The organism is Cryobacterium psychrophilum, assembly GCF_004365915.1.
In the GTDB taxonomy this organism is placed as follows: Bacteria; Actinomycetota; Actinomycetes; order Actinomycetales; family Microbacteriaceae; genus Cryobacterium; species Cryobacterium psychrophilum.
In genome coordinates, this window is sequence record NZ_SODI01000001.1 from 286,248 (window position 1) to 400,108 (window position 113,861).

The window sequence follows — 113,861 nt, forward strand, 5'->3', positions numbered from 1 at the left end:
TCCCGCCTCGAGAGTGAACCGAACCCGGATCTCCCCGCCGAGGCCCGTCACCGGGGCAGGAAGCGACAGGGTGAGCCGGCCCGAACCGCCGGTGGCGACAACACCGGAATCGATCTCAGCAAAGACCGGGACCACCAGACCGTATTCGGGGCGGGGGCGGCAGGTCATCTCGATCGTGACCCGACCCCTGGTGCAGTGCACGCCGCGCAGCAGGGTGTGTGGCGCATTTTCGCCGAGGCGGTGTGGATCGCTGGAGTCCCCCAGCTCCAGGGCGTCGATCAGTTCGAGGGTGCCCTCATCGGTGTGGAAAGTGGTCTGCAGGGCCATCGTCCCTTCCACGTACGAGCGGGTTGATGTGGCCAGCGTGCTGGGCCGGATCGACCAGTGCCCGGCAGCGTCGTCCAGGATCGACGCAAACACGGATTCGCTGTCGAACCGGGGGAAGCACAGCCAGGCGATCGAACCGTCCCTGGTCACCAGGGCGGCGGAGTGCCGATCCGAGAGCAGCGCGTGGTCGGCGATCGGAAGGTCACTCATCCGAGTTCTTCCGCATCAACAAGCGCCTCGGGCCCAGACTCACCATCGACAGGCCGGGCGATGGTGGTTGCAGTGTCGATGTGGCATGTCATAGTTTCGTCCCAACAAGGTTTCGTCCTAACAAGGTTCATACGCCACAACCACCCGCGGCCATGTTTTATTGCAGGTGGTTCATTCGCTGACCTTCTCGACCCAACCCACTGGCCACGCGCCCAGAGACACTCTCATCCCGGCTGCTGCCGACGCTCAGTGCACCGCCACAGAGGAGAGCTTGATGGTCGCCCCGGTGGGGTCGGAAATTTTGGCGAGTCGCCCGAAAAGAGTGTCTTCGGCCGCCTGCACGAGGCTTCCACCGAGCTCGAGGACCGTGGCGATCGTCGCGTCCACGTCGGTCGCACCGATGTAGATCTCCCAGGTGCCCGGTGCGTTCTGTGGGTAGTACGCGCTCGCATCCATGATGCCGGCGTAGTCCACGTCACCGCTCTTGAGCAGGGTGTAGCGTAATTGGTCGGTGTCGCTCATCACCTCGGTGTGCCAGCCAAAGGCCTTCTCGTAGAACGTCACCTCCTTCGCGTAGTCACTGGTCTGCAGCTCGTGCCAGACGGCTGTCGAGGCCTCGTCCGCGAGATCGAAGCCGCTCATCGTGCCAGGTTCCCACACGCCCACCATCGCCCCGGTCGGGTCGAGCGCGATGGCCATGCGCCCGACACCCCTGACATCCGACGGCTCGAACAGCACCGTTCCACCGGCCTCCCAGATCGTGGCGGCGGTGGCATCGGCGTCGATGCTCTTGAGGTACGTGATCCACCCGTCGGGCGCTCCGCCGGGGTTCTGCATCATTCCGGCGATGCGGGCGCCGTTCTTGCGAAAGTTCACGTAGTTGCCGTGCTCGGGTCCCATCTCCTCAACAGTCCATCCGAAAACACCCGCGTAGAAGGCCTGGGCCGCCCCGGGGTCAGAACTCAAGAGATCGAACCAGACGGGGGCACCGATCGGTGAAATGTCGGAAGCGGGCACGATGTCTCCTTTGACCGGTGCCGTCACCGTTCGGGTGTGGCGGCTTCCGGCGAGTGTATGACGACCACGGGGCGCCGACAAGACTGCGGTTTTGCAGCCGTGACCGCGCGACCCGCTCAACCCGTGCGAACACCCATCAGTGCTTCGAAGGCGCGCCGCGGCCCTGTACCACCGGAGAGGGAGACCCCCAGGTGCCTCAGCCGGCCGCGGGGCTCCCCGGCGAGAAGCAGCAACCGCGCCGCAGCCGCACGAATCTCATCTGTCGACGCGATATTCGGGTCGAGCGTTTCCCCGAAACCAGCCGCATCGAGGGCGGCGGCTCCCGCGAACTGGTCAGTGGAAAAGGGCAGAAGAAGCAGGGGAACGCCGGCCGTCATCGCCTCAGTGACGCTGTTGTTGCCCCCGTGGCTCACCGCCAGTACGGAATGCTCCAGCAGGCGCACCTGCGGCAGGAAACCACGCACGAGCCAGGGCGTGGGAATGGGCCCGAGCGAGGTGGGGTCGGTGGAACCCGTCGCGAGGGCAACCCGCACGGGAAGACCGTGGAGCGCCGCGACCACCCGTTCGAGCACGTCGCCGCGGACGGACAGAAAACTCCCGAAACTCACGTACACGACGGGTTCGCCGCTTTCCTCGAGCCAGGCCTCGACCTCGGCATCCGTCGCCTCGGACCGTACCGCCGATCCGAGGAAGGCATGCTCGGGCAGCAACAGGCCGCGCGCCGACGAGTGCAGTTCGGCGGGGTAGTTCAGGAGGAGAACATCGCCCGTCTCCCGGAAGGCGTCGGTGCTGGGCACGGCCTGCGGGTCAAGCTCAAGCAACGCGGCGTTCCACTGTGCGGTGAAGGAATCCCGCACCGCTTCGCAGAGCAGCCGCAGCGCGGCAAGGTCGTTGATGTCGGGGCGGAAGATACTGGGCCACGTCGGCGGGTAGCCGTAGACCTCACCGACCACGGGCAGTGCGGACGGATGCCCCAGTACGACGTCGGCGTGACGCACGCCCGCCGCGAGCAGGCCCAGCCTGGCCGCGAAGGCGAGGTGGTCAACGATCACCTGGTCCGGCTGGACCCTCTCCACCAGCTGCTGAACGCTGCGGGCAATCTGCACCGGATTCCACAGCAGGTCGTTGCTGCGCGCCTCCGCCTGGAAACGCAGGGTCTCGACCATTCCCAGCCGGGTGGCCGCGAAGAAGCCACGGAGCGCGTCATCCTCGCCGCGAGGCTGTGCCTCCGCGCGGATCACCCCTGGATTGGATCCCCGGCCGAGCTGCAGATTCTCCCGCTCGAACCCGAACGCGCGCACGATGTCGGCCGTCGCGGGGCCGCTGGCCACAACGACACGTTCCCCCGCCTCCTGCCAGGCCGTTCCGAGCGTTGCCAGAGGAAACAGGTGGGAGGCATAGTCGGGGCTGATGATCAGGAGCGTCACAGGGCGTTCAACGCCCAGGTGGCTTCTTCGCTGGCGTTCGCGACATCCCGATACACCTGGGTGAGCGAACGGGCCATGGCCTGAATCGTGAATGATCGGGCCACCATGGCGCAACCCCGTTCGGCATACTCCGGGCCAAACGGCCCCACCGCCAGCTCGAGCGCCGCACAGATTGCCCCGGCGAGGGCACCGCTGTCTGTCGTGTCCACCAGGAATCCGGTCACGCCATGCTCCACGTACGTGGCCGGACCACCGGCATGCGGCGCGACGACCGGCAGGCCGGTGGCCATGGCTTCCAGAAGTGCGAGCCCAAATTCCTCCTTCACGCTCGCGCACACATAGGCGCCGTGCGGCGCATTCAACCCGGGTCGGCCAAAGCGGGCCGCCACGAGCCAGCTGGACACGGTGTCGTTGGCTCGATGCCCCGCGAGAATCAGGCCGTGCTCTGCCGTACCGTCGAGCGGCACCACAGCACCGATACGACTGAGCTGTTCCTGTTCGTCGGGCGATGGATGTTCGAGGTCACCCCCGACAATGAGCAGGTTGCCACCCTCATGCAGGGTCGGGTCTGCCGCCCACGCCTCCACGAGACTCGCCATTCCCTTGACCCGGTGCAGCCTGCCCACGGAAATGAGCAGAGGAAGTCCGCGCCGATGCTCCGGCAGGCCGTGCAGCAGAGCGTCCAGCTCCGCCAGCGCCGGCGGCACCGGCGCGCCATCGCGTGGCGTGCGGGCGCCGGCGAGGGAACGCTCAATCACCGCGACATCGATGCCCTCCGCAGCGACCGTGTGCCGCTCCGGGTGTGCCGTGATGTCAATCCCGACGAGGTCACGCATGTCCCGTTCCAGGTCCGGGCGGGGAAAGAACACCGTGTGGGCGGCATCCGCTGCAAGCCGCTGCACGAGGCGCGCGCGAAACCAGAAGTGCTCGGCTTCGTCAACGGCACCGAAGTTGCCGCGCGTGAGGGTGCCGGAGCGTTCGAGGGAGTCGATGACGGCGTGCGGGTCGGGCGCCACGGTGAAGACGATGGGAATGTCGAGTTCCCTGGCGACCGTGGCCGCCGCGAGACTCCCCACGTCGGCCATGCGCAAATGAATGGCATCGACGGTTCCAGCGGCGCGCAGCACTCGACGGATACCTCGTTGGGCCGCGATCCGCCGGGGCCAGGCATCCGCTGCCGGCGTCACTCCCCCGACAAAGGGAACGGCCGCGAAGGCATGGCCCGACAGAGTGGATGCGACCTCCGACAGGCACGACAATGCGGTCTCGTGGGTACCGCGAGAGAGGGTGAGCACCCGCTCGACCTGCTCGGTCGCGGTGAGATCTGAGCGGCTGCTGAGGTCGACCCCCGATGCTCGGTGCCCGGCCACCAGGGCGTCGCCGAGGCGAACGAGCAGTGTCGCGATGCCGCCGTTGTCCCCGGAACCCACCCGCGACAGCGCGCCGTCGATGTCGGCGTGCAGGAAGAGCTGGGCGATGGTTGTCCCGTGGCTCCAGGGTGGGCGCGGGTGGCTCGCGGTCGTGAGATCGAACAGCGCCAGTCGAGCAACGGCGGCGAGCTCGCCCTCCCCGAACGCGAGCGCGGTCACGATTCGAGTTCTCTCGTCGTTCGCGCCGCGGTCACCGAGTCCGGCAACGGCGGCGGTCCTGGTCTCAAGCGGCTCGTCCGGGTCCATTGCCACGGTTCGCAGCATCCGCTCCGAAATGCGACCGGGCACCAGCCCAATGGTCTCGACCAGACGCGAGCGGGCGCCGGGTTCCCGTACCCCGAGGAGCGCGGATTCGAGCGACAGCGCGACCGAATCAGCGGCGGAGGCCGACCACTGCTCAAGCGTGCGCTGGGCCACCATGCCAGAGAATCCACCCTCGCTCACCATGCGCACGAGGCCCGCCACGGCATCGAGCCGCGGGAGGCGAATACCGAAGGCCCAGGCGGCGTGTTCTCGCAAATAACCGGAATCATGGGACAGGAGCGGCACGAGCACGTCATCGGCCGAGTCGTCGAAGATGCGAGCCAGCGCGTGCACGGCGGCGATGGCCGTGAGCTGGTCGACGGGATCGATGGCCGCGGCGGCAAGCAGTCGCACGGCCCGACTGCCCCCATCGCGGCTGGACGCAACGGTGAGGTCGTCGGCACACCTCATTCCAGCCAGAATGGATCCGGACTGACGCATGACATCAAGAGCGGTGTGCGGTCCCACGGTGGTTCTCCCGTCAAGAATTCTGGCTATGTGATCAGGACGATTCATGAGCTGGCGATCGGAATGCACGGGTCGCCGGATGCATCTTCCCATAATCCGGCGACCCGTGCGCGGTCGTGAGTTCCTCGCAGCAAAGCTCCAGCTAGTGGACCGTCAGCTGAACAGAGCGGTGACCTTGATCAGTGTCTGCGTCACACCGTAGGCGAGTGGAACGCCGACAAGGGCCCACCCCAGAACGAGTTTCAGGCTCTTCATGTCAAGACTCCAATGCGGGTTCGGCAACGGCCACGGGTTCCACCACGGGCTCGTGGAAGGTCGCGGCAACCGGCCGGACCATGAGGTTGGCGACAAAACCAACAGCGAGGATACCGACCATGGTCAACAGGGCTGGTCGGTAGTCTGCCGCCGTGAGCAGGCCTGGTGTGCCCTGGGCATCCAGAATCGAGTTCACGATGAGCGGACCGGCGATTCCAGCGGCCGACCATGCCGTGAGCAGGCGTCCGTGGATCGCGCCCACCTGGAATGTACCGAACAGGTCGCGCAGGTAAGCCGGCGCCGTGGCGAATCCGCCGCCGTAGAAGGAGATGATCACGAAGGCCAGGACCACGTACAACGCCGTCGTCGTTGACCCCAGAAGGGCAAGCACGAGGTAGAGCACGGTACCCACACCGAGATACACCCTGTAGATGTTTTTGCGGCCCGTGAAGTCCGATGTTGCCGACCACGCGAATCGGCCGCCCATGTTGGCGATCGACAGCAAGCCGACGAATCCTCCGGCGACGACCGCCGAGACGAGGGATGAGCCGTCCGACTGCCGGAAGAAGTCCTGGATCATGGGTGCCGCCTGCTCGAGAATTCCGATTCCCGCCGTCACGTTGCAGAACAGCACGACCCAGACCAGCCAGAACTGGCGGGTCTTGATCGCGTTCTTCGCCGACACGTGGTTGCTGCTCACGAGCGCGCGAACCTTCACCGTCGCTGGATCGAAGCCTTTCGGTTTCCAACCGACCGCGGGCACCTTGATGGTGAACGCACCGAACATCATGTAGGCGAGGTAGACGACGGCCAGGGTCAGGAAGAGCTTCCCCACCGCATCACCGCTCGCAACCCAGCCGACCGCACCGGAGTTGGGGTCGTATGCGGCCAGCAGGGCGGTCGAGACGGGGCTGGCAATGAGCGCGCCGCCACCGAAGCCCATGATGGCCATGCCCGTGGCCAGTCCGGGGCGGTCGGGGAACCACTTGATAAGCGTCGAAACCGGCGAGATATAACCGATGCCGAGGCCAATACCACCAATGAACCCGTAGCCCAGGTACACCAGCCAGAGCTGGTTGCTGAAGATTCCGAGGGAACCAATCAGGAATCCACCTGACCAGAACAGGGCAGAGACGAACATGGCCTTCCGGGGGCCGTTCGTGTCGACCCACGTACCCATGATGGCGGCCGAGAGGCCGAGCATCACGATGGCAATCGAGAAGATCACACCGATCTGGGTGAGGCTCGCGTCGAAGTGTGCCACGAGCGCCGTCTTGTACACGCTCGTGGCATAGGCCTGCCCGATGCTGAGGTGAACTGCCAGGGCGGCCGGCGGGATGAGCCAGCGGTTGAATCCGGGTGGGGCAATTGTGCGGTCGCGATCGAGCCAGCTCATAGGGTGCATTCCTTTACCGCGGGGTGGCCTCGATGCCACGTTGCTGTCAGGTTGACACTATACGAACGCATTGATGTTCTTTTCACCCCACTGACACCAAAATGGCAGTTTCGGGTAGCATTTCACGCGAAGATAGGAACCATGACACGTGGAGCACCGATCGACGACATCAACGAAGACACCCTGATCGTGAAGAAGCCCGAGACCCACGCGGCAGGCATCAAGGCCGTGGTGGTGGCCTTGGATCGCGGCATCGCGCAGGCCGGCGTGGCACGCACCGCCCGCTCTCTTCTTCGGCTGAACCAGCGCGACGGCACGGACTGCCCCGGGTGCGCGTGGCCGGAATCCCAGGGTCACCGAAAGACCGCTGAATTCTGTGAAAACGGCGCAAAAGCGGTAGCGGAGGAAAGCACCCTGCGCGCCGTGACGCCCGATTTCTGGGCCGAGCACTCCATCGCAGAGCTCGAGACCAAGACGGAGTACTGGCTCGGAAACCAGGGGCGCATCACGCATCCGGTCGTCATCCGTCCGGGCGACACGCACTATTCGCAGATCAGCTGGGACGATGCCTTCGAGCTCATTGGTGAGCACATTCGAGCCAGCGTTCCCGACCGCACGGTGTTCTACACGTCCGGCCGCACCGCGAACGAGTCCGCTTTCCTCTATCAGCTGTTCGCCCGGTCGATTGGTACGAATAACCTGCCCGACTGCTCCAACATGTGCCACGAGTCCTCGGGTTCGGCGCTCAACCCCACGATCGGCATCGGAAAGGGAACCGTCTCCCTCGAAGACATTCACCAGGCCGAACTGATCTTCGTCGTGGGCCAGAACCCCGGAACGAACCACCCGCGCATGCTCTCTGCCCTCGCCGAGTGCAAAGACAACGGTGGCAAGATCGTGGCCGTTAATCCGCTGCCGGAGGCCGGCCTCTTCAACTTCCGTGATCCCCAGACACCCGCCGGCGTCATCGGCAAGGGCGTTGACCTTGCCGACGAGTTTTTGCAGATCAAGGTGGGCGCAGACCTCGCCCTGTTCCAGGCCCTCGGACACCTGCTGCTCGAGGAGGAAGCGCGTGTTCCGGGCTCGGTGGTTGACCACGCCTTCATCGCGGAGAACACCGACGGCATCGACGCCTACCGCGCCGCCCGTAAGACCATCAACTGGGAAGAGACCGAAGCCGCAACGGGGCTCTCTCGCCTGCAGATAGCCACCGTCGCCGAGATGATGGTCGCGTCCAAGGCCACCATCATCTGCTGGGCTCTCGGCCTCACGCAGCAGCCGCACTCGGTCAACACCCTCAAGGAGATCATCAACCTGCTCCTGCTGCAGGGTAACTTCGGCAAGCCCGGCGCCGGCGCCTGCCCCGTGCGCGGGCACTCCAACGTGCAGGGTGACCGCACGATGGGCGTGTGGGAGAAGCCGCAGGAGTGGATGCTGGCCGCCCTCGACAAGGAATTCGGCATCGAGGCGCCCCGCGTGCACGGTCTCGACTCCGTCGACACCGTGGAGGCGTTCGAGAACGACGACGTGGACGTCTTCGTCTCGATGGGCGGTAACTTCGCGCTCGCCTGTTCGGACACGGTCGCCCTTGAGGCTGCCATGAAGCGCGTGGGCCTGACCGTTCACGTCTCCACCAAACCCAACCGGTCCCACGTGTGCCACGGCCAGACCTCGCTCATTCTGCCGACGCTCGGCCGCACGGACACCGATGACAAGCATCCGTCCGGGCGTCAGGTGCTCTCGGTCGAAGACTCCATGTCGGTCGTGCGCACCACCCAGGGCCGCCTGGAGCCGATTTCCGAGCACATGCTCGCGGAACCGGTGATCATCGCGCGCATGGCAAGCGCCACGCTCGGGGAAGACCACGCCGTGGATTGGCGGGCGATGGCCGAAGACTACGACCTGATTCGCGACCGCATCTCGCGCGTGCTGCCCGGTTTTGAGGACTTCAACAAGCGCCTCAAAACCAAGAATGGTTTCGTGCTTCCCAACCCGCCGCGCGACACCCGCAGTTTCAAGACTGACATCGGTCTGGCCCGGTTCACGGTGAGTCCGCTTGAGTACCTCACGCCGCCGGAGGGCCATCTCATCCTGCAGACCATACGCAGCCATGACCAGTACAACACCACGTTCTACGGCCTTGACGATCGCTACCGCGGCATCTCCAACGGGCGCCGCGTCATTCTCATCAACGCGGACGACGCCGTGCAGATGGGCTTCAAAGACCGCGACCTGGTCGATGTGATCAGCACGTTCAAGGGCGAGGAACGCCGTGCTGACAGCTTCCGTCTGGTGGTATACCCGACGCCGCGTGGATGCGCCGCCGCCTACTTCCCGGAGGCGAACGCTCTCATGCACCGCGAGCTCGTGGCCCGCGAGTCGAACACGCCGGGTTACAAAGCGATGGCCGTTCGATTTGTCGCCCGCGCGGAAGAAGATGTCCCGCAGCTGAGCTGAGCTGCTCTACGGGGCGACGGGTCTACGCGGGAACGTTCTCCGTGATGCGTTCGTCGCCCGCGTAGATCACCATTGAAGACCCGCGTAGAAAGCCCACGAGGGTCATGCCGACCTCCGCAGCGAACTCCGCGGCGAGCGATGAGGGCGCGGATACGGCCGCGAGCACGGGAATGCCGGCCATGAGCGCCTTCTGCGCGAGTTCGAAGCTCGCGCGGCTGGAGACCATGAGCACGGTTCCGGTGAGGGGCAACCGCTCCTCCTTGACCGCCCAGCCGATCACTTTGTCGACGGCGTTGTGGCGCCCCACATCTTCGCGCAGAACGAGGAGCTCGCCCGTCGTTCCGTCGAACAGCGCGGCGGCGTGCAGCCCGCCGGTCTTCTGGAACACGTCCTGGCCGGCACGGAGCACGTGCGGGAACGTCGTGAGGAGCTCGGCGTCGAGCCGCAGGGCATCCGCTGAGACGTCATAGATCGATTTCGTGCGCACGGCGTCGATGCTCGCTTTGCCGCAGAGCCCGCACGAACTGGTCGTGATGAACGAGCGCTCGAGCCTCGGGTCGGGCGGCACGACGCCGGCGGCGAGCGTGACGTCCATCACGTTGTACGTGTTCTCACCGTCGACGGTGGCTCCGGCGCAGTACCGCGCACTACTGAAATGGGCGCCGCGGGTGATGATGCCCTCCGACACCAGGAACCCGGCCGCGAGGTCGAAGTCGTTGCCGGGAGTGCGCATCGTGACCGCAAGAGAACGACCGTTCACGCGCATCTCGAGCGGTTCCTCGACCGCGAGAAAATCCTCGGTGGCAAGCGGATGCTCCCCCGCCGTCAAGCGAATAACCTTGCGTCGCGCCGTGATTCTGCCCATTACTCAACCGCCAATGTATGACATTTCAATTTTCTTCTTACCGGATGCCCGTAGCTCGCGGGTCTTGGAACTGCGCAGCTCGGAGTACCGGTCCGTGCGTTCGCGCCAGATGTGCGCCATCACGGTGGAGAGCTGCTCATCGGTGCACCCATTGCGCATGAGCGCACGGAGGTCGTGGCCGTCGGTGGCGAACAGGCACGTGAAAAGCTTGCCGTCGGTGGAGACCCGCGCGCGCGAGCACGAGTGGCAGAAAGACTGGGTGACACTCGAAATCACCCCGATCTCGCCGCCGCCGTCCCGATAGCGCCAGCGTCGACTGGTTTCGCCGTCATAGTTCGGGGCGACCTCCTCGAGGGGAAGCTCGGCGTGGATGCGGGCCACGACCTCGGCGGAGGGCACCACGGCGCCCATTTCCCATCCGTTGCTCGTGCCCACGTCCATGAACTCAATGAAGCGCAGGATGTAGGGGGTTCCCTTGAAGTGTCGGGCCATGGCCACAATGTCCTGGTCGTTCTTGCCACGTTGCATGACCATGTTGATCTTGATCGGTCCCAGGCCCACCTCGTGGGCTGCGTCGATGCCGTCCAGCACCTTCGCGACGGGAAACTTCACGTCGTTCATGGCCCGGAACGTCGCGTCGTCGAGCGAATCGAGCGACACGGTCACTCGCTTGAGACCGGCGTCCTTCAGTGCCTGCGCCTTGGTCGCGAGGGCCGAACCGTTCGTGGTGAGGGCGATGTCGATCTCACGGCCGTCGGGGGTGCGCAACGCTGCAAGCATCCCCACGAGTTCTTCGAGGCCGCGGCGCAACAGCGGCTCGCCGCCCGTGAGACGAATCTTCTCCACGCCGTGGGCAATGGAGATGCGCGCGAGACGTGTCATCTCCTCAAAGGTCATGAGCTCATCGCGCTCCATGAACGCAAAATCCTTGCCGAAGACCTCCTTGGGCATGCAGTAGACGCAGCGAAAATTGCACCGGTCGGTCACCGAGAGACGCAGGTCCTGGAGCGGTCGATCGCGAGGGTCGGTGAGCGAACCGGTGGCGGCCTCGCCCTGCAGAGGAATGTCCGACACTTGATTGTAAAAGCGCTGCGTGAGTGCGGAGGTATCTGCGCCAGTCATGGGTTAAACAATATGCGTACGCGACCTAAATTTGAAACGGGGCACCCCCGACTCCCGTCCACCTCACAGGCCGCATACGGGCTTGGCGCGGTGAAAGAGGGCGACAGCCTGCGCCGTGGTCTCCCGCACGCGTTCGCCCGCCTGCCGCTGCAAGTCGTCGAGTGTCGCCGGACCGCCCGCTATCGAGAAAGCAGCCGTGATGCGGGATGCCCGGGTCTCCGTGGCGGACAGCGCTACGCGGCCGGCGACGACGATCACCGGGCAGCCCTCCGGGGCCAGGTCGGCGACAGCGACGACGACCTTGCCGCCGAGGGACTGGCTGTCGAAACTACCCTCGCCGGTGAGCACAAGGTCGGCGGCGGCCAGGGCCGCCGGCAGACCCACGGCATCCGCCACAAGGATTGATCCGGGCACCATCTCGGCCGCGAGCAGCGGCACGAGGGTGGCGGGCATGCCCCCGGCCGCGCCCGCGCCCGGGCGGTCGCGCATGTCTTCGCCGGTTGCGCCGAGCACGACAGCGGCCAGGTTGGCCAGACCCGCATCGAGCGCCTCAACATCACCCGGCTGTGCTCCCTTTTGAGGACCGAAGACCGCCGCGGCCCCGCGGGGACCGCACAGCGGATTGTTCACGTCGACGGCCACGCGCCAGCGCACCTCGCGGGCGCGCGGGTGCAGCTGGGAGACATCGATCGACGTGATGGCCGAGAGTCCGGCCCCGCCCGGAGCGACCTGCTCCCCCGTCGCGCCCCGGAACCGCACACCGAGCGCGGTGAGCAGACCGGTTCCCCCGTCGGTACTCGCGGAGCCACCGATGCACAGCAGGATCTCGTCGACGTTCTGGTCGAGCAGCTCACGGGCCAGAAGGCCGACCCCGAAGGTGTCGGCGCGTTGCGGTTCAGAGGGCACATCGGTCATGAGGGGAAGGCCGTTGGACTCCGCGGCTTCTATCACGCCCGTGCGAGCATCGGCGGACAGCCCGTAGCGGGCCGTGCAGGTGCGGCGGAGCGCGTTGACGGTGGTCAGGCTTCGGGGTTCGACGCCCCACACGGCGGCAATGGCGTCGAGGGTTCCCTCGCCACCATCGGCCATGGGGCAGAGCACGATGTGCGCCGCGGTACCGACGACGTCACGCACCCCGAAGGCCATGGCGGCGGCGGCCTCGGCAGCGGTCAGGCTCCCTTTGAACGAATCGGGGGCGATCACGATGGTGAGTGGCTTCGGTGACGCAGGGTCGGTCATCTGCTCAGACTAGTGTGCACGGAGCCACGTGCTGGGGGCACCGCACCCACAATTTCCGACCCCTTTACGCGGCGGTATGTGCATTGTGCACACCCGTGCGCCGGAGGCCCCGGGTGAGCCGATTCGCGCGATGACGTGACGTCACGCACCTGCTCCGGGGCCAGGTCGCGACCGGCTCGGGGCGTGGGTGCGGCGACGTCGAGGGGGTTGCGTTCATGGCGTCACCGTATGTCGCGCAAGCTGCAACCATTGCCTGAAGGTTGGCTCTGGCGAGTGTCGGTGGGGTGGCATACACTTTTCATATAGAACATGCGTTCTAAGTACAAGAGCGAATCGGCTTGTTGAACGCAGTGCTGGGATTAGATGAAGGCGAGGAATCCTGTTATGCCGCAGATTATTGACGCAACTGTTGACGTGGAGCTCACAAGCGATGGTGACCCGCGCGCTTTCGTGTGGAACCGGTTCGAACACACCGTGATCGGGCAACCGCAAGCGGTTTTCAAGCGCACCCGCTGGTGGGAAGACGCCGGCACCCCCACACGCATCGACACCGAACTGTGGCGTCTGGACGCGTCACGTGGCGGTGAAGAGCAGCACCGTTACGACCTGCGCCGCGGGGCCGATGGAGCGTGGGTTCTTGCCCTCGACTGGGGATGAGCGATGGCCTTCTCACACCTTCACGTTGCGAGTGCATATTCCACTCATTACGGGGTCACCCTTCCGGAAACCCTCGTCGAACAGGCGAGTGAACAGGGCGCCACATTTCTCGCCCTCACCGACCGTGACGGTCTTTACGGCGCCGTCAAACACGTGCGGGCGTGCGTGGCCGCGGGCATCCGTCCGGGGCTCGGTGCCGAGCTGGCCGTGCACGACGACGACCATCGTTCCCTCGGCAGAGTCATCGTGCTCGCGCACGGCAACAACAAGGGACAGGGGTATGCCGCGCTCTGCCGCGCCATTTCGGCCGCCCACGACAATACGGTTGCTCCGGTGGCCGCGACAGCTGCACCGACCACCGACCTGCCGACACGGGCGATGGTCCAGGCGAGGGCACGAGCCAGCCACGTCCCGAGCATCTCCCGCGACCGCCTCGCCGACCTCGCGGCGCTGCGGTCCCTCACCGTTCTGCTCGGCCCCACCTCCGACGTTGGCGTGTCCATCCAGCAACGCAACAGTCTGGAGGCCCAGGCTCGCCTCGCCGACTGGCTCCGGGTGATGCCAGAACACTCCGTGCAACTCGAAATCGTCTGCCACCTCGCTGAGCCCGGTAGCGCGGGCAGCGTCGCCCCCGCCACGCGGATGCTGTCCCTCTCCGAACATTCCGGCGTTCCTGCGGTGCTCTCCAATGCCGTGCGCTACGCAACCGCAGACGAAGCGGTCACCGCAGACCTCGCCGACGCCGCCCGCACACTCACCCCGCTCGCCGATCTGCAGACCTTGCAGACCAATGGGCAGGCCTGGCTCAAACCGATCGGAGCCATGCGACAGGTCGCGCGCATGGTCGTTGATGCCGGCCTGCACGACGATGGCGCACTCGAACGGTTGTTCCACACTACCGACCGGCTCGCCGAGCACTGCAGCCTCGACCCCGACACCGATATTGGCCTCGGTCGCCCCCGCATGCCAGAGGCCCGAATCATCGGCGTCACCGGCGATCCGGTCGCCGAGTTGTGGCGCCGGGCACAGCACGGCATCGACGACCTGTACGCCTCGGTCGGGGGCACCACTCGCGCCGACGCGCACGCCCAACTCGCCCATGAGATGAAAACGGTCGAGCATCTGGGGTTTGCCAGCTATTTCCTCACCGTGGCCCGGGTCGCTGACCTCATTCGCGGTATGGGAATCCGTATCCAGGCCCGAGGGTCGGGGGTGGGGTCCGTGCTCAACTACGCGCTGCGCACATCCTCCGTTGAACCCCTCTCAAACGGCCTGCTGTTCGAACGGTTCCTCTCCCCCGAACGGCAGACCCTGCCCGATATCGACCTCGACGTGGAGTCGGCCAGGCGCCACGACATCTATCGGAAAATTTTCGAGACCTTCGGGAACGATCGTGTCTCGTTGATGTCGATGACAAATGCGTACCGCGGGCGCGGCGCCGTGCGCGATGCCGGGCTGGCCCTCGGCATGCCCGATGACCAAATTGCCTCGATCGCCAAGCAGATGTGGCGGTTCAACGCCCGAGACTTCCGCCGTGCGCTCGAAGAAAAGCCAGAGCTTGAGGCGCTGGCCGCCGAGGTGCGCCAGTCGCAGCAACTCGACCTTCTGGTCGATCTCACCGCCCGACTCGACCGACTCCCCCGGCACATCTCGGTGCACCCGTGCGGCGTCATCCTCTCCGACGCGAGCCTGCTCGACCGCACCCCGGTACAGGCGTCCGGCATGGGCCTGCCCATGTCCCAATTCGACAAGCACGACATGGACCCGATGGGACTCATCAAGCTCGACATCCTCGGCGTACGCATGCAATCGGCCATGAAACACGCCGTTGAAGAGCACCGCCGGCTCACCGGGGAGAGCATCGACCTCGATCGGGTCCCCCTCGACGATCCCAAAACCTACGAGCTCATCCGGTCCACTCGAACGCTTGGAATCTTTCAAATCGAGTCACCGGGCCAGATGGAACTCGTGGGCAAGCTACAGCCAGAAGTCTTCAACGACCTCACGGTCGAGATCTCCCTGTTCCGTCCGGGGCCGATGAAGAACAACATGCCGCTCACCTACCTGCAGGCACGGCATGGCGAGGTGGCACCGGACTATATGCACCCCCGCTTCCGGCCCATTCTCGAGGAGACCCGCGGGGTCGTCATCTTCCACGAACAGGTCATGCGCCTGTTCGACGAGTTGACCGGGTGCGGCCTGGGCAAAGCGGATGTCTTTCGACGCCATCTGGGTAAACCGGAACAGCTCCCACAGATCGAGGCCTTCGTACGCGAACGCGCGCTTCTGCGCGGGTTCCCGCCGACGGTGATCGACCGGGTCTGGACCGTGCTTGCGGGGTTCGGCAGCTTCGGTTTTGCAAAGGCGCATGGTGCCGCCTTCGCCCTCCCGACCTACCAGTCCGCGTGGCTCAAGACCCACCACCCTGCGGAGTTCCTGGCCGGGTTGCTCACGCACGATCCGGGAATGTGGCCCAAAGACCTCATCGTGGCCGAGGCCCGCACCCTCGGGGTTCCCGTGCTCGGGCTCGATGTGCAGCGCAGCGCACTCGACTACCGTGTGGAAGAACTCGCCGACGGGACCCAGGGCATCCGTCTCGCCCTCCCCGAGCTGACCGGCAGCACAGAGACCGAGCGGGCGCGCATTATGCGACACCAGCCCTTCAGCTCCCTGCAGGACTTTCGCGACCGGGTTCGTCCCCGACGACGCACCTTCGAGGCGCTCGCCAGGGTCGGCGCCCTGGATTGCTTCATCGGTTACGACCGCACGCGTCGGCATGAGCTTCTGGCGCATATCCAGTCGCTGCGCGGCACCGCCGTGGCGATCACCGCGGAGCAGCTGGCCTTCGACGTGGAACTTCCCGTGCATGCCTATGCGGGAGATGGGGTGGGCGCGGTCACCTCGCTTGAGCTACGCGGCCGCACCCAGACCGACCTGGAACTTCTCGACCTGAACCTGGCCATTTCAGACCACCAGATGACCAGGTTTCACTCCCTCTTCACTGAGCTGGGGGTCACCCTGGCGTCTGAGCTGGGTAACCTGCCCGGCGGAACAGAGGTGCTTCTCGCCGGTGTGCGCCGGGCCACGAACACCCCGCCCATGCGGGGCGGCCGTCGTGTGGTGTTCATCAGTCTCGATGATGGCAGCGGACCGGTTTCAAATGTGGTCTTCTTCCATGACGCCCAAGAGCGCATCGGCGCGCACGTATTCCAAACGAAGTACATGCTCGTGCGGGGAAAGACCCGCCGGTCGGGAGCGAAGGGGGTTTCGGTCACGGGCGACAACCTGTGGGACCTCTTCGACGTTGCACGCGAGGTGCGGGAACGGCGCCAGCGGGAACGCGCCGCCCAACAGCTGGCCACGCTGGCCGCTCCGGAGGCCGACCGGCTCGCGGCACACCAGGCAGCCGAACACCTCAACGACGCGTCGGGGAACAGGTTCCCCGACGGTCGTCGGCACCTCCGGTCCGCCAGGCGGGCCTGAGCCAGGCAGACCGGAGCCAAACGGACCGGAGCCAGGCGGGCTAACGCCGCGGAGTGGGAGTGGGGGTCGGCGCGTCCATGCCGGCGGATTCAACGAGATTGTCACCGCCGTACTTCGCGTTGGCCACCGACATGACCGCCGGCCACATACGGTGCCGAGCCGTCGCCACCGGCCCGCTCGAAAATTTCAGCCGGCGCTGGTTCACAGATCCGGTGAGGCTGACGACCGCCACCACGGTCGCCACCTTGGAGCTTGCGCCACTCATCCACGTGTCCTTCGCGTCATCCGTCGTGCCGGTCTTACCGATCATCGGAACCCACGGACGGGTGTTCGCATTCGACTGCTGCGCCGTCCCCCTCGTCATCACCCTGCCCATCCCGTACACCATTCCCTCAGCGACCAGCGGATCCACCGACTCGATACACTGCGTTTCCGGTACGGGGACAGCGGTGCCGTCCCGGCCCACGATGCTGTCAATCGCAATCGCGCTGCACGTGACGCCCTTGTTCGCGATCCCCGCAAACGCGACCGCCATCGTGAGCGGTGCGACTTCGTTCGTACCGATGACCGTCGCGGCACTCTGCAACAGCGGCCCCCCGTCGGCGCGGTGCACGAGAAAACCTTCCGCCGTCTTCCGAATCCCGCACAGGTCCAGGCGCTTCGCCATTCCGATGAACCCGGTGTTGAACGAGCCGATCGTGGACTCAAGGGCGCTGTAGTTTGCGCCGGACTCATTTTGGTCGTTCCGCGGACTCCAGTGCTGCTTGTCGTAATTCTGCGGCCCCAGGCAGCTGTCCTGAAACGTCCCCCAGTTGGCTTGGCGCCGGGAGTCGACCCGTTCGCTGAGCCGGTGTCCTTCCTTCAACCACTGTGCCAGGGTGAAGACCTTGTACGACGACCCGGGTTGGAAGCCGCTGGAACCTCCGTAGGCATAGTCGGTGTTGTAGTTGATGCCCGTGTAGTTGGCGCCCGTCGCCTGAACGGCCGGGTCCTGGCTGTAATCTTTGTTCTGCGTCATAGCCAGGACCCGACCGGTTCCGACCTGCACGCTCGTGATGACAGCCCCCAGGTCGCCTACCGGGTAGGTCTTCGGCACCTGCTCCGTCATCGCCGTAACGGCCGCCTGTTGCAGGTCCAGGTCCAGCGTCGTGTAGACGCTGTAGCCTCCACGCCGAAAGTTGAGCATGCGAGCGTGGGGATCCTCCCCGAACGTGGGATCATTCTGCAGGATCTTCGTGACGTAGTCGCAGAAGAAGGCATTGGCTGCCGCGGTCTGGCACCCGGTACTGGGCTCAGTAATGACCGGCTCAACGGGCATCACCACCGCCGCGGCATACTCTTCGGCGGAAATCTTGTGATATTTCAGCATCGCCCCGAGCAGGTAGTCCCTGCGCTGTTTGTTGGCCGCGTACCCGTTGGCGGCTCCGTTGCTGAGGCTGTCCGGTCGGTCAATCTGAAACTTGACGGGGTTGTTCACAATCGCCACGAGGCTCACCGCCTGCACCAGCGTGAGGTTCGCTGCCGTGGTGTTGAAGTAGTAATTGGCGGCGGCCTCTATCCCATAGACCCTGCCACCGAACCCGGCAATGTTGAAGTACTGGCGCAGGACGTCGTCCTTGCTTATGCGCTTCTCCACACCGATGGCGAGCCGCATTTCCCGAAGCTTGCGCTCCGGGGTTGTCTCTGTCGCGTTCACGTAGCACGCATCGTGCTTCTTCTTGTCGGCAATCAGCTCGCACTTTTGAATCAGGACGTTCTTGACGTACTGCTGGGTGATCGACGAACCGCCCTGGATGCCCCCGCCGGACAGGGTCGAGGCCGTCGCCCGCAGCGTTCCCTTCAGATCGATTCCTCCGTGTTCGTAGAAGCGCGGGTCCTCACCGGCAATGGCAGCGTCCTTGGCATACTGACTGATCGCGTCCGCGGCCACGTCGATGCGGTTCTGGTCATAGAAGGAAGCGAGCAGGACCGGGGTACCGTCGGTCTGGCTCGCGTAGATGTTGCTCTTCTGGGAGAGGGCATCAATCGCGACGAAGTCGGGGAGCCCCTCAAAGGCGTTGATGGTGTTTGACGCCGCCAAACCGGAAACGGCGACGACGGGCGTCATGCTCGCGGTGACGAGGACCCCCACGATTGCGCTCAACGCCACGAATCCGAGCAGCCCACTGAGTGCGCCGCGCACCGTACGCGCCGCTGAAACGGCCATTGTCGTCGAGTTGCTGACCATGAGTGCTCCCTCGTCTCTGCGTCGGGTCCATGAAACATCACTCACCCCGCAACGGCTAGGGGTGCGCCGCGCGAATGCACGTACATTTTCACGGACCACCGGAACCGGCTACCATCCCAGCAATGAAGCAGGGGGCGATGATGCGCACATTCGGCACGGAAGAGGAATTTATGTTCCTCGACCGCTCCACCCTGCGTCCGCAGAACGTGAGCGCAGAGGTTCAGTCGCTGCTCCGCGGGCGGTCGCAGTCGGGTTCCCTCGGCACCGAGTTCGTCGCCCCTGGGTTCATTACCCCTGGGTTCATTACCCCGGGGTTCATCACGCCAGAGCTCGTTCCGCCGGAGCTCGTTCACTCGGAATTCCTCACGTCGCAAATCGAGCATTCCAGTCCGGTCTTCGAACACCTCGATCAGGCCGAAGCGACCCTGCTGTCCTTCCGGTCGCGGTTGGCCGCCGCGGCAGCGGCGCAGGACGCTCTGGCGGCCGGTGTCGGCACGCCCTTTCAGGGATCGGACTCGCCGGAGGTCACCGACACGGTCCGGTACCGCCGGGTCGAGGCTGAGCTCCGCGGCCTCGTCCCCGAGAATCTCATCAACGGCCTTCACGTGCACGTGGGGATCCCGAACCGGCAAGCGGGGGTTGCCGCGCTCAACCACGTGCGGGTGTGGCTTCCCGTCTTGCAGGCCTTGTCCGGTAATTCCCCGTTCTGGAACGGCCGCGACACCGGTTTCACCAGTTGGCGAAGCATCCACGCCAGACGCTGGTCAACGGCCGGCTGTCCGCCGCACTTCGCGGACGCGGCCGATTATGATCGACGCGCCAGAAGCCTGATCGGTGTCGGGGGCACACTTGACCTGCATACGATCTGGTGGGGTGCCCGCCTGGCCGAGAAATACCCGACGCTTGAGGTGCGCGTGTGCGATGCCCAACTCGACACGCGGAGCTCACTACTCTTGACGGCGCTCACCCGCGCGTTGGTCTCAACGGCCCTCGCGGATGCCGATCGGGATACCGCTCCCTCGCGCCTGGAGCCGGAACTCCTCGATGCCTCCCTCTGGCACGCCGCGCGCGATGGCGTGCAGTCGAACCTTCTCGACCCGATCTCGGGCGAGCTCGCCCCGGCCCGCGTGGTCGTCACCGCGCTGTTCGGAGCGGTGTCCGATGCGCTCGAGGAGGCCGGCGACGCCGACCGGGTGCGCGAGCTTCTCGACCGATTCTGGCGTCTCGGCACCGGCGCCGAGCGCCAGCGTGCGGCGTTCGCCACCGGCGGTCCCCGTGCGCTCGGCGTTTTGCTGCGCGACTCAGTCAGCGCGGCCGACTAGTGGTTCCCGCGACCTCGGCAGCCGCTGAATCACACCGACCGGCGAGCCGAGCCCGTTCGGCCGGTTGCGCCAGGGGGCTCGGGTCTTATTACGAGTCGGGCCCACGTCTCGTCACGCGCTCGGGTGAATACGTCCTCGGCCGCGCGGGGAAACGGGTATCCGGCAGGGCCGACGAACGTGAAGGCCGACTGGTCGGCCTCCGGCTTCTGTGATTTTCGTTCTCGCTCGTACGCCTCAAACCAAAGGTCGTAGTGCTCAATGAGGTCAACGGCCGGCCCGCGAAGCTCCGGGGTCAAGAGGTAAAACTTGTCCAGAAGGATTGCACGGACCCTGCCGTTGCTGTCCGCGATTATGAGCGTCTCGAGAAGGATGTTCCTGCTCTTCCACCGCTGGAACGCCATCTTCGTGCGCTGCTGGTGCACCGTCACGGGCCCGAGTACGTCACGCAACAATTCCCACTCGAGGCTTCGAGTTTCGGTGATCCTCCTGGCCTCGTCCTCGACCGTCGACTTGATCTGCGCCACCCACCTCGCGGTCGTAAGCGTCAGGACCGTCGCGATGACGCCGCCGCTGACAACTCCCGCGAGCAGGTTCGACCAAAACTCATCCACAGTTGCGCCACCCTTCGTCTGGGGCTCTCGCCGGTCACTATCCTCGTTGTATGTGGAGCTGTCAAGACGATTCTCCCGGTGGAAAGTGGGGTTTCTGCGACTGTGTGCCAGGGGCATGAAAGACTCCCAACATCCTCAGGAAATTTCAATCCAGCACTGATGGTCGTTCGTCACGGCACCCGTCCATGCGTCTACAGGAGGATTCGACCATGCCCGAAATTATCCACTGGTCCTCCGCGGCCGTGGGCAAGGCTTCCGCCGGCCGTTCGCTCTCGTGCGCACTCACGCTGAGCGTGGCGAACAACAGGTCGCGCTGCTCGGGGCAGGCGCGTGAACGCTTCCGCGTTCGCCTGCTCGATCGTCTCGGGAGGCGCGGTGCGCAGAAGTTACGGGTAGCACTCGACGGCGATCTCATCGTCGCTACGCCGAGGGATGCCGCTGGCGCTCTGAGGCGCGCGGGGCGGCGGAGTGTTGTCGCCCTGCCCAGAGTCGTGGCGGCCGAGAATTCAGTCGAGCGCGACCATGGTCGTGCTCCTTGTCGGTGCAATGTGCATCACGATTCCAGTACCAACGGGGTTCCCGCTGCACGCGAGCACTGGCAGATCGCTATTGCGGGCGGCGGGCATTGCCCCACGACCGGAAACAGGAGAAGATGACGGAATGAGTCCCCGACGTAGCTCCGCCCTCCGCGCCGTCAGTGTCACCGCCTTCGGCGGAGTCGACACCCTTGAGATCATCGAGACGGAACGCCCGCAACCGGGTCCGGGCGAGGTGCTCGTCGAAGTGCTCGCCGCTGGCATCAACCACGTCGAGGCCTTCCTCCGCCAGGGCCGGTACCAGAACGAGTTCCCCGTCGAGCTCCCGATCGGGCAGGGCAGCGATTTTGCTGGCCTCGTCGTCGCGACGGGCGAGGGTGTCACGAGCTTCACGAAGGGATCGGAGGTGCTCGGTCACACGAGCATGGCCTCGCACGCGACCTTCGTCGTGGTGCCGGCCACGTCTCTCGTCGCGAAGCCGGCCGCGCTCTCCTGGGAGGTTGCGGGCAGCCTTTTCCTGGCCGGATTCGCCGCGAACGACGCCGTTCAGGCTGTGGGAGTGGGGCAGGGCGACGTCGTGGTTATTTCCGCGGCCGCCGGAGGAGTCGGCAGCATCGAGGCGCACCTCGCGATGGCGCGCGGCGCGACCGTGATCGGCACGTGCGGTGAGCGCAATTTCGACTACCTGAGGCAGATCGGCGTGAAACCAGTTGTCTACGGCGACGGCCTCGCCGAACGGATCAGGGCGGTTGCCCCGGGCGGAGTCGCCGCGTATCTCGATAACTTCGGAAAAGACAACATCGATGTCTCGGACGAGCTCGGCGTGAGTCGCTCGCGATTCCGGTCGAGCGAGAACAGACGAGATGTGGAATTGCGCGCGATGGCGCCGAGCCCGGAAGACGCAGTGGCGCAGACCAGGGTGCTCGCGCGCATCGCCGGCTTCGCCGCTGATCGCACGGTGAACGTGCTGATCTCGGGCTTCTACCCCTTCGACCGGGTGCGGGAGGCGTTTGACGACCTCGAGAAGCACCACGCGCGCGGCAAGATCGTGCTCGGCATGCGGCCGGTCGACGATTCCTTCCACGGGTTCGGCTACCGCAAGGTGCGGGACGTGCACGAACGGTCCTAGCGATCCGCGGGGGTGAGAACTGTGGCATGTGTTTTGAGTTTTGAGGCGGCCTTCCCCGGGCCCTTTCGGTCGCGCGGTCAGAAACCAGTATGTGAGGGTGAGTCTTGCGCGGCGGTAACCCCGTGACGCTGCCGTTGTCGCGGGATGCAGGGAAATCAAGCGCAGATTGCCGCAGTCCCCGTGACGGTCAGAACTCCGCGGGCAAGATCCAGGTCGGTGTCGTCCAACGCTAGGCATTCACTTATGCGCATCCCCGTGGCCGCCGGCGGCCATACCTCCACGTCCGATGGGCTCCGTCAACCAATAGCGCTCACCGAGCTGACCGGTGGGTTGCGCGGTCATTCGGCCCCGGTCGAAGTGGAGTACAGGGCAAAGCGAACAGGGAGATCCCGCCTTCCGGGGGCGCGATCGGCACGGGAGTGTGACACTGGATTCATGTTCAGTAGAAGAGTTCGGGGGCCCAGCCGCAGGATCGGGTTGGCCTGCCTGGCCGCCGGGGTCGTGCTTCTCGCCGGATGCGCCGCCCCGCCACTGCCCTTCAGCGTTTCCCCGACGCCAACACCCACGGCCACGCCGACCGCGTCGCCCTCCCCGCCATCAACGGCAACCGCAACCGCGACCGCCGGTGTCGCCGTCTGCGGGCCCAACACGCTCGCGCTGTCCCTGCAGTCTCGTCCGTACGACAGCGGCGCCGGGAACTTTTTCTGGGATCTGCAGCTGACCAACAACAGTTCGGTCGAATGCACCGTCGAGGGCTTCCCGGCCGTCTCCCTGGTCAGCGCGAACTCCGGCGCCGTGATCGGGGCCGTCTCCAGCGAGGAACCCGGCCGCTGGTTCCCCGTCGCCGTCGTGCCGTTGGCGCCGGGGGCATCCGCTTTCAGCCTGCTTCACCTCGGTCAGGCCGGCGCCTACAACTGCACGGTCGTGCCGGTCACCGAACTCACGGTCACGCTGCCGGACTGGACGGACCCGCGCCAGGTGGCCACACCCAAACCCATCGACGGCTGCGACGACACCAGTACGACCATCGTGCGTTCCGGCCCGCTGGCGCCGTCCCGGGTCGTCTTCTAGGGGTCCGGCTTCAGCGGTGCGCGCAGGGCACAGCCTCGAGGGTCGCCGCCTGAGGATCAAGGCCGGGATGCCGAACCTGCCTTTGACGCCCTGGCCGCCCAGGCCTCCCGGCCGGCGCCGTCACCGGGACGATGTTCGGCGCCCGCACGATCACGCTGCGCAGGAAGGCCTTCGCCTGCCTGCAGGCCGACACCATGGCTCTCAAGCCCGGAGCGGGCAGCCCGGAGCACACCCGCGCGCTCAATTCGGTCAGCACTGCCGATTTGTGGCTCCCGCGACCTCGCGATGCTACTTCTGCAGCCCGTTCACGAATCCGGCGGCGGCGTGGCGTGCAGCGTCGGCGGCTGCGGAACCGGCCCCGGAGGCCAGCACGTCCAGGTCGGCGTCGGGCACCGACGCAGGGGCGTCGTCCACGTCGTCCGCCGGCACGGTGTCGGTCTCCGGCGTGGCCTGCTGCTGCTTCGTCTTGGACAGGGCGGCGCCCGCTGCGCTTCCCCCCACGAGGCCGGTGAGCAGATCCTTGATCCCCACGCCCATGGTGGACGAGAGCACGGCGTCGACCTCGGAGAAGCCGGACGCCACATTCTTGCTCAGCTGGCTCGCACCATCCGTGGAAATCACCGTCAGCTGGTCGATGTTGCTCATCGGCGCGGCCAGTTCGTGGGCGATCTTGGGCAGCATCTCCACGAGGCGCAGCTGGATCAAGGCTTCGGACTGTTGTGCGACGGCCTCCGCCGACAGTCGCGTTGCAGTGGCCTCGGCGGTGCCCCTGGCGAGAATGGCGTCGGCTTCCGCCTGGCCCTCGGCCCGCGTGGCTTCCGCGTTGGCGACGCGGCTATCCCGGTCGGCGGTTGCCGCGGCAACCGATGCCTCGGCGGCCGCCAGTGCCGTCACGCGAATACGGTACGCATCCGCGTCGGCAATCGCGTTCACCTCTGACTCGAGCTCGGCCTTGCGCAGGCTCGCGCGACGCTGAGCGGTAAGTTCCTGCTCCTGCACGATGGCCTGCTGCGCCTTCGCCTCGGCGAGCGGCCGGGAAGCGGCTGCCTCGGCGGCCGCCTTGTCGGTGTCAAGCTGAAGCGCCGCCTGACGCAGCGCGAGCGTGTTCCGGGCCTCGGCCACGGCCTGCTCGGCCGCGATCGAGGCTTCCTGCGATTCCCGGTTGGCGAGGTGCTCGGCGACCTCGGCCTGACGGCGCACCTTGGCCTGCTCCGCACGTCCGATATCGCGAATGTAGTCGTTCTCGTCGGTGATGCCCTTGATCTCGAACGAGTCGACGTCGAGTCCCTGGTTGGCGAGTGACTCGCGTGCGGTGGCCAGTACGGCGCTTCCGAGCTCATCCCGTTTCTGGATCACGGTCATCACGTCGGTGGCACCGATCGAGGAGCGCAGGGAACCGGACAGCACCTCCTGGGCGAACCCATCGATGTTCTTGTCCTGGCCGAGGAAACGCTGGGCGGCGGCGCGGATATTGGCCGGGGCGTCACCCACCTTGACGATGGCCACGGCCTCGACGGTCAGCGTGATGCCATTGCGGTCCTGGGCGATGGCCGTGATTTCGATCGCCCGGCTGCGCAGGCTGATCTTGAAGGCCTTCTGAAAGAAGGGGGTGATGAAGACGCCCTGGCCGTGCACGACCCGCTGCCCCGACTCTTCGAGGGTGGCCCCGTCGACGATCGTCTTCCGTGATTTCTTGCCCGTGATGATGAGGGCCTCGTCGGGTCCCGCGTTCTTGTAGATGGTGCGCGCGTAGATGAGGGCAACCACGAGGATGACCACAACCGTGACGAGAATTCCGGGCAGCGGGCCGAACAGGAAATCGAGCATGGGGGTCCTTCCGGCGCCGAAGCGCAAGGCTGACACATCCCCGGCCGGTCGCCGCGGGTGCCTGATACCCCATCAGTGTCGCAGAGATGCACATGGTCTGCCGCAATTGCGAAGATGCGCAAATCCGTCTCGGACGCGCATTGACAAGGCGCGCAGTGCTGGCCATTCTGTCGGTAGCAGACGTGTGCCGTTGGATGCGGTGGCGAGGCCAGACTGTTCTACTCGGCAGCTGATGCGAGGAGGACGACAATGCCAATTCTTGTTCCCCGGTGGGAACTCACCCTGCTCGGTTGCTGGCAATTGAAACAAAACGACCAACCGGTCGACGTCGGCGCCAGACAAAAACGCGTCATCACAGCAATCGCGCTACTGGGGATTCGGCCGCGCCACTTCATTGCCACACTGCTCTGGCCGGACGGGTCAGAGGCGCAAGCCGCCGGAAATCTCCGGGCCAGCATCTTTCGAATCTCCCACGAGCTCCCCTTCCTGATGCGCACCACCGAACCGCTTCAGCTCGGGAACCAGGTGGCCGTCGACGTGCATCAACTACGGCGGATGATCGGCGCCGTCATCGACTCAGGGGAACCGGGGGTCCCGAGCGCCACGATCGAACTCCTTCGCACGACCGAGCTGCTGCCGGGATGGTACGAAGATTGGGTTGTGTGCGAGCAGGAGTTGCTCCAGCACGAGCGCGTGGACGCGCTGGAGATCCTTGCCAGGCGGTATCTGGCCCGGGGGGATCCCTCTCATGCCATTGTGGCCGCGCGATCCGCGGCATCCATTGAACCGCTGCGGGAAAGCCTGCAGCTTCTGCTGGTGCGCGGGCATCTTGCGGCCGACAATCGCCCCTCCGCATTGAGTGCCTACCGAGATTTCTGCGTTCGCCTTCGACGCGAACTCGGCGTGGCGCCCTCACCACGCTTCGCCGCACTTCTCAAGTCTGAACTCGCCGGCACCGTTAGGGCGACCTGAAGCGCCGACCGCGGTCCCGCGCTGAAGGCGTCGTCGCACCGAGCTAGAGATCCCTAGGACTTCCTAGTATGTTAGGTGCACGTCGCTGGCACAGTCGCCCGGACATGACGGCACCATTCGAGGGGACATACATCAGATGAGCACCTACGAGAACATTTTGCTGGAACGCCGCGGTCAGGTTGGCTTGATCACACTCAACCGACCTGAGGCGCTCAACGCACTCAACGACGCCCTCATGCGCGACGTTGTGGCCGCTGCGGCCGAGCTGGATCGGGACCCGGAGATCGGTGCGATCGTGATCACCGGGTCCGAGCGAGCCTTCGCCGCCGGAGCTGACATCAAAGAGATGGCCCCGCAGTCGTACATGGAGATGTATGCCGCTGACTGGTTCGCCGGCTGGGGCTCCCTGGCGGCCGTGCGCACCCCGGTCATTGCGGCCGTCGCCGGCCACGCGCTCGGTGGCGGCTGCGAACTCGCCATGATCTGTGATTTCATCATCGCGGCCGACACCGCCAAATTTGGCCAGCCGGAAATCAAGCTTGGCGTCATTCCCGGCATCGGCGGCTCTCAGCGGCTCACCCGCGCCGTCGGCAAGGCCAAGGCCATGGAGCTCATCCTGACCGGGCGCACGATGGGCGCAGAGGAAGCGGAGCGGTGCGGCCTCGTCGCCCGCGTTGTGCCGGCTGCGGATCTCCTCACCGACGCGCTCGCGACGGCTGCGGCGATCGCGTCGCGCTCCACCCCGATTGCGATGCTCGCGAAGGAAGCGGTGAACGCGGCCTTCGAGACCACGCTTGCCGAGGGCATCCGCTTCGAACGTCGCCTCTTTCACTCGACGTTCGCGACCGAAGACCAGAAAGAGGGCATGGCGGCGTTCGTGGAGAAGCGAAGCCCGGTCTTCACCAACCGGTAGGGCAACCTACGTCGTCGGTACCCGGATTCCGTTGACGACGAGGGCCGCGAGCTCGTCATAGGCCTGGGCCGCGGTGAGGCCCGTGCTCTCCGAGATGTGCTGCTGTTGAATGCGCACCATCACGGCAGACACGGCCTCAGCGATGAATGCCGCCGGCACCTCACGAAACGCCCCGACGCGAACACCGTCGCTGATGAGTTCATGCACGCGCGCCGAGGCGAACTGCGTGTTGCGCTCATAGATGGCATTGGCCGGCGGGAACGCTGCCACGTCGTCGATGAAGGCAGCGGATGCCGGACGCAACTCGTCGCCCACCGCGCGGAGATAGGAGGCAATGCGGTCGGTCGGGTCGAGCGTGCCGTCGAGCTTACGCTCCACCCGCTCGGTCGCGCCACGAAAGAAGAACACGACGGCCTTCTGCACGAGCTGCTCGCGGCTACTGGCGAGGGAGTAGATGGTCGATTTGGAGCAGCGCAGTCGATGGGCCGCCGCTGCAAGAGTCACGTCGGAGAAACCCTCCCTGAGGAAAAGGTCAACAAGTTGGCCGAACAGTTCATCCTGACGTGCAGACCACCGTTCACGGGGACGCTGGGCGACGGTCGGAAGAGTCATGGTCGATCCTGTCTGGTGATACATATGGTGTACGCTCGTACTCGAAATCGTACCAACGATTTGCGCGAGGTAACACGAGGTAAACAATGACGTTCCGCTCCCCGACTGCCACACACCTGCCGTCCACGACGGATCTGCCAGCCCCCGCCGACCCCGTGGGCGCAGACGTACCGTATCCAACCGCCGACCTGCTGTTCATCACGGATCTACTCTCCGAGGCCGAGGGCGACCGCCTCGCTCGCGCGCGGCAGTTCTTCCAGGCGGAGGTCCGCCCGATCGCGGTCGACTTCTGGAATCGCGCCGAATTTCCCTTCGCCCTGCTCCCCAAGCTGGCCGCGCAGAACCTGAGCGGGATCGGAGAGAACGACACGAGTCACCTGCTTGCCGGCCTCCTTCAAATGGAGCTCACCCGCGCCGACACGTCCATCTCCACATTCTTCGGCGTGCATCACGAACTCTTTGCCGCCTCGATCGAGCAGCTCGGCTCCGAGGAGCAACGTGACCGGCTGCTGCCCGACCTGCTGGCGCTTCGAAAAATCGGGGCCTTCGCGCTCACGGAGCCACAGCACGGCTCCGATATTTCCCGCGCCATGGAGACCACCGCCACCGCCGACGGCGAGGACTGGGTGCTCAACGGGCACAAACGCTGGATCGGGAATGCGGCCATGGCCGACTATGTGCTGGTGTGGGCGCGCGACACCGCCGACAACCAGATCAAGGGCTTCATTGTGGAGAAGGAACGCCCCGGATTCTCCACGAGCACCATTGAGAACAAGATTGCCGTGCGAATCGTGCAGAACGCCAACATCACCCTCGACAACGTGCGCATTCCGGCCGGCAATCGACTCCCGGGCACCAACAGTTTTCGGGACACGAACGTGCTCCTGCGCAACTCCCGGGTTTGGGTCTCGTGGCAGGCCGTCGGACAGCAATTCGCGGCCTTCGACGTGGCTCGCGCCTACGCTCTGGAACGACGTCAGTTCGGGCAGCCCATTGCCGCCTTCCAGCTGATTCAGGAGCAGCTCTCGCGCATGATCGGCAATGCCACGCTCTGCCTCACGCTCATGGTGCAACTCGCCCGCCTGCAGGAGTCGGGTCGCCTGACCATGGACCAGGCCGCCCTTGCGAAATCGACGTGCACCGCACGCATGCGCGAAACCGTCGCTCTCGGGCGTGGCATCCTCGGCGGAAACGGAATCAGCACCGATTACGAGATGGCGAAGATATTTGCCGACGCCGAAGCGATCTACTCCTACGAGGGAAGCTACGAAATCAACGCTCTCCTCGTGGGTCGCGCCGTCACCGGCATCTCCGCGATCGCCTGACCGACTACCTCGCCGCATCCGGGTGTGCCCGCCCGGTGAGTTCGACGACTTCGGCCAGTTCCGCCAGGTGGTAAGCGCGTGACGCTTCGGCGGGAGTGAACGGGTCCCCCGGACGCGAAAAGTACAGGGGCTCATTCCACGCCCGCGGGATCTTCAGGAGGGTGTCATCGACCGGCCCCGCCGGCACGGTAACGATTCGCGCCGACAGGAGTTCCGCCGTCGCCTGGGCGAGCTCGCCCGGATCGCCCGCAACCCGGGCCGCCAGGCCGAGCGCCTTCGTCTGCCCATCGGTGAGGGCCAGCGGCGTGGTGGGCCACACACGCGTCGCCCGGCCACCACTGGCCATGATGCTCGCGAGGATGTCGTCGTCCGAGAGCTCCCCCGGCGCGCTCACCACGAATTCGTCGAGGACGCCACCGTCCACGGGATGCACATGGATGCTGAGAATATTGACGTCAAGTCGCGAGAAACCATGGGTGACCCGCTCCAGGGTCCCGCTCTCGTCGGGAAGTATGGTGCGTACCCGCCACAGCGCCGGCGAGGCGTGCAGGGTCGACCGTCGCCGCAGAGCCGGAGCGTGCAACCAGCGTCGAAGCAGCCGCCGCGTCCCGGGTTCGGCAACCCAGATCACGAGTGTCGTCGCCGTCAGGGCAAGGACGAGAACCTTGGCCACATAGGGCAGCTCGGTGCGCACGACAGCGGCGTGTACCAGCAGCTCGATAGGGAGAATCGTGACAACGTTCGCCACGGTCTGGCGCGTCTTGGACGCCTCCGGCAGCTGCCCGCAGTCGTCGCAGCGCAGCTCGGCGGTGGCCAACCTCGGTCTTCTCGATCTCATCATGTTCTCAGTCTGGGGAGTCCACGTTTCTCACTCGTTGCGCGCAGGTCACATGCCAGCGAATTGTGCGCAGGCGGGTACCGGCGCCCGGTCATGACCAAAGACCCTGTGATTCGGTCGTGTGCGCGCGTACGCTGGCCGCATGACTGACCAGGAGCGTGCGAATCGTGAGGTTCATGACACGGATATCTTCGCTGGCGACCTGCCCGACTTTCTCAATCGCTGGGTGTCCGCGCAACGGTGGTTTCCGAACGGGAGAGTCCCTCCCGCGCTGAGCCTCGTCGGGCAGTGGACGCTGGCCTCGCCGGATCCGGACGTGCAGCTGCGAACTCTTCTCGTTCGTGACGAATCCAGTAGAGGAACTGCGGTCTATCAGGTTCCCATCAGCGAACGCGTGGCGCCCGCCCCCCACCTTGAGCCCGCCCTCATCGGCGTGGCAGGCGAGGCAGCTGGTGCAGCTCGATTTGTGTACGACGGAACCCATGACACCGTGTGGGTCACCGCACTGCTGCGTTTCATTGTGGAACGCGGACTCGTCCCCGAGCAATTTCAGGCCTCATCCGCGACGATCGCGCGGGGACAACCGATTCACGCCGCACATCCCTCCTCCTCGCTCGCGAGCCGGGTGATCTCTTGTCCGGTGCGCTCCAGCCGGGTCCTGACCGGTGAACAGTCGAACACGTCGATCATCTGCGACCTGGGCGGCGGGGACCGTTCGGTGCCGCCGGTCATCTGCAAGGTTTTCCGAGCGATCCATCACGGGCAGAACCCGGACGTCGTCGTGCAATCGGTACTCGCGCAGGCGGGGTCGATCTATATTCCCGAGCCGCTCGGCGCCGTGGCCGGCGAGTGGAACGATCCCGGCCAGCCTGACGGACGTGCCTCCGGTCATCTCGTCTTTGTTCAGGAATTCATTCCCGACGTAGCGGACGCCTGGCGCACGGCCCTGCTCGCGGCCGCCGCCGGTGAAGACTTCAGCGAACCGGCCCGGCGCCTCGGCCACGCGACGGCGGGCGTGCACGCCGACCTCGCTGCGGCCATGCCGACACTCGAGGCGACCCCGCGCGTGATGGTCACCATGGTGACGGCCATGCTCGATCGGTTCCGTCAGGCCGCGATCGAGGTCCCCTCGCTCCTGGCCGTACGTCCTGAGGTCGAGAGAATCTTTGCGCGTGCCCTCACGGTTCCCTGGCAGCGGCTGCAGCGCATCCACGGGGATTTTCACCTCGGGCAGGTGCTGGATGTTCCGGGGCGAGGGTGGATCCTGCTCGATTTCGAGGGAGAGCCGCTTCGGGCCGTCAGCGAACGCGATCAGCCGGACGCGCCGCTTCGCGATGTCGCCGGGATGCTTCGCTCATTCGACTACGTTTCCGGCACCGTCACCCACTCGCACCCCCACCTCGACCCCGAGCGGGTTGCCGCGTGGGCGCTGGCCTGCCGACGTGCGTTTCTTCAGGGTTATGCCCTGGGATCGAAACCGCGGGGGTCACGACAGAGCATGTCCGACGGTGAGCGCGAGAGCGGCGACCACGCCGGTGACAACGCCGGTGACAACGCGCTTCTCACCGCGCTCGAACTCGACAAGGCCATTTACGAGACGGTTTACGAAACCCGAAACCGACCGGATTGGCTGCCCCTGCCCCTGGCTGCCGTGAGACGCATCACGAGCACCTACGCACGCAGCCGGAACGACCACGACTGAATGGACACGGGTGTCACCGGCGGCAGGCGGTGGACGAGTGAGGCCCGGCGGCCGACAGACGATGCGCGGGACCACTTCGCTGCCTCCTCGCCGCGCGCTGATCAACGGACTAGCCGGCCTCCTGGATTGCCAGGTTATCGGCGACGAAGTGCCAACCGTCTGCATCGGATAGGCGGTCGATGCTGGTGAGCTGGACCTTCGTGCCACCCGAATTCGAGGAGATCAGCGGAAGAGACGGGGAGCACGCAACCGTCCAATCGCCGGGCTCGGGGGCAGCGACCAGGCACGGGTCGCCGGTTGTGATTGCCTTCGCCGCGAAGTACTCGACATCGTCGATGACGGCGAGCAGGCGGGTCGATTCCGGGCTGACACTGGCGACGTCCTGAAGTTCAGCCGGCAGCACGTCGGCCTCGGTCTGATCACGATCGAACGCACCGACGCCGCTCGAATCGGAGGAACACCCCGAGAGCACCAGGACGGAGAAGGCAATCGACAATCCGGCTAATGCAATTCGAGGAAAATTCGCCGTCATATCTGAATCCTGTCATGTCCGGCCCCGCGAGAACCACATCACCCACGACTGCCCACGTTGTGGAGTCGCTGACGCTGATTCGCGCCTGAAGACGATGTACTCCGGTCGACCGCTCTCACCGAATTCTCTCGCCGGGAGGCAGAAGACGAGTTGTTCGAGGGAGAGAACCGATCACAGGCTCGCACGACGATGACACCACGTCCCAGCGACGCGCAGGTCGACACCGCCACGCAAACGTATGCACGGCTGTCCCGAACGTCCCGGCTCACCGGCCTCGTTGGCGTGCCCTCATCGATGGCAGGGTGATCGGCGTCAACCCGTTCGGGGCCTCGCGGTTCGTGGTCGTGGTCGTGGTCGTCAATGATCATTCCGGCGCAAACGCACCGGTCTTCTTCAGTCGAAAGCTCTCACAGTGGCCTGCCCTCGGGGCGACACGCTGACATGCAGCGGAACTGGCTACAGTGTGCAGCATGACGCTAAAAGCAATCGAGCCTCCTGCCCGCACGTTCAGCTGGTGGCTCACCAACGAGGAGGTCGGCCGGATGCTCGCCCACCACCGCGGCTGGCGACTATCGGACCGGGGCGCGGTCGTGGCCGGCAAGGTGCTGCACAAGACAATTGCGCCCTCGCTGGAGGTGCTCGGAACGGCGGCGCTCGCCTCCGGCTGGACGATGCGGGCGTCCGTTCCGCGCAGCGACGGAAGCGGGCCGACGCACTTCATGTGGGGCGTCTTCGACGCCCGCTCCGAGAGCGAAATCGCCGAGCAGGTGAAGTTCCTCGCGGCAGCGTGAAACTCTCACGCATTTACCGGAAATAATCTGCTAATGTCCCCTCCATAGGGGGTAGAATAATGCGGACGCAACCGTTCAGTCGAGGCGTGGGACTGGTCGTCGGAGCCATCGCCGGAAGCGCCGCGCTCCTGCTGTGGCTTGCCGTCGCATCAGATTCGCCGCCGCAGGGAAACGTGCCGAGCGAAGGCATCATCTTCGGCATCTGGCGGCTCTTCTACGATCTCGAGGCCCCGTCCCCTCGCGTGCTGCTCGCCGCTGTGGCCCTCGCCGTCATGTTTGCCGCCGGGGTCGCGCTCATCGAGATTCAGGTCTCGAACAAGGCGCGTCGCTCCTTCGACGTGCAAACGTCACCGCTGGCTCCGAAGGTGATCATGGCCGCCACCCGCGGCACGTTCCACGGCCCGGTGGTCGTGACCGTGTTGATCCCCGCCCACAACGAGGAAGCGTCCCTGCCCGACACGCTGAGGTCCATTCTGGCGCAGTCACACCGCCCCGGCCGAGTGATCGTCGTGGCCGACAACTGCACCGACGGCACCGTTGCCATCGCGCGCAGCCACGGCGTGGAGGTCGTTGAAACGGTCGAGAACACGGCCAGGAAGGCCGGCGCGCTCAACCAGGTACTACGCAGAATCCTGCCGGATCAGGGCCCGAACGACGTCATCATGGTGTTGGATGCCGACACAGCCGTTGACGACGGATTCCTCGCCGGTGCGGTCTCGCGTTTCACCAACGACCGCGGACTGATGGCGGTGGGCGGTCTCTTCTACGGCGAGGAGGGCGCGGGTCTGCTCGGGCAGCTGCAGCGTAACGAATACGTGCGTTACTCCACCCAGATCGGACGCCGCCGCGGCCGGGTCTTCGTGCTCACGGGCACGGCGTCGCTGTTTCGCAGCACGGCGCTGCGCAGCGTCGCCGCCCACCGCGGCGTGAGCATCCCGGGGATATCCGGTGATGTCTACGACACGGCCGCACTGACCGAAGACAACGAGCTGACGCTCGCGCTGAAGTCCCTCGGCGCGCTGATCATCTCCCCCGCCGAATGCACGGTCGTCACCGAGGTCATGCCGACCGTGGAAGCCCTGTGGGTGCAGCGCCTGCGTTGGCAACGCGGCGCCCTCGAAAACCTCGGCGCCTACGGCATCACACGGGCCACGTTTCGCTATTGGGCGCAGCAGCTGGGCATCGGCTACAGCGTGATCGCTCTGGGCTGCTTCGTGCTGCTCATCGTGATCACCGTTCTCGCCGTGAACGTCTGGGTCTGGTTTCCGTTCTGGCTGGGCCTCGGTTTCGTGTTCACGGCCGAACGTGTGGTGAGCGTCTGGAAGGGCGGCTGGCGCGCTCGCCTGCTCGCCGCCGCGCTGGTTCCCGAGCTGGTCTTCGATATCGTGCTGGATCTGGTCTACGTGCAGGGCATCATCGACATCACGCTCGGACGCACGGGCGCCTGGGGCCACGTGGACCATGCTCCGACCGCGACGGCCTCCGTCGAGGAGGCCTCCTCATGACCGGCTTCGTCCAGGCACTCCCCACCGGCATCCTGCTGCCAACGTCAGTGCTGCATTCCCACTTCTTTGCCATTCTGGCATCGTTCGTGGCCATCAACACGGTCATGTATGCCGCGCTCGCCATTGCAAAAATTGTGCCGATGGTGCACTTCGCTGATTTTGTCCCCGGTCGACGGCGTCGGGCCGAGACGCGCGGCATCCACCCGGATGCCGCAACCCGCGAACAGCCGGGGACGGAACGCGAGCCCGGCTGACGGCACAGAAACTGCTAACATCCCCCTAACGCGACGACGCTCGGGAGGGGTCCATGTCTGAGTGCGAACCTCAGGTGTATCGCCCCTGCGACCGGGAACTCCTCAAGGGAGCGCTTCGGGAGCTCGCAGGGCAATCCGGAATCGGAGTGATATTCGCCGGATTGGTTGACCGTTCCCAGCTCACGATCACCGAGTTCGTGGGCACCACCACGCACGGCCTACGAAACCTGGTCGTGCAAACCGGCGAGGGAATCGGTGGACGCGCGCTGCTGCAGGCCCGCCCGGTCGGCGTTTCCGACTACTTCAACTCCGACCGCATCACACACCAGCACGACAGGGCCGTACGCATCGAAGGCCTGCGCGCGATGGTGGCCCTGCCGGTCCTCGTCGGAGGCCAGCCCCGCAGCATGCTCTACGCCGCCACTCGCGACAGTGCGTCCATTGGCGAGCGATCGATCGATCTGCTCACCGCTGGTGCCTCCCTCATCTCCCGGGAACTCTTGATTCGCGACGAGGTCGACAACCGCGTCTCAATCCTCCGGGTCGTGGACCAGCACGCCACGGAGCCCCTCGACCGCGACCTGATCGAGATCGTGCGTATCGCCCACGCCGAACTGCTTTCGATGGCCCGCCTCACCACCGATCCGGCATTGTCGTTGCGGCTCCTCGCCGTGACCCAGCAGCTCGTCGGCTCCTCGAGCGTTCCGGCGGATGCCCCCCGCCTCACGCCCCGTGAATCAGATGTCCTCGCCCAAGTGGCTCTCGGCTGTTCCTATGCCGAGGTGGGCCGTCGCCTCGCCCTGCGCCCGGTCACCGTGAAGGGCTACATGCAGACCATCATGTCCAAGCTTCATGCCCATAGTCGCACCGAGGCGGTGCAGGTGGCTCGCCGGCTGCGTCTGCTGCCCTGATCCAGAATCCGCGCCGAACCACCTCCCCCAGGAGGTAGTGGCTCGCACAGCACACTGTCAGTCTGGGCATCTGCCAGGGCATAAGGCCCCGGCCACGGTGTCAAGGGAGATATCGCATGCTCGAACAAACCGCAATTCGTGAGGTGCGTCCCGCGCGGCGCCGCACATCAATGGCCAGGGTAGCCGTGGCGAGTTCCATGGGCAGCATCATCGAGTTCTACGACTTTCTGATCTACGGCACCGCAGCGGCCCTCGTCTTTCCGCAGGTGTTCTTTCCGGCTCTGGGCACGGCGGCGGGCACCCTCGCGTCGTTCGGCACCTTTGCCGTCGCCTTCGTTTCCCGCCCACTCGGAGCGATCCTGTTCGGTCATTTTGGTGACCGCCTCGGCCGCAAGAAAACACTCGTGAGCACGCTGCTCATCATGGGTATCGCCACCGTCACGATCGGCCTGCTCCCCGATGCGAGCATGATCGGTGTCGCGGCACCCATCATCCTCGTCCTGCTGCGTTTTCTTCAAGGCTTCGCCGTGGGCGGCGAATGGGCCGGTGCCGCACTGCTCGCGGCCGAATACGCTCCGCCGAAACGGCGAGGCCTGTACGCCGCGTTCCCGCAGCTCGGCCCGTCGATCGCCTTTGCACTGGCCAGCGGCACATTCCTCATCATCAACCTGACGCTTGGTGACACCTCTGACGCGTTCCTCAGCTACGGCTGGAGAATCCCGTTCATCCTCAGCGCCGTGCTTGTTGTCATCGGACTGTACATCCGCCTCAAGATCGAAGAGACTCCGGTCTTCACCGCGGAAACCGAAGCCAGGGTCGCGGCGCCGGTTGCCCGCAAGCTGCCGGTGTGGGAAGTCGTGCGTAACCAGCCGCGCCAGATCCTGCTCGGCGGGGCGTCGACCATGATGCTCTTCGCGTTCTTCTACACCGGTACCGCCTTCCTGAGCGCCTACGGCACCAACCCCGACGGGCTCGCCCACAGCCGCCCGACGATCCTCTCCCTCGGTATCCTCGGCGCCCTGGTCTTCGCCATCGGCACCATCGCAAGCGCGATTATTTCCGACCGCTTGGGCCGACGCCCGGTGATTGTGGCCTCCTGCATGATTGCTGTGCCATGGGCACTCGCCCTGTTCCCGATTCTCGACATCGGTACCGAGTGGTCATTCGCGCTCGGCCTCGCCGGTACGCTGCTCATCGTCGGAGGCATCTACGGCCCGGTCGGCGCCTATCTGCCAGAACTCTTCGCCACCCGGTATCGCTACACCGGTGCCGGAATGGCGTACAACCTGGGCGCATTGGTCGGCGGCGGCATCACTCCGCTTGTGGCGGCATCCATTGGAGCCAGCCTGGGCAGCTACTCGATCGGCCTGCTGCTTGCCGGCGTCAGCGTGGTCAGCCTGCTCGCCACCTTCGGGTTGCCGGAGACCAAGGGCATCAGCATGAAGGACTAGGGCCAAGATCCGTCACCGGACACACGCGAACAGCCCGCCGAGCTTCCCCTCAGGGAGAGCCCGGCGGGCTGTTCGCACGCACTACGTCGGCTACGGGATGTAGTTGAACTCGTCCGGGTTCGGGCCGGTGCGCTCGTCGCGGTTGAGCGCCGTGATCGAGGCGAGGTCGCCATCCGTCAGCTCGAAGTCGAAGAGCGCGAAGTTCTCGTCGACGCGGGCACGCGTGACCGACTTCGGGAAGACGACGTCGCCGCGCTGCAGGTGCCAGCGCAACGTCACCTGTGCGGCCGTGCGGCCGACGCGGTCGGCAATGGCCGTGATCACGGGATCCCCGAGCACGCCTCCCTGGGCCAGGGGTGACCAGGCTTCGGTCACGATGCCGTGCGCGTTGTTAAACGCACGCAGGGTGTCCTGTGTGAGGTACGGGTGCACCTCGATCTGGTTCACGGCGGGAACGGTGTCCGTCTCGTCGAAGAGCCGCTGCAAGTGTGCCTGCTGAAAATTGGAGACGCCGATGGATGCCACGCGGCCCGAACGCGCCATCTCTTCCATCGCCGTCCACGTCTCCACATAGTCGCCCACGGCCGGGAGCGGCCAGTGAATGAGGAAGAGGTCAATCGATTCCAGGCCGAGATCATCGAGCGTGCGGTCGAACGCGGCGAGGGCATCCGCTCGCGCATGGAAGCCGTTGTTGAGTTTGCTCGTCACGTACACCTCCGCGCGGGCGAGACCGGATTCGGCGATGGCCTGACCAACCTCCTTCTCGTTGCCGTACATCTCGGCCGTGTCAATGTGGCGGTAACCGGCCTCAAGCGCGGCGAGCGTTACGGCCTTTGCATCCGCCGCGGCGATCTGGAACGTGCCAAAACCGAGCTGGGGAATGGTGGCGCCGCTGTTGAGCGCGATGGCGGGTACGGCGGCGAGATTGGACGGTGCAGTCATGGGAACTCCTAAATCGTTGACAGGCGTGGGCTTACGGCAGATCGACGGTGACGATGATCTTGCCGCGGGTGTGCCCGACCATGTTGAGCCGGTAGGCATCCGCTGCCTCAGCGAGCGGAAAGACGCGGGCAACGTCAATGGTGAACGCGTTCTCGTCGACGAGGTCCGCGAGGCGTTGCAGATCGGCGCCGGAGGGGTCAACCCACATCCACGTTCCGCCGTGCGCCTCGGCGTCACCGTCGGCGACGGATGCGTGTCGACCGCCGTCGGCGAGCACGGCGAGGGTGGTCGTGAGCACGCCGCCCACGAAGTCGGCGACGACGTCAACGCCGGCCGGGGCCAGTGCTCGCACGAGTTCGGTGAGGCCGTCGCCGTACTCGATGGGTTCGGCGCCGAGCGCACGAAGGTAGTCGTGGTTGGCCTGCGACGCGGTGGCCAGTACGCGCGCCCCGCGGGCGACAGCGAGCTGGATCGCGAGGGACCCGACTCCCCCGGCGCCACCGTGGATCAGCACGGTGTCCCCGTCAGCGACGCCCAGACGGGTGAGCACCTGAAACGCGGTCAGGCCAGCCAGCGGCAACCCGGCGGACTGCTCCCAGGTGAGGGACCGAGGCTTCCGGGCGACGAGCCGCTCGGGAAGAGCGATGAATTCCGCGAAACTGCCGGCCTGGACGACGTCCTTCCGGCCGTTGGAGATGACCTCGTCGCCAACGGCGAAGTGCGGCGCATCGACACCGACGGCTTCGACGACACCGGCCACGTCCCAGCCGGGGACGGCGGGGAAACTGATGTCGAGCATCGGATCGAGATACCCGGCCATGACCTTCCAATCCACCGGATTGACTGCGGCCGCCTTCACCCGAATCAGGACCGTTCCCGGTCCGACCTTGGGCAGGGGCTGCTCGGTCAACTCGAGAACATCGGGGCTGCCATATTCGCTGTACGTTATTGCTTGCATTGTGGGTGGAACGTGGCCTGGCGGCAGCGTATTCCGGCGGTCAGCGTCCTCTCAGCCGACGTTCGCTCCGTCCCGGGTCCGAACGCTAGCGAAACTCCGGCGTCAGCGGTTCTTCCGACACGAGGTAGAGACGCTGCGTGGCCCGGGTCATGGCGACGTACAGCGCGCCGGCACCCCGTTCCGATACCGCGATGACGGACGCGGGTTCCACGACGATGACGGCGTCGAACTCGAGTCCCTTGGCGTCCTGGGGGGTGAGCAGGGCAATGTCCCGAGTCAGCCCCAACGGCCCACGCCCAACGAGCGGGCCGAACTCCGCCGTCAGGGCCGCATCCAACGCCGTGATCTGCGCGTCAACGGCAATAACGGCAAGGGTCCCTTCGTGCTCGAGGCGCCGATCACGACGCACGGCCTCCGCAACATCCGTGACGTATTCCACCGGCCACAGGCTCGCCCGAACGGTGCGCGAGGGCGTGATGTGCAGGCCGTGCGCAAGCGCCACGCGTTCGGCGACCTCAGCGATCTGACTCGGTGTGCGGTAGTTCACCGTGAGTTCCTCCAACCGCCACCGGCCCTCCTCCAGCGATCCCTGCAGCACGGGCTGGAGCGCGTCCTTCCAGCTGGCGGATGCGGCGGCTGACGCCGCCTGGGCGATGTCGCCCACGATCGTGAACGAGCGCCGCGGACCGCGGCGCAGCAGCAGCCGCCACTGCATCGGCGACAGCTCCTGGGCTTCGTCAACAACGACGTGGCCGTACGTCCAGGTGCGATCACGACCGGCGCGTTCCGCGGTCGTCGCGCGATCGCCCAACTCGGCAAAGCTCTCCGCGAGTTTCTTCGCGTTGACCAGACCCTTGACCTCCATGTTTTCTATGGCCGATTCCGCGTTCTCAATGTCGCGCTTGCGCTGTTCCTTGGCGGCCCGTTTCTGCGCCTGATCGACAACGTTGTATTCGCCAAGCAGTTCCGCGGCCTCGTCGAGCAGGGGAACGTCGGAGATCGTGAGTTCAGCGTCGCGTGAACGCCGAAGGAGCGCCCGCCGTGCATCCGACCACCCGGGAGTGAGCTCGGCGAGCCACTGCGGGCGCGCGAATATGTCCTGCACAAGCTTCTGCGGGGTGAGGGGCAGCCAGGCGGTGTTCAACGCGACCCTGACGTCGTCGGCCAGGCGCAGATCTTCCCGCAGCATGGGAAGATCGGTGTCGTCCATTGACCGCCCCTGCTCCTTGAGCTGGGCCAGCCACTGTTTCGCGAGCGCACCGAGCGCTATCTTCACGAAGGTGACCCGCGCCTCGTTGTGCGGTTTGCCACCGGATTGTGCCCGGGCGATGGCGTCGCGGAAGAGCTGCGGGTGCACCGTGAGGCGATCGCCGTTCACGACGAGGGTGAGGGGTTGGGCCGGCACCCGCTGACGGGAGCGAACAGCGCGCGCCATGACATCCGCCATGAAGGTCTGGCCCTTGAGCTCGGCGACCGCCGGGATGTCCTCCCGAGTCGCTTCCACCCCCGAGAAGAGTTGGCCCACCGAGGCGAGCACGACACCGGTCTCACCCAGGGACGGCAGAACGGCTTCGATGTACTGCAGGAACGACCGCGACGGACCCACAATGAGCACGCCGGAATCCCGGAGACGGTCGCGGTGCGTGTAGAGCAGGTAGGCCGCACGGTGCAGGGCGACCGCGGTTTTTCCTGTTCCCGGCCCACCCTGCACCACCAGCACGCCGGGGAGGTCAGAGCGAATGATCTTGTCCTGCTCGGCCTGGATGGTGGACACGATGTCGGTCATGTGCCCCGTGCGCTGGGCAGTGAGGGCGGCAAGCAGCGCTCCCTCACCCTGGTGCAGGGTAGCGCCGGCGTCGTCGAGCAGCGTGGCGTCAAGAATCTCGTCTTCGATACGAACGATGTTGCGTCCGCTGGACAGCAGGTGCCGCCGGGACCGGGCTCCGAGGGGGGTGGCCGCGGTCGCCTGGTAGAAGGCGCTCGCCTGGGGAACGCGCCAGTCGAGCAGGATCGGGTGCAGTTGCTCGTCGCGGAGGCCGACGCGTCCGATGTAGCGAAAAACGGGCTCCCCGGTTGTTTCATCGGCTGCTGTTTCCAACCGTCCGAACGCCAACCGATCATCAACCTCGCGCAGCTGCATGATTCTGTCTTCGTAGAGCCTCGCGAAGTTGTCCCGCTCAGACCGCGCCTGGTGATTGCCACCCACGTCGAGTCTCCGCACCGCCGTCAGCTGCTGCTCGGCCTCCCGTTGCAGCGCATCCAACCGAGCGTAGAGCGTGGTGACGTAGTCCTGTTCACGCGCAAGCTCTTGATCGATCACTCAAACTCCCCTAAACCCAAAGCTCCAGTTTAGTCGCGGTCGACCGGGTGCCTGCCCGCCACAGGGGCCAGCCGTTGTGCTGCAAGAGAAAGCCCCGGAGGCACGTGCCCTACAGGTCGGCGTAGTGGATGGCCGCGACGTCGGGGTGCGCCCGCAGCCGACTCTTGAGGGCGTTCTCCCCGTACGTCGTGAAGATCGGGTTCTCGGGGTCAACGGTGATGCCGGGCGCGTGCAGGGTGTCCGGCAAATCCAACAGCGGAATCGTGGCGTCAAGGGCCGGCCCGAAAAAGAACGGGATCGAGATGCGGTCCTGCCCGATCAACGGGGAGATGACGCGGTGCACGGTGGCCTTCAGGTAGCCGTCGGTTGCCACCTCCAGCAGTTCTCCGATGTTGACCACGAAGGCACCGTCGAGCGGTGGCGCATCGATCCAGTCGCCGTCCTTCTCCACCTGCAGGCCGCTCTTGCCCGGCTCCACGAAGAGGAGCGTCAGCACGCCGGAGTCCTTGTGCGCCCCGACGCCCTGCTGCGGGGTGGGGTCGGACTTGCCCGGGTAGCGCACGATCTTGATCAGGGTGAAGGGTTTGCCGGCGAAAGCGTCGTCGAAGACATGCTCATCGGCGCCGAGGGAGAGCGCCCACGCCTGCATGAGACGAAGCGCGACCGCGTTCAGCGCCTCGCACCATTGGGCCATGACCTCCTGCAGCTCCGGCAGGGCGACGGGCCACTGGTTGGGGCCCTCCAGCCGCATGAAATCGCGGGTGTCGGCCGTGCGCGGCACGGTCTCACGTTCCGGGCCGATGTCGATCTGTTCCCGCCAGTCGACGATGCCCTTCGTGAGCTCGCCGCCTACCCGCGTGTAGCCGCGAAAGTGGGGACTCTGCAGGTTCTCAATGGCCATCTTGTCGGCTTCGGGGAGCGCAAAGAAGGCGCGTGCGCAACCCAGGACACGTTCGATGAGGCCGGCCGGAACCCCGTGCCCGGTCAGGTAGAAGAAGCCGAAATTGTGGGTGGCTTCGCGCAGTTCCACTCGGAACGCCTCGGCGTCCGCGTCCCCTCCGTTGAGTCGGGAGAGGTCGAGGACGGGAAGGGAAACGGATGGTGCGGCGCCTCTCATGCGTCTATCATTGCACTCTCCAGAACGGCCGGCGCCACGGCTGGCACGGTGGAGACCAGCGGGATGATGTAGGAGTAACCGGTGGCGTTGTTCTTCGTCATCGACAGCACGAGTTCCATGTGCGGCTCAAGGGCCGTCACCTTGTCGAGTGGGGCTCCCACAATGAGTTGGAACCCGAGACCCTTCCAGGCCGCAACGGCCCGACCGGCGAACTCCGAGTCAGACTTCACGAAGCCCTCATCGAGGAACACCGGGGCGAAGCGCGGTCGGGTTCGGCTCTCGTCCCCCAGCTGGAACCGCAGCGCGGCGCCGACAACAAAGGCGACGAGCTCTTGCGACTCTCCGCCGCTCTTACCGCCGAGGGACGAGTAGGTGCTCACGTCGACCCCGTCGGGGGTGGTGCGCACGGCGGTGATCTCCACGTGCTTGCGCACATCGAGCAGCAGATCGCGCGAGGATTCCTGGCGCGATTCCCCGTCAGGGCGACGAATCAGGTTCATGAAGGCCTGCAACCGCGTGAAGCGGCTCTCGGTCTGCTCCTCGGTGAACGCTTCCGTGGCGCCCGACGACAGCGCCTTCAGCTCCTTTTGGAAGGCGGCAGCATCCTCGGAGTGCAACCGTCGCAGCGAAATCTTCAGCCGATCCCGTCCGGCGCCGAAGGGAAGTGTCGTCAGGATCTCGTTGATCGGGCGGAGTCGGTCTTCGATCTCCTCGATGGAACTCGAGAATGCTCCGGCGAGCGGCACGAGGTCCTGCCCGCTCCACGCCGCGAGTCGTCGTTTCCATTCCTGGCGTCGCTCATGCAGTCCGAGCGTGTACACGGCATCGAGAATGTCCCGGTAGGCCGTGAACGATTCCATGGACACGCCGATGTTCGGGTCGGGCCAGCGGCTTTGGAAGGTCTCGAAGATGCGCATCAGGGAGTCCCGCGCGCGGAGGGCGTTGCCGCGGTCCTGCGCGGACTGCGCGATGAGTCCGTCGCGCAACCGTTTCACTCCCGCCTCGTACTGGGTCAGGTCGGTCTGGTCGGTTACGAGGGCGAACTGCGCGTCGAGGTGGGTGGCGTGTTCCGGCGCGAGGGTCACGGACGCGGTGCGTTCGATCCGATCGAGGGCGTCACTGAGGGTGTCCTGGGCGTCGACGATTCGCGCCTGCTCTGTTGCGAGCTGCTCGGTCGTGCGCTCCGTGGCATGCTTGAGCTTCTGCACTCCGTCGAGCTCGGTCGCGAGGCGTTCCTCCTCGTCTTTCAGGGCCAGGAGCACGTCGCTCGCCCCGAGCACCCGCTCATATTCGGCGGTTTTCTCGGTGATGCGCGCCTCTGCGCCCGCGGCGTCGATCGTCGACCAGACGGTGTCGACGATGACCTGCTGCGCGACGGTGTGTGCGCGCAGTTCGGTGATGCTGTTGCCCCGTTCTGTCGCTTCGCCGGCCAGCCGGGTGGCGGTGGCTCGACGCTCGGCTAGTTCCGTCTCGATGTCGTCGAGCCGGGTGCGGTTGGAGAATCCGATGATGGATTTCTGGTCCCGGTTCCACCCGTGCGCTCCTCGGCCGCCGTTGCGGGTCTGGCCGTTGCGGGTGACCCGCGCCCCGTCGCCGGGCAGGTCTGCCGCGCCCTCGACGCAGCGGGCGTCGAGGGCCTCGGCCTGAACGCGCGCCCTGACCCAGCCGCTGAACGGCGAGCCCTTGTGCACGAGCTTGCCGGAGACGAATCGCACGTCACCGTCCGCGGTCGTGAAGTCTTCGAGCGTGACGCCTTCGAAATGGATGCGAACGGGGAGGTGCAGCGGATCGATGGCTTCGCTCAGCGCCCGCAGGCGGGTCGCATCCACCAGCATCACCCGGATGATGGGGGCAAGGGTAACCTCGGCCGCGTGCCGCCACGCTTCCTCGGCCGGTGCCAGGTCGATGAGTTCCGCCACGAAGGGCAGGTCCTCGATCGGGATACCGCTCGCCTCGGCGATCATGACGCGGGCGTTGTGCAGGTGCTGCGGTACGAGGCTCGCTCGCCCGGTGAGAAAGGCGCGCTCCTGCGTGAGTTCCCGAATCTGGGCCTCCACCGGATACGACGTCTTGTGCAGCAGGTCGCGTTGTTCGTCGAGGTCACGCTCACGCTTGGCGCTCTGCGCGAGAAAGGTCTGGGCCGCGGCCTCGGCACCCCGCAGGTCATCGAGGGAGCGGATGTCGAGCGACAGCGCTCGCACGCGTTCGTCGAACCGGGCGCGTTCGCCCGCCACATCGTCGCTCTTGTCGCGAAGTCGCGCCTGTTCGTTCTGCAGGCTGACGAGCGCGTCACCGCCGTTGTCGCGCTGCCGGTGCTGAATTTCGCCGACCCGGGTCTTCAGGTCGGTCTCGCTGTCTCGGCTGCGCGTGAAGGCGGCGAGGTTGTCCCGTCGCTTCGCGCGGTTGGCGTCGGCGGCGAGGTCGAGCAGGCTGCGCTCGGTCTGCAGCTTCCAGAGCACGAACGGCGTGTCGCCGTCGCGATGCACGCCGAAGGTGTCGATGAGGTCGGCCTTGGCCGATGCCGCTTCGAAGTCACGGTACAGGTCGGGCAGGCGCTCGAGAACCTTGGCCTTCTGCGCCTCGGTGACCATGGCCCCGTAGGAACGTTCCAGGTCTTCGAAGTGATCGACGGCCTTGTCTGCGGCGGCGAACGTTGCCGGCTGCTCGAGCACCATCGACTTGTACAGCCCGTCGACGCTCTGGACCTGTTGTCCGGCCTGGATCCGGGCGAGCAGCCGCAGGGCTTTTCCTCCCTCGCCGTTGGCCCCGATGCCCAGGCGGGTGAACAGCGTCTGCGCGAAGGCGGCGTAGGTGTCGAAAACGTCCATCTCCGGGAACCTGGTCTTCAGCGCCCGCTTGTCGAATCGGGATTCGGCGATCTCGGCGAGGTCACGCAGGTCGAGGTGTCCGTCGACGGTTGCCATCTTCATCGAGATGTCAGCGAATCGTGTCGCCGCCCGCGGGAGGAAGTAGGCGCGCAGCACGGTGAAGCGCCGCTGGTTGTCGTCGATGAACGTCATGGCCACGGCGCCCCACGTTGACGAGTCGGCGCCGCGCAAGACCTGGTCGTGCAGTTGTCCGGTGCCCGTCTCGCGGGTGGAGTCGGTCTTGCCCTTGAGGTACGTCATGAGGTTGCGCTGGTCGGCGCTTCGCGCGCGGCCGGATCCGGCGTCATTGGACGCACCGTTGAAGGGGGTGTCCGACGGCATCATCAGGGCGAGGTACGCGTCAAGCAGGCTGCTCTTGCCCGTGCCGGATGCACCGGATACGAGTGTGGCGGTTGGCGCGAAGGCCACGTCGTGGTGGCCGTGGAAACCACCCCAGTTCACCATTTGAAAGGATTCGGCGCGCCACTGCGTGGTTCCTTCGGTGGATCCGTCGATGTAGAACAGTGCGGAATCGCTCATGAGATGCTCTCCAGTTCGCGCTCGCCGATGGTGTGCGTTTCGGCGGTTTCGGGCGACTGTTGCTCGTCATTCTGATTGAGCAGCCACTCCAGAAGTTCCGCGAGGCGCTCGACCGGCAGCAGCACCTCGATCACCGCGGAGATTCTGAACCGATCGGGGTCGCTCGTCTTCAGCAGCACCCGCGCCTTGGCAAGGCTGTCCACGGCCGCGGTGGCCCGGCGGGCGTCGCCGGAGAGGTCCGTGGCGTTCTCCGGCCGGAAGCGCGCCACATTGTCGACGAGGTTATCGCGGTCCACGATGACGATGTCCTGCCCGTTGGCGCGTTCGCTGCGAAAACGCTGGCGCAGCAGCACGAGCAGGATCGTCTCTTCACGCGAGTACGACACGTCGTGCAGCAGCGTAGGGAATCGGTCTCCGCCCTCGGCGACGGCCTGGCGTTTGAATGCGACCTCATAGTGCAGGTCGATGTGCAGGTCGAGGAACACGTCGTTGAGCCGAGATTTGATCAGGCCCTGCGCGGCGAGCAGGGTGCGCCATTCCACGGGTTGGAGCGCCGCAGAGATGTAACGCTGCTTCATGAGCAGCACCAGGGTCTTGCGCTGTGCGATGGTGAGGCCACCCTCATCCCCCTCAAACAACGAGAAGTTCTCCGTCGAATTCTCGAGGGGGTGCTCGGTGTCTGCGCCGCCGTCGGCGTCGTCGGTCCAGGTGTCAGTCATGATCAGGTCCTGAGTTCAGGGCGGCCAGTGCCGCCGTGTCGTGCTCGTTCAAAACAATTCGGGGCACGGCGAACGACCGCACCGTGCCGTCGGGGCGTACCGTCTCGAAGGCTTCACTGACCTTCGAGTGGTGCACCGTGCCCAGCTGGGTCGCCATGTGCAGCAGCCCCAGAATTTCGACGGGGCGGCGCAGGCCGGCATCCAGGCCATTGAAGGCGTCACCGATGGAGGCACCGTTCCCGGCATGGAGCGCCGCGGAGGACGCGGCAACAATCGCGAGACGCATGTCGTCCAGGAGCGGTCCGCCCTGGCCACGCAGCGCACCGAGGCTGGCCGGCTCGGGGGCGTCCCCCGACACGTCCTCCAGCTCGGGCGGCGCAAGGTGCGCTCCCGGGTCGTAGAAACGTTCGCGGAGGTGCTCCACATCGAGCGTTCCCGGCATCAGCTCGGCGGTGACGGTCGACCGGGGTCCGGCCGTCTCCATCCAGGTGGCCAGCTCCTTGTTGATCTCCCGCAGCAGGCGCTCAAGCTCCCGGTCCTTGACGACGTCATGGTTGACGATGTGCTCGCGCAAAGTCGTGGTGAGACCGTTTCGCTGCGTGAGCACATCGTCGATTCCCTTACGGATGAGGCTCACGGTGCCCATGAAACTGCGCCGGTCGTCGGCGCTCAGCTCCAGGGCGAAGGGGTGCAGCAGAATCGTTTCGAGGTCGTTCTTCAGTTCCTGCATGAGGGCGTCGTTGCGCAGCAGGGTGAAGGCCCCCTCGAAGGCGCGGCCCTCCGCGGTCGACGTCATGAGGGCATCCGTTTTCGTGAGGTAGTCGTCGAGAACCTCACTGATCGGGCGTTCCTCAGCGCGGAAATCGTTCACGATCTGCCGGTGCATGCCAGCGACGGATTCTTCGACCCGTTTGAAGTCGCTCGGAAGTTGGGTGATGAGGTTGACCAGGTTGGCGTAGCCCTCGTGCATTTGCTCCGAGGACGTTTCCGCTATTTCACCGCCGGCCGCGAGACGATCTCGTTCGCTCTGTTTTTCGGCGATCTCCTGGTCGAGGCGACGGATGCGCTGCTCACGATCCGGGTTGGCCTGTGTGGCGCGGTGACGCACGGCGTCGACGATCGTCGTCAGACGTGACTCGCTGATGAGCGCGCGGTCCCGGGAGAGGCTCGCGACCAGCAGCAGCGCCTCGAGGGCGTGCGACGTCAGCGAGTACTGTTCCTCGCCGTTGTCTCCCGTCTCGCGGTAGAGCCATTGGTCGTTCATCCACTGCACGCAGAGGGCACGACCGTTCTTGCCCGGCACCTCGCTGCCCACCGAGCGCAGGTCGGCCAGGTACGCATCCACCTGGGTGTGCAGCAGGTCGGCCTGCACGCTGCGCCGGTCACGACTGAACGACGATTTGAAGACGGCGAGCACGAAGGGCGCCCACTTGCGATCCAGGAGCCGAAGGGTCGGTTTGTCGAACGCCTCACGCACCCGCGCCAGTTCGGCCGCAATATCGCTCACTCAGTTATTCCCTTCAAGACCTCATCAACCGTAGTCGCCCGTAGGCCACACCTGGACTGCGGTCGGTTTCTCGTGCGGGTCATGGTCAAATAGATTCTGATGCACACGCCCCCCGCTCCCCCGCCCAAGATCGTTCACGCCACCGACGGCACACAACTGGCCACCTATGAATTCGGTGATCCGGATGCCCCCACCGTCTTTCTCCTGCACGGTTTCGCTTCCAGCGCGCTCGCCAACTGGCACCACACCGGTTGGGTGCGGGACCTGGTTCGTGCGGGCTACCACCTCATCGCCCTCGACCAGCGAGGTCACGGGGCCAGCGACAAGCCGCTCTCGGCCGCGAGTTTCGCCATGGGCACCCTGGTCGACGATGTGCTTCGCGTGCTCGACGCCTACCTGATCAACGAGGTCGGCTTCGTCGGGTACTCCCTCGGCGCCCGAGTCGGCTGGCGGGCGGCCCATGACCACCCGGACCGGATCAGCCGAGCGGTCCTCGGCGGCATCCCCGATGGGGATCCGCTGAAGCGCTTCGACATTGCGGATGCCCGCGCCCACATCGAGCACGGGGTGGACGTGACCGATCGCCTGACCGGTGCGTTCCTGAAGATGGCGAAGGCGGTTCCGGGGAACAACCTCACATCACTCGTGGCCCTCGTGGAGGGAATGCGCGATGGCGAACAGCCGAGCGCGGCGAATGCTCCGCTCCAGCCGGTCATGTTCGCGACGGGAAGTGACGACCACATCCTCGAGGCGTCGCGCGCGCTCGCCGCGGTGACCCCGCAGGGCACATTTTTTGAGATCCCGGGCCGCAACCATTTCAACGCGCCCACGTCCCGCGACTTCCGCGACGCGGCCCGTTCTTTTCTGGCGCACGCCCTGTGAGACTGTGACGAACGTTTCTTGAAGGAGCAACATATGAATGACCCCCGCGCGAAGATGGACGGCAACAACCTTCTGGGCATGGGCGCCCCACGCCCGGACTGGTCCAAGACCCCGGGCCGTGTGCCGGGCTTCTGGCTGACGCTCGCCGGTTTCATCCTGGCCATCGTCTTCCCCCTGCCGTCGCTCATCGTCGCGGTCATCGGCCTCGCCTACGCGACACAGGCGTTTCGGGTGATTCCCGCCAAGGCCAGAGGACGCGGCCTGGTGATCGTGTCGTTCGTGCTCGTGGGGCTTTCCGTCGCCCTCGCCCTGACCCGCACCATCCTCTCCCTGCTCCCGTAGCTCACCCCGGACGGTGGCCACCGGTCGGGGCCGGCATCGCGGCGGACGGGCACGGAGGCCTCCGCGCATGTGTCGAATTTTTACGGGCGTGTTCGCGAAAGGGCACGCGCTGCCACAGGCTGTGGTCATGTCAGTCTTCCCCGTAGCGCCCCTCGAAAGTATTCGGGCAGAGCGCAGCAGCATCAAGTGGACTCGGTTTCCGGCCGACGTACTTCCCTTGTTTGTCGCCGAGATGGACTACACCCTCGCCCCCGAGATCGTTCAGACGCTCGTGGAGCGCGTGCAGGCATCCGATACCGGCTACCTCGACGGCCCCGGCCCCCTGGCTCCCGCCTTCGCGGACTTCGCCCTCACCCGCTGGGGTTGGCGGGTGAACCCTGTTCATGTGCACCTCGCCACCGATGTGAGCGTCGGGATCGTCGAGGCGCTGCGTCTCGTGGTGCCGCGCGGTGGGCGCATCTCGATCACGCCGCCCGTGTACCCGCCCTTCTACGAGCTGGTCGAAGAGGTCGCCGCCGCCGCCGTCGAGACGCTGCTTCTCGAGCGCGCCGGTACCTGGTCGCTCGACCTCGACGCCCTCGAGCGCACGTTCGCCAGCGGAATTGACGCGTTCCTGCTCTGCAATCCCCACAACCCGCACGGCATCGTCTTCGACCGGGAAACCCTCGAGGAGCTCGCTCGTCTGGCCGCGACGTACGACGTCTTCGTCGTCTCCGATGAGATTCACGCCCCGCTCACCCACCACGGCGTCACGTTCACACCCTTCGCCCCCCTCGCCGCGGCGGCCGGCGCGCGCGCCGTCACCGTGACGTCCGCGAGCAAGGGCTGGAATGTGGCCGGCGTGAAGTGCGCGCTCATCATTGCGGCGAACGACGACACCAACGAGCTGCTGAACCGCCTTCCCGAGGAGGTGGCCTGTCGCACCAGTATCCTCGGGCTGCACGCCAATATCGCAGCCTTTGCCTGTAGCGACTGGCTCGACACTGCCATCACCCAAATTGTCGAAAACGATCGCTTGCTCGCGACCCTACTCCGCGAGCAGCTGCCCGCCGTGATCTATCACCGGCCCCGCGCCAGCTACCTGGCCTGGCTCGATCTTCGCCACCTGGGTCTCGGCGATTCTCCCTACCGCCGCATTCTCGACGACGCGAGGGTCGCCCTGAACGACGGCGAGTGTTTCGGCCCCGGCGGCCGTGGGTTCGCCAGGCTCAACCTCGCGTGCTCCCCCGATACCCTGCGCGAGGCCGTGGCGCGCATCGCCGCCCTCGTGGCGCGTGCGCCAGGCGCCCCCGCGCACGGTCCCGATCACGGTCCCGCGCTGACGAGTGCGGCCTGAGCGGTGCCTTTCACAACGGATACCCCCGCGCACGCCCCGTCGACCGCTACAGGACCCCCGATGGCAGCCACCGAGCCGGTGACACCCTCCTCTGAGGCCCGCGCCGTTGCCGCGCCGATCGCCGACTGGACGGACTTCAGGTTCGATACGCGCCAGGTTCACGTGGGTGAATATCCGGATGCGAACCGGGGCGCACGGATACCGCCGTTGACGTTGAGCGCTGGATACGTGTTCGATTCCTTCGACGACGGGGCCGCACGGTTCTCCGGCGATTCCCGTGAGCCCATTTACTCCCGCCAGGGCAATCCCACGAACGCCGTGGCCGAGGCCCGCCTCGCCTCCCTCGAGGGCGGAACGGCGGCCGTTGTCGTGTCCTCCGGACAGGCGGCCATCACGGCGGCCTTGTTCGCCCTCGCGGAGTCGGGTGAACACATCGTCTCGACCGCGAGCATCTACGGCGGCACCCGCATCCTGTTTGGCCGAAGCTTTCGCCGCTTCGGCGTGGAGGTCGACTATGTCTGGGACACCGATAGCGACGCGGCCTGGGACGCGGTCATCCGTCCGACCACGAAGGCGATCTTCACGGAGACCATTCCGAATCCGCGCAATGACGTGGTCGACATTGCGCGGATCAAAGCAGTCGCCCGCCGTCACGGTATCCCGCTCGTTGTCGACAACACCGTTGCCACGCCCTACCTGATTCGGCCGTTCGAGCACGGCGCCGACATTGTCGTGCATTCCACGACCAAGTTCTTGAGCGGCCACGGTGCCGGCGTCTCCGGCGCGGTAATCGACGGGGGCACCTTCGACTGGGCCGGAAGCACCCGCAGCTACCCGCTGCTGACCGATTCGCTGCGACCGGGCTCACCCTCGCTGCTCGACCGCTTCGGCCCGGCCGCCTACGCGCAGTATGTGCGTGAGGCCGTGGTCAACGACATCGGACCTTCGCTCTCCCCCTTCAACGGATTCCTGCTGCACCAGGGCATTGAGACTCTCTCGCTTCGGATGGAGCGCCACGTCGACAACGCGATAGCCATCGCCCACTGGCTTGAGGAACAGCCGGAGGTGCAGGCTGTGGACTATGCCGGGCTCGCCAGCAGCCCCCTTCGCGAGCTGGCGCAACGCTATTACGGCGGGCGAACCGGGTCGGTCTTCGCCGTCACGGTGACGGGCGGCACCCAGGGCGCCCGCGCCTTCTCCAACGGGCTGCGCATTTTCAGTCGCATGACGGGGATCGGGGACACCCGGTCGATGGTGCTGCATCCCCTCACCACGACGCACGCGTCGTTCGCCCCCGACCTCAACGCCCGGTTGGGCATCACCGCCGGAATGCTGCGGCTGTCGGTGGGGATCGAATCGGTCGACGATCTGATCGCTGATCTACGGGACGGTCTGGACCGGGTCGCCGCGGTACGCTGATCGCGCGTCGCCAGGCTCCTCCCGGCAGCCCGGTCACCGGCCAACCGGTTTCGAAGTGTGCACCCGCGTTGTCTCGCACCGCGCCGGGATCCGCGCACGCATTGGCGAGCAGCGCATCGGCTTCCACGGGCCGAGCACCATCGAGATCGAACAGCCAGACGCGTGTGGTCGTCAAGGGCACGTCCGTTGAATCGGGGAGAGCCCCATCCTGCGCCTGTCCCTCCGGCGCAGATCGGTCGTGCAGACCTGTACGACCACCGTTGTGCCGGAGAGGATGGCAAGCTGAACGGCCGCTTCATTGGCGATCCGCAGGTTTCCCGATGCGTCCAGGTCTATCTCAACATTGATCCGGGCCATGTGCCAGCCGCCACAGGACACGACGGCACGGCTGATGGACTCTGCTGATGGATTCTGCTGGCAGCAGACCGCGGCTCCAGAGTCGCACATTCCGCTCAGGATCTTCCCTGACAGCGGCGCGATCCGGAAGACCGAGCGACCGAGACAGGTGTTCAACGCCCTGAACAGCGCGGCTCACGAGCCGACCGAGCCTCCGGCCCGGTCGGACTCGCCCACCAACGACCCCCGCGTGCACCATTGCCGTCGGTATCTGAGACACGCGACGTTTATCGGGCACTGCCATCCGTTGCTTCCTCCCCCAAAGGTTCACGTTAGACATGCCTATCCTAGGCCCCCGGAAGGCCGACGACGCAACACCCGGTCGGATGGAGCGGTCCCGTTGAATCCGGTCACGCCGGGTTTCGCAATCCGCCCAGGGGTCAGGGGTCAGCGCCACACAGTGCACCAGGGGCCTCTTGCCGCGTGCCCAAGCACGTTAGACGGCGGTTCCCCCAGCGATCGTGTAGGACCACAGCTCGCTGCTCACACCAACGGGGCGGGCGACCGGTTCGCCTTCTGTGGGCTTCTCACTGCGATGGCCGTGTCCGAAGGCGGGCGATGAAACCCAGGCCTGGAAGGACTCCTCATCGGCCCAGCGGGTGAGGACAAGCCAGGTGTTGCGGTCGTCGGTGGGCTTGAGCAGCTCAAAACCTTCAAATCCGGGTCGATCGTCAACGGCACCGGCCCTCGCCGCGAATCTGTGGGCCAGTTCGTCGCCACTGCCATCGGCCACGGTGATCGCGTTGATCTTGATGATCGTCATAGGGCTGCTGCTTTCTGTCGGGGTTCGAGTGTGCCTCCCATGGTGGCAGCCCGTGCTGCGAATCCCCCACACACGATTTGAGCCTGTGCTCTCACAGGTTGCCATCTCTAAACTGGAGTGACCATGCGACTCCTTCTCATCCGCCACGGCCAGACACCCTCCAACGTTCTCGGACTGCTCGACACCGCGCATCCCGGCCCCGGACTCACCGCAGTCGGTACTGCTCAGGCCGCTGCCGTTCCCGGATCCCTGCGAGTCCATTCGACGGAGGCCATCTTCGCGTCAACCCTCATTCGCACGCAGCTCACTGCCGCTCCGCTCGCCGCAGCGCGCGACCTCCCCGTACAGGTGTTGCCGGGTCTGCACGAGATCGAGGCTGGCGCGCTTGAGGGGCTCAGCGATCGCGATTCCGTTCGCAAATACATGGAAACCGTCTTCGCCTGGGTGCATGGTGACCTGAGCGCCGCCATGCCCGGGGCAGCCAACGGGCAAGTCTTCCTCGACCGTTTCGACGCCGATATCGCCCATATTGCCGCCACTACGCAAACCGCAGTGGTCTTCAGCCACGGCGCGTCGATCCGCCTGTGGACGGCCATGCGCGCCATCAACGTTCCCCCGATGTTCACGGCGCACAACGATCTCGACAACACGGGGATCGCGGAACTGACAGGTTCCCCCGAAGACGGCTGGACCCTACAATCATATGCCGGACAGCCGTTCGGTGGCAGCGGGTTGGCCGACCCGGCGGCCTCCGACCCGATGGGCCATGCCGTCGACAGCGTTTAGGTCTCCCCCCGAGTCTCCCGGCGAGCGGGAACCCAGCTCTACGCCCTGGTGCCCCTGGCCCGCGGCACCTTCGGCCGCACCAGGGCATGGCTGGCATGGATGAGTTGCTCCACGAGTTCGACGTCCACATGGCCGTCGAGCACAATCGTGATCCAGTGCTTCTTGTTGAGGTGGTACCCCGGAGCGATCTGGCCGGGAAACTCCTCCCGCAGGGCGCGGCTCTCCTCAGGATCGCATTTGAGCGACACCGTGAGCGGATCTTCAGCCAGGGCGGAGAGCGCGAAGATCTTTCCGTTTCCGGTGGTCTTGAAAACACTCGTCTCCGGGCCGAAAGGAAAGGTTTCCTCCGACTGGGGCAGGCTCAGGCAGAATTCAACGAGGTCATCCGGACTCATGCCATAAATGTTACGCCCCGGCGCCGCGGCACCTGCGGTCCCGAGGAACACACCGTCGCGCGATGCGCACGGGCGATGTTCCCGGGCCGAGGGCAGCGGATGCCGTTACACCAGGGAACCGGCCATTGCCTCAGCGGTGAGCGCCACCGAGCGCAGACGGGCGTCAATCTGGGTGGACGGGTGCGCGAGGATGAGTTCGTCGGCCTGGGTGGACGCGGCGAAGTCCTTGAGGAAGGCACGCACCTCAACCGGCGATCCGACCGCGGAGTAGCGCATCATGTTGGCCAGCTGGGCGCCCTGGGTGGTCGTCAGGAAGGCGTCGATCTGCTCGTCCGTGTAGTCAGGCGTCGCGGGTCCGCGCGAGATCATGCCGCGCACGCGGCGGCGACGGACTGTCTCGAACTGCTGCACGGCATCCGCCGACTCGTCGGCGGCGATCACATTGGCCGCCACGATCACATGCGGCGCGGCGAGCTGCGCCGAGGGGGTGAAAGCACGGCGGTAGGTGGCGACGGCCTCGTACAGGGAGTCGGGCGCGAAGTGGGAGGCAAACGCGTAGGGAAGGCCGAGGGCCGCGGCCAGTTGCGCGCCGAACAGCGAGGACCCGAGAATATACAGCGGCACGTTGGTTCCGGCGCCTGGGATCGCCTGCACGCCAGGCACGATCGACTCGCCGCGCAGGTATGCCTGGAGCTCCGTGACGTCCTGGGGGAATTGGTCGCTCGCCCGCGGGTCGCGCCGCATGGCCCTGGCCGTGGTCTGGTCACTCCCCGGTGCTCGGCCGAGTCCGAGGTCGATGCGGCAGGGGTAGAGCTCGGCCAGGGTGCCGAACTGCTCGGCAATCACCAGCGGCGAGTGGTTGGGCAGCATGATGCCGCCGGCACCCAGGCGGATGCTCTCCGTATGCCCCGCAACATGGCCGATCAGGATGCCCGTGGCCGACGATGCGATTGTGGGCATGTTGTGGTGTTCGGCGTACCAGACGCGCGTGTATCCGTGCTTCTCGGCGGTTTGCGCGAGCGCGACACTCCCCGAAAAACTCTCCCGGATCGTGTGCCCTGGAGTGATGGGTGCGAGGTCAAGAATGGATAGCGGAATCGTCATGCTGGGTTCAACCGCTTTCATCCTCGAATCGTTACCAAGACGTCCAGAGAAATGTGGCGGCGTGAGTGGCGGGGGGTATCGTTCGGGTACACGACACAGTCGCTGAGCGCACAACCGCTGAGCGCACAACCGCGGAGGAACCCATGAAGGCCAGGAAGCAGTGGAGCGATCTCAGCTCGGAGCAGTGGAGCGATCTCAGCTCGGAGCAGCGGATCGGTATCAAACTTGCCGGCGTGCTGCAGTTCGCTCTGGCCGCCGCGGCGTGGTTCGATCTGGCCATGCGTCCGGCGAGAAAGGTTCGGGGCAAGAAATCGCTGTGGGCCATAGTCATCGGCCTGAATTTCGTCGGCCCGATAGCGTACTTTCTGCGGGGTCGTCAGTAAGTCTCGCTGGCAGCGACGGTGCCTCTATACACTCAGCACGTGCCCCGACTCGTCGTTGTTCTTCCGCTCTCGCCCTTGCAGGTGGGCGATCAATTCCCCGTGAACGAATGGCCCCTGCACATCACCGTGCTCGCCCCGTTTCGAACGGATGCCGCACCCGGGCACGTGGCAGCGCTCATTGCCGCAGCGGCATCTGCTGAACCGGCAATCCCAGCCGTCGTGGGTCGCAAGCAGATGTTCGGCCGCCGTCACGACGTGCCGGTCTCTGTCATGGTGGAGAACGAGGCTCTCACACGATTGCACGAACAGCTCGTGGCGGCCGTTGGGCCGTTGGGCGAATCGCCCCAAGAACCGGCCTTCACCGGAGCCGAGTTCACACCGCACATCACGTTTAAGAACCACGGTCGTATGCACGCCGGAGATACCGTCCTTCTGGAGCAGATTGCGGTCGTGGACATGGCGCCGCGGTCGGCCGCCGGCGGGCGCACGGTGCTGGCAACAGTGGTTTTGTCGGGGTCGACCCGCGGCGACCACGAGGCCTGAAGAGGATCGGCGCCCCGCACGCGCCGCTGTACAGTACGCTCGGAGCCAATCCCCGGCATATGCCCCCGTTTGGGTTACGCGAAGCGGATAACCGTTACGTCAACAATCCCCACGTATATGTGCTCTGCAGTGAGCCGCTCGACATGGACCTTTCCCGGCGCCTTCGTCGTGGCGACCAGCGGGGAATGGCAGCCGACGACCACGCTCCACCCGCATTCCTCATCGAGAAAGCCTCCTCATGATCCTCGCCATTGAACTCTTCGTCCTCGCCAGTCTGTGGGTGTCCGCCATTCTCTGTCTGCCCTCCGCGCTGCGTGGGAAAAGGCTGCTGGTGTTCTGGTTCCTGTTCGCGTTCGCCGTGACCATGACGCCGCAGCCGCTGCCGATCTACCTCGCCGTTGATTCCCTGCTGGGAGGGATCAACACGACAAGCTTCATTTTTCACGCCACGGCCATCATCACCATTGCTTTGATCGATACTCTCGTGCAGAGCGCCACGTCGAAGGACGGCCTGTCCCGGCGCCGCAATCTCATCTCGGCTTCCGTGACCACGGGAATCATCGCGCTGCAGGCCGTGCTTTTTTTCGGAGGCGAGTGGCGGTTCAATACCGTTCGTGAGGCCCTCCCCCAGGTCGATTTCATCCTGTACTCATCAACCACCTGGCTCGCTCTCGGGTTCTTCTCTGTCTCCGTCGCCGCCGCCTGCCTCCGCGACATTGCGCAGCAGACCCGAACCATCACCAAAGTATCGCTGTCCTTCATCGCCCTCGGCTGCCTTGGCGTGCTGGTCTTCGCGGTGGTGAGCCTCACCGGTGCGGGCCTCGGATTCGCCAACCACGAGAGCACGTTTTCTCAAGATGCCCACGGGCTCTACCTCGCGTCGTTGTTCATGGCGCCCCTGAGCCTGGCCATCGGCGCCGGCCTCACCTCCGCCGTGGATGGAATCATCACCCTGGGGCGAAACGCGCGGTCTCGTTCCCTGCTCCTGCGCCTCACGCCGCTGTGGATCGGTCTTATGGCCGACACTCCCGAACTCTCGTTGGATTCCGCAAACTCACGGGCCGCAAGCTTGTTCGGGAAAGACCCAACGCCTCGCCTGTACCGGCGCTATGTCGAGGTTCGGGACAGTCTGCTGGTTCATCCGCAGCAGATCACGGCACGCAATGAACAGATTCTGCGCGCGGCGGAGAATCACATTGCCGCGCAGTCCTCCACGTCACCGTCCCGCGCGGTGCCGGCGTCCTAAGCTGGACCCGCACCGGGCAACCGGAGCACTCACCAGAGGAGCTGTCGCCGTGAGCGAGCCGATCGTGCACCAGTTTTCGCTCGCGCAGCTCGTCGAGAAGGCTCGGACCCTCGCCGTGCCGGGTGAACGACACATTCTCGGTATCACCGGTGCGCCGGGAACCGGCAAGTCCACGGTGGCCGCGCTCGTGGTCGAGGCTCTCGGACCGGACCTCGCAACGCTCGTGCCGATGGATGGGTTCCATCTCTCGAATGCCGTGCTGGAGGACCTCGGTCGGCGCGGCCACAAGGGCGCTCACGACACCTTCGATGACTTTGGTTATGCCGTGCTGTTGCGGCTCTTGCGCCATCAAATCGGAACGCCCCGATCCCATACCGGCCTGCCCATCTATGCGCCAGAGTTCCGCCGCGACCTTGAGGAATCCGTGGGCTCGGCGATCCCCATTTCCGCCGCTACTCCGCTCATCGTCACCGAGGGGAATTATCTGCTCCTGGAGCGCAATTCCTGGCCGGATGCACGTCAAATGATGGATGAAGTCTGGTTTCTCGACCTCGCGGACGAAACTCGACGGGAACGCCTCATTCTGCGGCACGAGACGGTCGGCAAGACGCATGCCGAGGCCGAACTCTGGGCCTGGGGTTCCGACCAACGCAACGCCGCCCTGATTGAGTCCACGCGAGATCGAGCCGACTTCGTCGTGCGGCTGGTCTAGCCCTTCACGGGTAGGCGACTCTGCACCAATGCGGGCGGAACCAATGCGGTCGGGCCCTACAACGTCGGCTCGTCGCGGCGGTCTCGCTGAGCAGGGCGCCCCGTCATCCGTTCGATCTCCGCGTCCACGTCAGACTCGGTGTGGTAGCGCCGCCCGGGTCCGTAGGCGTCCAACCCGATGAAGAGCGCCGCCACTCCCATGCCAAAGATCGCCCAGACGGGCCAGAAATAGGCATCGGGAGTCGTGATGAACCAGATAACCGTCAACATGATTGACACGGCACCCCATACGCCGATGTAGGTCCAGAAGCTCGACCTGGCTTTGAGCCGTTTTCTCGCTTGTCTTCTCAGTTCCTCATGCTCATTCATGGCCATCACCATACGCGCGAAACGCGTGCCTGCCTACGGGAGAAAGTCCCGGCTCCGACCCCTTTCGAAAGGCCAAAATTCGGGTGATGTGGCTGCCGAGGATGAGGGTGTGCATCTCGTCGGTGCCCTCCTGGGTGCGCACCGCTTCAAGGTTGTTGGCATGCCGAAGCGGCGAATAGTCGAGCGTGATTCGGGTGCCGCCCAGAAGGGCGCGGGCCTTCCGGTAGATGTCGACGGCTTCCCGAAGGTTGTTGAGCGCGCCGGCATCCTTCAACCGGTTGATTTGGTGCGCCGCACGCGGCTTACCTGACAGCATGCGTTCCAGGGAATACGCGAGGTCCACCTCATGGTTGTCCCTCGCCGCGCTCTTTTCGGCCACGATCTCCACGGGGAAATGCGTTCGCTCGTGCCTGTCGGTGATCTGCGGCCGACGACGCTCCTTTAGCGGGCAGGTGCCCGGAGTGTCTGCCGCACGGTTGCGGCGCCCGATTCGAATGCGAACGTCACGACAACGTTTGCCGGTCCTCTCAACGTGAAGCGTGACAGGACCGTAAAGGCGAGGGCCTCTCCCGGTGCGAGCGTTCGTGGTGCTCCGTCGGCGACCGAGATTCGTCGCTGGTCCAGGTCGGTGTAGCCGGTCAGTGCCACGTCGTAAGCCGTTGCTGTTCCCGCGTTGATCAGCATCCACTGTCCGTCGGCAACGGACTCTATCGCCCAGGCCACCTCGGCGTTTGCCGGAATGAGTGCGGCCTGCCTGAGACGCCCGGGGCGCCGCGGTGCGGCAGTGACCGCGGCCAGTGCCGCGCGATTCTGGGCGTCGAGGGCTCGCCGGTTGTTCAGCAGGGTAAGGAAGCCAAAGATGGCGGCGACGATCACCGTGAGGAACGATGCGGCCACGCCCCACCACTCCGCCTGCAGGCTGCTCAGCGCAATTTGCTCCGGAGTCATGATCGCAGCGTAGCGGAGCCATTGCCCTCTGGCCCGGGGCTTGTCAGACTGACAGCATGATGTGGTCGGGAGTGTTTGCAAGATCCGGTGCACGAGATGCCTGACAACACGCTGATCCTGCTTCGGCATGCCAAATCAGACTGGTCGGGTCTTGAGGCCGACCTCGATCGGCCGTTGAATGATCGCGGCAGACAGCAGGCGCCGCTCGTGGGCAGGTGGCTGGGGCACCATGTCGCTCGCATTGATCTGGCCGTGGTCTCCCCCGCGATCCGGGCGCAGAGCACGTGGAGCCTCACGGCTGGCGAACTCGACGTGACACCGTCCAGAGTGACCGACGACCGACTGTATGCCGCTTCGAGCATGCAGCTTCTCGCCGTGGTGCGCGAGCTTCCCAGCATGGCGCACACGGTGGTGCTCGTGGGACATAATCCCGGGATCGAAGACCTGGTTGCTGTTGCCACGGGCGAGTGGGTGCACATGAATACTTCTGCGGTGGCCGTCATCCGTTTCGAGGGGGTGTGGGCAACGGCCGGTGACATGGCGGCGTCGCTGACCGTGTTCGGCCGGCCACCGAGGGAGATTCGGCACTGACCGGCTCCCGGCAGCGTGGCGGCCTGGCCCCGCTTTTCACGGTCACAGAGTGGGCAGGACCTGCTCTCGCACCTGTTTGCGCAGGATCTTGCCGAGCATCGAGCGCGGTGTTTCGGTCATCTGCACGATCCGGCGTGGAATCTTGTACGCCGCGAGGTGTTCCCGGCAATGGTCGCGCAGCGCGTCTTCGTTGAGTGTGGCGCCCGGTGCGAGTTCAACGGCGGCGACCACCAGCTCTCCGCCGCGTTCGAGCGGTTTGCCGAACACGGCGGCGTCGACAACTGAGGGGTGCAGGCGCAGGACGGATTCCACCTCGGAGGGTGAGATGTTGAACCCGCCGGTGATGATGAGCTCCTTGGCACGATCCACGATGGTCGTGAAACCGTCGGCGTCGACGGTGACGATGTCGCCCGTGCGCAGCCACCCCCCGGGCAGTAGGGCTTTCTGGGTCTCGTCCGGGTTGTTCCAGTAGCCCTGGAACACCTGTGGTCCCTTGAGGAGCAACTCCCCAGGCTGCCCCTGCTCCACATCGAGTTTCGGGTCGTCGAGGTCGACAACCCGCATGAGTGTCGACGGGAATGGTACGCCAATCGTTCCGGCGCGACGCGTCGGATAAAACGGGTTGCCGAGGGCGACCGGGGAAGATTCGGTCATGCCGTACCCCTCCACGAGAAGCCCGCCGGAGACCGATTCCCACAGCTCCACGACATGGTCGGGCAGGTTCATTGCGCCCGAAATGCAGTACTTGCACGAGCGGAGGGAGATCCCCTTCTCTTTGGCAGCCTGGGCGGTGCGCTCGTAGATGGGTGGGACGGCGCAGTACACCGTGGCGGGTGACTTCTTCATGGCGTCGAGGATCAGCCCCGGCTCGAATTTGGGGAAGAGCACGAGCAAACCCTGTTTGCGGATGCCAAAAGTGAGGTAGAGCGTCATGCCGAAGGCGTGGAACATGGGCAGGATCGCGTAGAAGATCTCCTTGCGGTACTCGGCTCCGTGCATCCACGCCTCGCCCTGCAAGGCATTGGAGTAGAGATTGAAGTGGGTGAGCATGGCGCCTTTGGGCCTGCCGGTCGTACCGGAGGTGTACTGGATGGCGGCGAGATCCTCGACGGACGGGCGCGGGTGCTCCGGGTCGATCGACCCGTGGCTGAGCAGCTCTTTCCACGGGATGGTTCCCGGAGCGGGTCCGGTCATCGCCTCTCGTGATTCCCTCAGGCTCTTCGCGGGAAGGTGCAGGGCGAGCCGTTTCACGGTGGGGAACGCGGACAGCAGGTTCACCGACACGATGTGGTCGATCTCGATGTCGTCGGGGAAGGCTCGCAGGGAGGAGACGGACTTGTCCCATGCAATCACGATGCGCGCCTGGTGGTCTTCAAACTGGTGCCGCAACTCACGGGAGGTGTATAGCGGGTTGTGCTCGACGACGACGGCGCCGAGGCGCAGCACGGCGTAGAACGCGACGACGTGTTGCGGGCAGTTGGGCAGCAGCACGGCTACGCGGTCTCCCGCTCGCACACCGAGCTTCCGCAGGCCCTCGGCCGCGCGGTCGATCTGATCGCCGAGCTCGGTATACGTTGTGCGGCGCCCGAAGAACTCGAGTGCGGGATGGTCACTGGCCTCGGCCACGGAGCGTTCGAGCATCGCCACGAGGGACTCGGTGGGGAGGTCGATCTCGGCCGGCACACCCGGTTGGTAGTTCGTGACCCAGGGTTGCTGCTCAGTGTTAGGCATATGTCTATCCTGCCCGAACCGTGCGGTCGCAGCGTGCGGTCGCAGCGTGCGGTCGCAGCGTGCGGCGGCGTGAGACGTGGATGCCACTACAGCGGCGATGGTGGTGGTGCGAGCGGCCCGTACGTGCCGGACGTGCGTGCCGAAGATGCCGTGCGTGCCGAGCAGCGACTGCTGATGCCCGTGAGGGCTGCGAGGGCTGCGAGGGCTGCGGTGAGGCTGGCGGCGCCGATGGGGAGAACCGAGCCGGGTGATGTCGTGCGTGAGGCGCGATCCGGTTCGTCGTGCAGAGCATGGCGGTGCCCGTCGTGCCCACTATGGCGGCGGGGTGGTGCGACGGTGCGACGGTGCGACGGTCAGCCTGTGCGGGATGCGCCGACCGGTGGGGAGGTGTCGTCGTTTGATCCGTATTCGTTGAGGATGAGAGCGTTCTTGCTCGGCATTGCGATGCGACGTTGTTGGCCATCGACGTCTGGTGGTGGCCGGAGCCAGTATTGGCCGCCGTTGCAGAAGATCTGCCAGCCGTTGTTGTGCAGGAGCAGGTGATGGAATTTGCAGAGGCTGATACCATCGGCGATATCGGTCTTGCCGTTGTGGGCTTTCCAATGATTGATGTGGTGGGCCTCGGTCCAGGAGGCTGGCCGAGTGCAGTCGGGCCACCGGCAGCCGCCATCCCTGACAGCGAGACCCAGTCGTTGGCGAAGGGTGAAGAGACGGGAGTCGCGTCCCACGTTCACGCACTGCCCATCGTCGGAAAACATCACCCCCACGGTTCCGGTGTCGCAGAGATTGCGGTCAATGGACTCCCACGAGATAGAGGCGGGGTTTCCCTCTAATTGCCCGAAGCCGCTGCCGTCGGTGAGGGTCTTCTGCGTGACCATGACGCGCACGGCGGGGCGGCGACCGCCGAACACGCGGGCGGCCAGGCGTCCCTTGGGATGGCCCTGGCCGAGTTGGTAGTCGCGTGGGTCTGCGCTTTCAGCTTCACCGGCCAGGCGGAGCATTTGCACGAGGGCATCGGCGGCGATCTGGTCGAGCGTCCGAGGGTCTTTCAGGAGGGCGTCGGCCCAGGACGCTTGCTCCGGGTCGACGAATCGCACTCCGGTGCGGCGGGGACTGGTCGCTGTTTCGTAGGCGGACAGCACGAACTCGCCCTCTTCGGGAGCGAGAAGGGCGCTGCTGCGCACCATGCCGTCCCGTTGGCGCCAGACCCTCCAATATCGCTGGTCGCGGGCGGCTTTTTCGCCGGCGGCGATGCTGGCCTCGTTAAGGCGGTCGCGCAGGCGTCGTGCCCGTTTGAACAGTTGATCGGCGTTAAGCGCTTCGGCCTCGTGAAGCAAGAGCTCAAGCGCTTCACCGAGTTTCTCGGCGGTGATGGCGGTATCAATGTTGCCGAGGCCTTTGCGGATGCCATCGGCCTTGGCGATGGAGAGCATCCCGCTGCTGACGGCGTGGCCGATTGGAGCCTGCCACGGGACTGTGACCAACGCGCGGCCGGGATCAGGGTTGTCGATGGCATCCTGCACGAGTTTGTCTACCGCCTCGGTCTCGGCTAGCAGTGTGCCCACCGAAATCAACGTGGTGGCCTCGCCGCGGGTGGATCCGGTAACCTGCTGGATCATGTCTTCTGGGTTCACGAATCCCCGCTTCGCGGCCAGCCCGGAGTGTCCGAGTTCGGGGCGGGACCGCCGCGCGATGCTCGCGGCCATCCAGGCGGCCCGCGTGTCGAGCAGGCGGCGGGCGTCGGCGATGAGTCGCTGACCTGCGATCGCCGCAGCGTCGGTCAGCACTTCGTACGCGGCGCTCGAGCAACCCAGTGCATTCACCGCGGTGATCGCCCGAGCGAGCTCGCTCCCCACATCGCCGGTCGTTGCCGAGGCTGGCGCGACGGGCGGCACGATGGGCATCGCGGGACGCGCCGCGGAGGGTGCCGCTGGTCGGGTGAACGATCGGCCCGATTCCTCGGCGGCGACCACGGCACCGGCGCTCAGGACGCGGACGGAACGGCGGCGCGGCCCCACGGCCAGCGCCGGGCTGAGGCTTCGGGTCGGGACTCCCGAGCGATCACCCATCACGTCAGCCACAGCATCCGCTGCCTGCCCGACTCTTATGGTGCCGCTGAGACCTTCCATACGACCATTGTAGCCCAAAAAGAATAAATATGTGAGTAATGCTTATCTTTTTGACTAACAGTCTAAGAAATATATTCGCCATCGAGACAGGCGCCACCTGGTTCACAGCACGGCCCCGCTTGCGCACGAGGAACCACTGGCCTGCTACTGAGCAAACCTACTCTGACCCACCGACACGCTGACCGCTGACCCGCACCCGTCAGTGCCGAGTTCGACGCGGTTCTCGCCGAGGCCCCCACGAAACGCCATACGTCGTCGACCGACACCAACTGACCCCGGCCGTCCCATCGGACAAATTGACGGCGTCCTCGTTCACACCTCACGCACTGATCGACGGCGGCGTCACGCCGCGCCATGCGTGCCACGGCATCCGTCAGTGTGAAGCGGATGCCTCGCCAACGCTGAGCGTGACCGGCGTGCTCCAGGGGTCGTCGACTCGCAGCCTGTTGCCGTCGTCCTGCACCGGGATGGATCGATGACGAAGGCGTTCACTCAACGCGTCGAGGTCGGCGCGCGTCGGCACCGTGATGGCGACCTCGGCGAGTCCGAGACTGGCGGCGCGGGGCCCGGCGCCACGACTGTTCCACGTGTTCATCGCCATGTGGTGGTGGTACCCCCCGGCGCTCACGAACAGTGCTCCCGGCAGCTCCGCCGTGATCTCGAAACCGAGGGCATCCACGTAGAACGCCCGGGCCGTCGCAACGTCGCCCACCTGCAGGTGCACGTGCCCCACCTTCGCCTGGCTGTTCGGCGCGGCGTCACCGCTCCCCTGCAGATTCTCACGCAGGTACCGGTTCGGGTCGAGCGCGAGCGTTTGCATCTCAATCCGGCCGTTCCGATAGACCCACTCCGAGCGGTCCCGGTCCACGTACAGTTCAATCCCGTTGCCCTCCGGGTCGGTGAAATAGAAGGCTTCGCTCACGAGGTGGTCGGCGCTGCCCGCGAAAGAGGAGCGGCGATCGCGCGAAGCCTGGTATACCGTCGCGGCGAGCGCAGCACGGGTGTCAAAGAGCAATGCCGTGTGAAACAGTCCGGCCTGGGAGCGCGACGAAACCGGCAGTCCGGATGCGTGCTCGAGAACGACGAGCGGGGTGAGACCACGCCCGAGCACAACGGAGGAGCCGCGCTCACTGAGGGTTTCAAGCCCGAGGGCGTCCCGGTAGTAGGAGGACATGAGCGCAAGGTCCCCCACGCGCAGGCCCACAGCGTCCATGCCGGTTTCGGCGGCCAGCAGATCTTCGCCAGATCGGGTTGTGGGCTGGGTCATTGTGGTTTCCTGCAATCTACGCTCCGGCGCATTTGGTTGTAGCTTCAAGTCAAGCAGAAAGTGATTGAAGCGTCAAGTAAAGTCGCCAGCCCAAGGTGCCGCTGGCAACGACCGCGCCCGGCCGACGGCCCGAGCATCAGCGTGCGCGCCTCGCCCGGCGGCGCTCTCGCCACGACAGGGCATCCAGGGCGGTGACTTCGCGTTCCTTCTGCTGCTCCCGCTCGCGGGAACGCGCCGCCCGTCGCTCCCGCCAACGAGACACCTCCGCGGCAATATCGCGAGTCGGCGTTACGACCGGCGGTCCGCCCTGGAGCTGCCGGCGCGCGGAAACGACCCGCCGGTTGAAGTCTTCGAGAATCTCCCGCACCATGGCCTCCGAGGTGGCCGCGTCCAATCGCGCGTCGAGGGCGGCGTGCTCGGTGCGCAGCGTGAGCGCCGGCGGGCCGAGACCGGTGATCTTCTCACTCTCGATCTTCTGGCGGATCCACCAGTCAGGGTCATACGCATTCTGCAGGTTCGGCAGCGGCTTTCCGGCGCCCGGCAGGTTGTCGAATTCACCGCGACGAATTGCCTGCTGAATGGCCATTTCCACGTACTGCGCGCGGGCCTCCATCATGGACTGCCCCGCCGTGTTCTCTTCCGGCTCCGGCGCATCCGTTGGAGGCGACCGCTTCTCCCCCTGATACCGGGCCACATTCAGCCGGGCGTCGCTGCGGTCCTTCTTGCCGGTCATAGGGGCAAGCCTAGAACGCGTTGCGGGTGGCCGCGAGTGCCTCCTGTTCTATTGGGGCGAACGGATGCCCAGGCGGCGGCCGTGAATCAGCAGCCAGAAGATGATGGCGACCTCACCGACGAACAGGAACTGGGCTAAAACGGCCGAGGAGCCCGCAACAAGAGTGATGCCACGGCGTCGGCGAGGTGTCCGGCGCCGGCAAGGGCGAGCAGACCGCCGAAGACCCCGAGGCTGGTCACCCAGATCGTGGTGAAGGCCTCGACGGAGTGCAGCATGAGGGCCGGTTCCTTCAACTGTGTGACCGCCCACGCCTTCTCGGCCATCGACAGCTGCATCTATGGATTCGCGGTGCAAGAAAAGGCACTCCCGTTTCACACCGAGGAGGAAACCGCTGCCATGGACTCACACGTGCTCGCCAACCTGCCGACGTCCGAGCACCCCTACCTCGCGGAGCTCACCGCAGATCACGTGCTGCAGCCCGACTACGACTACGACTACGACTACGAGGTCACGTTCGACCTCGACCTCGACCGCGACCGCGACCGCGACCTGAAGGGTCTCGAACGCATACGCGGGAATGCCACCGACGAGTAGTGGCCGCCATTGCGTGAGCCACGTCCCCGCAGCGACACGGTCAACCCGGGTCACGTGCCCACGCCCGAGCTAGGTACTCGACGTCTTCTCGAGCAGCCGCAGCACGGCCGCGACTGTCTCATCAGCCGCCTGCGCCTGTGGGTAGTGCCCGACGCCGGGGAGCAACACGACCTCCGCAGGCAACTGCGCAGCGATCCAGGCCGCCTCGGCTGCCGGATCTTTCCAGTCCACGTCAGCCTCCCCCATTACGACAACCGCCGGCGCACGAACCGCGGACAGCTATCGTTCGGCCGGTTCGTGGGTCGTGCGCGTGGTCTGCACGAACGCCGCCCAGTGACCGGGGCGCTGCAGGTTTTCACGCACCAACGCAGTGTGCGCGGCGAAATCAGCGGGACGGATGCCGGGCATCCATTTCGGGTAATACCACATGAAGGCGCGGGGTCCCCATGGTTTGGTCAGCAGCAGCCGCAGCATACGCGCCTGCGCACGGCCACCGGGCGGATTGCGCACGAACGGTCCGATGAGCGCGAGTCCGTGCACCTTTCCGGGCTCGTCGGCGGCTGCGATCACGGCCGCGCCGGCGCCCATCGAGTTGCCGACGATCACAGCGGGAGCGCCCCACTCATCGATGAGCGCCAGCAGATCGGTGGCCAATGCCACGTCGTCGTAGGCCGAAAAGGCGGCGTCGCTATCACCGTGACCACGGATGTCGACGGTCACGACCCGATACCCGTGGCGCGCCAGCACCGGGGCGAAGTGCCGGTAGGACTGGCGGAGCTCACCCATTCCCGGCGCACAGATGTCGAGTTGCCCCTCGGTCCCGAACACTTCATAGGCGATACGCCCGTTGGGGCGCTACATGGCTCGCGCTCATACCCGAAAGTTATCCCGCATGACCTCACCGGTCAAGTACCACCCCGCAGCATCCTCGGCGAGCTCGGGAGGGTGCGTTGCCCCCACCGGACGACTGCACGGCCGTGCAGAATACCGATTCCGGAGCATCCACTCGCCGCCGAGCTGGCAAGACCTCACAATTTGGGGGCGCGCATCGAGTACCGTTAGAGTATGACGCCTCCTGAAACAACCACCCGGAGCGATGCAGACGCTGCCCCCGCAACGATAACCTTCGCCGATCTCGGACTCAACGACGCAATGCTGAAGGCGCTCAAGGTCGTCGGGTACGAGACCCCCTCTGCGATCCAGGCCGCGACGATTCCGCCGCTGCTCGAAGGCCGTGACGTCGTGGGCCTCGCCCAGACCGGAACCGGCAAGACCGCCGCATTCGCCCTCCCGATCCTTTCCCGCCTCGACCTCGCGCAGAAGAACCCGCAGGCCCTCGTGCTGGCCCCCACCCGCGAACTTGCCCTGCAGGTCTGCGAAGCCTTCGAGAAGTACGGCTCCCACATGCGTGGCGTGCACGTGCTCCCCGTTTACGGCGGACAGGGCTATGGCGTTCAGCTCTCCGCCCTGCGTCGCGGTGTGCACATTGTCGTCGGTACTCCCGGTCGCATCATGGACCACCTCGAAAAGGGCACCCTCAACCTGAGCGAGCTCAAGTACCTCGTGCTCGACGAGGCCGACGAAATGCTCAAGATGGGCTTCGCCGAAGACGTTGAGACCATCCTCGCTGACACCCCCGACACCAAGCAGGTGGCCCTGTTCTCGGCCACCATGCCGACTTCGATTCGCCGCATCTCGCAGAAGTACCTGAACAACCCGAAAGAGATCACGGTCAAGAACAAGACCACGACCTCCGCGAACACCACGCAGCGCTACCTCGTCGTGTCGTACGGCCAGAAGGTGGACGCGCTCACCCGCATCCTCGAGGTCGAGAACTTCGAGGGCATGATTGTCTTCGCCCGCACCAAGAACGAGACCGAGACCCTCGCCGAGAAGCTGCGCGCACGCGGCTACTCCGCCATGGCCATCAACGGTGACGTTCCCCAGGTGCAGCGTGAACGCACCGTTGAGCAGCTCAAGAGCGGCAAGCTCGATATTCTCGTCGCAACGGATGTCGCCGCTCGCGGCCTTGACGTTGAGCGCATCAGCCACGTCATCAACTTCGATATTCCCATCGACACCGAGTCGTACGTGCACCGTATTGGTCGCACCGGACGCGCCGGTCGTAGCGGTGCCGCGATCAGCTTCGTCACGCCGCGCGAGCGTCGCCTGCTCACCGCGATTGAGCGGGCCACCCGCCAGCCGCTCACTCAGATGCAGCTGCCGAGCCCGGATGACGTCAACGTCACCCGCCTGGCCCGCTTCGATGATCAGATCACCGCGGCCCTCGGCGAGTCCGACCGCATCAGCAAGTTCCGCGACATCATCGCGCACTACGTGCAGCACCACGATGTGCCGGAGGCCGACGTCGCCGCCGCGCTCGCCGTGGTCGCGCAGGGTGAGACTCCCCTGCTGCTGACCGCGAAGGATGCCCGCGTGCAGCGCTTCGATCGCGACCGCGATGACCGCGACGCCCGCCCGCCCCGCGGTGATCGCAACGACCGCAACGACCGTCGTGACGACCGCGGAACGCGCGGTGACCGCCCCGAGCAGGGCGACCGCGTCGAGCGCCGTCCGCGCAACCCGGACCGCGCCCTCGCCTCGTACCGCATCGAGGTGGGCAAGCGTCACAAGGTGGAGCCGCGCCAGATCGTCGGAGCTCTCGCCAACGAGGGCGGCCTGAGCCGTGACGACTTCGGTCACATTCAGATCAACCCGGAGTACTCGCTGGTCGAGCTGCCCGCCGATCTGTCGTCGGAAACTCTCTCCAAGCTCTCCGGCACCCGCATCAGCGGCAAGCTGATCGAGCTGCGTGCCGACGGCGGCGGTGGCGTGCGCCGTGAGGACCGCGACCGCAGCGAGCGTCCCCCGCGCCGCTACTAGGCCTCCGCAGTCCGTAACGAATCGCCCCCGAGATTTCTCGGGGGCGATTCGTGTGTGCGAGGCCCGCACCGCGGCATCCGCCGGCGAAGAAGACATCTCCGCTGGCACCAGGGGCAGGTAAACACTGCCCGCCACACCTCAATCCAGCGATCACCCACGTGCTCGAGGCAGTCCTCACTGCCACTGCACTCGTTCGGAGCGGTGGCACTCGTTGGAACGAGTGCCACGGACGCCAACGAGTGCCACGAGGACGCACGCCGTCAACTGGATGGTTCGAGCCGCCCTCGGTCAGCGGATGCCGCCGATCGCCCGCACGAGAGCGGCAAACCTCGGGTTCGTGGCGAGGTCGTCGATCGATACGGGCTGCCCGTCCGGTCCGGCCAGCGGCACCCGCCAGTTGGGATACTCATCGACGGTTCCGGGCTGGTTCTGCGTGCGTCGTTCGCCGACCGCGTCGGCCAGCGCCACGCCCAGCAACGCCGAGGGCGTGAGCGCCGTGAACGCGTACAGGGCCTCCACGGTGGACTGAACGTCGACATCTTCCGCCAGCAGGCCGCGCTGGCGCAGCAGATAGAGCACGGTGCTCTGCTCGGCCGCCGCGATAGCGCGTTCTTCCTCCACGGGGTGCGTCAGCAGGCCGAGTGATTCACGCAGGGTCACGTGGTCGCCGGCGAGGTATCCGGCCGTCGGCGGGAGGTCATGGGTGTTGACGCTCGTGAGGCAGCGCTCCCGGTACAGCTCCGGCGCGAGCGGGCCATCCGCCGTGCGCTCGAACCAGAGAATCGACGTGCCGTAGATGCCGCGTTCGGTGAGGTAGCCGCGCACCCACGGCTCGAAGACGCCGAGGTCCTCACCGATGACAACGGCTCCGGCCCGCTGCGCCTCGAGTGCCAGGATGCCGATCATCGCCTCGTGGTCGTAGTGCACGTAGGTGCCCTCCCGCGGGCTGGCACCGACCGGAACCCACCAGAGCCGGAACAGTCCGAGAACATGGTCAACGCGAATGCCCCCGGCATGCCGCAGCACGCTCCGGAGCATGTCACGGTAGGCCGCATAGCCCGTGGCGGCCAGTCGTTGCGGATGCCACGGCGGCTGCGACCAATTCTGACCCTGCTGGGTGAACACGTCCGGCGGGGCGCCCACGGTAACCCCGGCCGCAAGCACGTCGCGCAGCGTCCAGGCATCCGCTCCTCCGCTGTGCACGCCCACCGGGAGGTCGTGCACGATGCCCAGGCCCATGCCGGCCGCGACCGCTGCGCGCTGGGCGTGCGCCAGTTGTTCGTCGCAGACCCATTGCAACCAGCAGTGAAAGTCGATGCGGGCGGCAAGGGCATCCCGATGGCTGCGGGCGAAATCGCTGTCCGGCCCGGTCGGTTCGACCCGCCACTCCGGGGCGTCGGGTGCAAACATTTCACTGAGCGCGCACCACAGGGCGAAATCCTCGAGAGATTGCCCGCGCTCGGCGCGGAAGTGCGCAAACTCGCTGGCCCGAGCAGCGCTCGGCGGTACGGCGTGCATGAGTTCGAGCGCGCTGAGTTTGGCCGCGTAGACCGGATCCCGGTCAAGCCGGTCGGGGTCGGTGTTGGCCACGTGTTGTTCGGCCGCGAGCCGCTGCACGATGGCGAGCTGCCCGGGCGCCAGCAGGTCGTGCTCCGGCACGTTCTCCACGCGAATGTAGAGCGGGTGAAAGAACCGCCGGCTGGTGGGGAGGTAGGGTGACGGTTCAACGGGTGGTGCCGGTTCGGCGGCGTGCAGGGGGTTCACGAGCACGAAATCCGCGCCGTAGTGGGCGACCGAGATCGTGGCGAGGTCGGCGAGGTCGGCGAAATCGCCGATGCCCCACGATCGTGACGAGCGCACCGAGTACAGCTGGGCCATCAGTCCCCACGCGCGTCGGCCGTCGAGAGCGCCCGGCGTCTCCAGGCGCTGCGGCGTGATCACCAGCGAAGCGGCTACCGCGCGGTCACCGCTTCGAGCGTGCACGCTGTGCCAGCCGAGAGGAAGCGAGCCCGGAATACCGAAGATGCGCCGGCTGATGGTCTCGCCGTCGATTTGCTCCGTGTCCCACCATTCGTCGTTTTGCTCCAGGTCGGTGCGGCTGCCGTCTTCGGCGATGATCCAGACCGACGCGGATGTTCCCTGCCGTGCATGCACCTGCAGCCCCTGTTCCGCGCCCTCGCGCAGTACGACGACAGGCGGCAGCATCAGCCGCCACGGAGCCAGGACGCGTTCGCGGCGCGATGCCCGCACCTCGTCGACGGTCTCGGCGGCCACACCCAGGGCGCGCAGCACAGCACGCAGGGTGCGCGCACTCACCGGTATGCGCTCGCCGCCCTCTCCCCAGTACCAGGTATCCACTCCGTGGTCCCGCGCCAGGTCGAGCAGGTCGGCTTCGCTTTCCGTGCTGGTCATGCGCACACTCTATCGGCCCGGTTTCGCCGCACGTTCTCCTTCGGGGCGTGCAATGACGCCCCGGCTCCGTTGGCCCCGGCCAGCGGGCGAAGTCGATGCCCTCGATCCGCTGGTCACGGCTATGACTCCGGCGTGACGATTCTCTCGCGGTCCCACGGCACGGCCCAGTCGAGTTCCTCGAACATGCGCGACAAGACGATCGCGGTGAAACCCCAGATCAGATTGCCATCAACACGGAATGCCGGGGCACGGAAGGTGCGGTCGCCCACGCTGTGCACCGTTGCGACCCGGTTGACCGGGTCGAGCAGATCCCCCACGGGAACACGAAACACGTCAACGGTCTCCCGGTGGTCGACTGCGGCCACCTCCGACGGGTGCGTCCACCACGCGGGCACCGGCGTGACGAGATGGTTACTCACCGGAATCGAGAAGTCAGGCAAGGTACCGAGCGGTTCAAGCCCATCGGGGTCGAGCCCGGTCTCTTCGACGGCCTCGCGCAGCGCTGCCGCGATGGGGCCAGCATCGGAGGCGTCCAATCGTCCACCAGGGAACGCGATCTGCCCCGGATGGCTTCCCAACGTCGAGGCGCGACGCAGTAACAGCACATCCAGATCGCGCGACACCGCAGCAATCCCGGTTCCCCGTGCCAGCTCCGAATCGAGTACTCCAAAGAGCACGAGCACTGCGGCCCGCCGCGGCAGCAAGGCATCCGGCAGCGCGCGCGAGATGTCGGTGTGCCAGTCGAGTCCCCGCTCGCACAGCGCTGCAAGCTCGGCGCGGGGGTCATCGTGAGTCATGGCTCCAGCCTACGGACAAGCACCGCCATATTGACCAGGCAGCGACCGGGTCAGTTGTGCGAATAATGGCGCGACGTGGGCCTGGTCCAGAGGAATAGAACCAGAGGGACCGCCATGATCAGAGCCATGAGTCCCCCGGCGATAACTCCGTACATCACGCCCGGGGTCGTGTACCCCATCATGTTCAACGCGATGATGGCAAACACAGCGAGCCCGATGAACGCGAGCAGACAGCCGAGCATCGCCCGTAACCATCCGTCAGCGGATGCGTCGAATCTGTCATCGCGAACGAGTACCACAACGCGTAATGCGATGCCGGCAACAGCCTGCCAGCAGGCAATGGCGGCGACACCCCAGATGACGGACGGAACCTGGAGTGGTTCGACCTCCGGGAACACGGCGACCACGCTCGCCGCTGCATGCGGGAGAAGCCACAGCTGCGTGAACACGGACACGAGCAGCACCGCGAGAAGTGCTGCGGTCAGCGTGAACGAGATCCCACGTCGCATCTCTGCCTCCCCTGTTTGGTATCCAACATGGTACGGACACCGCGCCGCAAGCCGCCATGACGCCGAGCGCTCTCCCGTGAACGCGGGACGCTGCTCCCCGCGACGCTCGTGCTCAGTCGAGAAGGGCGGCGACCGCTTCGATCTCAACCAGCTGGTCGGTGTAACCGAGAACGGTCACGCCCATGAGGATGCTCGGGGCATCGTGTTCGCCGAACGCTGCGCGCACGACATCCCATGCGGTCACGAGATCTGCCTGCTGGGCCGATGCGACCAGCACACGAGTGCTGATGACGTCCGTAAGCCCTGCTCCTGCCGCCGAGAGGGCGCTCCGCAGGTTGACGACGGCCTGTGCCGCCTGAGCGGCATAGTCGCCGATACTGCGGCGGTCGTTCCGTCTGCGTTCAACGGACAAGCGTCCGCCAGAAAGACCAGGCGCGCACCAGCTTGCGCCGTGGCGGCATGCGCATGGTGGGCGATATCCGACAGGGCGGTTGAGCGAATCACGGTCACGGAAATCGGCATGACCCCACGATACTGGTGCGCCACAAACCGGCCCGGTCTGCTAGTCGTCGGAGGGGCTGCGACGTTGTTGCTTCGTAGCGGAACGCTGCTCCTTGACGGCGAGCCACCGCCGTCCGGAACCGCGAGTGGGCTTGGTGGCGCGGCGGCGAGGGCCATCGGGCGCCAAAGCATCGGCCACGAGGTCGGCGAGCTTACGCAGCGCGATCTCCCGGTTTCGCAGCTGGGAGCGGTGCTCGGAGGCGGCGACGGTGACCACCCCGGAGACAAGTCGGCGGTCGAGGCGCTCGAGCAGTCGCATCCGTTGGCTGTGGGTGAGCACCAGGGAGTCGGCGATGTTCCAGGACAGCTGAACCCGACTGTCGGAGGTGTTGACGTGCTGGCCGCCCGGCCCGGACGAACGCGAGAATCGCCAGCCGATTTCCGATGCGGGAATCGTGAGTTCGGTCGATATCTCCAGATCCATGTTCCCAGTTTGCCATGCGCGAGGGAAAACCGCTCTTCCGCGCGCGACAGTAAACTTGGCAGGTGCAGTTCTCCCTGTGGTTGGCCCTGTTGGGCGCCGGTACCCTCATCAGTTTCACGCCCGGTGCGGGGGCGATCAACACCATGAGCAATTCCCTGAACGCGGGCTTCCGCCGTTCCCTGTGGGGAATTTTCGGCCAACAGGCTGCCCTGCTGATCCACATTGTGATCGTGGCGCTCGGCGTGGGTATCCTCGTCGCCAGTTCGCCGCTCGCGTTCAACGTCATCCGCTACGCCGGCGCCGCCTACCTGGTCTATTTGGGCATCCGTCAGTTTCTCGCCAGGCCCGCGCTCGATGCCGACAGGGCGCAGGCCCTGCGCGACGAACCGCGCTGGTCGATGTTTCGCCGCGGCGTGTGGGTGAACCTGCTTAACCCCAAGGCGATCGTGTTCTTTCTGGCGTTCCTGCCCCAGTTCATTCGCGTCGACCAGCCGATGCTGCCGCAGTACCTGATTGCCGCCGCCACCGTCGTCGTGATCGATATCGTCGTGATGTGGTTCTTCTTCGCCGGCACCGCACGGTCATTTCAGCGCTTCACCCGCGACGCTCGCGGTCAACGCGTGTTGAACCGAATCTTCGGGGTACTGTTCGTCGCCGTCGGCGTGCTGCTCGGCGTCATCCACTGAAAGGGGTCGTGAGGTCCTTGCGCATCTGCACCGCGGTCGTTTCGTACCCGAGAGATTCGTAGGGCGCGCGGGCGTTGACGTTGTACCCAAAAACGTTGCGCCCCATGGATGTTGCGCCGAGGCGACGTGCTTCCGCCTCGCCCAGCTGCATGGCGCGCCGCCCCAACCCCCCGGTACCACCACCGGTGGCGCTCACGGCACTCCCTGGATCCCTCTGCACTCGTTCCTCCCCGTGCCACCGGCCCCAACTAGTGCCGCGGCGGGTACACGGCCCTCACGCCGGGGACGGGCGCTTCGACCGGCTCTTCGCGGGCCGGGTGAACCGCTCCGCCGCGCGCGATCCGGCGACGGCGCTCGCGGCAATGGTGATCAGCGCTCCCAGAATGAGGGCTGCGGCCTCGCCGGGCAACAGCAGGTCCAGCTGCGTGCCAATGGTGGCCGCCGCGACCGGAACGCCCAGTTGCGCGGCGGACAGTACTCCGAGCGAGGCCGGCAACCCGATCACCCGCAGCACCACATGCACGAGCAGCGCCCCCAGACCGAGGCTGAGGCCCAGAAGCAGCATCGGTGGGCGAGTGACCAGGTCCCCAAAGCTCAGCGAGGCCCCCAGCCACACGAAGAACAGCGGGCCGAAGAATCCGTCGGTCAGGGCAAACAGTTGGTGCGCGAGGCGCCGCGGTTCACCGATGGCCGCCACAACCAGGCCGAAGGAGAATCCGGCCAGCATGATCGACACGTGACTGTAAACGGCCAGCCCGGCGAGCGCGAAGAGAATCGCCAACTGAATTCGCAGCTCCAGCGCAAATTTGCGGCGCTCGGACACGTTGTGAAGCCGGCGACGACTGCCCCCGCGTTCAAGCCAGCGCAGCGCAAAGAACAGAATGACCGCGCACAGGCCCACGGCGAGCGCGCCCAGTGCCGCGCGGCCGGCATGTGGCGGGTCCACGGCCAGTGGCAGCGCCACGATGCAGGCAATATCGGCCACGGCCACCTGGGTGGTCATGGCCAGAACCTGCGGGCCTCCGAGGCGCAGCGAATCGATGATCGGCAGCACGAGGGCCGCAGATGACGAGGCCAGCAGCACCACGTACAGCGGCGCATGCCCGGTGGCGAACACGACTGCGATAAACGTGCCCACACCAACGGCCAGCACGGCGGTGACGCCCGCCCGCAGCGCGCCCGTTCCCAGCGCGGAGCGAATCTTCGGGTCCAGCACGGGCACATGGGAACCCACAACGAACATGATCAGCGCGAAGCCGATGTCCGCGAGAAACGTGAAGATCGGATCCGAGGCATCCACGAGCCCCAGGCCGGTCTGGCCGATCATGATGCCAGCCAGCAGCTCACCGAGCACAACGGGCAGGTGCCATTTGCGTGGCAGCGCCAGCAGGGGCCCGACCAGGGCGACCAGGGCGATCAGGGCAAGGGTCAGGAACGTCATCGTTCTACTCCTTGGTGCCCCTGCCGAAAGTGGAACTGACTAGAGACTAATCCTGCGGCGTTCGAAATCCGAGGATTACCACCGTTCTACTTCCTCAGCGGGTACGACCACGCCGCTGACAGACCGGATGCCGTCACTCACGTCGACGAAACGCGGATCGGGCACCCACCGGCGGTTTAGCGTCCGAGGAGCTTGGCGAAGAAGCCCTTGGGTGCGGGGTCATTCTCGTGCCCGCGGCAGCGATCGGAGCTCGGAACGCCTCGCATGACCTGATCGACGTGCTGGCCGCAGCCCGCCCACGTGGTCTTTCCACACTTCTTACACGCAACTGCACGGCACATAGATAACTCCTTCTGATTGAACTACTTCATGCAAGCATACCCCATGGGGTATCTATCCGAACAGTGGGCGGCAGGTTGAGCACGTCGCGCCATCTCCAGTGTCGGACATGGCGCGATGTTCAGCCGTCAGCCGCTCGCGCAGGGCCCACGCAAGCAGAGCGACCGCAGCGAGCGCGACAACGGGGCGAACGGCCCCCGTGAAGATCGGTTCGACGGTGCGCATATCTGTTGCCAGATACATGGCGATCAGGCTCAGCACGGGCCAGCGCAGGTCACACCGGGTGGCTTCCCCGCCGATCGGAGCCGAGAAGTAGCTCGCGACGACCAGCCCGAGCATCCCGGAGCCGATCACGGTGAGCGCATAGGCCCACCAGGAACCGGGGAACGCGAGGGCTCCCCCGACAACGGCAAAGGCGCCCGACGCGATGCTCAGGACCACGTAGGTTATCGAGGCAACACCGAGCGCTATGATCCGGCGACGGGGTGCCCAGAGCCGCAGCTCAGCGAACGGGTTCGATATTCTCATGGGCACTTGACTCCTGGATCGGGGATGGGGCGGGCAGGCGGCAGGAGTTCTCGCGGGTCAGTCGCGCGTGTAGTGCCCAGCCGAGCAGAACGATGGAGGCGGCAGCCAGGTAGGGCTGCACGGGTTCGAAGAATTGCATCGCCCCCGTCGTGCCGAGGGCAAGCAGCACGATCTTGTTGCACACCGGGCAGCCGACGGCGAAGAACGTGATCACCCAGCCGGCCATACCGAGGCGACCCTCGGCGCGCTTCGGCGCTGCGCCCTCGGGGTAGGCCACGTAGGTGGCCGTCACGAGCCCGGCGAGAATCGCGCTCACGACCAGCACCGGCCAGGACCACACGGTGGGCGCCACTTCTCGCGAGAAGAACGGCGTGTCGATCAGGTCGGTCGGGATAGCGATCACCAGGTACGTGCCGACGGCGGTGAGAAGGGCAACCCCCCAGCGGCGGGCAGGCCAGCGCCGCAGCGACGCCCCGGCCACGCCCAGCGAACGGGCCACTCGCCCTGCGCGCCCCTGCTCCGAAGGCGTGACTGCTTTTCGTGCGATTCGTGTGCCCATTTGGCCTCGTCTGTAGGAAGTCTTATACCTAGCGGGGTATCTGATTACCGTACGACGCATTCGCTGCAGACTCAACTTCGACCGCCAGGCCATCGACATGCGGCTGTGGAACATTTGGGCGACCTAGAGTGTTGCAACGAGCGCAATAACTGTCGGCAGAGGTGCCGACGGCACGTGCCACCACGACGAGGAGAATGATGAACACTGAACAAGCAATCCTGGCTGGCGGCTGTTTCTGGGGAGCCCAGCAGCTGTTGCGTCGGCGTCCAGGAATTCTCGCCACCCGGGTCGGATACTCCGGCGGCGACACCCCGAACGCGACCTACCGCAACCACGGCGACCACGCGGAGGCCGTCGAGATCGAATTCGACCCCGCCGTCATCAGCTACCGCGAGGTGCTGGAGTTCTTCTTCCAGATCCACGACCCGTCTACCCTGAACCGCCAGGGCAACGATGTGGGCCGCAGCTATCGCTCCGCCATCTACTACACGTCACCCGAACAGAAGCGGGTCGCCGAGCAGACGATAGCGGATGTTGACGCATCCGGAATCTGGCCGGGCCCGGTCGTCACCGAGGTCGAGCCGGCCGGCGACTTCTGGGAGGCCGAGGAAGACCACCAGGACTACCTGGAGAAGGCCCCGAACGGATACACCTGCCACTTCGTGCGTCCGGACTGGCATCTGCCGGCGCGCGCGGACGCATCCGCCAACTGACCCACGTGTCCGAGACTGCCGAAGCCGGCGGTCTCGTTCGCATTCGTGGCACTCGTTAGACTTGCGTGCACGCGTTGGAACGCGTGCCGCCAGTTCTAACGAGTGCCACGACGACGGGGATTCCAGCCGGATGCCCGATGGCCGACGCGACGGGGCGAGAGGCTCCTGCCTCAGGCGCCCTCGCCGCGCACCGGAAGTCGGCGCACGCTCGCGAACCGGCGCACTCCCCCGTCAATCGGATCGGTGAACGTCACCTCGCTGGCGAGCAGCTGCAGCGGGCGAGCGAAATCGTGCACCGAGACATCCTGAACAACGGGGTACAGCGGGTCGCCACTGATGGGGATCCCGAGGCCCAGCATGTGCATGCGCAGTTGATGGGTGCGCCCGGTGCTCGGCGTCAACCGATACACGCCCAGGTCGCCTTGCACCCTGTCGAGTTCGACGAGCGTCTCGGCGTTGACGGGAGCATCCGGCACGACCTCGGCCTGCCAGTGGCCGTGGCGGGTCGTGAGGTGATTGCGCACGGTGACGGGCAACTTGAGGTCAGCCCGCAGCGGGGCGAGCGCGCGATAGACCTTGCCGACCTCCCCGCGTTGAAACATGGATTGATACGCCCCCCGCCACCGTCGCTCGGTCGCCAGAACCAGAACGCCCGACGTCACCCGGTCCAGTCGGTGCAGCGGCGAGAGCTCGGGCAGCCCCAACTCGGCTCGCAGCCGCACCACCACACTCTGTAGAACATGCCGACCGCGCGGAATCGACGAGAGAAACGGCGGCTTGTCGATCACCACGATGCGCTCGTCGCGGTGAATGACGTGCATCTTCCCGGGCACGAACACCTCGTCGGCCAGATCGCGATGAAACCACACGAAGGTGTGGGGCCGGTAGGGGTCATGGGCGGTAACCGGCGCCCCCGTCTCGTACACGAAACGCTCGTCGGCCAGAAACCCGGCCACGTCGACGAACTCCGACACCCGCTCGTGGAGCCAGTCCCCCATGGTCGCCCACGCTGGCGACTGCGTGCGCTCCGGGGTAGACACCCACGCGGCATCCAGCCCCTGTCGTTGCGGAAGAGGAGAACGCGGAGGCACCCCTCGATCGTACGTCGCCCAGCCGGCCGTGCTCCCACCGGCCACGTGCGTCAGGCCCACGGGTCAACCATCGCGCTCATCGGTGCCCCCGGCTGCCCAGCGGATGCCTACGCCGGGCAGCGGGTCCGCCCGCAAGTTGGGCGAGCTCAATCCGGGCGCACACGCCGTACGCCTGGGCGGGGCTGACGATCGGCGCGACGCGGGAGACAAAAGATCACGATGAGGTAAATCAGCAGCGTCCTAGTGCGCGTCAGCCAGAAATTCCGCACCCCGGTTCGGCCCTACGAGGTCGAGAAGATCGAGCAGGGCCGGCACGGTATGTCGTGGGCATCCGGATCGATACGCGACACTGGGAGCAGGCAACCGTTGTCGCCAGAGATGAGGCCCTGCACCCCATGGACAATCAGGCACCGCTCGACCCGGCACCGATCGATGGGGCACCGATCGATCCGTGCATGCCCGATCCATCCGTGGTCGATGTGGCGGAGGTCGTGCGCCTGCTCGGCACGGATGCCACGCTCGGCCTGACCCCGAAAGACGCCGCCGGTCGCCTGGCCGTCGACGGCCCGAACGAACTCAACGTGACCGCGACAACGCCGACGTGGCGCAAGGTTCTCGCACAGTTCCAGGACCCGCTGATCTACTTGCTGCTGACCGCGACCGCGGTGTCACTCGGAGCATGGGCGATCGAAGGCACCCCCGGCCTGCCGGTCGACGCCATCGTGATCGCCGCAATCGTCGTGCTCAACGCGGTGCTCGGCTTCGTGCAGGAATCCAAGGCAGACAATGCGGTGGCGGCGCTGGCCGGCCTGACCGCGGCTTCCTCGACCGTACTGCGCGGCGGCGAGCTCATCACCGTTCCGAGCCGCAGCCTCGTGCGCGGCGACCTGTTGGCGCTCAGCGAGGGCGACAGTGTCGCGGCGGATGCCCGGCTCGTCTCGGCGAAGTCCCTCCTCGTCGAAGAGGCTTCACTCACCGGGGAGAGCGGTGCAGTCAGCAAGGAAGCGCGGACTCTGACCGAGCCCGCAGCCCTCGGCGAGCGCCGGGACATGCTCTTCAAGGGAACCGCCGTCAGCCAGGGCGTCGGCCGCGCCATCGTCACCGGCACCGGCATGCACACGGAGGTCGGCGCCATCGCGACCATGCTCGAGTCGACGGTCGCCCACCCGACGCCCCTGCAGTCCGAGATCAGCGCCATCGGCCGGATGCTGAGCAGGGTCGTGATCGCCATCGCAGTCGTAGTGATGCTCACCATCGTGCTCGTGCAGGGGGTATCCACCCCGGCCGGCTTCGTCACCGTGTTCCTGCTCGGGGTGTCGCTCGCCGTCGCCGCAGTGCCCGAAGGGCTGCCGGCGATCCTGTCGGTGATCCTCTCGATCGGGGTGCAGCGGATGGCCAGGCGGAACGCGGTAGTCAAGAACCTGAAATCCGTCGAGACCCTGGGGTCGGCATCCGTGATCTGCTGCGACAAGACCGGCACACTGACCCGGAACGAGATGACCATCCAACGGGTACTGACCGCGTCAGGGCGCGTGGACGTCACGGGGGTCGGCTACCGGCCGCTCGGCGACGTGCTCCACGACGGCGAACCACTCACCGACCCGGCGCTCCTGGCTGAGGTGCAACTCGTTCTCGGCGCGGGAGCCCTCGCCAACAACGCCCGCCTGACCGAGCACGACGGCGACTGGCGGATCCAGGGTGACCCGACCGAGGCGGCCTTCCTGGTCGCCGCCGGCAAACTCAAGGGCGCCAACGTCAACATGGCCCGCTTCGCGCGGGTCGACGAAATTCCGTTCACCTCAGACCGCAAGATGATGTCCACCCTGCACCAGGAACGAAGCGACGGCAGCCTCCGCATCTTCAGCAAGGGTGCGCCCGACGTGCTGCTGCGGTTGTGTTCGAAGGTGCAGGTCGGCGGCGTCGTGGTTCCGCTGACCGACCAGCTACGCCGGCAGGCCCTCGACGACGTGCAGGAGCTGACCGAACAGGCCTATCGCACACTGGGCGTCGCCTACAGCCGCGGCGACGAGACCACCGGTTCGCTCGCCGAAGACGACGAACGCGACCTCATCTACGCCGGCGTGGCCGGGATCATCGACCCGCCGCGCGCTGCGGTGAAGCCGGCGATCGCAGAGGCCCACCGGGCCGGTGTGCGCGTGGTCATGATCACCGGCGACCACCCGGTCACCGCCGCCAGGATCGCCAGCGACCTCGGCCTGGTCGAGCCCGGCGCGACGGCCCTCTCCGGCCTCGAACTCGACCGGCTTGACGAGGACGGCATGCGGGCCGCCGTGCGCACCACATCTGTCTTCGCCCGCGTCTCCCCCCACCACAAGTTGCGCATCGTCGACGCCCTGCAGACCAACGGTGACATCGTCGCGATGACCGGCGACGGCGTCAACGACGCACCCGCCCTGAAGTCCGCGGACATCGGCGTGGCGATGGGCATCACCGGCACGGAGGTGACCCGGGAGGCGGCGAAGATGATCCTCCTCGATGACAACTTCGCCACCATCGTCGCCGCCGTGCGGGCCGGCCGGGTGATCCTCGACAACATCAAGAAGTTCCTCCGGTATCTGCTCTCCTCAAACATCGGCGAGGTGCTCACCGTGTTCCTCGGGGTGATCTTCGCGGGCGCTCTCGGCCTGACCGGGGCGAGCAGCGAGACCGTGGTGCTGCCCCTGCTGGTGACCCAGATCCTCTGGATCAACCTGGTCACCGATTCTGGACCGGCCCTGGCCATGGGCGTAGACCCCGAAATCGATGATGTGATGGCGCGGTCGCCGCGCGGTCCCGGCGACCGGGTCATCGACGGGCGGATGTGGGTGGGCATCCTTTACACGGGCCTGGTCATGGCCGTGGCCACCCTGGCCACCATCGACCTGTTCCTGCCCGGCGGGCTGCTCCCGGCCGGACGCGACAGCCTGGCCGTCGCCCGCACCGCCGGCTTCACCACGCTCGTCTTCGCCCAACTGTTCAACACCCTGAACGCCCGCTCGGCGCGTTCCACCGCGTTCCACCGCTTGTTCGCGAACCGGTGGCTCTGGGCGTCGCTCGGCCTCGCGGTGCTGTTGCAGTTGGCCGTGGTCGAGCTTCCCCTGCTCCAGACCGCGTTCGGAACGGCCTCGCTCGACGTCTGGCACTGGGCGATCTGCCTGGGGATGGCATCCCTCGTGTTGTGGGCGGAAGAACTGCGCAAGGTGCTCGTGCGCGCCCTCGCCCGCCGCTGACCCGGCCCCGACTCCGCCACACCACACACCGGCCTTGACGGGGCTGCTGTGAAGATTTCGGACAGCGGAAGTAATGGATTCTTCCACGCTGCCAGGGCTGGCTGATGCAGAACCCTTCGATGTGGCGGATACCGTCACGGCGGGCCGACCATGACCACCTCACCTCCACGACGCCGAGTTGGTTCCAGCGCAATTGCCAGCTTCGCCATGGGCAGGGTTTGTCGAGCGGATGTTTTGCGCCGGCGGCTCCGGCGCTGGAGCGTTCCAGCAGCGAGCTGATCAGGAGGAGACCGGCACGCCGTACTGGGCGGCGCTGGCGAATTCGATCCCGACGAATGCCTCCTCGCCGACGACGCGAGCGTCATGGCCCGGCGGGATCGTATAGGAGTCGCCGGCCGTGATGGTGGCCGATTGTCCGTCATCGAGTTCGATCTCGAGCGTGCCGGAGACGCAGTATCCCACGTGATTCAGCTGGCAGGAGTCGGTGAGTACCACGGGCTTGATGCACTCGGACCAGACCCAACCGGGTTCCATCTGCAGGCGACCGATCGTGTGTTCGCCGAGGTGGTTCACACCCAGGCTGGTCTTCTCCGGTGCACGGTGCTCATCGGGCGAGTCGAAAGACTTCACCTGCAGCGAATTCTTGTTCCCTGACACTGGACCCTCCTTCTATGGGCCACCGGGCATAGCAGCTCTTGCGGCCACAGTAGTCTCCGGGCGACTATTCGTGAAGGGCCAAAGAGTACTTTGTGGCGTCTCCTCACGACTCCCAACATCCGCCTGGGATTTGCTGGCTTGTGCAGTGTCGCACCGCTGAAACCGGGGCTACTCTTACCGTCACAGGGCTCGGCACGCCACATTCCACCGAGTGCTGGGCCACGAGGAGAGGCGGAGCGAATGACGACGAACGCTCGAGGGAACACGATCGTGCGGGATGGCCCGTGGGGCTTCTTCTTTCTGCTGGCGTATATCGGAGCCGCGATCTACTTCGTCTCCCTGTCGAACGGATCATTCTGGGGCGTGATCATCGGGCTGTTGCAGGCGATCGCCTGGCCGGTCTACGTCGTGTTCCACGTGTTGACGCTGATCGGCGCCTGACCGCCGACGGTTCTCATGCGGCCGCGCATTCGCTGTGGGAACAGGCAGATAACGGGGATGCACGCTGTACCGTTGTCCTCAACAAGGAGGAGTCATGGTCCAGGCCCGAGAGAGTGTCACCGTGCAGTTTCCGATCGACGAGGTGTTCGCCTTTCTCGCTGATGGGTTGAACAATCCGAAGTGGCGCCCCGGTGTTGTGTGCATCGCCCTGAAATCAGGGTCAGGCGTGGGCACCGTGTACACCCAGACGATGGCGGGGCCCGGTGGCCGAACGATCCAGGGCGACTACCGAATCACCCGCAGCGATGCACCGACCCAGCTCGATTTCGAGGTCGTAGCCGGCCCGGCTCGCCCCACCGGGTCCTTTCGACTTCGTTCGCTCTCCCCGACCAGCACTGAGGTGGAGCTCTCGATTAAGTTGATCCTCACCGGCATGCTCACACTCGTGCCCGCCATGGTCGCCAGGCAGGTCACGACCGAAGTGGATGCGATCCGCCGACTGCCCAGGGCGATGGCCGGCTGACCGTGCAGGGACCACGACCCACCGACGACAACAAGGATGCCGTCCGTCGCGCTGCCGCCGATCTGCCAGACGCCTCGGTGAAGCACATGTTTGACAATGTGGCTGCGTTGGTCAACGCCGCGGCATAGGTCAGTCGAGCATTCCGCAGGGGTGAGCGCGCTACCGCCCACGGCTCCACAGCGCCCAGCGTTCGGGCAGCGCGCGTGAACCGAACGAAACCCGGCAACCGCCATCAGGATCAAGCCTGACGACGGGGCCGGGGATGTTTTCTGTCAACGCTGGGACGACACCTTGCTGCGCTCGGCGCCAGAGAGCTGCGCAACGTCGAGGGCGAACAGGTCGCTGGACCCCGCGGTCGCGGCACCGAGCAGTCCGGCACAGGCCGGCAGAAGCTGCTGGGCATAGAACCGGGCCATCACGAGCTGGGTCTCTGCCTGCTGCGGGTCCCCCGCCGCCGCGCCGGCCAGGGCGGAGCGAGCCAGCAGCCATCCGCCGACGCAGAGTCCCCACATGCGCAGGTAGGGGACGGAACCGGAGAGCACGGCGTTCGGGTCCGCGCGGCCGGTGCGAAGCATCCAGTCGGTCGCGGTGTCGAGGGCGCCCAGTTGAGCGTCGAGGCCGTGCCGGATGGAATCGAACTCTGCTCCGGCGTCGGCCAGTTCTGCAAGGATGCCGCGCATGGTCGCCAGGAATTCGAGTGCGGAGTCCCCGCCACGCACGCCCAGCTTGCGACCGACGAGGTCGGCGGCCTGGATACCGTTGGTGCCTTCGTAGATCGCCATGATGCGCACATCGCGATAGTGCTGGGCCGCGCCGGTCTCCTCGATGAAGCCCATGCCCCCATGAATCTGCAGGGCGAGCGAGGTGAGTTCGTTGCCCAGGTCACTGCCAAAGGCCTTGCAGATCGGGGTCAGCAGACCGGCAATCTCGTCGGCGCGGGTGCGCACCGCGGCATCGGGGTTGTGAGTGCTCTGGTCGACGTACACGGCGTTCAGCAGCATGAGCCGGCGCGCGGCAGCCAGGTAGGTCTTCTGTGTCAGGAGCATGCGACGCACGTCGGGAAAGTCGATGATGGCCGAGTCGCGTTCCGTGGCGCCAATGGCCCGGCCCTGGCGCCGGGTTTGGGCGTAGTCGAGGGACTGCTGATACGCACGCTCGCTCACGCCGACGGCCTGCATGCCCACGGAGACGCGCGCCGTGTTCATCATGACGAACATGATCTGCATGCCCCGGTTCTCCTCGCCCACGAGGTACCCGGTCGCGCCGTCGTAGTCGAGTACGCAGGTCGGTGACCCGTGGATGCCAAGCTTGTGCTCGAGCGACAGCGCGGAGACGCCGTTGCGCTCGCCGAGGGACCCGTCGTCGTTCACGAGGAATTTGGGCACAATGAAGCAGGAAATGCCCTTGGTTCCGGCGGGAGCGCCGGGCAGGCGGGCAAGCACAAGGTGAACGATCTGCTCGGCCATGTCGTGGTCGCCATAGGTGATGTAGATCTTCTGGCCGGTGATGGCGTAGCTGCCGTCGTCGCGCTTGACGGCACGGGTGGTGAGCGCGCCGACGTCGGAACCCGCGTGCGGTTCGGTGAGGTTCATGCTGCCGGTCCACTCCCCGCTGACCATCTTCGGAAGGTAGCGCTGCTTCAGCTCATCGCTGCCGTAGTGCAAAAGTGCTTCAATGGCGCCCTGGGTGAGCAGCGGACAGAGTGCAAAGGCCACGTTGGCGGTGGACATCAGCTCCTGGATGGCCAAACCGACCGTGTGCGGAAAGTCGCCGCCGCCGAATTCCTCGGGCAGCGGCACCGCGCCCCAGCCCGTTTCAACGTACTGGCCGTAGGCCTCCTTGAACCCCGGGGAGGTGACGACGGTGCCGTCTGACTCCCGTCGCGCGCCCTGTACATCGCCGGCACGGTTGGTGGGCGCGACAACCTGCGCCATGAACTCGCCGCACTGCTCGAGGAGGTCTACGACAGTGTCGAGGTCCGCATGCTCGAATCCGGGCAATTTGGCGATGCCGGGATATCCCACTACGTGCTCGAGGGTGAAAGCGATATCGGCTGTTTGGGGACGAAATTGGCTCATGCCTGACAGCGTAGCTAGGGATATCGCCGCGGTGGTGAGACCTCAGCATCTGTCCGGTTTTGTGCCGATTCCCTACAACTCTGTCGATAATCCACCGCGAATGGCGTTGTATTCCTACAAACAAACCGCGTTGGCACCGCAATGGCGCTCGTCGACGTGACCGCGCTGGTTAGTTTCCAGCGACGATCGGGATGCCGGTGGCGTCGGCGGCGCTTTGGATCGCGCCCGCATCGTGAACGTTGCTGAACCCGGCGGACTCCATGATCGACACGGCCTGGGCCGAGCGGTTGCCCGACTGGCAGTACACGATGTAGTCGCCATCCACCGGATATTCGGCGATCTCCTGCTCGAAAGATCCCGACTGCAGGTTGACGTTCACGGCCCCGTCGAGGTGCCCCGCGGAGTACTCGCCGGGAGTGCGCACGTCAACGATCACGGTGTTCGCGGCCACTGTTAGGGGTTCGGGCCCCGCACAGGCGGTGAGGCCGAGGCCGACCACGGCGAGAAAGCTGAGCATCAGGGGCAGGGTACGCAGGCGGCGCATGGCGGGTCTCCTTCAGAATGGGAATCAGCCCCAGTATACCCATAGGGGTATCAGGAGTGTTCGGCTTGTCACTGCGTTGACTGTCCGCGAGTGAAACGGCTGGCCGCGCAGCTCAGCCGACCCGGCTGCGAAGCACTCCGTGGTGATCTCTTCTCGAAGCCGCAGCCCGCGAACGAGGCGTCGGAGGCGGAAGCGCATTCGGCCGTTCTGTTAAGACGTGTTCTCGGCAACGGGGCCACCTGACTCGTTGCTGCTCCCCGGCTCACTGATCCGGGGAGTCGGGAAGCGGCGGGACGGGATCGGCCTGTCGGGTCCTGTTGTCGGCGGGGTCACGCTGGCGTCGGCTCGCGAGCAGAAACGGAATCCCGATGAGCTGCACGACACCACCGATCACGAGCGAGGTGCCGTAACCCCCAAGATCGGCGGCACGGCCCAGCGCCGGTTGGATGAAGACCCCGCCAAGGCTGCCGAACAGCGAGTCGAATGACAGCACGGTGGCGCGTTGCTCCGACGGGATCATCTCGTTGAGGTAGGCCTGCCGTACCGGTCCGGCAACGGCGAAGACGAAGCCCCAGACCATCAGAAGCGCGATCGCGAACCAGAAGAGGCTGTTCAGTCCGAGCACGACGAGAACGACCGCGCTGATGACGGATGCCCCAATCACGGCGGTGGTGCGCAGGGCGAACAGCCCGCGGATTCGGGGTGCCAGCATTCCACCGGCCACCTGGGAGAGCGAGAGAATGGCCGCGGCCAGCCCCGCAACCGAGTACGCCGATGGATCCCCGTAGAGCTCCAACAGATACGGCTGCAGCGCGTAGAAGGCATAGAAGCCGACCCCCGAAGCGAAGGGAGCTGCGAGCATCACGTAGCGCACCGACCGCCTCTTGAGTCCGTACTCGATCGACTGCGCCAGCACGTTCCGCGTCGCCTTCAACGGCCCCGCCGAACGGTCCGGAGTGAAGCCGATATCCTTCATCACAACGGCTGCAAAGACGAATAGGGCGATCAGCACCGCGGCGCGCAACACGAAGGGCACGCCGAGGTTGGTCACCTGAGCGATCACACCGCCCAGCACCGAACCCGTGAACATGGCTATGCCCGTGACCACGAGCCCCCGGCCGAACACGGCCTCGAGGCTACCGGTGTACCGGCTGAATGCCAGGGCGTCGACCAGCCACGCTTCCACGGCGCCCGAGAAGAAGGTGAAGCCGAGCCCGAGCAGCACAGAGACGATTGCCCACCAGACGAACGGCGCATGCCACAGCCACAGCATCCAGTAGAGCCCGGTCGTGACCGAGAGCGTGATCGTGCCGAGCAGATAGGAGGCCTTTCGTCCGATCGTGTCGGCCACGACACCGGTCGGAATTTCGAAGATGACCATACCCACGGTGAAGAACGCGTTCGCGGCGAACGCTTCAAAATTGGACAGTCCCGCGTCGAGCAGAAAGAGCATGTTGATGCCCCAGATGAACGACGCCGCGAGCGTATTGCCGAGTAGAAGGGTCAAGTAGATGCGTTGCACGCGCCTCGCCGCCGGGTTCATGACCCGCGACCGATCAGCGCACACGACTTCGTCACGCATCAATCATTGACCCGATCTGAGCGGATGGCTAGATGTTGCGGGTGAGCAGGCTCTCATTCCTGGAGCGACGATGGCGCCCTCGAAGAGCAGCATCACGGTTCGGCCCGTCGCCGCCGGATCGGGACAGTCGCGCCGTGCATGCGGGCAATTCGGACATTTCCTGGAGGTTCACACCGCGATCGCCAGCCGCACCGACCCACTGGCCACCAGAGCGGGTGGTCCGCCGGCAGGCACATGACGGAAAAGGGAATATAACCGAAAGACGGCATAAATTCCTCGATAGTCAATACTGAGACTCAATCGTTATACGGAAGCCATCCCACTGAGTGCCGATTTCACGCCGCCGGCCGCAGCAGCACTCGGTGATTTCACCGTGGGGAGCATGCCCGAAATCCGCGGGATCCTGCGGGTCAGTGCCGTGTTTGCATCAAGAAGTTCACTTCGAGAATGGGCTTGCGCGCCTGGCCCTGCTGACCGGCGTTTGGGCCCGCGCCGGGCACCGTCAATCGGGCGCAACTGTCGTGGATGCACCTGTTTCCACGGCTAAATGGGGCTCAACGACGACAACGCAGCGTATTTCTGTGAGACTTGATGCACTGAATCACCCCTACATCGGGCATTCGAACCGGGGAAACCCACTGGAGAAAAACCCAATGACGGATCAAACCTTCCAACTTGTAGCAATCATTTTGTATTTAGCCGGCATGGTCGCCATCGGCTGGTTCGCTTTTCGGCAGACCAACGACCTCGATGACTACATGCTCGCGGGACGTGGCCTGAAGCCGGGCACCGCAGCGCTGAGCGCAGGCGCCTCTGACATGTCCGGCTGGCTCCTGCTGGGTCTTCCCGGTGCCATCTACGTGTCCGGCCTGGTCGAGGCGTGGATCGCCATCGGCCTGACCATCGGCGCCTGGCTCAACTGGAAGTTCGTTGCTCCTCGGCTGCGCTCGTACACGCAGGTGTCCAACAACTCGATCACCATTCCGAGCTTCTTCGAGAACCGTCTCAAAGACAACTCGCGCATACTGCGCGTGGTCTCCGGCGTGATCATCCTGGTTTTCTTCACGTTCTACGTGTCCTCCGGAATGGTCGCTGGCGGCGTGTTCTTTGAGAACTCCTTCGGCTCGACCTTCCTGGTCGGCATGCTCATCGTTGCCGGAGTCACCCTGCTCTACACACTCTTCGGTGGATTCCTCGGCGCGACCCTCACGGACGTTGCCCAGGGCATCCTGATGCTCGTCGCACTGATCGCCGTGCCCCTCGTCGCCCTGAACGCCGCGGGAGGCATCACCGCAACGCTCGAATCCATCCGTGAAGTTGATCCGACCCGACTCTCCCTCACCGCCGGCGGTTCCATCCTCAGCGTCATCTCCGCCGCAGCGTGGGGTCTGGGCTACGTCGGCCAGCCGCACATCCTCGTGCGTTTCATGGCGATGCGAACCCCGCAGGACGCCAGAGCCGGACGCCGCATCGGCATCGGCTGGATGGTCATCACCGCCATCGGCGCCGTCAGCACCGCTCTCATCGGCATCGCGTACTTCCAGCAGCACCCCGAGGTAACCCTGCAGAACCCCGAGACGGTGTTCCTGCTGCTCTCGCAGATTCTGTTCCACCCGTTCATCGCCGGTCTGGTGCTGGCTGCCGTGCTGGCCGCCGTCATGAGCACCATCTCGTCGCAGCTCATTGTCTGCTCCTCCGCCCTGGTTGAGGATCTGTACAAGATTGTCGGCAAGAAGGATGCCACGCCGAAGCAGATGATCATGCTCGGCCGCCTCGGCGTGCTGGTTGTGGCGCTCGTTGCCGGACTCATCGCGCTCAACCGCGATTCCACCATCCTTGAGCTGGTCGGGTTTGCCTGGGCCGGTTTCGGTGCCGCGTTCGGCCCCGTCGTTCTTCTCTCGCTGTACTGGAAGAAGCTCTCCACCTGGGGCGCACTCGCCTCCATGGTCACCGGCGCCGTCGTGGTCTTCATCTGGGGCAACTCTGCGCTGAGCGACAGCATGTACGAGATCGTGCCCGGCTTCGCTGCCAGCCTGCTGGTCGCCGTGGTGGTCTCCCTGGCCACCTACAAGCCGTCTGCGGAAATCGAAATCGAATTCGATACCGCTGTGGAGCAGTCCCACCCCTCCTACAAGGCTCCCAAGCCGGCCAAGGTCTAGCACCGCCAGCACCACGCATCACCAACAACACAGGCACTTGCCCCGGCCATCACGGCCGCGGTAAGTGCCTGTGTTGTTTGCGGTGTGACTCAGGGGCAGGTGCAGCGCTGTGCCTGCGGAACATCGGCCATCGCACTGTCGACGTGCTCACCGCACCCCGCCCCGGTGATCTTGCTACAACGATTGCATCGGACTGCACTGCACATGGGAGCTCCTTCATCGTTTGCTGGAAGTACTCACTATCCCCTCGGGGGTATCGCAAATATGACTCTTAGCTGTCACAATTTATACCCTGTAGGGTATCCTGTTGTTGTACGACCATCCAGGCGGGCCCTGGGCGGCGCCTCACAATCCCATCGGTCGAGAAGAAAAAGGTGGCCTGAAATGACTTCGCAAGATACGAAATCCGATGACATGCGCAAGATAGTGAACCGGCTCAAGCGCGCGCAGGGTCAACTCGCTGCGGTGATTGCTGCCGTCGAATCCGGTGCGGATTGCCGCCCGGTGGTTACGCAGCTCGCCGCCGTGTCCAGCGCGATTGATCGCGCCGGTTTCACGATCATTTCCTCGGCCATGAAAGAATGCCTTGTCGATAATGCCGACACCGGCGACAAGAAGCCACTCGACGTCAAGGAACTTGAGAAGCTGTTCCTCTCGCTGGCCTGAACCGGCTCTGGTCCCGGCCAGACCGAGCAGGTCAGCGGTTACGGGATCGTGGCCGCCACCGCTCGAATGTGTCCGCCGCTGAGTGACATTGAGCGCACGTCCACGCCCTCGCGTTCGATGACGGTCCATGGGCGAGCGTCGAGGTCGGCACCGCCGACGGCGGCAGCCAGGCGCGCGAGAGGCGAAAACACCCGATGGATGCCCGTGGGCAATTGCATGTCGACGATACCGGCGCGGCCGCCGGGCCGCAGGAGCTCACACATCCGATCCCACGCCGGATGCCAGTCATGGAAAACGCTCATCGCATAGCTTGAGAACACGGCGTCGACGTGCCGTTCCCCCGTCGGCAGCTCGCTGGCGACCTGCGCAGGGGCGAACGTGGTGGCATCCGCCTCGAACAGGCGCACGGTGCTCCACCGGTTCGATTCCACTCGATTCCGAGCCATTCGCAGCATCGCCGGACTGCGATCGAGAGCGATGACGGTTCCGCTCGGCCCTACGGCATCAACGAGAAGGGCGAGGTTCAGCCCGGTGCCACATCCCAAATCCAGGACCGTATCGCCCCGGCGCAGACCGAGGAGCGTCACTCCGGCCTCACGTCCGGCCCGATAAACGAACCGCTCTCCCGAGAGCGCATCGTAGAAGCTGGCAGCCGTTTCGTAGACGTTCGCCATGGTCCAGACCCGGCCTTTCCTCCCCCTCAGCCTAACCACCGGCGCTGCCGTTCACCTCCCGTCGACGAACGTCAGCGCCGGGACCTCGGCGGCACGAACTCCGGCGACCGCCTACGCTCGCAATCATGGACAAAACGAACGAATGGGACCTCGTCGTCATCGGCGGTGGATCGGCCGGGCTCGTGGCCAGCCGCACCGCCGCGAGTTTTGGAGCGAGAGCACTCCTGATCGAAGACGATCGCCTCGGCGGGGATTGCCTGTGGACCGGATGCATCCCGTCCAAGTCGCTCATCGCGGCCGCGGACGCCGCCATGACGGCCCGGTCTTCGGCGCATCTCGGCGTGACGGCTGGAGACGTCGTCGTGGACTTCGCCCGGGTGATGACTCACGTGCATGACGCCAGGAACGAAATTGCCCCGATTGATTCCGCAGAGTCGCTGGAGAGAGACGACATCGACGTTCTGCTCGGGAAGGCGCGATTCACCGGGCCCAATACCGTCGACGTGAACGGCCGTGAGGTGCGTTTTCGCCAGGCACTGATTGCCACCGGCGCGTCCCCCGTGCTGCCTGAGATATCCGGAATCGTCGACGTGGACGTTCTGACCAGTGCAACGTTCTGGGACCTGCGAACACTTCCGGAGCGCCTCGTGGTGCTCGGCGGCGGAGCGATCGGTTGTGAAATCGCGCAGGCCATGGCCCGCCTGGGATCGACCGTGACGCTTGTGCACCGCGGCGCACGGCTCCTGCCCAAGGAGGACGAACGGGCCAGCGCCATCGTCGAGGCGGCCCTCGTCGCCGACGGCGTCGACGTGCGCACCAGTCGCACCGTCACCTCCGTCACGTCGACCGACCGTCTCGCCGGAACATTCACCCTCAGCGATGGCAGCATCCTGCACTTCGACCGCGTCCTCGCGGCTCTCGGCCGCCGGTCAAACTCCGTCGGACTTGACCTCGACCGTGTCGGGGTGCGTCGTGACGCACGCGGAAACGTTGTCGTCGATTCACTCCTCCGCACCTCCAACCCCCGCATCTGGGCCGCGGGCGATGTCACTGGGCTGCCGCAGTTCACGCACACCGCGGGGGTCAACGCGAGCGTGGCCGCAACCAACGCGATTCTCGGCCTGACCCGCCGGGTGGACACCACGGCGATCCCCCGAGTCACGTTCACTCACCCGGAAGTGGGCGCCGTTGGCCTGCAATTCGCCGATGTGGGCACCACAGGCCACCGAGTCGTCACCCGTGATCATGCCCACGTTGACCGCGCTGTCACGGAGGCGCGACAAGACGGGTACACCCAGCTGATCGTCGACAAGCGTGGCCGCGTCCTCGGGGGAACCGTCGTGGGCCCCCGGGCCGGTGAAACCCTCGGCGAGATCTCCCTCGCAGTGAAGAACCGGCTCAGCACGAGCGACATCGCCGGGACGACACATGCCTACCCGACGTACAACGACGGTCTCTGGAACGTGGCCCTGGCCGACGTTCGCGACCGGCTCGGTTCAGGCCTCATGTTGAGGGTCACGCGCACCCTCCGGCAACTGCGCAACGCTCGACTGAACTGACCGGCACGGGGCGGTCAGCGCAGCGCCCGGTACCCCACGATGATCCGTTGGATCGCGCTGATGCCCACCCATCCGGCCCAGGCGAGCGCGATCTGCCAGGCGAAGAAGGGAAGGATCAGCCACAGACTGTGCACGACGATCGTCTCCCCGCCCTCAGCGATACGGCCGAAAAACGAGAGGGAGCGTCCATCGTCGATCTGCCGGTTCGTGCGTTCAGCGATCGAAGAGAACGCCAGGAACGCGGCCCCGTTCACGTAGTAGGCCACCAGCACGAGCACGAACGGCCACCACGGTGCGTTGAAGGCTGCCGTGGCCCCGATCCCCACCCCGAAAACGGTGAACCCGTACACGGTGAAGTCTGCGACGATGTCGAGGAATCCGCCGGCCTCACTGTCCGGGGCCCCCGAACCGACGCCATCCCCCCGCTCCCGGCGCAGTCGGGCCAGTGTGCCGTCGAGCCCATCGAGCACTCGAGACACCAGCCACAGGGCGAGTGACCACCACCAGAGCTGCGTTGCCGCCGCGGCGGCGCTGCCCAGGCCGAGAAACAGACCGGCGATCGTCAGCCGGTTGGGCGTGACCCAGGGAAGGTCAACGGTCACGGCCACGGCGCGCAGCGGGGCGTTGAGTGCGCGCCGCAGGGAGGAATCAAACATCGCGTTCGTCTTCTGACGCTGCCGAAGTATCCGCTGGCCGCCCGTCCTCGGTCGCAGATCGCGCTCGGGTTTGTCGCCGCGCGCGGTTTCCGAATATGAAGCCCAGCAGGGTCAGCCCGCCGAGAGCTGCCAGCGCGATCCACAACTGCCATCCGGGTTCAAGACTGTAGGCGCCCACCGCGACATACGCGAGAGTGCCCGGGAGGATTCCGAGGATCGTGCCGAGCGCGTAGTCCCGGCGCCGCACCGCGGTCAATCCGGCAGCGTAGTTGATGGCGGTGAAGGGCAGCACGGGCATGAGCCTGACTGAGATAACCGCGGCAAGTCCTCGGCGTTGCAGGAGCTCATCCACGCGGGCGACCCGGGCGCCCGTGAACCGTTCGACCGCTTCCCGACCCAGAAAGCGCCCGATCGTGAAGGCGAGCGTGGCGCCGAGGAGGGCGCCGAGGTAGACCAGAACGACCCCGGTGCCGAAGCCCCAGATCACTCCGGCGGCGATGCTGATCACACTTTTCGGAACGGGCGCCAGCGTGAGCAAGCCGTAGCCAAGCCCGAACCCGATCATTCCGACCAACCCGGCGGAACCGGCCGTGGCACGCACCTCGTCGACGCTCGGCACCGGGACCGTACTCCCGACGATGACCACGACCACGATGAACACGACGAGCACGGCGAGTCTCCACCGCGGTCGTCGACGACCACGGACGGAGACCGTACCGCTCACCTGGTTCTCCCCAATGTCATATAAGCCTCTTCCGCGGTTTACCCTAGTCGAACAGGATCAATGGTCCGCTCCGCCGCACGCCAACCGGTCCACCCCGAAGCTGTAGTGCCAAAAGGAAACCACACCGATGAAACGCGCCCCCTCCTGGTTCCGTCGCCCGGCTCCCCGCGGGGTTCTCGGTGCTCGCGCAACGCGTGCGGGCAGGCTCGTGGCCGTCGGCACGGCCCTGGCGTTGACCCTCGGTGCGTGCGCCGCGCCCGCGCCGGACGGCGCCCGCAGCAGCTTCACCAGCTGGGATGACGTCGTCTCCGCCGCGCAGGGACAGACCGTCAAGTTGTGGATGTATGGCGGCGACGCGCAGGGCAATGCCTACGTCGACGACGTGCTCGCCCCCGCTGTGGCCGCTCAGGGCGTAACGCTCCAGCGGGTGCCGATAGCCGATACCAAGGATGCGCTCAACCGGGTGCTCTCTGAGCTTCAGGCCGGACGAACCCAGGATGGAACGGTCGATCTGGTGTGGTTGAACGGCAATAATTTCCGCACGGGGAAGGAAGCCGGGGCATGGCTGTGTGACTGGACGACGCTGATGCCCAACCTGGCTCTGACAGCACCCGACGATCCACTCCTCACCCACGATTTCGGCACCCCGGTAGAGGGCTGCGAGGCACCATGGAGCAAGGCGCAATTTACCTTCGTCTACAACTCCGGCGTCATCGCCGACCCGCCGACCACGCTGGACGGAATCCTCGCGTGGGCCGAGGCGCATCCGGGTCGCTTCACCTACCCGGCACCGCCGGATTTCACCGGCTCCGTCTTCACCCGTGAGGTTCTCTACAGCGTCTCGGGCGGATACGACAATGTTCCGGCCGCGTTCGACCAGAGCTCGTTCGACACCTTGACGCCCGCGCTTTTCACGAGATTGACAGAGCTGGCGCCATCGCTCTGGCGCGACGGAAGCACGTACCCGGCCAATGAAAAGGAGCTGAACCAGCTCTACGCGGACCGTCAGATCGATATGACCATGACCTACGGCCCCGCCACTCTCACCACCCTGGTGAACGACGGGACTTACCCGCCCGGCACCACGGTGCTCACCCGGGAGGAGGGGACCGTGGGCAACGCGAGTTTTCTCGGCCTCCCCGCCAATGCCGGTTCCACCGCCGGAGCCATGGTCGTCGCCAACGTCGCCCTCTCCGCCGAGCAGCAGCTCGCGAAAGCCGACCCCCGGACCTGGGGCCAGTTCACCGTGCTCGACCGGGGCCTGCTCGCGGCGACCGACAGGGCCGCGTTCGACGCGCTGCCCTTCTCGCCCGTCGTGCCGTCCTACGACGTGTTGTCGAAGAATGCGAACCCTGAGTTGGCGGCCGCGTGGGTCCCCGCGCTCGACGACGGCTGGCGCACCTCCGTGCTCTCCGGCCGGTAGTCGGCGAGCCGAGCCCGATGAAGCGGATGCCGAATGCCCGCCAGAACACGACGACCGCCGCGGACCGTCGCAACTGGGCCACCCTGCTGGTGCTGCCCGCGCTGATTCCGGCCGTGTTCGTTGTCGTCGGCGGGGTCGGGGCCGCGGCCCTGCAGAGCCTGGGCCTCATGCCGTTGGCCGGTCCCGTCCGGCTCAGCGTCGACGCGTACACCGGTCAGTCCGGTGACCTGATCCGCGCGCTCGGACTCTCCCTGGCGCTGGCGGTCGCATCCACCGTGATTGCCGCGGTCGTCGGGGTGGGCACGGCGCTGCTGATCGTCGGCGGTCGGCGGTGCGGCCGGATCGTGGCCCTCACCAGCGCCGCGACCGTGACCGTCCCGCATCTGGTCGGGGCCGCAGCGGTCGGGCTTCTCCTGGCCGATTCGGGCGTGCTCGCCCGCGTGTTCGGTGTGCCGGCTGAGCTGTGGCCGTCGCTCGTCGGCGGGCCCTGGTGGGTGGCCGTGGTCGCGGAATACGCGTGGAAGGAGTCGGCGTTCATCGGGCTCGTCGTAGCCGGCACGCTACTCACCCGGGTGGCCCGTTTCGATGAGGCGGCCGCGATGCTGGGCGCCGGGCGGTGGAACCGGTTTCGGTTTGTGATGCTGCCCCTCGCGTTGCCGGCGCTGGCCATTTCGTCGACGATCGCGTTTGTCTACACGCTGGGTTCCTACGAAGTGGCGTGGCTGCTCGGGCGCACCTACCCCGAACCGCTCGCGGTCATGGCCCTGCGCCTTTTCAATTCCGTGACGCTCACGGCTCGTCCCGAAGCTGCGGCGGCCGGTGTGCTCACGGCTCTGGTCTCGTTCCTGATCGTCGGGCTCTGCTTCTGGGCACTGCGCAGAACGGCGGTATGGCGATGAAGCCCCCGGCCCCGGTCTCCACCGCCGACATACTCGCCCGCCCAGTCGCACGGATCCGGCTGCCCGGTGACCCCGGCAGCACGCTGACGCGGTCCCGCGCATCCGGCCGAACCGTGCGTATTCTCAGCACAATGCTGGTGGCCGGCTGGTTCCTGCTTCCGTTCGCCCCGCTCGGGCTTTGGGCCTTCGCGAACGACTGGTCGTTTCCCGCTGTCCTGCCCACCGAGTGGGGTTTCGAGGGGCTGACCAGCGGCATCCGGCAGGGCGCACTGCCTGCCCTGGGGCACTCGCTCACGCTCAGCCTGCTCGTGGCAGCCATCGCGACCCCGCTCGGGGCCATGGGTGCCCGGGCGCTGACCTTCGGCACCGTGCGATGGCCGCGAGCGGTGAGCCTGGCCCTGCTCGCACCGATCGCGCTGCCGCCTTTCGCTGCGGTAATGGGGCTGAACGTCATTCTTCTCCGCGCCTATGTTCCTCCCACGGCCGGGCTCCTGCTGGTGTTGGTGGTCATGGCCATCCCCTACACGACCTTCACGATGCGGGTCGCCTACGCCGCCCACGACATTCGCTATGAGGAGGAGGCCCGCACGCTGGGCGCCTCCCGGTGGAACGTGCTCTGGCGCATTCATCTGCCGCTCGTGGCTCCCGCCCTGGCGCGCGCCGCCTTCCTGGCCTTTCTGGTGGGGTGGAGCGACTACGTGGTGACCATCGTGGTCGGCGGCGGCCAGATCGTCACGTTGCCACTGGTGACCGCGTCGATGGCCGCGGGAATCGGAAACGATGCCACGGTCGCCGTGCTGTCGCTGTCGGCCATCGTGCCGCCCCTGATCCTGCTCGCGCTGGCCGGGCTCACCGGGCGACGCCCCGGCACAAACACGAGAACAGCGGATAGCTACAGAGGAGAGCAAGAATGAGTGCCGGTGTGTTGCTTCACGAGGTATCGAAGTCGTTCGGGGCGGCGCGAACGCCAGCGTTGACCGGGGTCACGCTCGCCGTGGCGGACGGGTCCTGCACGGCGATTCTCGGGCCGAGCGGTTCGGGCAAGAGCACCATCCTCCGGGTGATCGCGGGCCTCGACGAGGTCAGCGGCGGCACCGTGCACGTGGACGGGGTCGATGTTGCCGGGGTCCCGTCGGAGCAGCGCGGCATCGGCTTGGTGTTCCAGCGCCCGTTGCTCTTCCCGCACCTGAGCGTGCTGGACAACGTCGCCTTCTCCCATCGGGTGGGCGGCGCGAGCCGGGCCGGCTCCCGCCGCCATGCCCAGCACTACCTCGATCTCGTGCAGCTGGGTGGCTTCGGCGGCCGGCCCATCCAGGCGCTCTCCGGCGGGCAGGAGCAACGCGTCGCCATCGCCCGCGCCCTGGCCGCGGCGCCGCGCGTGCTCCTCCTCGACGAACCGTTCAGCGCCCTGGATCCTGCGCTGCGGGAGGACATGCACCTGCTGCTCGACGACGTTCGCAGCGCCCTGTCCCCCACCATCATCCTGGTCACCCATGACCGCGAAGAGGCCGCCGCCGTCGCCGACCGCATCGCGGTCATCCACAACGGCGCGCTCCTCCAGCACGACACCGTGGATCGCATCTACCACCGACCGGCATCCACTCGGGTGTCCCGTCTGATGGGCGGGCTCAACGAGATTCCCGGCCACGTACACGGCGCAATGCACGTCTCCCCCCTCGGCCAGGTCCCGGTGTCGCCGGGCACGCCTGAGGGCCCCGGCATTCTCGTCATCCGCCACGAGGCCATTGAGGTCTCCCGCTGCACCGACAACGAGCCATCCGCCTCGGGTGTCGTGGGGCACGTCTCGCGGGTGCGTCAGTTCGGGCCACGCCGCATGGTGACCGTGACCTTCGGCGACGGCAGCGAGTTGTTCGCGGCGCTCCCACCGGGCGACGGGATGTACGACGGATGCCGAGTGGTGCTTACCCTGCCGACCGAGGCCGTGTCTGTCGTACCCCGGTAAGCCCGCTGGGCCGGGACACGATGCTCTCGGCCGTTCCGACGATCGGCAGCAGTTTTCGAAGGCCGATGTTCTCGATCGGGTCGAGCACCGAGTGTTGCACGCACGCCGGAACGAGTCGGTCGTCGCCCGGGTGGCTCATCGCGTACATACAGGCGCCGAGGCGTTCCTGCGTCTCGATCGTCTTCGCGTCGTCGCCGACGACTCCGCGCTGTATCAGGTCCCAGGCCGGCGCCACATCGACAGCGTCCATGAAGCTGTGCACCACGAACGTCTTGAATCCGAGTCTCCCGGCCCTGGCGGCCCGAAGAATTCCCCGGGCGCCGCCGGCCCGGCGCAGCACGCGCCCCAGCAGCCCGAGCAGCGGCGGGATGTCGCCCGGGTGCGCGGCGAGGGCGCGCACGATCTTGACGGTCAGGATGCGCACGGGAACATCGCCGAAGATCATCCCGCCGAAGTGGTCGAGAAAACGGTCCCGCGCGGCAAGGTCCCTGGGTTCGTCCGGGTCGAGCAGCGGCGCGAACACGTCGCCCGCCCGCAGCCCGACGGTGGTTCGGTTGCACCGCGGGTCACCGAATTGGGTGGCCTGCCAGGGCAGCTTCTGCCCCGCGCCCTCTTCAATGCGCTCCCAGACCGCGTCAACGGTGACGTCGTCGAAGTCTTCCTTCCACCGACGGTCGTCGCCGATGAATGCTGCCGGCTGGAACGACATCATGTCGTAGGGCATCTCGAGTACATCCCGGGTGACGGCGCTGACCTCTCCCACGTTCGACGGGGTGACGGTCATATTGTGTGCCAGGTACGAGTTCACGCCGTGGTCGCGCTTGAGGTCAATGAACATCCGCGCGAACTTGTCGCGGAATGGATTCAACGCGGCCTCCGAGTACGGACGAACCGCACCGCGGCGACCGCGCATCAGAGAATCGAAGTGAGCGGCGAAGGAGACCTTGTCGAATCGGGGCTTCCCGTGCTCGTCAAGCACTACATCGAGCAGATACTGGTAGTCGAAATCACCGTGGGTCATCGACATCGGTTCGCGCCCGTTCGCACGCATGGCGAGCAGCGCCGCCGCATGGTCCGCCGCGGGGAGCAGACTGACTTCGCCGCCAATGAGCTGCGCGTGCGCGCGGGGGCCGCGAATCCGGCGGAGGTACTCCATCTGCTCGGTGACACCGGCGACGGTGTGATTGCCATCGATACGCACCTTGTTGGCATCCGCCGCGTGATAGCAGGGCGAACAGGTCAGGTCGCATTTGGGGAAGACCCCGTGGGTGCCCTCGCAGCCGATCGCGCACCGGCCGAGCAATTGGTTGTCCGTTTTGGTGTGCTCGGGCAACTCCGCCCAGCGTTTGTCGAGTGCCACCCGAGATTCCGGGTGAATCGGTCGCGTCTCCAACTCGAAGGCCCGAAGGGCACCTGCGATCGTCATGGTTCGCCCGCTTCCGGAACGGCATCTCCGCGTGTTCCTGCATCTTCGACGATACCAGACCGATCGGTATAGCTGTAGGTTTTCACCGGTGCAGCAGGCCGAGCACGACGTCGGTCGGTGAAGCGGCTAGTCCAATCCCAGGTATGCCTCGATGACCTTCTCGTCGGCGAGCAATTCGTGCGCCGGTCCGGAATGCGAGACCTCCCCGGTCTCCAGTACGTAGCCGAAATCGGCTGCCGCGAGGGCGCGCCTGGCGTTCTGCTCGACGAGCACCACCGTGGTGCCGGTCTGCCGAATTTCCTCGATCACCGCGAATACCTCGTCCACGATCTTCGGCGCCAACCCCATCGACGGTTCGTCGAGCAGAAGAACCTCCGGCTCGGCGATCAGCGCGCGGGCGATCGACAGCATCTGCTGCTCGCCACCGGAGAGGGCTCCGGCCTGGAGCTTGCGCCGTTCGAACAGCACAGGGAAACGCTCGTACACCTTGGCCACGTTCGCGTGCAGGGTGCTGCCGCGGTGCCAGCCACCGAGGCTGAGGTTCTCGGCCACGGTCAGCGTGCCGAGGACCTCTCGTCCCTCCGGAACCTGCACGAGTCCGGCCTTGACCAGACGGTGAGCCGGCCATTTGGTGATGTCCTGGCCCTTGAATTTGATGACGCCCTGGCGAGGACGCACGAGACCGGACACGGCATTCAAAACGCTGGTCTTGCCGGCCCCATTGGCCCCGACGAGGGTGACCAGGGCGCCTTCGGGCACCTCGAAGGAGATGCCTCGCACGGCCTCCACGCGGCCGTAGTTGACCTGCAGGCCCTCGACGCTCAGGATCGGATCGCTCATCGGTTTTCCTCCGGGTCTGTCGCGCCGCTGGGGTCCGCTGTGCTGTCGGGGTCGGTGTCGGCGGGGCCGCCATCGTGATCCCTCGCTGACTCTGCGGTTACCTGGGCCAGATCTTCTGCGGCCAGAACGGCTGCCGCATCGGCGTCCGCGTCGGAGCCCGCGGACCCGAGGTACGCCTCGAGCACCCTCGGGTCCCTGGCGATCTCGGCGGGTTTGCCTGACGCGATGACCTCACCGAAGTTCAGCACCGTGATGCGGTCACAGGTGGCCAGCATCATCCGCACGTTGTGCTCGATCACCAGCACGGCGATCCCGTCGGCGGCCAGCGCACGAATCAGTTCCGCCAACCGTCCGGCCTCGACGTGGTTCATTCCGGCGGCAGGCTCATCGAGCACCAGAAGCGACGGATGCGAGGCCAGCGCGCGGGCAATTTCCAGCCGCCGCTGGTCACCGTAGGACAGGTCGCCGGCGGCGTTGGCCGCCTTGTCGCCGAGGCCAACACGAATCAGCTGCGCGGATGCCATCGCCACGGCTTCTTGCTCCAAGCGACGTGCCGACGGCAGGAACAACAGCCGACGCAGCAGCGTGTCCTGGGTGATGCGGTACCCACCGACGAGCACGTTCTCGAGCGCGGAGAGCCGGTTGAAGAGCTTGATCTGCTGGAAGGTGCGGGCGACCCCGGCCTGGGCCAGGCGGTGAGCCTTCGTGGTGGCGGAGAGCGGCACGCCGAGCACCGTGCCGATGCCCGTGCTCGGGGGCGTCAACGCGGTGACCATGTTCACGAGCGTGGTCTTGCCGGCACCGTTGGGCCCGATGAGGCCGAGGACCTCCCCGGCATTGACGGTGAGGTCGACCGATCGCACGGCGTGCACCCCGCCGTAGGACTTGCCGAGGCCGCTCAGACGCACGAGCTCGGAGCCGGCCACCGGCAGGGCAGGCAGGTCGGGGAGGAGCGACGGATCGGTGATCAGGTGTTTGGCGGACTTTCTGCGCGGAATGAGACCGGATAGCCCTCCCGGGAGGAAGAGGATCACCACGAGGAGCAACACGCCGGAGATCGTCGGGCGGATCCAGCCGGCATCAATGCCGACCGCGCGCTGCACTTCGGGGAGCACGCTGAGGAACACGGAGCCGAGGATCGGCCCAACGAACAGGGTGACCCCGCCGACGACGGCCGTGACGAGGCCGTCCACCGCGGCCGTGAACGAGAACTCGTTGGGATCAGCAAACCGGGAGAAGTACGCCAGCAGCACACCGTAGAGGCCGGAAACGGCTCCCGCGATGACGAAGGAGGCCATCCGGTACCGGGCAACGTCGATGCCCATGGTGGTGGCGGCCAGTTCGTCTTCACGGATCGCCGCGAAGGCGCGTCCTAGTCGGGAACCGGAGAGGCGCCAGAACCAGAAGGCCACAACCGCCAGGGCGATCCAGGCGATCTCAAGCCCGACAAGCTTGGGGAAACCCATCCCCTGCGCGCCGTTGGTCCAGCTCTGGTTGATCAGGAAGATCCGCACCATTTCGCCGAACGCGAGGGTCGCGATGGCGAGGAAGACGCCGCGGAGGCGGATGACGGGCAGGCCCAGGATGAACGCGGCGATGATGCCCACGCCCATGCCGAAGACGATGCCGATGGCCAGCGGAGGGATGAAACCGAACAGCGGCTCGTCGGGAACAACGAGCGCGGCGGTGAAGGCGGCCAGGGAGGCCAGCCCGACCTGGGCCAGGCTCAGCTGTCCGGCAATCAGTACGGCGTAGAAGCTGAAGGCGAGGATCGCCGTCAAGGCGATGAGGGTGATGAGTGAGTTGTATTCCGCGAACATGATCAGACCTCCCGCGTCTTACGTGCGCCGAAGAGGCCCTGCGGTCGCAGGATCAGGATGAGGAAGAGAAGCCCGAATGCCACCATGTCCCGCCAGGAACTGCCGATGTAGTTCACGGCCAGCACCTCGGCCACACCGAGGATGAGGCCGCCGACCAGGGCGCCCGGCAGGGACCCCATCCCGCCGACGACGATCACGGCGAGGGCCTTGAGCTCCACGGCGTGACCGATTCCGAGGGAGGCCGCGTTCACGTTCAGGGTGAACAGCACGCCGGCCACCGCGCCGAGCGCCGAGGAGAGCGCGAAGGTGGTGCTGCTGATCCGGCCGACGTTCAGGCCAAGGACCGCGGCGGCGTGCGGGTTCTCGGCGATGGTGCGCATGCCGCGTCCCAGCTTCGACTTGGCCACGAGCCAGGTCAGAACGACCATGAGCGTCACGCTGATCACCAGGATGATGACCTGCAGGAGGGAGACGGTAGCCCCGAGAATTTCCACCCGGGTGCGCGGGAATGCGTCTGCGGGGAAACGTCGGGTGTCGGCGCCGTACATTGCCTGCAGCAGCGAGAGCACGATCGCCCCGAACGCGATGGAGGAGATCAGGCCTGCGAAGTGCGCATCGTGCCGGCCGGCGAGCGGCCGGAACGCGATGCGTTCAATCAGGATGCCCAGCACCGCGCCGATGATCAGCACCATCGGGATGAGCAGCCAGATCGGAACGCCGAGCCGGGTCACGATCTCGATCCCGATCAGCGCGCCGGCGGTGAAGACCGCGGCGTGGGCCAGGTTCAGCCGGTCAAGAATACCGAACACCAGGGTGAAACCGATGGCGAACAGCGCATAGATCGAGCCGAGAAAAATCCCGTCCAAGAAAAGTTGCATTGGTGACGTCCCTGTTTTCGGCCGTGTGCCGCCCGAGGGCGACACACGGCCTGTGTGTAGTGGTGGAGCGGTGACGTTATTTCAGGATGGTGAACTGGCCGTCCTGAACGATCTGCACGAGGGCGTCGTGCACGGCGTCGCGGTTCTCGTTCAGGCTCACATCGCCGAGGACCGTCGGTACGTCGGTGATGTCACCCAGGGCCGACTTGATGTCCTCGCGCTCGGCCGAGCATTCGGAGCGAACGGCGTGGTCGATGATCTGCATGCCGGCGTATGCCTGCGCGGAGAACTGGTCGGGAGCCGAGCTGTACGTGGCTGTGTAGTCCTCGATGAACTTCACGTTCTGCGCGTTGTCGGAGGCCGAGTTCCACGCGGCACCCACGATGACGCCCTCGGCTGCCTTGCCGGCGCCGGTGAGGAGGGCAGGTGAGTTGAAGCCGTTACCGCCGATGATCGGCGTGTCAATACCGATTTCGCGGGCCTGGCTGACGAGCGGCACGGCCGCGTCGATCAGGCCGGAAACGACGATGGCGTCGGCGTCGGACTGCTTCGCCTTGTTCAGCAGGGCGCGGAAGTCGGTGTCCGACTTGGAGAAGGTGAGGGTGTCGGCTACTTCGACGTTCTGGTCCGTGAGTGCTGCGGAGAAAGCCTGGTAACCGGACTCGGTGAAGGCGTCATCGTTGCTGTACATGACAACGACCTTCTTCACGCCGAGCTTGTCGACGGCAGCCTTGACGGTCTGCGGGATGACGGCATCCTCGGTGAGGGAATCGCGGAAGATGTAGTCGCCGATTTCGGTGATGCCGGCCGCGGTGTTCGACACGCCGAGCACGGGGACCTGCGCGTCTTGCGCGATCGGGTTCGTCTGCTTCGCTGTGTTGGACAGGGTCGGGCCGATGATGATGCTGGCGCCGGAGTTGACGAAGGTGTCGAACACCTGAATGGCCTGTTTCGGGTCGGTTGCGTCGTCTTCGACGGTGAGGTCGTAGGTGACCCCGCCAACCGCGTTCAGGTTTTCAACGGCCAGTTCCAGCGCGTTCTTCTGGCTCGCACCGTACTGTGCGCCGGCACCCGTGAGGCTGAATGCGGCGGAGATGGGGACGGCGGATTCGATAACGCAGTCCGCGCCGGTTCCGGTGCCGGTCAGGCCGCCATCGGCGGTCGTATCGGTTTCCGCGGGGGTGCTGCAGCCGGTCACGGCGAGCAGTAGGGCTGAACCGAATACAGCGGTAGAGAGCAGTTTTCTTCTCATAGTGGACCTCCTTGGCCAAAGCGAGCGATCGTACCGCGTGGTGTCCAAGCGGAGTGCAACTGTCAGAGCTTATCTTTCCCTCCCAAAGCCTGACGCCAAATGACCGCGTTGGGGGTTTCGATATGGTCACGTTTGTCCGTCGCGACAACGCACGCGAGTTTGCATGGATGCCCGTGGCGCGGTTAGAACAAGGGCCAGGGCACCGCGGGCATCCCCCCACGTGGCGCCGGGAACCGGCCTTCGGACCGCAATCGGTCGCAGCGCGCGGCGAAAGCAACGATCTCCACATCGCTGAGCAACCCAGCGAGGGCTTCACCGAGGTCGCCGGCAAGCCGCGTGCTGACTCGGTCGATCCCGGCCAGCTCCTCGGCGGAGAGGTCGTCACCCAGCCACCCCCAGAGCACGGTGCGCAGCTTGTGCTCAACGTGGAACGTGAGGCCGTGATCGACGCCATGACGGTGCCCATCGGCCATCGCGAGAATGTGGTCGCCCTTGCGGTCGGCGTTGTTCACGATAATGTCGAACACGGCCATCCTCCGCAGGGCGATCGAATCCTCGTGAATGAGCGCGACAGGGCGACCCGTCTCGTCCGCACCCTCAAGCACCTGGCGCCATCCCCCCTCGGGTACGGCGTCTGCCGCGACCAGGTCGACAGCGTCCTGCGCGGGATCTGACTCCTGCCACAGCTGCACCATCCCCGGGCCCATCGGACCATCACGCAGCCAGGTGCGCGGCACGACGTTCCACCCCAACGACTCCGACACCAGGTACGCGGCGGCCTCCCGGCCGGCGAGATTCCCGTCGGGAAAATCCCACAACGGATTCTCGCCGGCTATCGGCTTGTACACGACGGGGACTCCCCCGATGCTGCCGAGGAACGTTGCGTTGGAGGCTGTGCGGATGCGGCCCGTGATTTCGAGCGCGTCGTCGAGGTCGGCAGCGGCAGGCATCAGGCGGTGGGGAGGGGGCAGCTGTGGCCGTCCAGGTCGATGGGGTTTCCGCAGAGCGGGCACATGGGCCGGCCGGCTCCCACGATCTCGCGGGTGCGTTTCGCAAAGGCCCGGGCGGTGCCGACGGGCATTCTTACCACCAGCACTTCCACCGGCTCCGCGGCATCCACTTCAAAAGTCGCGTCGTCGCCTTCCTCAAAACGATACGCCTCGATCACGACCTGCACCGTGGAGGGGTCCCAGCCCAGGCTCATGGCACTGGTTCGGAATTCTTCTTCGACGGGTTGCTCGAGCGGGTCGTTGTCCACGAGTTCGAGGGGCGTGATGGTGGGGATGCTGAACGGGTTGCCCTCGTAGTTGATGAGCTGGTCGAGGATCTCGTCGATTTTCTCGGCAAGCAGTGCCGATTGTTGCTTCTCCAGGGCGACGCTCACGATTTGGGCTCCGGTGCGCACCTGCAGGTAGAACGTACGCGCCCCGGGCAGACCCACCGTTCCGACGACGACGCGATCCGGCCAGGCGAACTCGTGCACGATTTTAGGCATGCAGATATTTTAGGCGTGGGATTCGTGCGGCGCCTGATGACCGGCTCCACCGCCGACGGGCGCGTCGGCCGTCGGGCCAGTCCCGGCAAGCCAGGACAGGTCGCCGGAGTCGGTGTTCGTGGCGTGAACGCTCGGGCGGCTGGTTGCGTAGCGCACGATCGAGATCGACGCCGGACCCACATTGATGCGCTGGAACAGATCGAGGTGCATGCCGAGGGCGTCGGCCAGGATGGACTTGATGATGTCACCGTGACTGACCGCCGCCCACACGGCGCCCGGTCCGTGCTGCGCCTCGAACGCCGCGTCGAGTCGTCGAATCGCGGCGACTGACCTGGCCTGCATGGCCGCCATGGACTCGCCACCCGGAAAGACCACGGCGGACGGCTGCGTCTGCACGACCGGCCACAGGTTTTCCGCACTCAGGTCGCTGAGCGTTCTGCCCTGCCAGGCACCGTAGTCGCACTCCGTGATGTCATCTTCCACCGGTGTGGCCGGGGAGCCGGCCTGGTGATCGAGGATGAGTTTCGAGGTCTGTCGGCAGCGCTCGAGCGGACTCGAGACCACGCCGACCAGCGGCACGACGGCCAGGCGCTCACCGGTGCGGGCCGCCTGGTCCCGCCCGATCTCGTCGAGCCGGATGCCAGCGGCACGGCCGGCGAGGATTCCTTGGGCGTTCGCGGTGGTGCGACCGTGCCGCACGAGAATGACTGTAGCCATGCCTACAGCCTAGGCAACCCCTCGATGTGCTGGTGTTCCGGGTTGCCTGTGGTCGTTCCGGTCCTCTGCGGAGTGACTCGACGATGGGTTTGTGCAGGACCGCCCCGATGCTGGTGCTAATGTTCACACGTGCCGTACTACATATATTGCATTGACTCATACGTTGGTGGCTTGTCGTGACCGCCCCGCAAGTCCCCCTCCGACGCCGGTTCTTAACCGGTACGGGAATGCTCACCCGGCCGCGGCTGGGGGGCACCTCCTATCAGCTGGCAATCATGGCCGTGATCGTCGGCGCCGGGGCTGGGCTGGCCTCTGTGGCATTCCGTTGGCTGATCACCACAGCCACCCAGATATTCAGTGGCACCGCCGACTACTCCGCCACCCAGGACCACCCCGCACACCCGTGGCTGCCATGGGCAGGGGGCCTGTTCGTCGTGCTGGCTCCGGTCGTCGGCGGGCTGTTGTACGGCCCCTTGGTCCAGCGCTTCGCCCCGGAGGCCCGCGGGCACGGCGTCCCCGAGGTCATGTACGCCGTCAGTCAGCACGGCGGTCGCATCAAGGGCCGGGTGGCCGTGGTCAAGGCCCTCGCCTCAGCCATCTGCATCGGTTCCGGCGGGTCCGTGGGCCGGGAAGGGCCGATCGTCCAGATTGGTTCCGCGCTGGGCTCCTGGCTAGCCAGCGTCTTCCGGATGCCGGAATCCCGGGTCAAGGCGCTGGTCGCCTGCGGTGCCGCCGGCGGAATCGCAGCCACGTTCAACGCCCCCATCGCCGGCGTGTTCTTCGCCCTCGAACTCCTGCTGGCTGACTTCGCCGCCGGCTACTTCGGCGCCGTCGCCCTGTCGGCCGTCACCGCATCCGTCATCGGGCGCGCCCTCCTCGGTAACGATCCCTTCCTCCAGCTGCCGCCTTTCACCATCACCTCCGCCGCCGAGTACCCGCTGTTCATCCTTCTCGGGCTGCTCGCAGCAGTCACCGGCATCGGCTTCACCCGCATCCTGTACAAGATCGAGGACGTGTGCGACTGGGCCTGGCGCGGTCCGGCGTGGCTGCGGCCGGCTGCCGGTGGGCTATTGCTCGGCCTGCTGTTGCTGGTTTTGCCACAGATGTACGGGGTTGGTTACCCGGTCCTGCAGGCGGGAGTTGCCGGGAGCTACACGATCGGCTTTCTGGTGGTGCTGCTTCTGGGCAAGATCATCGCAACCAGCCTCACCATCGGCATCGGCGGATCCGGCGGTGTCTTCGCCCCGTCCCTCTTCATCGGCGCGATGCTGGGCGCTGCTTTCGGGGAGATCGCCGGCATGCTCAATCCCGACCTCCAGGGCCAGGTCGGCGCGTTCGCCCTCGTGGGGATGGGGGCCGTGTTCGCCGGCGCCGCTCGAGCCCCGATCACCGCGGTCATCATCATGTTCGAACTGACCGGGCAATACTCCATCATCCTGCCGCTGATGCTCGCCATCGTTGTCGCCACCGGTGTGTCCAAGGTTCTTAGCCCTGACACCATTTACACCCTGAAACTGCGCCGTCGCGGCGTGGACCTCCACCGCCACCCCGGCACCGACGCGTTGCGCAGCACTCTCGTCAGTTCGGTCATGGATACCTCCGACCGTTCCCTGCCGGATACCCTCACCGTCGCGGAGGGCGCCCGTCTGCTGCTCGCCTCCGGCCATCCGGCATTGCCGGTCATTGACAGTTCCGGCCGGCTGGGCGGCATCGTCACGGTGCACATACTCTCTGAGGTTCTCAGCAATGACGAGGACAAGGACCGCGTCCGGCTAGCGGCCGTCGCCGAAGTTCCTGTCACGGCGCGCCCCGCCGCGAACCTCGAATCGGCTCTGGATGCCGTGCTGGAATCCTCGGCCAGCGGAGGCCTGCCCGTGGCTGATGCAGACGGCATGATGCATGGGTGGCTGAGCCAGGAAGCAGTTCTGCGCATCCTCTCCGGACCCGGCTCCGCCCAAGCCCAGGCTGCACCGTAAATGGGCGGCGGCGGGACCGAGCCCCCACAATCACGCCGGATGATATAAACGTGGGATCCCCGATGGCCAAAGCGGCGTTTTCACCCGCGCACGGCCGTGCACCGTGACAACGGTCACGAGATCGCGCTGGCCCATGAGCTCCCGACCGCGTTCGCGAAAACCCGAGCCGGCCTGCCCCTCGCCGCGCTCGTATTCCTCGCGGAGTTCGGCGCTGCCTTCGCCACGCTGCCGGGTGAACCGACACCTCGAATCCATGATGTGATGCAGAATATGTAGTATGGCGAGCATGAAGACTACGACAGCCTCTGATGCTGCCTCCGAGGACTCGGGAATCGGCCATCACAGTGATGCCGTTCTCGACAGCGCGCTGACGGCTTCACGGGCGCTGCTGGGCGTGATCGCAAGGTCGCTGGCACCAGTGATGGACACGGTCACCCTGCCCCAGTTCCGGGTGCTCGTGGTCCTGTCCAACTTTGGGTCGCTGCGTATGGGCCAACTGGCACTCCACGTGGGGGCGAACCAGTCCAGCTTCAGCAGGTTCGCCGACAGGATGGTCGCGGCGGGCCTGATTTCACGCTCGACGAGTCCGGACAACCGCCGCGAGGTAATCATCTCCCTGACGGACGACGGCGCACGCGTCTACGACGAGGTCACCGACGCCCGCAGGAAGGAAATCTCGCTGGTTCTCGAGAAACTCTCCGGCGCGGAACTGGACACCGTTCGGGCTGGTTTTGACGTCTTCGCCCGTGCAGCAGGCGAGCCGTCCGCAGATGCAACCCTCATCCTGGGAATCTAGCCACGACGCGGTAAACCGCAGCACCAGGGGCGTCGCCGTGCGGTCCGCCTGCACGCCAACCGGGCTAGCATGGCCGAGTGACCGAGCAACAGCCTTACAACGTGGTGCGCACGTACGACGACTTTGAGTTGCGTCGATACCCGGAGCATCTGCTCGCGGAGGTCACCACGGATGGACCTTTCAAGGATGCCGGCAATCGGGCCTTCCGGTACCTTTTCGCCTACATCTCCGGTGAAAATCTCTCGAGCCAGAAGGTCGCCATGACCGCGCCCGTGGTGCAGGCCGGCGCCTCAGAGAAGATCGCCATGACCGCCCCCGTCGTACAACAGGGCAGCACGACTACCGGACTCTACGAGGTCGCTTTTGTGTTGCCCGCCGGTCTGACGGCCGACTCGGCGCCGCAGCCGACCAGCCCGAGAGTGCGGCTGCGAACGGTTCCCGAGGGTGTTGTCGCGACTCTCCGTTTCCGTGGCGGTTGGAGTGAGGCGAACTTCACCAGACACCTTGAACAACTGAGGACCGCCCTCGCCGCCGCCGGTCTCACCGCCGCGGGCGCACCGAGGTACGCGCGGTTCGACCCGCCCTTTCAACCCGCGTTCTTGCGACGCAACGAGGTCATGCTCGACATTGACTGACCGCTCTCCGCCGGGGAGCGTATGTAACCTAGGAAGAATTCGCGACACGCCGCGAGTCCAGCCAGGAGGTCCGGCGCGGCGCGAAAAAGTCCGAGCTTAGCGCGGCTCCCCCGGCGCCTGCCGACGGGGACGACGAGCTAGCGGGCGTCTTCCGCCGCGATCGCACGTTCGATGGCCGCCACGGACTGCGCCACAGCGTCATCGTCGGTCATCCAGTTGCTCACCGAGATGCGCAGTACTTCGCGATCTGCCCAGCGCGAGCCCGACATCCACGTGGTGCCATCGGAGAGCAGCCGCGCGGTGATACGGCGCGTTCTCTCGTCTGAGCCGAAGCTCACGCATACCTGCGTGAAGACAACGTCGTTGATCACCTCAACCCCGGGAATTCGCGAGAGTCGCGTACCGAAGGATTGCGCGTGAGCGACGAGTCTGTCCACCAGAGCAACCACACCAGACCTTCCCAGTGAACGCAGAGCCGCCCACACCGGCACGCCGCGAGCGCGGCGGGAGAACTCCGGAACCTTGTCGAAGGGGTCGCCCGGTCCGTGTTCCTCGGTTTTGAGATAGCTGGTGTGCACGCCGAAAACCGACCGGACCACGTCCGGCCGCGACACGATGGCCACGCCACAGTCATAGGGAACGTTGAGTGTCTTGTGCGCATCCGTCGCCCACGAATCGCAGGTCTCCACTCCGGCCACCAGATATCGGTGTGTCGGGCTCGCCGCGGCCCACAATCCGAAGGCGCCGTCCACGTGCACCCAGGCGCCATGCGCATGCGCGATCGCCGTCGCTTCGGCCAGCGGGTCCGAGGCGCCGGAGTGCAGGTTCCCGGCCTGCAGGCATACGATGGCCGGGCCGCTCGACGCATCCATCGCCGCGGCGAGCGCGGCGGGCAGCAGCCGGCCCTGGGCATCCGTTGCCACCTCGACCGGCTTGGCCAGCCCCAGGTAGCGCAGCGACAGATCTACGGATGCGTGTCGGTCCTGCCCCACGAAAACCGTAACGCCGGGTGACCCCGCCAGCCCATGGGCCGGCAGGTCCCAGCCTGCCTGCTCCAGCACGTACTGCCGAGCGGCGGCCAGACCCACCAGATTCGACCCGGTCGCCCCGGTCGTGAAGCCGACGTCGCACCCGGCCGGCAGCCCGAGAAGGTCAAGCAGCCACATGCCGGCGGCCTGTTCCGCCGCTGCCGTCGCCGGGGTCGCGTACCGCATCGCGGCATTCTGGTCCCACGCGCTCACCAACCAGTCCGCGCCCAGCGACGCCGGGAGTGTGCCACCGATCACCCAGCCAAAGAATCGACCGGACGGCATGGCCATCAGCCCGGGTTCGGCCAGCCTGGCCAGTTCGTCGACAACCGATGCCGCATCAATTGGCTGGTCCTGCAGCGGCACTGCAAATCCCTCAAGCAGTTCATCGGCGGTGCGGCTCGGCCCGATTCGCCGGTTCGGAACGGAGTGCAGCCACTCCGTCGCGTGGGTGTGGGCTCGTTGCAGGGCCTCGGCATACTCGTCGTCCGGCTGCGTTGCCATGTCCCCAGTGTATGGAATCCGAACCCGATACAACAGATGGGCCTGCTCGCCATGAGGAGGCACAACACGGGCCGGGATATTCCTGGTCCGGCCTGGCGGCGCGGCCCCGTGTCCTTGCGCGGCGATTCGGACCCGTGGTTCAATGGCGATCGAGGCCAGCTCTTTTAGCGGGGCGGGCGGGCCGCACGTGTCGCTTGGCATCCGTCAGAGGTACGTCACAGCAGCTTCATGGAGGCAACCGCATGATTCGCACCATCCTGCTTCGCACCCGGGAGTCGTTCTGGTTTCTCCCCGCCGTCTTCGGAATCTCCGCAATCGCGCTCGCCCTGGGGCTGGTGTTGCTGGATCGAACGTTGACTGACAACGGTGTCACCAGCGCGTTCTTCCTTGATGCGCTGAGCGCCAGCGGAAGTCGCGCGATTCTCTCCATCATCGGAGCATCGATGCTCACTGTGGCCGGCACCACCTTCTCGATCACCATCTCCGTACTCGCCACGACATCATCGACGTACGGCCCGAGGCTGGTGCGCAACTTCATGGCCGATCGGGCCAACCAGTTCGTGCTCAGCGTCTTCACCTCAACCTTTCTGTATGCGCTCGTCGTGCTGCAATCCGTGCACACGCGGGTTGAGGACAACCAAAGTTTCGTGCCGATCACCGCCGTCTACTTTGCCGTGCTCCTCGCGGTGCTCAATGTGGCCGTGCTGGTGTTCTTCATCCACCACATCGCGGACTCGGTGCAGATCACCACGCTGCAACGCGGGGTTAAAAAGGATCTGACCGCCACCATCAACCTCCTGTATCCGGACGATCACGATGGTGTGGCGCAGCCGGCTGGTGTCCTTTCTTCCGCTGAGTCGCAGGTGATCACATCCGTGGCGGGAGGATACGTGCAAGGAATCGACCTGCAAAAGCTCGTTCGACTTGGATCTCATCACCGGTGCTTCATC

General features: G+C 65.8%; 104 protein-coding genes and 2 pseudogenes (2 of these 106 cut by a window edge). 45 read left to right on the forward strand and 61 right to left on the reverse strand.

Annotated features, from left to right (window positions below):
- The 6 genes from EDD25_RS01360 to EDD25_RS01380 all read right to left on the reverse strand — a co-directional run.
- On the reverse strand, positions 1-537 hold the beginning of the coding sequence (locus EDD25_RS01360; RefSeq protein WP_134171695.1) for a glycoside hydrolase family 15 protein. The gene continues 1,320 nt to the left of window position 1, outside the view; the window shows 537 of its 1,857 coding nt (coding positions 1-537); it begins with the start codon at positions 535-537; its stop codon lies off the left edge, out of view.
- Positions 538-783: 246 nt separating this feature from the next.
- Positions 784-1,554, reverse strand: coding sequence for a VOC family protein (locus EDD25_RS01365; protein ID WP_134171696.1), 771 nt, complete (start codon positions 1,552-1,554; stop codon positions 784-786).
- Positions 1,555-1,670: 116 nt separating this feature from the next.
- Positions 1,671-2,981 carry a glycosyltransferase gene (locus EDD25_RS01370; protein ID WP_134171697.1) on the reverse strand — a complete coding sequence of 437 codons (1,311 nt, stop codon included), beginning with the start codon at positions 2,979-2,981 and terminating at the stop codon, positions 1,671-1,673.
- Positions 2,978-5,125: a glycosyltransferase gene (locus EDD25_RS01375; protein WP_241986235.1), complete on the reverse strand. Its 2,148-nt coding sequence runs from the start codon at positions 5,123-5,125 to the stop codon at positions 2,978-2,980. Before EDD25_RS01375 ends, EDD25_RS01370 begins: the two co-directional genes overlap by 4 nt.
- Before the next feature lie 210 nt (positions 5,126-5,335).
- Positions 5,336-5,437, reverse strand: a complete 102-nt coding sequence (locus EDD25_RS18285) for an MFS transporter small subunit (RefSeq protein WP_422386753.1) — start codon at positions 5,435-5,437, stop codon at positions 5,336-5,338.
- A 1-nt stretch (position 5,438) separates the two neighbouring features.
- Positions 5,439-6,833 carry an OFA family MFS transporter gene (locus tag EDD25_RS01380; protein ID WP_134171699.1) on the reverse strand — a complete coding sequence of 465 codons (1,395 nt, stop codon included), beginning with the start codon at positions 6,831-6,833 and terminating at the stop codon, positions 5,439-5,441.
- A 141-nt stretch (positions 6,834-6,974) separates the two neighbouring features.
- Between EDD25_RS01380 and EDD25_RS01385 the strand changes: the two genes are divergently transcribed.
- Positions 6,975-9,290: an FdhF/YdeP family oxidoreductase gene (locus EDD25_RS01385; RefSeq protein WP_134171700.1), complete on the forward strand. Its 2,316-nt coding sequence runs from the start codon at positions 6,975-6,977 to the stop codon at positions 9,288-9,290.
- Positions 9,291-9,312: 22 nt separating this feature from the next.
- On the opposite strand, the gene fdhD is transcribed toward EDD25_RS01385, so the two are convergent.
- The 3 genes from fdhD to EDD25_RS01400 form a co-directional block, all read right to left on the reverse strand.
- Positions 9,313-10,155, reverse strand: a complete 843-nt coding sequence (gene fdhD, locus EDD25_RS01390) for a formate dehydrogenase accessory sulfurtransferase FdhD (protein WP_134171701.1) — start codon at positions 10,153-10,155, stop codon at positions 9,313-9,315.
- Between the two features lie 3 nt (positions 10,156-10,158).
- Complete coding sequence (gene moaA / locus EDD25_RS01395; RefSeq protein ID WP_279586311.1) at positions 10,159-11,229, reverse strand: GTP 3',8-cyclase MoaA; 1,071 nt, start codon at positions 11,227-11,229, stop codon at positions 10,159-10,161.
- A 111-nt stretch (positions 11,230-11,340) separates the two neighbouring features.
- Positions 11,341-12,516, reverse strand: coding sequence for a glycerate kinase (locus EDD25_RS01400; protein ID WP_134171703.1), 1,176 nt, complete (start codon positions 12,514-12,516; stop codon positions 11,341-11,343).
- A gap of 384 nt (positions 12,517-12,900) precedes the next feature.
- Here EDD25_RS01400 and EDD25_RS01405 point away from each other — a divergent pair, with 384 nt between their 5' ends.
- Positions 12,901-13,173, forward strand: a complete 273-nt coding sequence (locus EDD25_RS01405; RefSeq protein ID WP_134171704.1) for a hypothetical protein — start codon at positions 12,901-12,903, stop codon at positions 13,171-13,173.
- Between the two features lie 3 nt (positions 13,174-13,176).
- Complete coding sequence (locus tag EDD25_RS01410; protein ID WP_134171705.1) at positions 13,177-16,656, forward strand: DNA polymerase III subunit alpha; 3,480 nt, start codon at positions 13,177-13,179, stop codon at positions 16,654-16,656.
- Positions 16,657-16,696: 40 nt separating this feature from the next.
- Here the strand turns inward: EDD25_RS01410 and EDD25_RS01415 are convergent, their stop codons facing one another.
- Positions 16,697-18,883 (reverse strand): transglycosylase domain-containing protein, encoded by a 2,187-nt coding sequence (locus tag EDD25_RS01415; RefSeq protein ID WP_134171706.1) that lies wholly within the window; start codon positions 18,881-18,883, stop codon positions 16,697-16,699.
- 122 nt (positions 18,884-19,005) lie between these two features.
- On the opposite strand from EDD25_RS01415, the gene EDD25_RS01420 reads away from it, so the two are divergent.
- Positions 19,006-20,205 (forward strand): carboxylate-amine ligase, encoded by a 1,200-nt coding sequence (locus EDD25_RS01420; protein WP_166671160.1) that lies wholly within the window; start codon positions 19,006-19,008, stop codon positions 20,203-20,205.
- A gap of 29 nt (positions 20,206-20,234) precedes the next feature.
- Here EDD25_RS01420 and EDD25_RS01425 read toward each other — a convergent pair whose 3' ends face one another.
- The gene (locus tag EDD25_RS01425; protein ID WP_134171708.1) at positions 20,235-20,933 is read right to left on the reverse strand and encodes a hypothetical protein; all 699 of its coding nucleotides are present in this window, start codon (positions 20,931-20,933) and stop codon (positions 20,235-20,237) included.
- Between the two features lie 543 nt (positions 20,934-21,476).
- On the opposite strand from EDD25_RS01425, the gene EDD25_RS01430 reads away from it, so the two are divergent.
- Both EDD25_RS01430 and EDD25_RS01435 read left to right on the forward strand, forming a co-directional pair.
- Positions 21,477-22,481, forward strand: coding sequence for an NADP-dependent oxidoreductase (locus EDD25_RS01430; protein WP_134171709.1), 1,005 nt, complete (start codon positions 21,477-21,479; stop codon positions 22,479-22,481).
- A gap of 435 nt (positions 22,482-22,916) precedes the next feature.
- Positions 22,917-23,552, forward strand: a complete 636-nt coding sequence (locus EDD25_RS01435) for a DUF4232 domain-containing protein (protein ID WP_166671161.1) — start codon at positions 22,917-22,919, stop codon at positions 23,550-23,552.
- Between the two features lie 288 nt (positions 23,553-23,840).
- Here EDD25_RS01435 and EDD25_RS01440 read toward each other — a convergent pair whose 3' ends face one another.
- On the reverse strand, positions 23,841-25,379 hold the full coding sequence (locus EDD25_RS01440) for a flotillin family protein (RefSeq protein WP_134171711.1): 1,539 nt from the start codon (positions 25,377-25,379) through the stop codon (positions 23,841-23,843).
- 249 nt (positions 25,380-25,628) lie between these two features.
- Between EDD25_RS01440 and EDD25_RS01445 the strand changes: the two genes are divergently transcribed.
- A complete protein-coding gene (locus EDD25_RS01445) occupies positions 25,629-26,351 on the forward strand; it encodes an AfsR/SARP family transcriptional regulator (protein ID WP_134171712.1) in 723 nt (240 codons plus the stop codon).
- 136 nt (positions 26,352-26,487) lie between these two features.
- Positions 26,488-27,264, forward strand: coding sequence for an enoyl-CoA hydratase (locus EDD25_RS01450; protein ID WP_134171713.1), 777 nt, complete (start codon positions 26,488-26,490; stop codon positions 27,262-27,264).
- 6 nt (positions 27,265-27,270) lie between these two features.
- On the opposite strand, the gene EDD25_RS01455 is transcribed toward EDD25_RS01450, so the two are convergent.
- Positions 27,271-27,876 carry a TetR/AcrR family transcriptional regulator gene (locus tag EDD25_RS01455; protein WP_134171714.1) on the reverse strand — a complete coding sequence of 202 codons (606 nt, stop codon included), beginning with the start codon at positions 27,874-27,876 and terminating at the stop codon, positions 27,271-27,273.
- A gap of 86 nt (positions 27,877-27,962) precedes the next feature.
- Between EDD25_RS01455 and EDD25_RS01460 the strand changes: the two genes are divergently transcribed.
- On the forward strand, positions 27,963-29,201 hold the full coding sequence (locus EDD25_RS01460; protein ID WP_134171715.1) for an acyl-CoA dehydrogenase family protein: 1,239 nt from the start codon (positions 27,963-27,965) through the stop codon (positions 29,199-29,201).
- A 4-nt stretch (positions 29,202-29,205) separates the two neighbouring features.
- Here EDD25_RS01460 and EDD25_RS01465 read toward each other — a convergent pair whose 3' ends face one another.
- Entirely contained in the window at positions 29,206-30,039 is an 834-nt protein-coding gene (locus EDD25_RS01465) for an ACT domain-containing protein (RefSeq protein ID WP_134175020.1), read from the reverse strand.
- Between the two features lie 142 nt (positions 30,040-30,181).
- On the opposite strand from EDD25_RS01465, the gene EDD25_RS01470 reads away from it, so the two are divergent.
- A complete protein-coding gene (locus tag EDD25_RS01470) occupies positions 30,182-31,741 on the forward strand; it encodes a maltokinase N-terminal cap-like domain-containing protein (RefSeq protein ID WP_134171716.1) in 1,560 nt (519 codons plus the stop codon).
- 109 nt (positions 31,742-31,850) lie between these two features.
- Here EDD25_RS01470 and EDD25_RS01475 read toward each other — a convergent pair whose 3' ends face one another.
- Positions 31,851-32,273 carry a hypothetical protein gene (locus tag EDD25_RS01475; RefSeq protein ID WP_134171717.1) on the reverse strand — a complete coding sequence of 141 codons (423 nt, stop codon included), beginning with the start codon at positions 32,271-32,273 and terminating at the stop codon, positions 31,851-31,853.
- A gap of 470 nt (positions 32,274-32,743) precedes the next feature.
- On the opposite strand from EDD25_RS01475, the gene EDD25_RS01480 reads away from it, so the two are divergent.
- The 5 genes from EDD25_RS01480 (at position 32,744) to EDD25_RS01500 (ending at position 37,185) form a co-directional block, all read left to right on the forward strand.
- Positions 32,744-33,064, forward strand: coding sequence for a hypothetical protein (locus EDD25_RS01480; protein ID WP_134171718.1), 321 nt, complete (start codon positions 32,744-32,746; stop codon positions 33,062-33,064).
- A gap of 86 nt (positions 33,065-33,150) precedes the next feature.
- Positions 33,151-34,569: a glycosyltransferase family 2 protein gene (locus EDD25_RS01485; RefSeq protein WP_241986236.1), complete on the forward strand. Its 1,419-nt coding sequence runs from the start codon at positions 33,151-33,153 to the stop codon at positions 34,567-34,569.
- A complete protein-coding gene (locus EDD25_RS01490; protein ID WP_134171720.1) occupies positions 34,566-34,823 on the forward strand; it encodes a hypothetical protein in 258 nt (85 codons plus the stop codon). Before EDD25_RS01485 ends, EDD25_RS01490 begins: the two co-directional genes overlap by 4 nt.
- 53 nt (positions 34,824-34,876) lie before the next feature.
- The gene (locus tag EDD25_RS01495) at positions 34,877-35,734 is read left to right on the forward strand and encodes a LuxR C-terminal-related transcriptional regulator (protein ID WP_134171721.1); all 858 of its coding nucleotides are present in this window, start codon (positions 34,877-34,879) and stop codon (positions 35,732-35,734) included.
- A gap of 116 nt (positions 35,735-35,850) precedes the next feature.
- A complete protein-coding gene (locus EDD25_RS01500; RefSeq protein ID WP_134171722.1) occupies positions 35,851-37,185 on the forward strand; it encodes an MFS transporter in 1,335 nt (444 codons plus the stop codon).
- A gap of 90 nt (positions 37,186-37,275) precedes the next feature.
- Here EDD25_RS01500 and EDD25_RS01505 read toward each other — a convergent pair whose 3' ends face one another.
- From EDD25_RS01505 to EDD25_RS01535, 7 genes are all read right to left on the reverse strand, one after another.
- Positions 37,276-38,127 (reverse strand): aldo/keto reductase, encoded by an 852-nt coding sequence (locus tag EDD25_RS01505; RefSeq protein WP_134171723.1) that lies wholly within the window; start codon positions 38,125-38,127, stop codon positions 37,276-37,278.
- Between the two features lie 31 nt (positions 38,128-38,158).
- On the reverse strand, positions 38,159-39,085 hold the full coding sequence (locus tag EDD25_RS01510) for an NADP-dependent oxidoreductase (RefSeq protein WP_134171724.1): 927 nt from the start codon (positions 39,083-39,085) through the stop codon (positions 38,159-38,161).
- 85 nt (positions 39,086-39,170) lie between these two features.
- Positions 39,171-41,405, reverse strand: a complete 2,235-nt coding sequence (locus EDD25_RS01515; protein ID WP_134171725.1) for a HelD family protein — start codon at positions 41,403-41,405, stop codon at positions 39,171-39,173.
- A 109-nt stretch (positions 41,406-41,514) separates the two neighbouring features.
- Positions 41,515-42,522, reverse strand: coding sequence for an isopenicillin N synthase family dioxygenase (locus EDD25_RS01520; protein ID WP_134171726.1), 1,008 nt, complete (start codon positions 42,520-42,522; stop codon positions 41,515-41,517).
- The gene (locus EDD25_RS01525) at positions 42,519-45,929 is read right to left on the reverse strand and encodes an ATP-binding protein (RefSeq protein WP_134171727.1); all 3,411 of its coding nucleotides are present in this window, start codon (positions 45,927-45,929) and stop codon (positions 42,519-42,521) included. Before EDD25_RS01525 ends, EDD25_RS01520 begins: the two co-directional genes overlap by 4 nt.
- Complete coding sequence (locus tag EDD25_RS01530; protein WP_134171728.1) at positions 45,926-46,648, reverse strand: DUF4194 domain-containing protein; 723 nt, start codon at positions 46,646-46,648, stop codon at positions 45,926-45,928. The genes EDD25_RS01525 and EDD25_RS01530 overlap by 4 nt, the downstream gene beginning before the upstream one ends.
- Positions 46,641-48,155, reverse strand: a complete 1,515-nt coding sequence (locus EDD25_RS01535) for a DUF3375 domain-containing protein (RefSeq protein WP_134171729.1) — start codon at positions 48,153-48,155, stop codon at positions 46,641-46,643. Before EDD25_RS01535 ends, EDD25_RS01530 begins: the two co-directional genes overlap by 8 nt.
- A 99-nt stretch (positions 48,156-48,254) precedes the next feature.
- Here EDD25_RS01535 and EDD25_RS01540 point away from each other — a divergent pair, with 99 nt between their 5' ends.
- From EDD25_RS01540 to EDD25_RS01555, 4 genes are all read left to right on the forward strand, one after another.
- On the forward strand, positions 48,255-49,037 hold the full coding sequence (locus tag EDD25_RS01540) for an alpha/beta fold hydrolase (RefSeq protein ID WP_134171730.1): 783 nt from the start codon (positions 48,255-48,257) through the stop codon (positions 49,035-49,037).
- Between the two features lie 33 nt (positions 49,038-49,070).
- A complete protein-coding gene (locus EDD25_RS01545; RefSeq protein WP_134171731.1) occupies positions 49,071-49,379 on the forward strand; it encodes a hypothetical protein in 309 nt (102 codons plus the stop codon).
- 127 nt (positions 49,380-49,506) lie between these two features.
- A complete protein-coding gene (locus EDD25_RS01550; protein WP_134171732.1) occupies positions 49,507-50,715 on the forward strand; it encodes a MalY/PatB family protein in 1,209 nt (402 codons plus the stop codon).
- Between the two features lie 60 nt (positions 50,716-50,775).
- Positions 50,776-52,134, forward strand: a complete 1,359-nt coding sequence (locus tag EDD25_RS01555) for an O-acetylhomoserine aminocarboxypropyltransferase/cysteine synthase family protein (RefSeq protein WP_134171733.1) — start codon at positions 50,776-50,778, stop codon at positions 52,132-52,134.
- A gap of 832 nt (positions 52,135-52,966) precedes the next feature.
- Here EDD25_RS01555 and EDD25_RS01560 read toward each other — a convergent pair.
- A complete protein-coding gene (locus EDD25_RS01560; protein ID WP_134171734.1) occupies positions 52,967-53,293 on the reverse strand; it encodes an antibiotic biosynthesis monooxygenase family protein in 327 nt (108 codons plus the stop codon).
- Positions 53,294-53,416: 123 nt separating this feature from the next.
- Here EDD25_RS01560 and EDD25_RS01565 point away from each other — a divergent pair, with 123 nt between their 5' ends.
- Positions 53,417-54,079 (forward strand): histidine phosphatase family protein, encoded by a 663-nt coding sequence (locus tag EDD25_RS01565; RefSeq protein WP_134171735.1) that lies wholly within the window; start codon positions 53,417-53,419, stop codon positions 54,077-54,079.
- Positions 54,080-54,117: 38 nt separating this feature from the next.
- On the opposite strand, the gene EDD25_RS01570 is transcribed toward EDD25_RS01565, so the two are convergent.
- Positions 54,118-54,474 (reverse strand): MmcQ/YjbR family DNA-binding protein, encoded by a 357-nt coding sequence (locus tag EDD25_RS01570; protein WP_134171736.1) that lies wholly within the window; start codon positions 54,472-54,474, stop codon positions 54,118-54,120.
- Between the two features lie 105 nt (positions 54,475-54,579).
- The gene (locus EDD25_RS01575) at positions 54,580-55,578 is read right to left on the reverse strand and encodes an LLM class flavin-dependent oxidoreductase (protein WP_134175022.1); all 999 of its coding nucleotides are present in this window, start codon (positions 55,576-55,578) and stop codon (positions 54,580-54,582) included.
- A 143-nt stretch (positions 55,579-55,721) separates the two neighbouring features.
- On the opposite strand from EDD25_RS01575, the gene EDD25_RS01580 reads away from it, so the two are divergent.
- The 4 genes from EDD25_RS01580 to EDD25_RS01595 all read left to right on the forward strand — a co-directional run bounded on the left by EDD25_RS01580 (position 55,722) and on the right by EDD25_RS01595 (position 58,462).
- A complete protein-coding gene (locus EDD25_RS01580) occupies positions 55,722-55,961 on the forward strand; it encodes a PLD nuclease N-terminal domain-containing protein (RefSeq protein WP_134171737.1) in 240 nt (79 codons plus the stop codon).
- 39 nt (positions 55,962-56,000) lie between these two features.
- Positions 56,001-56,504 (forward strand): 2'-5' RNA ligase family protein, encoded by a 504-nt coding sequence (locus tag EDD25_RS01585; RefSeq protein ID WP_166671162.1) that lies wholly within the window; start codon positions 56,001-56,003, stop codon positions 56,502-56,504.
- Between the two features lie 238 nt (positions 56,505-56,742).
- On the forward strand, positions 56,743-57,750 hold the full coding sequence (locus tag EDD25_RS01590; protein ID WP_134171739.1) for a DUF6545 domain-containing protein: 1,008 nt from the start codon (positions 56,743-56,745) through the stop codon (positions 57,748-57,750).
- A 49-nt stretch (positions 57,751-57,799) separates the two neighbouring features.
- Entirely contained in the window at positions 57,800-58,462 is a 663-nt protein-coding gene (locus EDD25_RS01595; protein WP_241986237.1) for a nucleoside/nucleotide kinase family protein, read from the forward strand.
- 56 nt (positions 58,463-58,518) lie between these two features.
- Here EDD25_RS01595 and EDD25_RS01600 read toward each other — a convergent pair whose 3' ends face one another.
- The 3 genes and pseudogenes from EDD25_RS01600 to EDD25_RS01610 all read right to left on the reverse strand — a co-directional run bounded on the left by EDD25_RS01600 (position 58,519) and on the right by EDD25_RS01610 (position 59,778).
- Positions 58,519-58,830, reverse strand: coding sequence for a 2TM domain-containing protein (locus EDD25_RS01600; protein ID WP_166671163.1), 312 nt, complete (start codon positions 58,828-58,830; stop codon positions 58,519-58,521).
- Between the two features lie 64 nt (positions 58,831-58,894).
- Positions 58,895-59,110 (reverse strand): annotated as a pseudogene (locus EDD25_RS18290) (acyl-CoA dehydrogenase); the annotation flags it as partial.
- Positions 59,111-59,271: 161 nt separating this feature from the next.
- Positions 59,272-59,778: a hypothetical protein gene (locus tag EDD25_RS01610; RefSeq protein WP_134171743.1), complete on the reverse strand. Its 507-nt coding sequence runs from the start codon at positions 59,776-59,778 to the stop codon at positions 59,272-59,274.
- Positions 59,779-59,874: 96 nt separating this feature from the next.
- Between EDD25_RS01610 and EDD25_RS01615 the strand changes: the two genes are divergently transcribed.
- Complete coding sequence (locus tag EDD25_RS01615) at positions 59,875-60,369, forward strand: SixA phosphatase family protein (RefSeq protein ID WP_134171744.1); 495 nt, start codon at positions 59,875-59,877, stop codon at positions 60,367-60,369.
- A gap of 42 nt (positions 60,370-60,411) precedes the next feature.
- On the opposite strand, the gene EDD25_RS01620 is transcribed toward EDD25_RS01615, so the two are convergent.
- From EDD25_RS01620 to EDD25_RS01640, 5 genes are all read right to left on the reverse strand, one after another.
- Positions 60,412-62,100 (reverse strand): long-chain-fatty-acid--CoA ligase, encoded by a 1,689-nt coding sequence (locus EDD25_RS01620; protein WP_134171745.1) that lies wholly within the window; start codon positions 62,098-62,100, stop codon positions 60,412-60,414.
- Positions 62,101-62,453: 353 nt separating this feature from the next.
- Positions 62,454-64,229, reverse strand: a complete 1,776-nt coding sequence (locus tag EDD25_RS01625; RefSeq protein ID WP_134171746.1) for an HNH endonuclease signature motif containing protein — start codon at positions 64,227-64,229, stop codon at positions 62,454-62,456.
- Positions 64,230-64,602: 373 nt separating this feature from the next.
- Positions 64,603-65,496 carry a VOC family protein gene (locus EDD25_RS01630; protein WP_134171747.1) on the reverse strand — a complete coding sequence of 298 codons (894 nt, stop codon included), beginning with the start codon at positions 65,494-65,496 and terminating at the stop codon, positions 64,603-64,605.
- A gap of 136 nt (positions 65,497-65,632) precedes the next feature.
- Positions 65,633-66,229, reverse strand: a complete 597-nt coding sequence (locus EDD25_RS01635; RefSeq protein ID WP_134171748.1) for a DnaJ family domain-containing protein — start codon at positions 66,227-66,229, stop codon at positions 65,633-65,635.
- Positions 66,230-66,363: 134 nt separating this feature from the next.
- Complete coding sequence (locus EDD25_RS01640; protein ID WP_134171749.1) at positions 66,364-66,564, reverse strand: hypothetical protein; 201 nt, start codon at positions 66,562-66,564, stop codon at positions 66,364-66,366.
- 13 nt (positions 66,565-66,577) lie between these two features.
- On the opposite strand from EDD25_RS01640, the gene EDD25_RS01645 reads away from it, so the two are divergent.
- The gene (locus tag EDD25_RS01645; protein WP_134171750.1) at positions 66,578-66,823 is read left to right on the forward strand and encodes a hypothetical protein; all 246 of its coding nucleotides are present in this window, start codon (positions 66,578-66,580) and stop codon (positions 66,821-66,823) included.
- A 69-nt stretch (positions 66,824-66,892) separates the two neighbouring features.
- Here the strand turns inward: EDD25_RS01645 and EDD25_RS17680 are convergent, their stop codons facing one another.
- On the reverse strand, positions 66,893-67,054 hold the full coding sequence (locus tag EDD25_RS17680) for a hypothetical protein (RefSeq protein ID WP_198418808.1): 162 nt from the start codon (positions 67,052-67,054) through the stop codon (positions 66,893-66,895).
- Positions 67,055-67,102: 48 nt separating this feature from the next.
- Positions 67,103-67,651, reverse strand: coding sequence for an alpha/beta hydrolase (locus EDD25_RS01650; protein WP_198418809.1), 549 nt, complete (start codon positions 67,649-67,651; stop codon positions 67,103-67,105).
- 237 nt (positions 67,652-67,888) lie between these two features.
- Here EDD25_RS01650 and EDD25_RS01655 point away from each other — a divergent pair, with 237 nt between their 5' ends.
- On the forward strand, positions 67,889-69,706 hold the full coding sequence (locus EDD25_RS01655) for a DEAD/DEAH box helicase (protein ID WP_134171751.1): 1,818 nt from the start codon (positions 67,889-67,891) through the stop codon (positions 69,704-69,706).
- A 288-nt stretch (positions 69,707-69,994) separates the two neighbouring features.
- Here EDD25_RS01655 and malQ read toward each other — a convergent pair whose 3' ends face one another.
- From malQ to arfB, 5 genes and pseudogenes are all read right to left on the reverse strand, one after another.
- Entirely contained in the window at positions 69,995-72,118 is a 2,124-nt protein-coding gene (malQ, locus tag EDD25_RS01660) for a 4-alpha-glucanotransferase (protein WP_134171752.1), read from the reverse strand.
- Between the two features lie 119 nt (positions 72,119-72,237).
- Positions 72,238-72,915, reverse strand: a complete 678-nt coding sequence (locus EDD25_RS01665) for an NUDIX hydrolase (RefSeq protein WP_134171753.1) — start codon at positions 72,913-72,915, stop codon at positions 72,238-72,240.
- A 50-nt stretch (positions 72,916-72,965) separates the two neighbouring features.
- Complete coding sequence (locus EDD25_RS01670; protein ID WP_134171754.1) at positions 72,966-73,424, reverse strand: DUF2975 domain-containing protein; 459 nt, start codon at positions 73,422-73,424, stop codon at positions 72,966-72,968.
- Positions 73,425-73,536: 112 nt separating this feature from the next.
- Positions 73,537-73,946: pseudogene (locus EDD25_RS01675) on the reverse strand (RidA family protein).
- Positions 73,947-73,986: 40 nt separating this feature from the next.
- Positions 73,987-74,409, reverse strand: coding sequence for an alternative ribosome rescue aminoacyl-tRNA hydrolase ArfB (gene arfB / locus EDD25_RS01680; RefSeq protein ID WP_134171755.1), 423 nt, complete (start codon positions 74,407-74,409; stop codon positions 73,987-73,989).
- Positions 74,410-74,471: 62 nt separating this feature from the next.
- Here arfB and EDD25_RS01685 point away from each other — a divergent pair, with 62 nt between their 5' ends.
- Positions 74,472-75,095 (forward strand): LysE family transporter, encoded by a 624-nt coding sequence (locus EDD25_RS01685; RefSeq protein ID WP_134171756.1) that lies wholly within the window; start codon positions 74,472-74,474, stop codon positions 75,093-75,095.
- On the opposite strand, the gene EDD25_RS01690 is transcribed toward EDD25_RS01685, so the two are convergent.
- The 4 genes from EDD25_RS01690 to EDD25_RS01710 all read right to left on the reverse strand — a co-directional run bounded on the left by EDD25_RS01690 (position 75,085) and on the right by EDD25_RS01710 (position 77,902).
- Positions 75,085-75,291, reverse strand: coding sequence for a hypothetical protein (locus EDD25_RS01690; RefSeq protein WP_134171757.1), 207 nt, complete (start codon positions 75,289-75,291; stop codon positions 75,085-75,087). The genes EDD25_RS01685 and EDD25_RS01690 overlap by 11 nt on opposite strands.
- Positions 75,292-75,369: 78 nt before the next feature.
- A complete protein-coding gene (locus EDD25_RS01695; protein WP_134171758.1) occupies positions 75,370-76,536 on the reverse strand; it encodes a cation:proton antiporter in 1,167 nt (388 codons plus the stop codon).
- A gap of 393 nt (positions 76,537-76,929) precedes the next feature.
- A complete protein-coding gene (locus tag EDD25_RS01705) occupies positions 76,930-77,403 on the reverse strand; it encodes a hypothetical protein (RefSeq protein ID WP_134171760.1) in 474 nt (157 codons plus the stop codon).
- Positions 77,378-77,902 carry a hypothetical protein gene (locus tag EDD25_RS01710; protein ID WP_241986238.1) on the reverse strand — a complete coding sequence of 175 codons (525 nt, stop codon included), beginning with the start codon at positions 77,900-77,902 and terminating at the stop codon, positions 77,378-77,380. Before EDD25_RS01710 ends, EDD25_RS01705 begins: the two co-directional genes overlap by 26 nt.
- Before the next feature lie 254 nt (positions 77,903-78,156).
- Between EDD25_RS01710 and msrA the strand changes: the two genes are divergently transcribed.
- Positions 78,157-78,675, forward strand: coding sequence for a peptide-methionine (S)-S-oxide reductase MsrA (gene msrA / locus EDD25_RS01715; protein WP_134171761.1), 519 nt, complete (start codon positions 78,157-78,159; stop codon positions 78,673-78,675).
- Positions 78,676-78,845: 170 nt separating this feature from the next.
- Here the strand turns inward: msrA and EDD25_RS01720 are convergent, their stop codons facing one another.
- Positions 78,846-79,766: a pseudouridine synthase gene (locus EDD25_RS01720; protein ID WP_134175026.1), complete on the reverse strand. Its 921-nt coding sequence runs from the start codon at positions 79,764-79,766 to the stop codon at positions 78,846-78,848.
- Between the two features lie 323 nt (positions 79,767-80,089).
- On the opposite strand from EDD25_RS01720, the gene EDD25_RS01725 reads away from it, so the two are divergent.
- On the forward strand, positions 80,090-82,996 hold the full coding sequence (locus EDD25_RS01725) for a cation-translocating P-type ATPase (RefSeq protein WP_338419603.1): 2,907 nt from the start codon (positions 80,090-80,092) through the stop codon (positions 82,994-82,996).
- 279 nt (positions 82,997-83,275) lie between these two features.
- Here EDD25_RS01725 and EDD25_RS01730 read toward each other — a convergent pair whose 3' ends face one another.
- Entirely contained in the window at positions 83,276-83,653 is a 378-nt protein-coding gene (locus EDD25_RS01730) for a cupin domain-containing protein (protein WP_134171763.1), read from the reverse strand.
- A 240-nt stretch (positions 83,654-83,893) separates the two neighbouring features.
- Here EDD25_RS01730 and EDD25_RS01735 point away from each other — a divergent pair, with 240 nt between their 5' ends.
- The 3 genes from EDD25_RS01735 to EDD25_RS18110 all read left to right on the forward strand — a co-directional run bounded on the left by EDD25_RS01735 (position 83,894) and on the right by EDD25_RS18110 (position 84,745).
- Positions 83,894-84,094 carry a hypothetical protein gene (locus EDD25_RS01735; protein WP_134171764.1) on the forward strand — a complete coding sequence of 67 codons (201 nt, stop codon included), beginning with the start codon at positions 83,894-83,896 and terminating at the stop codon, positions 84,092-84,094.
- Positions 84,095-84,188: 94 nt separating this feature from the next.
- Positions 84,189-84,617, forward strand: a complete 429-nt coding sequence (locus EDD25_RS01740; protein ID WP_134171765.1) for an SRPBCC family protein — start codon at positions 84,189-84,191, stop codon at positions 84,615-84,617.
- A 2-nt stretch (positions 84,618-84,619) separates the two neighbouring features.
- Positions 84,620-84,745, forward strand: a complete 126-nt coding sequence (locus tag EDD25_RS18110; RefSeq protein WP_279586313.1) for a hypothetical protein — start codon at positions 84,620-84,622, stop codon at positions 84,743-84,745.
- 144 nt (positions 84,746-84,889) lie between these two features.
- Here EDD25_RS18110 and EDD25_RS01745 read toward each other — a convergent pair whose 3' ends face one another.
- The 3 genes from EDD25_RS01745 to EDD25_RS01755 form a co-directional block, all read right to left on the reverse strand.
- A complete protein-coding gene (locus EDD25_RS01745; RefSeq protein ID WP_134171766.1) occupies positions 84,890-86,695 on the reverse strand; it encodes an acyl-CoA dehydrogenase family protein in 1,806 nt (601 codons plus the stop codon).
- Between the two features lie 169 nt (positions 86,696-86,864).
- A complete protein-coding gene (locus tag EDD25_RS01750; RefSeq protein WP_134171767.1) occupies positions 86,865-87,239 on the reverse strand; it encodes a rhodanese-like domain-containing protein in 375 nt (124 codons plus the stop codon).
- A gap of 262 nt (positions 87,240-87,501) precedes the next feature.
- On the reverse strand, positions 87,502-88,782 hold the full coding sequence (locus tag EDD25_RS01755) for an MFS transporter (protein WP_134175028.1): 1,281 nt from the start codon (positions 88,780-88,782) through the stop codon (positions 87,502-87,504).
- Positions 88,783-89,474: 692 nt separating this feature from the next.
- On the opposite strand from EDD25_RS01755, the gene putP reads away from it, so the two are divergent.
- Together putP and EDD25_RS01765 are read left to right on the forward strand one after the other, a co-directional pair.
- On the forward strand, positions 89,475-90,980 hold the full coding sequence (putP, locus tag EDD25_RS01760) for a sodium/proline symporter PutP (RefSeq protein ID WP_134171768.1): 1,506 nt from the start codon (positions 89,475-89,477) through the stop codon (positions 90,978-90,980).
- 384 nt (positions 90,981-91,364) lie between these two features.
- Positions 91,365-91,646: a metal-sensitive transcriptional regulator gene (locus EDD25_RS01765; RefSeq protein WP_134171769.1), complete on the forward strand. Its 282-nt coding sequence runs from the start codon at positions 91,365-91,367 to the stop codon at positions 91,644-91,646.
- Positions 91,647-91,684: 38 nt separating this feature from the next.
- Here the strand turns inward: EDD25_RS01765 and EDD25_RS01770 are convergent, their stop codons facing one another.
- Complete coding sequence (locus EDD25_RS01770; protein WP_134171770.1) at positions 91,685-92,320, reverse strand: class I SAM-dependent methyltransferase; 636 nt, start codon at positions 92,318-92,320, stop codon at positions 91,685-91,687.
- Positions 92,321-92,445: 125 nt separating this feature from the next.
- Here EDD25_RS01770 and EDD25_RS01775 point away from each other — a divergent pair, with 125 nt between their 5' ends.
- Entirely contained in the window at positions 92,446-93,879 is a 1,434-nt protein-coding gene (locus EDD25_RS01775; RefSeq protein ID WP_134171771.1) for a dihydrolipoyl dehydrogenase family protein, read from the forward strand.
- Between the two features lie 14 nt (positions 93,880-93,893).
- On the opposite strand, the gene EDD25_RS01780 is transcribed toward EDD25_RS01775, so the two are convergent.
- The gene (locus EDD25_RS01780) at positions 93,894-94,535 is read right to left on the reverse strand and encodes a CDP-alcohol phosphatidyltransferase family protein (protein WP_134171772.1); all 642 of its coding nucleotides are present in this window, start codon (positions 94,533-94,535) and stop codon (positions 93,894-93,896) included.
- Entirely contained in the window at positions 94,528-95,259 is a 732-nt protein-coding gene (locus EDD25_RS01785) for a TVP38/TMEM64 family protein (RefSeq protein ID WP_198418810.1), read from the reverse strand. Before EDD25_RS01785 ends, EDD25_RS01780 begins: the two co-directional genes overlap by 8 nt.
- A gap of 127 nt (positions 95,260-95,386) precedes the next feature.
- On the opposite strand from EDD25_RS01785, the gene EDD25_RS01790 reads away from it, so the two are divergent.
- Genes EDD25_RS01790 through EDD25_RS01805 form a run of 4 tightly spaced genes read left to right on the forward strand, consistent with a single transcriptional unit; the run spans position 95,387 to position 99,544 of the window.
- The gene (locus tag EDD25_RS01790; protein WP_134171773.1) at positions 95,387-96,682 is read left to right on the forward strand and encodes an ABC transporter substrate-binding protein; all 1,296 of its coding nucleotides are present in this window, start codon (positions 95,387-95,389) and stop codon (positions 96,680-96,682) included.
- Positions 96,683-96,708: 26 nt separating this feature from the next.
- A complete protein-coding gene (locus EDD25_RS01795) occupies positions 96,709-97,581 on the forward strand; it encodes an ABC transporter permease (RefSeq protein WP_134171774.1) in 873 nt (290 codons plus the stop codon).
- On the forward strand, positions 97,572-98,495 hold the full coding sequence (locus EDD25_RS01800) for an ABC transporter permease (RefSeq protein ID WP_134171775.1): 924 nt from the start codon (positions 97,572-97,574) through the stop codon (positions 98,493-98,495). Before EDD25_RS01795 ends, EDD25_RS01800 begins: the two co-directional genes overlap by 10 nt.
- The gene (locus EDD25_RS01805; RefSeq protein ID WP_134171776.1) at positions 98,492-99,544 is read left to right on the forward strand and encodes an ABC transporter ATP-binding protein; all 1,053 of its coding nucleotides are present in this window, start codon (positions 98,492-98,494) and stop codon (positions 99,542-99,544) included. Before EDD25_RS01800 ends, EDD25_RS01805 begins: the two co-directional genes overlap by 4 nt.
- On the opposite strand, the gene EDD25_RS01810 is transcribed toward EDD25_RS01805, so the two are convergent.
- The 8 genes from EDD25_RS01810 to EDD25_RS01845 form a co-directional block, all read right to left on the reverse strand.
- Positions 99,504-100,970, reverse strand: coding sequence for a radical SAM domain-containing protein (locus EDD25_RS01810; protein WP_175182971.1), 1,467 nt, complete (start codon positions 100,968-100,970; stop codon positions 99,504-99,506). The genes EDD25_RS01805 and EDD25_RS01810 overlap by 41 nt on opposite strands.
- A 126-nt stretch (positions 100,971-101,096) precedes the next feature.
- Complete coding sequence (locus EDD25_RS01815) at positions 101,097-101,810, reverse strand: ABC transporter ATP-binding protein (RefSeq protein WP_134171777.1); 714 nt, start codon at positions 101,808-101,810, stop codon at positions 101,097-101,099.
- Positions 101,807-103,630: a branched-chain amino acid ABC transporter ATP-binding protein/permease gene (locus EDD25_RS01820; protein WP_241986239.1), complete on the reverse strand. Its 1,824-nt coding sequence runs from the start codon at positions 103,628-103,630 to the stop codon at positions 101,807-101,809. Before EDD25_RS01820 ends, EDD25_RS01815 begins: the two co-directional genes overlap by 4 nt.
- A gap of 2 nt (positions 103,631-103,632) precedes the next feature.
- Complete coding sequence (locus EDD25_RS01825; RefSeq protein ID WP_134171778.1) at positions 103,633-104,508, reverse strand: branched-chain amino acid ABC transporter permease; 876 nt, start codon at positions 104,506-104,508, stop codon at positions 103,633-103,635.
- Between the two features lie 76 nt (positions 104,509-104,584).
- On the reverse strand, positions 104,585-105,760 hold the full coding sequence (locus EDD25_RS01830) for an ABC transporter substrate-binding protein (protein WP_134171779.1): 1,176 nt from the start codon (positions 105,758-105,760) through the stop codon (positions 104,585-104,587).
- A 182-nt stretch (positions 105,761-105,942) separates the two neighbouring features.
- The gene (locus EDD25_RS01835) at positions 105,943-106,710 is read right to left on the reverse strand and encodes an SCO1664 family protein (RefSeq protein WP_134171780.1); all 768 of its coding nucleotides are present in this window, start codon (positions 106,708-106,710) and stop codon (positions 105,943-105,945) included.
- A complete protein-coding gene (locus tag EDD25_RS01840; RefSeq protein ID WP_134171781.1) occupies positions 106,710-107,255 on the reverse strand; it encodes a DUF3090 domain-containing protein in 546 nt (181 codons plus the stop codon). The genes EDD25_RS01835 and EDD25_RS01840 overlap by 1 nt, the downstream gene beginning before the upstream one ends.
- A gap of 9 nt (positions 107,256-107,264) precedes the next feature.
- Complete coding sequence (locus EDD25_RS01845; protein ID WP_134171782.1) at positions 107,265-107,972, reverse strand: histidine phosphatase family protein; 708 nt, start codon at positions 107,970-107,972, stop codon at positions 107,265-107,267.
- Between the two features lie 176 nt (positions 107,973-108,148).
- Between EDD25_RS01845 and EDD25_RS01850 the strand changes: the two genes are divergently transcribed.
- The 4 genes from EDD25_RS01850 (at position 108,149) to EDD25_RS01865 (ending at position 111,379) form a co-directional block, all read left to right on the forward strand.
- Positions 108,149-109,948: a chloride channel protein gene (locus tag EDD25_RS01850; RefSeq protein WP_241986240.1), complete on the forward strand. Its 1,800-nt coding sequence runs from the start codon at positions 108,149-108,151 to the stop codon at positions 109,946-109,948.
- A 96-nt stretch (positions 109,949-110,044) separates the two neighbouring features.
- Positions 110,045-110,224, forward strand: a complete 180-nt coding sequence (locus EDD25_RS01855) for a hypothetical protein (protein ID WP_134171783.1) — start codon at positions 110,045-110,047, stop codon at positions 110,222-110,224.
- 10 nt (positions 110,225-110,234) lie between these two features.
- Positions 110,235-110,744, forward strand: a complete 510-nt coding sequence (locus tag EDD25_RS01860; protein ID WP_166671164.1) for a MarR family winged helix-turn-helix transcriptional regulator — start codon at positions 110,235-110,237, stop codon at positions 110,742-110,744.
- 77 nt (positions 110,745-110,821) lie between these two features.
- Positions 110,822-111,379, forward strand: coding sequence for an SOUL family heme-binding protein (locus EDD25_RS01865; RefSeq protein ID WP_134171785.1), 558 nt, complete (start codon positions 110,822-110,824; stop codon positions 111,377-111,379).
- Positions 111,380-111,516: 137 nt separating this feature from the next.
- Here the strand turns inward: EDD25_RS01865 and EDD25_RS01870 are convergent, their stop codons facing one another.
- A complete protein-coding gene (locus EDD25_RS01870) occupies positions 111,517-112,911 on the reverse strand; it encodes a pyridoxal phosphate-dependent decarboxylase family protein (RefSeq protein WP_134171786.1) in 1,395 nt (464 codons plus the stop codon).
- A gap of 242 nt (positions 112,912-113,153) precedes the next feature.
- Here EDD25_RS01870 and EDD25_RS01875 point away from each other — a divergent pair, with 242 nt between their 5' ends.
- Positions 113,154-113,861, forward strand: partial view of a DUF2254 domain-containing protein gene (locus tag EDD25_RS01875; RefSeq protein ID WP_166671165.1) — the 5' portion only. 615 nt of this gene lie beyond the right edge of the window; 708 of the gene's 1,323 nt are visible here — the first part of the coding sequence; its start codon is at positions 113,154-113,156; its stop codon lies off the right edge, out of view.

Coding starts and splice junctions, on each gene's coding strand:
- EDD25_RS01575 (WP_134175022.1), bottom strand. CDS start 55,578: ATGACGATTCCGCTATCCATTCTTGACCTCGCACCCATCACTCCAGGG.
- EDD25_RS01440 (WP_134171711.1), bottom strand. CDS start 25,379: ATGCTCGATTTCCTGTTCGGCCCGCTGCCCGGAATTCTCGTCACGGTT.
- EDD25_RS01770 (WP_134171770.1), bottom strand. CDS start 92,320: ATGGCGAACGTCTACGAAACGGCTGCCAGCTTCTACGATGCGCTCTCG.
- EDD25_RS01545 (WP_134171731.1), top strand. CDS start 49,071: ATGAATGACCCCCGCGCGAAGATGGACGGCAACAACCTTCTGGGCATG.
- EDD25_RS01765 (WP_134171769.1), top strand. CDS start 91,365: ATGACTTCGCAAGATACGAAATCCGATGACATGCGCAAGATAGTGAAC.
- EDD25_RS01420 (WP_166671160.1), top strand. CDS start 19,006: ATGAAGCAGGGGGCGATGATGCGCACATTCGGCACGGAAGAGGAATTT.
- EDD25_RS01625 (WP_134171746.1), bottom strand. CDS start 64,229: ATGGAAGGTCTCAGCGGCACCATAAGAGTCGGGCAGGCAGCGGATGCT.
- EDD25_RS01495 (WP_134171721.1), top strand. CDS start 34,877: ATGTCTGAGTGCGAACCTCAGGTGTATCGCCCCTGCGACCGGGAACTC.
- EDD25_RS18285 (WP_422386753.1), bottom strand. CDS start 5,437: ATGAAGAGCCTGAAACTCGTTCTGGGGTGGGCCCTTGTCGGCGTTCCA.
- EDD25_RS01815 (WP_134171777.1), bottom strand. CDS start 101,810: ATGAGCGATCCGATCCTGAGCGTCGAGGGCCTGCAGGTCAACTACGGC.
- EDD25_RS01840 (WP_134171781.1), bottom strand. CDS start 107,255: ATGCCTAAAATCGTGCACGAGTTCGCCTGGCCGGATCGCGTCGTCGTC.
- EDD25_RS01430 (WP_134171709.1), top strand. CDS start 21,477: ATGAGTCCCCGACGTAGCTCCGCCCTCCGCGCCGTCAGTGTCACCGCC.
- EDD25_RS01615 (WP_134171744.1), top strand. CDS start 59,875: ATGCCTGACAACACGCTGATCCTGCTTCGGCATGCCAAATCAGACTGG.
- EDD25_RS01415 (WP_134171706.1), bottom strand. CDS start 18,883: ATGGTCAGCAACTCGACGACAATGGCCGTTTCAGCGGCGCGTACGGTG.
- EDD25_RS01630 (WP_134171747.1), bottom strand. CDS start 65,496: ATGACCCAGCCCACAACCCGATCTGGCGAAGATCTGCTGGCCGCCGAA.
- arfB (WP_134171755.1), bottom strand. CDS start 74,409: ATGGATCTGGAGATATCGACCGAACTCACGATTCCCGCATCGGAAATC.
- EDD25_RS01845 (WP_134171782.1), bottom strand. CDS start 107,972: ATGGCTACAGTCATTCTCGTGCGGCACGGTCGCACCACCGCGAACGCC.
- EDD25_RS01460 (WP_134171715.1), top strand. CDS start 27,963: ATGACGTTCCGCTCCCCGACTGCCACACACCTGCCGTCCACGACGGAT.
- EDD25_RS01820 (WP_241986239.1), bottom strand. CDS start 103,630: ATGTTCGCGGAATACAACTCACTCATCACCCTCATCGCCTTGACGGCG.
- EDD25_RS01870 (WP_134171786.1), bottom strand. CDS start 112,911: ATGGCAACGCAGCCGGACGACGAGTATGCCGAGGCCCTGCAACGAGCC.
- EDD25_RS01500 (WP_134171722.1), top strand. CDS start 35,851: ATGCTCGAACAAACCGCAATTCGTGAGGTGCGTCCCGCGCGGCGCCGC.
- EDD25_RS01705 (WP_134171760.1), bottom strand. CDS start 77,403: ATGAGAATATCGAACCCGTTCGCTGAGCTGCGGCTCTGGGCACCCCGT.
- EDD25_RS01590 (WP_134171739.1), top strand. CDS start 56,743: ATGATCCTCGCCATTGAACTCTTCGTCCTCGCCAGTCTGTGGGTGTCC.
- EDD25_RS01425 (WP_134171708.1), bottom strand. CDS start 20,933: ATGCCCCTGGCACACAGTCGCAGAAACCCCACTTTCCACCGGGAGAAT.
- EDD25_RS01405 (WP_134171704.1), top strand. CDS start 12,901: ATGCCGCAGATTATTGACGCAACTGTTGACGTGGAGCTCACAAGCGAT.
- malQ (WP_134171752.1), bottom strand. CDS start 72,118: ATGACCAGCACGGAAAGCGAAGCCGACCTGCTCGACCTGGCGCGGGAC.
- EDD25_RS01520 (WP_134171726.1), bottom strand. CDS start 42,522: ATGAGAGGCGCCGCACCATCCGTTTCCCTTCCCGTCCTCGACCTCTCC.
- EDD25_RS01470 (WP_134171716.1), top strand. CDS start 30,182: ATGACTGACCAGGAGCGTGCGAATCGTGAGGTTCATGACACGGATATC.
- EDD25_RS01475 (WP_134171717.1), bottom strand. CDS start 32,273: ATGACGGCGAATTTTCCTCGAATTGCATTAGCCGGATTGTCGATTGCC.
- EDD25_RS01435 (WP_166671161.1), top strand. CDS start 22,917: ATGTTCAGTAGAAGAGTTCGGGGGCCCAGCCGCAGGATCGGGTTGGCC.
- EDD25_RS01750 (WP_134171767.1), bottom strand. CDS start 87,239: ATGCGCCGCCTGCGTACCCTGCCCCTGATGCTCAGCTTTCTCGCCGTG.
- EDD25_RS01565 (WP_134171735.1), top strand. CDS start 53,417: ATGCGACTCCTTCTCATCCGCCACGGCCAGACACCCTCCAACGTTCTC.
- EDD25_RS01755 (WP_134175028.1), bottom strand. CDS start 88,782: ATGAACCCGGCGGCGAGGCGCGTGCAACGCATCTACTTGACCCTTCTA.
- EDD25_RS01600 (WP_166671163.1), bottom strand. CDS start 58,830: ATGAATGAGCATGAGGAACTGAGAAGACAAGCGAGAAAACGGCTCAAA.
- EDD25_RS01810 (WP_175182971.1), bottom strand. CDS start 100,970: ATGACGATCGCAGGTGCCCTTCGGGCCTTCGAGTTGGAGACGCGACCG.
- EDD25_RS01550 (WP_134171732.1), top strand. CDS start 49,507: ATGTCAGTCTTCCCCGTAGCGCCCCTCGAAAGTATTCGGGCAGAGCGC.
- EDD25_RS01555 (WP_134171733.1), top strand. CDS start 50,776: ATGGCAGCCACCGAGCCGGTGACACCCTCCTCTGAGGCCCGCGCCGTT.
- EDD25_RS01490 (WP_134171720.1), top strand. CDS start 34,566: ATGACCGGCTTCGTCCAGGCACTCCCCACCGGCATCCTGCTGCCAACG.
- EDD25_RS01795 (WP_134171774.1), top strand. CDS start 96,709: ATGCCGAATGCCCGCCAGAACACGACGACCGCCGCGGACCGTCGCAAC.
- EDD25_RS01830 (WP_134171779.1), bottom strand. CDS start 105,760: ATGAGAAGAAAACTGCTCTCTACCGCTGTATTCGGTTCAGCCCTACTG.
- msrA (WP_134171761.1), top strand. CDS start 78,157: ATGATGAACACTGAACAAGCAATCCTGGCTGGCGGCTGTTTCTGGGGA.
- EDD25_RS01665 (WP_134171753.1), bottom strand. CDS start 72,915: ATGACTCACGATGACCCCCGCGCCGAGCTTGCAGCGCTGTGCGAGCGG.
- EDD25_RS01385 (WP_134171700.1), top strand. CDS start 6,975: ATGACACGTGGAGCACCGATCGACGACATCAACGAAGACACCCTGATC.
- putP (WP_134171768.1), top strand. CDS start 89,475: ATGACGGATCAAACCTTCCAACTTGTAGCAATCATTTTGTATTTAGCC.
- EDD25_RS01400 (WP_134171703.1), bottom strand. CDS start 12,516: ATGACCGACCCTGCGTCACCGAAGCCACTCACCATCGTGATCGCCCCC.
- EDD25_RS01745 (WP_134171766.1), bottom strand. CDS start 86,695: ATGAGCCAATTTCGTCCCCAAACAGCCGATATCGCTTTCACCCTCGAG.
- EDD25_RS01510 (WP_134171724.1), bottom strand. CDS start 39,085: ATGCAAGCAATAACGTACAGCGAATATGGCAGCCCCGATGTTCTCGAG.
- EDD25_RS01450 (WP_134171713.1), top strand. CDS start 26,488: ATGAGCACCTACGAGAACATTTTGCTGGAACGCCGCGGTCAGGTTGGC.
- EDD25_RS01635 (WP_134171748.1), bottom strand. CDS start 66,229: ATGACCGGCAAGAAGGACCGCAGCGACGCCCGGCTGAATGTGGCCCGG.
- EDD25_RS01540 (WP_134171730.1), top strand. CDS start 48,255: ATGCACACGCCCCCCGCTCCCCCGCCCAAGATCGTTCACGCCACCGAC.
- EDD25_RS01790 (WP_134171773.1), top strand. CDS start 95,387: ATGAAACGCGCCCCCTCCTGGTTCCGTCGCCCGGCTCCCCGCGGGGTT.
- EDD25_RS01775 (WP_134171771.1), top strand. CDS start 92,446: ATGGACAAAACGAACGAATGGGACCTCGTCGTCATCGGCGGTGGATCG.
- EDD25_RS01530 (WP_134171728.1), bottom strand. CDS start 46,648: ATGACTGACACCTGGACCGACGACGCCGACGGCGGCGCAGACACCGAG.
- EDD25_RS01655 (WP_134171751.1), top strand. CDS start 67,889: ATGACGCCTCCTGAAACAACCACCCGGAGCGATGCAGACGCTGCCCCC.
- EDD25_RS01780 (WP_134171772.1), bottom strand. CDS start 94,535: ATGTTTGATTCCTCCCTGCGGCGCGCACTCAACGCCCCGCTGCGCGCC.
- EDD25_RS01835 (WP_134171780.1), bottom strand. CDS start 106,710: ATGCCTGCCGCTGCCGACCTCGACGACGCGCTCGAAATCACGGGCCGC.
- EDD25_RS01805 (WP_134171776.1), top strand. CDS start 98,492: ATGAGTGCCGGTGTGTTGCTTCACGAGGTATCGAAGTCGTTCGGGGCG.
- EDD25_RS01525 (WP_134171727.1), bottom strand. CDS start 45,929: ATGAGCGATTCCGCACTGTTCTACATCGACGGATCCACCGAAGGAACC.
- EDD25_RS01620 (WP_134171745.1), bottom strand. CDS start 62,100: ATGCCTAACACTGAGCAGCAACCCTGGGTCACGAACTACCAACCGGGT.
- EDD25_RS01860 (WP_166671164.1), top strand. CDS start 110,235: ATGAAGACTACGACAGCCTCTGATGCTGCCTCCGAGGACTCGGGAATC.
- EDD25_RS01375 (WP_241986235.1), bottom strand. CDS start 5,125: ATGAGGTGTGCCGACGACCTCACCGTTGCGTCCAGCCGCGATGGGGGC.
- EDD25_RS01480 (WP_134171718.1), top strand. CDS start 32,744: ATGACGCTAAAAGCAATCGAGCCTCCTGCCCGCACGTTCAGCTGGTGG.
- EDD25_RS01465 (WP_134175020.1), bottom strand. CDS start 30,039: ATGAGATCGAGAAGACCGAGGTTGGCCACCGCCGAGCTGCGCTGCGAC.
- EDD25_RS01580 (WP_134171737.1), top strand. CDS start 55,722: ATGAAGGCCAGGAAGCAGTGGAGCGATCTCAGCTCGGAGCAGTGGAGC.
- EDD25_RS01825 (WP_134171778.1), bottom strand. CDS start 104,508: ATGCAACTTTTCTTGGACGGGATTTTTCTCGGCTCGATCTATGCGCTG.
- EDD25_RS01445 (WP_134171712.1), top strand. CDS start 25,629: ATGCCAATTCTTGTTCCCCGGTGGGAACTCACCCTGCTCGGTTGCTGG.
- EDD25_RS01380 (WP_134171699.1), bottom strand. CDS start 6,833: ATGAGCTGGCTCGATCGCGACCGCACAATTGCCCCACCCGGATTCAAC.
- EDD25_RS01670 (WP_134171754.1), bottom strand. CDS start 73,424: ATGCGACGTGGGATCTCGTTCACGCTGACCGCAGCACTTCTCGCGGTG.
- EDD25_RS01735 (WP_134171764.1), top strand. CDS start 83,894: ATGACGACGAACGCTCGAGGGAACACGATCGTGCGGGATGGCCCGTGG.
- EDD25_RS01570 (WP_134171736.1), bottom strand. CDS start 54,474: ATGAGTCCGGATGACCTCGTTGAATTCTGCCTGAGCCTGCCCCAGTCG.
- fdhD (WP_134171701.1), bottom strand. CDS start 10,155: ATGGGCAGAATCACGGCGCGACGCAAGGTTATTCGCTTGACGGCGGGG.
- EDD25_RS01740 (WP_134171765.1), top strand. CDS start 84,189: ATGGTCCAGGCCCGAGAGAGTGTCACCGTGCAGTTTCCGATCGACGAG.
- EDD25_RS01800 (WP_134171775.1), top strand. CDS start 97,572: ATGGCGATGAAGCCCCCGGCCCCGGTCTCCACCGCCGACATACTCGCC.
- EDD25_RS01505 (WP_134171723.1), bottom strand. CDS start 38,127: ATGACTGCACCGTCCAATCTCGCCGCCGTACCCGCCATCGCGCTCAAC.
- EDD25_RS01560 (WP_134171734.1), bottom strand. CDS start 53,293: ATGACGATCATCAAGATCAACGCGATCACCGTGGCCGATGGCAGTGGC.
- EDD25_RS01410 (WP_134171705.1), top strand. CDS start 13,177: ATGGCCTTCTCACACCTTCACGTTGCGAGTGCATATTCCACTCATTAC.
- EDD25_RS01640 (WP_134171749.1), bottom strand. CDS start 66,564: ATGCAGCTGTCGATGGCCGAGAAGGCGTGGGCGGTCACACAGTTGAAG.
- EDD25_RS01455 (WP_134171714.1), bottom strand. CDS start 27,876: ATGACTCTTCCGACCGTCGCCCAGCGTCCCCGTGAACGGTGGTCTGCA.
- EDD25_RS01695 (WP_134171758.1), bottom strand. CDS start 76,536: ATGACGTTCCTGACCCTTGCCCTGATCGCCCTGGTCGCCCTGGTCGGG.
- EDD25_RS01610 (WP_134171743.1), bottom strand. CDS start 59,778: ATGACTCCGGAGCAAATTGCGCTGAGCAGCCTGCAGGCGGAGTGGTGG.